Origin of the sequence: Burkholderia cepacia, from assembly GCF_029962485.1 — a bacterium.
Lineage (GTDB): Bacteria > Pseudomonadota > Gammaproteobacteria > Burkholderiales > Burkholderiaceae > Burkholderia.
The window spans coordinates 680,154-795,496 of sequence record NZ_CP073638.1; the positions used below are offsets into that span (position 1 = coordinate 680,154).

General features: G+C 66.7%; 84 protein-coding genes and 1 pseudogene (2 of these 85 cut by a window edge). 24 read left to right on the forward strand and 61 right to left on the reverse strand.

The genetic code is table 11. The features are described 5' to 3' along the window. The 4 genes from KEC55_RS19600 to KEC55_RS19615 form a co-directional block, all read right to left on the reverse strand. Positions 1–440, reverse strand: the 5' portion of a protein-coding gene (locus tag KEC55_RS19600) for a recombination-associated protein RdgC (protein ID WP_282511348.1). It extends 484 nt beyond the left edge of the window; 440 of the gene's 924 nt are visible here — the first part of the coding sequence; the start codon lies at positions 438–440; its stop codon lies off the left edge, out of view. Between the two features lie 149 nt (positions 441–589). Beyond that, entirely contained in the window at positions 590–1,624 is a 1,035-nt protein-coding gene (locus tag KEC55_RS19605; protein WP_282509834.1) for a succinylglutamate desuccinylase/aspartoacylase family protein, read from the reverse strand. Positions 1,625–2,166: 542 nt separating this feature from the next. Continuing rightward, complete coding sequence (locus KEC55_RS19610) at positions 2,167–2,442, reverse strand: hypothetical protein (protein ID WP_282509836.1); 276 nt, start codon at positions 2,440–2,442, stop codon at positions 2,167–2,169. Between the two features lie 263 nt (positions 2,443–2,705). Beyond that, a complete protein-coding gene (locus tag KEC55_RS19615; protein ID WP_282509838.1) occupies positions 2,706–4,253 on the reverse strand; it encodes a sensor domain-containing diguanylate cyclase in 1,548 nt (515 codons plus the stop codon). Positions 4,254–4,754: 501 nt separating this feature from the next. Here KEC55_RS19615 and KEC55_RS19620 point away from each other — a divergent pair. Genes KEC55_RS19620 through KEC55_RS19630 form a run of 3 tightly spaced genes read left to right on the forward strand, consistent with a single transcriptional unit; the run spans position 4,755 to position 9,591 of the window. Then, the gene (locus tag KEC55_RS19620) at positions 4,755–7,634 is read left to right on the forward strand and encodes a xanthine dehydrogenase family protein molybdopterin-binding subunit (protein ID WP_282509840.1); all 2,880 of its coding nucleotides are present in this window, start codon (positions 4,755–4,757) and stop codon (positions 7,632–7,634) included. Beyond that, positions 7,631–8,335 (forward strand): (2Fe-2S)-binding protein, encoded by a 705-nt coding sequence (locus tag KEC55_RS19625; protein ID WP_282509842.1) that lies wholly within the window; start codon positions 7,631–7,633, stop codon positions 8,333–8,335. Before KEC55_RS19620 ends, KEC55_RS19625 begins: the two co-directional genes overlap by 4 nt. Next, positions 8,332–9,591 carry a cytochrome c gene (locus KEC55_RS19630; protein WP_282509844.1) on the forward strand — a complete coding sequence of 420 codons (1,260 nt, stop codon included), beginning with the start codon at positions 8,332–8,334 and terminating at the stop codon, positions 9,589–9,591. The genes KEC55_RS19625 and KEC55_RS19630 overlap by 4 nt, the downstream gene beginning before the upstream one ends. Positions 9,592–9,680: 89 nt before the next feature. On the opposite strand, the gene KEC55_RS19635 is transcribed toward KEC55_RS19630, so the two are convergent. Further along, a complete protein-coding gene (locus tag KEC55_RS19635) occupies positions 9,681–9,848 on the reverse strand; it encodes a hypothetical protein (RefSeq protein ID WP_282509846.1) in 168 nt (55 codons plus the stop codon). Positions 9,849–10,047: 199 nt separating this feature from the next. Between KEC55_RS19635 and KEC55_RS19640 the strand changes: the two genes are divergently transcribed. Continuing rightward, positions 10,048–10,521: a hypothetical protein gene (locus KEC55_RS19640; protein ID WP_282509848.1), complete on the forward strand. Its 474-nt coding sequence runs from the start codon at positions 10,048–10,050 to the stop codon at positions 10,519–10,521. A 105-nt stretch (positions 10,522–10,626) separates the two neighbouring features. Here KEC55_RS19640 and pal read toward each other — a convergent pair whose 3' ends face one another. The 4 genes from pal to KEC55_RS19660 form a co-directional block, all read right to left on the reverse strand. Then, complete coding sequence (pal, locus tag KEC55_RS19645; protein ID WP_282509850.1) at positions 10,627–11,118, reverse strand: peptidoglycan-associated lipoprotein Pal; 492 nt, start codon at positions 11,116–11,118, stop codon at positions 10,627–10,629. A 354-nt stretch (positions 11,119–11,472) separates the two neighbouring features. Further along, entirely contained in the window at positions 11,473–12,684 is a 1,212-nt protein-coding gene (locus KEC55_RS19650; protein ID WP_282509852.1) for a porin, read from the reverse strand. Positions 12,685–12,924: 240 nt separating this feature from the next. Beyond that, complete coding sequence (locus KEC55_RS19655) at positions 12,925–13,503, reverse strand: hypothetical protein (protein ID WP_282509854.1); 579 nt, start codon at positions 13,501–13,503, stop codon at positions 12,925–12,927. A 35-nt stretch (positions 13,504–13,538) separates the two neighbouring features. Next, on the reverse strand, positions 13,539–13,985 hold the full coding sequence (locus tag KEC55_RS19660; RefSeq protein ID WP_282509856.1) for a VOC family protein: 447 nt from the start codon (positions 13,983–13,985) through the stop codon (positions 13,539–13,541). A 329-nt stretch (positions 13,986–14,314) separates the two neighbouring features. On the opposite strand from KEC55_RS19660, the gene KEC55_RS19665 reads away from it, so the two are divergent. Beyond that, positions 14,315–26,584: an LWXIA domain-containing protein gene (locus KEC55_RS19665; protein WP_282509858.1), complete on the forward strand. Its 12,270-nt coding sequence runs from the start codon at positions 14,315–14,317 to the stop codon at positions 26,582–26,584. A gap of 175 nt (positions 26,585–26,759) precedes the next feature. On the opposite strand, the gene KEC55_RS19670 is transcribed toward KEC55_RS19665, so the two are convergent. The 10 genes from KEC55_RS19670 to pcaB form a co-directional block, all read right to left on the reverse strand. Further along, complete coding sequence (locus KEC55_RS19670) at positions 26,760–27,017, reverse strand: PAAR domain-containing protein (protein ID WP_282509860.1); 258 nt, start codon at positions 27,015–27,017, stop codon at positions 26,760–26,762. Between the two features lie 100 nt (positions 27,018–27,117). Next, the gene (locus KEC55_RS19675; protein WP_282509862.1) at positions 27,118–27,324 is read right to left on the reverse strand and encodes a hypothetical protein; all 207 of its coding nucleotides are present in this window, start codon (positions 27,322–27,324) and stop codon (positions 27,118–27,120) included. 124 nt (positions 27,325–27,448) lie between these two features. After that, positions 27,449–28,948, reverse strand: coding sequence for a virulence factor (locus KEC55_RS19680; protein ID WP_282509864.1), 1,500 nt, complete (start codon positions 28,946–28,948; stop codon positions 27,449–27,451). Continuing rightward, a complete protein-coding gene (locus tag KEC55_RS19685; RefSeq protein WP_282509866.1) occupies positions 28,945–31,173 on the reverse strand; it encodes a T6SS effector phospholipase Tle3 domain-containing protein in 2,229 nt (742 codons plus the stop codon). Before KEC55_RS19685 ends, KEC55_RS19680 begins: the two co-directional genes overlap by 4 nt. Before the next feature lie 21 nt (positions 31,174–31,194). Beyond that, complete coding sequence (locus tag KEC55_RS19690; RefSeq protein ID WP_282509869.1) at positions 31,195–33,981, reverse strand: type VI secretion system Vgr family protein; 2,787 nt, start codon at positions 33,979–33,981, stop codon at positions 31,195–31,197. 66 nt (positions 33,982–34,047) lie between these two features. Continuing rightward, entirely contained in the window at positions 34,048–34,308 is a 261-nt protein-coding gene (locus KEC55_RS19695; protein ID WP_282509871.1) for a hypothetical protein, read from the reverse strand. A gap of 979 nt (positions 34,309–35,287) precedes the next feature. Next, a complete protein-coding gene (locus KEC55_RS35045; protein ID WP_348995896.1) occupies positions 35,288–35,575 on the reverse strand; it encodes a hypothetical protein in 288 nt (95 codons plus the stop codon). 32 nt (positions 35,576–35,607) lie between these two features. Then, on the reverse strand, positions 35,608–36,996 hold the full coding sequence (locus KEC55_RS19705) for a class II fumarate hydratase (RefSeq protein WP_282509872.1): 1,389 nt from the start codon (positions 36,994–36,996) through the stop codon (positions 35,608–35,610). Between the two features lie 26 nt (positions 36,997–37,022). Further along, the gene (locus KEC55_RS19710; RefSeq protein WP_282509874.1) at positions 37,023–38,444 is read right to left on the reverse strand and encodes a cation:dicarboxylate symporter family transporter; all 1,422 of its coding nucleotides are present in this window, start codon (positions 38,442–38,444) and stop codon (positions 37,023–37,025) included. A 27-nt stretch (positions 38,445–38,471) separates the two neighbouring features. After that, positions 38,472–39,845: a 3-carboxy-cis,cis-muconate cycloisomerase gene (gene pcaB / locus KEC55_RS19715; RefSeq protein ID WP_282509876.1), complete on the reverse strand. Its 1,374-nt coding sequence runs from the start codon at positions 39,843–39,845 to the stop codon at positions 38,472–38,474. A gap of 127 nt (positions 39,846–39,972) precedes the next feature. On the opposite strand from pcaB, the gene KEC55_RS19720 reads away from it, so the two are divergent. Then, positions 39,973–40,704, forward strand: a complete 732-nt coding sequence (locus tag KEC55_RS19720; RefSeq protein WP_282511352.1) for a GntR family transcriptional regulator — start codon at positions 39,973–39,975, stop codon at positions 40,702–40,704. On the opposite strand, the pseudogene KEC55_RS19725 reads toward KEC55_RS19720, so the two are convergent. The 20 genes and pseudogenes from KEC55_RS19725 to tssJ form a co-directional block, all read right to left on the reverse strand. Beyond that, a pseudogene (locus KEC55_RS19725) lies at positions 40,677–41,219 on the reverse strand (helix-turn-helix domain-containing protein); the annotation flags it as partial. The gene KEC55_RS19720 and the pseudogene KEC55_RS19725 overlap by 28 nt on opposite strands. Before the next feature lie 180 nt (positions 41,220–41,399). Continuing rightward, the gene (locus KEC55_RS19730; RefSeq protein WP_282509878.1) at positions 41,400–42,890 is read right to left on the reverse strand and encodes an ISNCY family transposase; all 1,491 of its coding nucleotides are present in this window, start codon (positions 42,888–42,890) and stop codon (positions 41,400–41,402) included. Positions 42,891–43,123: 233 nt separating this feature from the next. Continuing rightward, complete coding sequence (locus KEC55_RS19735) at positions 43,124–43,549, reverse strand: hypothetical protein (protein WP_282509880.1); 426 nt, start codon at positions 43,547–43,549, stop codon at positions 43,124–43,126. Positions 43,550–43,554: 5 nt separating this feature from the next. Further along, a complete protein-coding gene (locus tag KEC55_RS19740; protein ID WP_282509882.1) occupies positions 43,555–48,123 on the reverse strand; it encodes a DUF6531 domain-containing protein in 4,569 nt (1,522 codons plus the stop codon). 15 nt (positions 48,124–48,138) lie between these two features. Next, on the reverse strand, positions 48,139–49,404 hold the full coding sequence (locus KEC55_RS19745) for a hypothetical protein (RefSeq protein WP_282509884.1): 1,266 nt from the start codon (positions 49,402–49,404) through the stop codon (positions 48,139–48,141). A 15-nt stretch (positions 49,405–49,419) separates the two neighbouring features. Then, a complete protein-coding gene (tssI, locus tag KEC55_RS19750) occupies positions 49,420–51,624 on the reverse strand; it encodes a type VI secretion system tip protein TssI/VgrG (RefSeq protein WP_282509886.1) in 2,205 nt (734 codons plus the stop codon). After that, complete coding sequence (gene tssH / locus KEC55_RS19755; RefSeq protein WP_282509888.1) at positions 51,621–54,281, reverse strand: type VI secretion system ATPase TssH; 2,661 nt, start codon at positions 54,279–54,281, stop codon at positions 51,621–51,623. Before tssH ends, tssI begins: the two co-directional genes overlap by 4 nt. A 12-nt stretch (positions 54,282–54,293) precedes the next feature. Next, on the reverse strand, positions 54,294–55,385 hold the full coding sequence (tssG, locus tag KEC55_RS19760) for a type VI secretion system baseplate subunit TssG (RefSeq protein ID WP_282509890.1): 1,092 nt from the start codon (positions 55,383–55,385) through the stop codon (positions 54,294–54,296). Beyond that, on the reverse strand, positions 55,382–57,253 hold the full coding sequence (tssF, locus tag KEC55_RS19765) for a type VI secretion system baseplate subunit TssF (protein ID WP_282509892.1): 1,872 nt from the start codon (positions 57,251–57,253) through the stop codon (positions 55,382–55,384). The genes tssG and tssF overlap by 4 nt, the downstream gene beginning before the upstream one ends. Positions 57,254–57,257: 4 nt before the next feature. Continuing rightward, positions 57,258–57,806: a type VI secretion system baseplate subunit TssE gene (gene tssE / locus KEC55_RS19770; protein ID WP_282509894.1), complete on the reverse strand. Its 549-nt coding sequence runs from the start codon at positions 57,804–57,806 to the stop codon at positions 57,258–57,260. Between the two features lie 16 nt (positions 57,807–57,822). Further along, entirely contained in the window at positions 57,823–58,314 is a 492-nt protein-coding gene (locus tag KEC55_RS19775; protein WP_027791618.1) for an Hcp family type VI secretion system effector, read from the reverse strand. 71 nt (positions 58,315–58,385) lie between these two features. Continuing rightward, on the reverse strand, positions 58,386–59,894 hold the full coding sequence (tssC, locus tag KEC55_RS19780; protein WP_282509896.1) for a type VI secretion system contractile sheath large subunit: 1,509 nt from the start codon (positions 59,892–59,894) through the stop codon (positions 58,386–58,388). Beyond that, positions 59,887–60,441 carry a type VI secretion system contractile sheath small subunit gene (tssB, locus tag KEC55_RS19785; RefSeq protein ID WP_114179939.1) on the reverse strand — a complete coding sequence of 185 codons (555 nt, stop codon included), beginning with the start codon at positions 60,439–60,441 and terminating at the stop codon, positions 59,887–59,889. The genes tssC and tssB overlap by 8 nt, the downstream gene beginning before the upstream one ends. A gap of 73 nt (positions 60,442–60,514) precedes the next feature. Continuing rightward, positions 60,515–61,627 carry a type VI secretion system protein TssA gene (gene tssA, locus KEC55_RS19790; RefSeq protein WP_282509906.1) on the reverse strand — a complete coding sequence of 371 codons (1,113 nt, stop codon included), beginning with the start codon at positions 61,625–61,627 and terminating at the stop codon, positions 60,515–60,517. Beyond that, positions 61,614–63,941 carry a serine/threonine protein kinase gene (locus tag KEC55_RS19795; RefSeq protein WP_282509908.1) on the reverse strand — a complete coding sequence of 776 codons (2,328 nt, stop codon included), beginning with the start codon at positions 63,939–63,941 and terminating at the stop codon, positions 61,614–61,616. The genes tssA and KEC55_RS19795 overlap by 14 nt, the downstream gene beginning before the upstream one ends. A 72-nt stretch (positions 63,942–64,013) precedes the next feature. Next, positions 64,014–64,697, reverse strand: a complete 684-nt coding sequence (tagF, locus tag KEC55_RS19800; RefSeq protein ID WP_432626315.1) for a type VI secretion system-associated protein TagF — start codon at positions 64,695–64,697, stop codon at positions 64,014–64,016. After that, entirely contained in the window at positions 64,694–68,320 is a 3,627-nt protein-coding gene (tssM, locus tag KEC55_RS19805; protein ID WP_282509912.1) for a type VI secretion system membrane subunit TssM, read from the reverse strand. The genes tagF and tssM overlap by 4 nt, the downstream gene beginning before the upstream one ends. A gap of 1 nt (position 68,321) precedes the next feature. Then, positions 68,322–69,647, reverse strand: coding sequence for a DotU family type VI secretion system protein (locus tag KEC55_RS19810; RefSeq protein ID WP_282509914.1), 1,326 nt, complete (start codon positions 69,645–69,647; stop codon positions 68,322–68,324). 15 nt (positions 69,648–69,662) lie between these two features. Beyond that, positions 69,663–71,051, reverse strand: coding sequence for a type VI secretion system baseplate subunit TssK (gene tssK, locus KEC55_RS19815; RefSeq protein WP_282509916.1), 1,389 nt, complete (start codon positions 71,049–71,051; stop codon positions 69,663–69,665). Then, positions 71,048–71,563, reverse strand: coding sequence for a type VI secretion system lipoprotein TssJ (gene tssJ / locus KEC55_RS19820; RefSeq protein ID WP_282509918.1), 516 nt, complete (start codon positions 71,561–71,563; stop codon positions 71,048–71,050). The genes tssK and tssJ overlap by 4 nt, the downstream gene beginning before the upstream one ends. 629 nt (positions 71,564–72,192) lie before the next feature. Here tssJ and KEC55_RS19825 point away from each other — a divergent pair. From KEC55_RS19825 to KEC55_RS19835, 3 genes are all read left to right on the forward strand, one after another. Continuing rightward, positions 72,193–72,582 carry a TssQ family T6SS-associated lipoprotein gene (locus KEC55_RS19825; protein WP_282509920.1) on the forward strand — a complete coding sequence of 130 codons (390 nt, stop codon included), beginning with the start codon at positions 72,193–72,195 and terminating at the stop codon, positions 72,580–72,582. A 48-nt stretch (positions 72,583–72,630) separates the two neighbouring features. Further along, a complete protein-coding gene (gene tagH, locus KEC55_RS19830; protein ID WP_282509921.1) occupies positions 72,631–74,064 on the forward strand; it encodes a type VI secretion system-associated FHA domain protein TagH in 1,434 nt (477 codons plus the stop codon). Between the two features lie 87 nt (positions 74,065–74,151). Further along, a complete protein-coding gene (locus KEC55_RS19835) occupies positions 74,152–75,381 on the forward strand; it encodes a phosphotransferase (protein WP_282509922.1) in 1,230 nt (409 codons plus the stop codon). Positions 75,382–75,513: 132 nt separating this feature from the next. On the opposite strand, the gene KEC55_RS19840 is transcribed toward KEC55_RS19835, so the two are convergent. From KEC55_RS19840 to KEC55_RS19870, 7 genes are all read right to left on the reverse strand, one after another. Beyond that, positions 75,514–76,959, reverse strand: coding sequence for an NAD-dependent succinate-semialdehyde dehydrogenase (locus tag KEC55_RS19840; RefSeq protein ID WP_282509923.1), 1,446 nt, complete (start codon positions 76,957–76,959; stop codon positions 75,514–75,516). Between the two features lie 153 nt (positions 76,960–77,112). Continuing rightward, on the reverse strand, positions 77,113–78,411 hold the full coding sequence (locus tag KEC55_RS19845; RefSeq protein WP_282509924.1) for a cytochrome c: 1,299 nt from the start codon (positions 78,409–78,411) through the stop codon (positions 77,113–77,115). Between the two features lie 13 nt (positions 78,412–78,424). Then, the gene (locus tag KEC55_RS19850; RefSeq protein ID WP_282509925.1) at positions 78,425–80,644 is read right to left on the reverse strand and encodes a xanthine dehydrogenase family protein molybdopterin-binding subunit; all 2,220 of its coding nucleotides are present in this window, start codon (positions 80,642–80,644) and stop codon (positions 78,425–78,427) included. A 1-nt stretch (position 80,645) separates the two neighbouring features. Continuing rightward, a complete protein-coding gene (locus tag KEC55_RS19855; protein WP_048244466.1) occupies positions 80,646–81,101 on the reverse strand; it encodes a (2Fe-2S)-binding protein in 456 nt (151 codons plus the stop codon). Between the two features lie 132 nt (positions 81,102–81,233). After that, entirely contained in the window at positions 81,234–81,533 is a 300-nt protein-coding gene (locus KEC55_RS19860) for a putative quinol monooxygenase (RefSeq protein ID WP_006482784.1), read from the reverse strand. A 93-nt stretch (positions 81,534–81,626) separates the two neighbouring features. Next, positions 81,627–82,670 (reverse strand): NADP-dependent oxidoreductase, encoded by a 1,044-nt coding sequence (locus KEC55_RS19865; RefSeq protein ID WP_282509927.1) that lies wholly within the window; start codon positions 82,668–82,670, stop codon positions 81,627–81,629. A gap of 234 nt (positions 82,671–82,904) precedes the next feature. Continuing rightward, complete coding sequence (locus KEC55_RS19870) at positions 82,905–83,525, reverse strand: TetR/AcrR family transcriptional regulator (RefSeq protein ID WP_282509929.1); 621 nt, start codon at positions 83,523–83,525, stop codon at positions 82,905–82,907. A gap of 300 nt (positions 83,526–83,825) precedes the next feature. On the opposite strand from KEC55_RS19870, the gene KEC55_RS19875 reads away from it, so the two are divergent. After that, positions 83,826–85,397 (forward strand): hypothetical protein, encoded by a 1,572-nt coding sequence (locus KEC55_RS19875; RefSeq protein WP_282509931.1) that lies wholly within the window; start codon positions 83,826–83,828, stop codon positions 85,395–85,397. Between the two features lie 68 nt (positions 85,398–85,465). Here the strand turns inward: KEC55_RS19875 and KEC55_RS19880 are convergent, their stop codons facing one another. Next, positions 85,466–86,485, reverse strand: coding sequence for a DNA-binding protein (locus KEC55_RS19880; RefSeq protein WP_282511353.1), 1,020 nt, complete (start codon positions 86,483–86,485; stop codon positions 85,466–85,468). A gap of 401 nt (positions 86,486–86,886) precedes the next feature. On the opposite strand from KEC55_RS19880, the gene KEC55_RS19885 reads away from it, so the two are divergent. Then, entirely contained in the window at positions 86,887–88,071 is a 1,185-nt protein-coding gene (locus KEC55_RS19885; RefSeq protein WP_282509932.1) for a thiolase family protein, read from the forward strand. A 220-nt stretch (positions 88,072–88,291) separates the two neighbouring features. Further along, on the forward strand, positions 88,292–88,957 hold the full coding sequence (locus KEC55_RS19890) for a cation diffusion facilitator family transporter (protein ID WP_282509934.1): 666 nt from the start codon (positions 88,292–88,294) through the stop codon (positions 88,955–88,957). 182 nt (positions 88,958–89,139) lie between these two features. On the opposite strand, the gene KEC55_RS19895 is transcribed toward KEC55_RS19890, so the two are convergent. Further along, positions 89,140–90,330, reverse strand: coding sequence for a helix-turn-helix transcriptional regulator (locus KEC55_RS19895; protein WP_282509936.1), 1,191 nt, complete (start codon positions 90,328–90,330; stop codon positions 89,140–89,142). A 281-nt stretch (positions 90,331–90,611) separates the two neighbouring features. Here KEC55_RS19895 and KEC55_RS19900 point away from each other — a divergent pair, with 281 nt between their 5' ends. From KEC55_RS19900 to KEC55_RS19920, 5 genes are all read left to right on the forward strand, one after another. After that, positions 90,612–91,550: an alpha/beta hydrolase gene (locus KEC55_RS19900; protein WP_282509938.1), complete on the forward strand. Its 939-nt coding sequence runs from the start codon at positions 90,612–90,614 to the stop codon at positions 91,548–91,550. Then, the gene (ribBA, locus tag KEC55_RS19905) at positions 91,547–92,671 is read left to right on the forward strand and encodes a bifunctional 3,4-dihydroxy-2-butanone-4-phosphate synthase/GTP cyclohydrolase II (protein ID WP_282509940.1); all 1,125 of its coding nucleotides are present in this window, start codon (positions 91,547–91,549) and stop codon (positions 92,669–92,671) included. The genes KEC55_RS19900 and ribBA overlap by 4 nt, the downstream gene beginning before the upstream one ends. Positions 92,672–92,823: 152 nt before the next feature. Next, the gene (locus KEC55_RS19910) at positions 92,824–93,252 is read left to right on the forward strand and encodes a helix-turn-helix domain-containing protein (protein WP_282509942.1); all 429 of its coding nucleotides are present in this window, start codon (positions 92,824–92,826) and stop codon (positions 93,250–93,252) included. Between the two features lie 2 nt (positions 93,253–93,254). Beyond that, positions 93,255–94,586 carry a type II toxin-antitoxin system HipA family toxin gene (locus KEC55_RS19915; RefSeq protein WP_282509944.1) on the forward strand — a complete coding sequence of 444 codons (1,332 nt, stop codon included), beginning with the start codon at positions 93,255–93,257 and terminating at the stop codon, positions 94,584–94,586. A gap of 351 nt (positions 94,587–94,937) precedes the next feature. Next, complete coding sequence (locus KEC55_RS19920) at positions 94,938–96,173, forward strand: NADH:flavin oxidoreductase (protein ID WP_282509946.1); 1,236 nt, start codon at positions 94,938–94,940, stop codon at positions 96,171–96,173. A 32-nt stretch (positions 96,174–96,205) separates the two neighbouring features. Here KEC55_RS19920 and KEC55_RS19925 read toward each other — a convergent pair whose 3' ends face one another. Next, positions 96,206–97,321: a 4-hydroxyphenylpyruvate dioxygenase family protein gene (locus KEC55_RS19925; RefSeq protein ID WP_282509948.1), complete on the reverse strand. Its 1,116-nt coding sequence runs from the start codon at positions 97,319–97,321 to the stop codon at positions 96,206–96,208. A gap of 357 nt (positions 97,322–97,678) precedes the next feature. On the opposite strand from KEC55_RS19925, the gene shiA reads away from it, so the two are divergent. Together shiA and KEC55_RS19935 are read left to right on the forward strand one after the other, a co-directional pair. Further along, positions 97,679–98,986, forward strand: a complete 1,308-nt coding sequence (gene shiA, locus KEC55_RS19930) for a shikimate transporter (protein WP_282509950.1) — start codon at positions 97,679–97,681, stop codon at positions 98,984–98,986. 203 nt (positions 98,987–99,189) lie between these two features. Continuing rightward, a complete protein-coding gene (locus tag KEC55_RS19935; RefSeq protein ID WP_175842561.1) occupies positions 99,190–100,491 on the forward strand; it encodes a UDP-N-acetylglucosamine 1-carboxyvinyltransferase in 1,302 nt (433 codons plus the stop codon). Positions 100,492–100,587: 96 nt separating this feature from the next. On the opposite strand, the gene KEC55_RS19940 is transcribed toward KEC55_RS19935, so the two are convergent. Further along, complete coding sequence (locus KEC55_RS19940; RefSeq protein ID WP_282509954.1) at positions 100,588–101,079, reverse strand: hypothetical protein; 492 nt, start codon at positions 101,077–101,079, stop codon at positions 100,588–100,590. A 248-nt stretch (positions 101,080–101,327) separates the two neighbouring features. Between KEC55_RS19940 and KEC55_RS19945 the strand changes: the two genes are divergently transcribed. Further along, positions 101,328–102,098 carry an IclR family transcriptional regulator domain-containing protein gene (locus KEC55_RS19945; protein WP_282509956.1) on the forward strand — a complete coding sequence of 257 codons (771 nt, stop codon included), beginning with the start codon at positions 101,328–101,330 and terminating at the stop codon, positions 102,096–102,098. Between the two features lie 24 nt (positions 102,099–102,122). Here KEC55_RS19945 and KEC55_RS19950 read toward each other — a convergent pair whose 3' ends face one another. From KEC55_RS19950 to KEC55_RS19975, 6 genes are all read right to left on the reverse strand, one after another. Next, positions 102,123–104,423, reverse strand: a complete 2,301-nt coding sequence (locus KEC55_RS19950; RefSeq protein ID WP_282509958.1) for an ATP-dependent DNA helicase — start codon at positions 104,421–104,423, stop codon at positions 102,123–102,125. After that, entirely contained in the window at positions 104,420–106,114 is a 1,695-nt protein-coding gene (locus tag KEC55_RS19955; protein ID WP_282509964.1) for a VRR-NUC domain-containing protein, read from the reverse strand. Before KEC55_RS19955 ends, KEC55_RS19950 begins: the two co-directional genes overlap by 4 nt. 96 nt (positions 106,115–106,210) lie before the next feature. Continuing rightward, positions 106,211–107,089, reverse strand: coding sequence for a MipA/OmpV family protein (locus tag KEC55_RS19960; protein ID WP_282509966.1), 879 nt, complete (start codon positions 107,087–107,089; stop codon positions 106,211–106,213). Between the two features lie 205 nt (positions 107,090–107,294). Beyond that, positions 107,295–107,606 carry a hypothetical protein gene (locus KEC55_RS19965; RefSeq protein ID WP_176045369.1) on the reverse strand — a complete coding sequence of 104 codons (312 nt, stop codon included), beginning with the start codon at positions 107,604–107,606 and terminating at the stop codon, positions 107,295–107,297. Positions 107,607–107,620: 14 nt separating this feature from the next. Then, positions 107,621–107,818, reverse strand: coding sequence for a hypothetical protein (locus KEC55_RS19970; protein WP_282509969.1), 198 nt, complete (start codon positions 107,816–107,818; stop codon positions 107,621–107,623). A 90-nt stretch (positions 107,819–107,908) separates the two neighbouring features. Further along, on the reverse strand, positions 107,909–108,208 hold the full coding sequence (locus KEC55_RS19975) for a hypothetical protein (protein WP_282509971.1): 300 nt from the start codon (positions 108,206–108,208) through the stop codon (positions 107,909–107,911). 143 nt (positions 108,209–108,351) lie between these two features. Here KEC55_RS19975 and KEC55_RS19980 point away from each other — a divergent pair, with 143 nt between their 5' ends. The 3 genes from KEC55_RS19980 to KEC55_RS19990 all read left to right on the forward strand — a co-directional run bounded on the left by KEC55_RS19980 (position 108,352) and on the right by KEC55_RS19990 (position 109,904). Beyond that, positions 108,352–108,600 carry a hypothetical protein gene (locus KEC55_RS19980; protein ID WP_282509973.1) on the forward strand — a complete coding sequence of 83 codons (249 nt, stop codon included), beginning with the start codon at positions 108,352–108,354 and terminating at the stop codon, positions 108,598–108,600. Positions 108,601–108,939: 339 nt separating this feature from the next. Beyond that, positions 108,940–109,404, forward strand: a complete 465-nt coding sequence (locus KEC55_RS19985; RefSeq protein WP_282509975.1) for a CBS domain-containing protein — start codon at positions 108,940–108,942, stop codon at positions 109,402–109,404. Next, positions 109,401–109,904, forward strand: coding sequence for a PRC-barrel domain-containing protein (locus KEC55_RS19990; RefSeq protein WP_282509977.1), 504 nt, complete (start codon positions 109,401–109,403; stop codon positions 109,902–109,904). The genes KEC55_RS19985 and KEC55_RS19990 overlap by 4 nt, the downstream gene beginning before the upstream one ends. 6 nt (positions 109,905–109,910) lie before the next feature. On the opposite strand, the gene KEC55_RS19995 is transcribed toward KEC55_RS19990, so the two are convergent. The 4 genes from KEC55_RS19995 to KEC55_RS20010 are packed head-to-tail and all read right to left on the reverse strand — an operon-like array spanning position 109,911 to position 113,246. Next, positions 109,911–110,534 carry a DUF4142 domain-containing protein gene (locus tag KEC55_RS19995; RefSeq protein WP_282509979.1) on the reverse strand — a complete coding sequence of 208 codons (624 nt, stop codon included), beginning with the start codon at positions 110,532–110,534 and terminating at the stop codon, positions 109,911–109,913. A 49-nt stretch (positions 110,535–110,583) separates the two neighbouring features. Further along, entirely contained in the window at positions 110,584–110,778 is a 195-nt protein-coding gene (locus tag KEC55_RS20000; RefSeq protein ID WP_282509981.1) for a hypothetical protein, read from the reverse strand. A 36-nt stretch (positions 110,779–110,814) separates the two neighbouring features. After that, positions 110,815–111,225, reverse strand: coding sequence for a BON domain-containing protein (locus KEC55_RS20005; protein WP_282509983.1), 411 nt, complete (start codon positions 111,223–111,225; stop codon positions 110,815–110,817). Between the two features lie 32 nt (positions 111,226–111,257). Next, positions 111,258–113,246 (reverse strand): hybrid sensor histidine kinase/response regulator, encoded by a 1,989-nt coding sequence (locus KEC55_RS20010; RefSeq protein ID WP_282509985.1) that lies wholly within the window; start codon positions 113,244–113,246, stop codon positions 111,258–111,260. 401 nt (positions 113,247–113,647) lie between these two features. Here KEC55_RS20010 and KEC55_RS20015 point away from each other — a divergent pair, with 401 nt between their 5' ends. Then, positions 113,648–114,685, forward strand: a complete 1,038-nt coding sequence (locus KEC55_RS20015) for a sigma-54 interaction domain-containing protein (RefSeq protein WP_282509987.1) — start codon at positions 113,648–113,650, stop codon at positions 114,683–114,685. A gap of 31 nt (positions 114,686–114,716) precedes the next feature. Here KEC55_RS20015 and KEC55_RS20020 read toward each other — a convergent pair whose 3' ends face one another. After that, positions 114,717–115,343, reverse strand: partial view of a methyl-accepting chemotaxis protein gene (locus tag KEC55_RS20020; protein WP_282509989.1) — the 3' portion only. 1,173 nt of this gene lie beyond the right edge of the window; the window shows 627 of its 1,800 coding nt (coding positions 1,174–1,800); the start codon falls outside the window, past its right edge — the gene reads right to left on this strand; its stop codon occupies positions 114,717–114,719.

A 115,343-nucleotide genomic window follows, 5' to 3' on the forward strand; every position in this document is an offset into this window, starting at 1 on the left:
ATCTCGTCGGCAAGTGCCTGTGAAGCCGCATCGATGACGAGCCAGCCGTTCGCCGTATCGATCCACACGCGGGTATCGCGGCGAATGGTGAACGCGCGCGGCAGCAGTTCGTCGGTCACCTGCTCCTTGAGTTCGCGCATCTGTTTTCGGCCGACCTTGAAGCCTTGCTGTTCCTCGACTTCAAGTGCCCGGGCCTTGGTCACCTGGTTGACGACGGACGCCGGGAGCAGCTTCTTTTCGGCGCGAAACACCAGCAGCATCTGCCGGTTGATCGAATACACGAGCGCGCCGTCGTCACGCGGCGACGCCCAGCCGTGGCGCTGCATCTCGAGGCTGTTGCCCGGCTGAAACGCGTGGGGCGCCAGCCATTTTTCCATCTGATCGGGCGTGACGGCCCACGGAGCCGGAAGACGGTGAAGCTGAAGATTTTTGAACCACATGGGAGTACGGGCAAAGCGCGTCATTCTATACGACGGCGGATTCGCGCTGAAAAGCGCACGGAAGATCGCGTGTGTCGCGAATCGGTTCGGCCCCGCCACCGGCGGGGCATTGCAGATACGCGACGGCCTGAGTGAGGCGGTCGCGCTCGTCAGTCGATGACACGCGGCGGCGTCGACAACTCCGCCAGCTGAAACATGCAATCCCCACGCTGCACCTGCGCGGGCACGCGTTTGCACACCACCTCGCCATCGCCCTTGAAGCGGTGCAGCACCGGTTCGCGCAACGGCGTGTCGGGGAAATGCACCCACGCGGCCGGTTGCCCGGCCTTCACCTGATCGCCGAGTTCGACGAGCGGTTCGTACAGCCCGCGCTCGTACGCATAGACGAAATGGCGATCGCCGTCGACGCGCATGAAACGCGTGACGGTCGGCGGCGCGTCGGGCACGAGCGCGCCATGCAGCAGGCCGATATACCCGAGGTAATGCAGCAACCCGTGACGGCCGAGACGGATCAGCGACGGATCGGCCATGCCGGCGCCGCCGAGTTCGGTCACGATCGAGATCGCGCCTTGCCGGCGCGCGGCCGACGCCGAATGCACCGGGTTCGGCGCATGCAGCAGCGCATTCTGCAACCCGAACGCGACCAGCAGCCCGTTGAGCTTCGCGGCTTCGTCGGCGTCGAGCGGATCGATCGCCAGCATGTTGCCGCCCTGGTACAGCAGCGAGCTGCCGCCCGAGTGCAGGTCGACCAGATACTGCGCGCGCGACAGCAGCGCGTGCTCGATGTAATGGGCGATCATCTGCGTCGGCGTGCCGGCCGGATCGCCGGGGAAGCTGCGATTCAGGTTGCCTGCGTCGAGCGGCGACACGCGCAGGCCTGCGTCCGCCGCCGGGAAGTTCGCCATCGGCAGCAGGATCAACTGCCCGGTGACCATCTCGGGCTCGATCTCGCGCATCAGTTGCGACACGATGATCTGGCCTTCGTATTCATCGCCGTGGTTGCCGGCCATCACGAGCGCGACCGGGCCGTCGCCATTGCGGATCGACGCGATCGGGATCGGCAGCCAGCCGTATGCCGAGCGGTGCACGGAATGCGGCAGGCGCAGGTAGCCCGCGTGCTTGCCTTGCGCGTCGAGATCGATTTCGCAGTGAATGGGATTTCGGTGTGAAGAGGAGGCGGTCATGGCAGCGTCGTTCGATGAACGGAATCTGCCATCTTATCGGGAAACGACCGCCGCGCGGGCGCGTGCAACGCCGAGCATCCGCACGCCCTCAATCGAAATACGGCTCCAACACCGGTTCGATTCATTCCATGAACGCCAGATAACCGGGACTTGCCGCATTGATCATGCGCAGCCGGCCCAACGGTCGGGCAACCCGCGTCTTGTCCACGATCGGACCCATGCGGGTCGATCGTCGGGACGCGGGCAGGGTGCCGCAGCCTGTTACGGGCGTCGCGTCGAAACAAGAAGGCGATGTCACGTTCGAGCCGGGTGGGTGCAAAAACGCCCGGTGTCGAACTGCATGTGCCCGGCCGACCGCGGCTGGCGAAGCGACCTCGTTGCTTCGCCAACGATGACCGGTTCACCCTGACCCGCGAGGACGACACGCGGGACCGCGCGGATGTTGCAGCGATGAACGCATGCCGGCGCGCGGACCGGCTGCATTCGTATGCCGGATTTCGCGCCGGGCCCTTGCCGCGACAGGGCCCGCGCGCGCAACCGGCTTACCGGCCCGATGTTTCAGCTTCGAGACGTCCTTCTTCCCACAGTGCCCAGAAACGGCTGCCCGCGCGATACGGATTCGCGCGTCGCGTGCCGTGATCGGCGACGCCCTGGCGAAACGCGCCGTACAGCGTCAGCGGCGGATTGTCGACGCAGGCGGTTTCGCGTGCGGCCGGCACGCGGCGTTCGGACATGAGCCGGCGGATCAGCGATGCGCCGTCGATCACATCCAGTTCGTCGATGGTTTCGCTGCGGCTGAGGACTTCGACGGTATTCATGTTGGGTCTCCCTGACAACCTGTTTCCCTGACAGAGAGCAATAAGGGTGCCAACCACGAAAAGCCTTGCGCTGCGTCGATCGTGCCGGCTTCTGCGGTCAACGTGATGCGCGGTAAACCGCGATGTTACGGAACACGTCACGTGACACGCGCATGCGCGACGCCACGTGCGAACCCGCAAAGCGTTTCGGAATTGAATCGTCGGGAGGATGCGGCAGGCAGGGAAAAGACGGAGAGGCAGCGGGCCGTGCGTGTGTCGCCGGGTCAGTTGGCGGTGACCGGCGCCACGCGGCGGCTGCCGCTCGAATAGAAGCAGTAGATGCCCTTGCCGGCGGACTTCGCGTCGTACAGCGCGCTGTCGGCCTGCCGGATCAGTTCGTCGGGCGAGCCGTGCCCGTCGTCGAGCGCGATGCCGATGCTGATGCCGATGCAGACGGTCTCGCCGATCGACAGCGCGTACGGCGCCGAGATCTGCCGGATGATCCGTGCGGCGAGGATCGAGCACGCCTGCATCGTCGTGTCGTCGATCGCGACGATGAACTCGTCGCCGCCGATGCGCGCCGCGAGTTCCCCGGGCGGCAGCGTCTTGCCGAGCCGCTCGGCGACCTGCGTGAGCACTTCGTCGCCGGCCTGGTGACCGAAGCGGTCGTTGATCGCCTTGAAGCCGTCGAGGTCGAGATACATGACGGCGAATGCCGGATTCGGCAGGCGCGGCCGGCGTGCGAGCATCCGCTTGAGCTCGGCGTGCAGTTCGTGACGGTTCGGCAAACCTGTCAGCGCGTCGTGCCGCGCGAGGTGCCGGATGTGCTGCTCGGTCTGGCGGCGCGTGGTGACGTCCTCGACGATGATCACCGCATTGCCGTCCGGCACGCGATGGCGCGTCAGTTCGAGCTGGCGGCCGTCGGCGAGTGCAATGTCGAACGGCCCCGGTTCGACGCGACGCAGCCACGCGTCGCACTGCGCGGCAAGACCGTCGCCGGGACCGGTCACCGCGTTCGCGCCGAGCGCGGCGACGACGTCGGGCAGCGGTGTATCGAGCATGATCTCGCGCGGCGAGCCGAACAGTTGCGCGGTGCGCCGGTTCGCCACGATCACGCGGCTGTCGCCGTCGATCATGCACAGGCCGTGCGGCATATAGGTGAGCGCGGCGTCGAAGCGCGCGACAAGTTCGGCGTTGCGCTGGCGCGCGGCGATCAGCGCGACGAGCACGCGATAGTGGCGCTGGACGACCGTGCGCATCGCCGCCAGGTAGATCGCGAGCGGCGGCAGCAGCAGCCACGCGCCCGACCGGTGAGCGAGCAGCGCGCCGGCACCGATCGGCAGCACGCCGAGCGTGACCTGCGTCATCGCGAGCCGCGGCAGCGCCGAATTGCGCGACGCGATCCCGCCGAATACGCCACCGGCGACCATCACCGACAGCGTGCCGAGCTCGACATCGACGGCTTGCACGCAGCCCATCACGCCGAGACCGAGCACGAAGCACGCGAGGAGCGAGACGGGCGCATAACGCATCGCCCAGTATTCGGCGCGGTCGTCGCCGGCGTTGCGCCGCACGGCGTACGCGCGCGCGATCGCGAGCCTCGCGATGAGCAGGCCGAAGTCGACGATGAGCCAGGCGAGACACCAGAGTTGCTGCAGCCGGATCAGTGCAACGGCCGCGACGAAGCTGCTCGCGAGCCCGGACAGCGCCATCGGGCGCACGTCCTCGAATAGCGTCACGAGCATCGACGGGCGCAGCGCGGCCGTCACGCGGTGGTTGCCGGAGGAGGGAGTGGCGAGAACGGAGTTCAGGAGAGATGTCCTGACTGCCATGGTCTTTTTACCTCGACACGATGTCGCGATGGCTGGCGGCGCCCGCACGGCACGTGGCGGAAGCACCGGCCCGGCCGGATGCGCACGACATTACCATGAAAAACAGACGGCGCGGCAGGGCGGGAGGACCCCATGCCGAGCCGGCCGCTAGTCGTAAACCACGTCTGCGAAAGTCTTGCGCATTCGTCGGCGCGGGGGCAGCATCGTTGCGAACGGGACGACGCACGGCGGCCGATCGGAGACCGACCACGATGCGTGGCGCGTGTGCCTGCCGCATGCCGTCGAGATGGCCAGGGACGGAGCGCACCGGGGTAAACGCAGACGAATTTGCTCTCCGCGACCGCCCGCCGCAGCCCAGCTGAATCCCGTTATAAGGAATTCAATAAGTATTTCATGCGAGAAATACTATAGGCGATATATCTAAAACAATGCCAGAATGCGCGCCGCTCCGAACGTCGCGACACCCGATCGCCGTCCGAGCCGCATCAGGAGGTTCCCCCAATGAAAAACCACGGCCTGTCACGGCGGGGTTTTCTGAAAGCCAGCGTGCTGGCGGGCGTCGCAGTGTATGTCGCGCCCCTGGGCAGCCGCGCATTCGCGGCGCTCTTCGAAGAAAAACTCCTCACCCCCGTCAAATGGGATAGCGTCACCGGCATCCCCCAATTCCGCATCGACGGCATCGCGAAGGTCACGGGCTCGAAAGTGTTCGCCCGCGACGTGCGCGCCGCCGACATGCCGCACTGGCCGCAGCAGCAGTCGCATGCGCTGATCCTGCGCGTCACGCAGGCCGATCGCACGTACGAAGGCTTCGACCTGTCGCTGCTCGGCGACGACCTGAAGCCGGACCGTGTGGTCACGGCCGACGATCTCGCGCGCGACGGCGTCGCGTTTCCGACGTTCTACGGCGACGACATGCTGTTGCCGGCCGGCAAGACGCCCGCGTATCTCGGCCATGCGGTCGCGATCCTGATCTATCACGACTTCGCGCGCTTCCGCTTCGCGAAGAACGCGCTCAAGTTCCGCGACGACGTGATCCGCTACGGCGCGGTCACGGGCCCGCTCGAGCGCGACCCGTGGGGTACCTTCCGCTACGTGCGCGTGGGCGGCAAGACGGCCTATGACGACGATGTCTATTCGAGCCTGAAGGACGCGCCGATCTTCCCGAGCATGATGCGCAAGCACCTGCCGGTCTGGCCGGACGGCAAGGAGCATGGCAAGCTCGACGAGCAGGGCATGTTCCTGGCCGGGCAGATCGCCGGCGAGCTCGACCATCCGTCGGCTGACTGGCTCGTGTTCGATCGCGAATACAACACGCAGTCGGTGGATACGGCTGCGCTCGAACCCGACAACGCGAACTGCTGGTACGACGCCGCGACGCAATCGCTGCACCTCGTCGTGCCGACGCAGTCGCCGCTCGAAGTGTGCGAGAACGCGGCCGCGATGGTCGCGAAATGCCGCTTCCCGGTGAAGAAGCTGTTCGTGCATCCGTGCTACACGGTCGGCTACGGTTCGAAGGATCACTTCAACGTGCCGTTCTACGGCCTCGTCTGCGCACTGTACGCGGACGGCCGTCCGGTGCGTTTCGCGAACGACCGCTACGAGCAGTTCCAGACGTCGCTGAAGCGTCACGCGTTCAAGATGCACTACCGGATCGCGGTCGACCGCAACACCGGCCTGCTGCAGTCGTTCAAGGGCGATTTCGAGGCGAACGGCGGCGGACGCTCGAACTTCTCACCGTCGGTCGCGATGGTCGGCGCCACGGCCGCGCAATCGATCTACTACTTCCCGAAAAGCGATCTCGCCGCGGTCGCGATCGCGTCGCGCGCAATCGATGCGGGCTCGGCGCGCGGCTACGGCACGCTGCAGAGCATGGCCGCGACCGAGATGGCGGTTGACGAGATCGCCGCTCAGCTGAACATCGACCCGATCGATTTCCGTCTGCGCAACGCGCTGCGTTCGGGGATGAAGAACACGCAGGGTGCGATTCCCGCCGGCGCGCTGCGCGTCGACGAGGTACTGGAGCGCGCGAAGCAGCATCCGCTGTGGACGCGCCGTGCCGCGCGCAAGGCCGAATTCGAGACCGCGAACCCGGGCAAGCGCTACGGCGTCGGCTTCGCGTGTGTGCAGAAGGATTTCGGCACGGGCGCGGAAGCGTCGTTCGCGAAGGTCGAGTTCGACGAGAACGGCAAGGTGTCGCTGCGGCACACGGCTGCCGAGATCGGCACCGGAATGTCGACGTCGCAGGCAGTTGCCGTCGCGAAGTGGCTCGGCCGTCCGGCGACGGAAGTGCAGGTCGCCGTGACCGAGTGGCCGGACCTGCCGGTCGAGACCAGCGGCGATCCGTACATCATGTCGCAGGCCGACCAGGATCGACTGAGCGCGAATCCGCGCTGGTCGCCCGGTTATGCGTCGCCGTCGAGCGCGACGAACTCCGCGTACTACTTCACGCACAGCACGCGCGAAGCCGCGCGTGCGGTGTTCCGTTACGGCCTGTGGCCGGCCGCGATGTCGATCTGGACGCGCGGTCTCGGCGGCGGCCAGGCGGCGCCGTACACGATCCGAATCGAGGATGCGCGCTGGGTCGACGGCAAGCTGACTGCCGACGGGCTCGAGCCGCTGACGTTCGAACAGCTCGCGAAGCAGGCGCATGCACTCGGCCTGCCGACCGGCGCCGTCGTGCACGTGTTCAACCGCTGGCAGTGGACCGACGCCGAGTTCGAAGTGGGCGGCGCGGTTGATCGCTTGCCGGTCGACGGGCTGTCGCTGCGCGTCGGCGCGCCGAAGACGGGCGCCGACAACGGCGCGGTGCCGGGCACCGCTGCACCGGCCGGCTCGACCACGATGCGCGGCACGCTGGCGCCGACCGCGAACGGCTACCGCGTACTGGACCGCAAGCGCGTGTTCATTCCGCCGACGAGCCGCAACAACGCGGCCGTCACGTATTACACGGCGGTCGGCACGCTCGTCGAGCTGGCCGTGCATGAAGCGACCGGCAAGGTCGAACTGCTCACGCACCACTCGATCATGGAATGCGGCAACCAGATTTCGCCGCAGCTCGTGTCGGGCCAGTTGCAGGGCGGCCTCGCGATGGGCATCGGGCACGCGCTGCACGAGTACCTGCCGCTCTATGAAGACGGCCCCGGCAACGGCACGTGGAACTTCAACCGTTACCAGTTGCCGCGCGCGTCGGATGTCGCCGTGTGGACGCAGACGGGCGACGTGCTCCCGCCGCTGTCCGAGACCGATCCGCCGAAGGGCGTCGCCGAAGTGGTGATGATTCCCGTCGTCGGCGCGATCGTGAACGGCATCGCGCACGCGATCGGCCATCGTTTCACCGACCTGCCGGTGACCCCGCAAAAGATTCAGGAGGTGCTCGCATGACGACCGCCCAAACCGCGGCTTCGGCCGCGAGCGCCAGCGCGGCTGCGACCGGCGCTTCCGCACCGGCGGCAGCTTCGGCCGCACCGGCATCCGTTCCCGCCGCGCCGGCTGCGCCGGCATCGGCTCCCGCTGCTGTCGAGCGTCCGCTCGTCCGGTTCCAGCAGAAGCCGCTGTCGGTGAAGATCAACGGCAAGTCCGTCGGCCCGATGCAGGTGCCCGAAGGGCTGATGATGATCGAGTTCCTGCACGAATATGCCGGCCTCACCGGTTCGCGGCTCGGCTGCGGGCAGGGCATCTGCCACGCATGCGTCGTGATCGTCGACAAGCCGGACGGCAGCAGCGAGGAAATGCGCACCTGCATCACCGGCGCGCACTTCTTCCACGGCCGTTCGATCCGCACGATCGAAGGCCACGCGAAGCGCAACGAAGCCGGCGAAGTGGTGGAGCTGTCGCCGATCCAGCAGAAATTCCTGGAGCACTTCAGCTTCCAGTGCGGCTACTGCACGCCGGGCTTCGTCAATGCGGCGACCGTGCTGATCGAACGCCTGAAGCGCGAGCCGATCGCGAAGGCCGACGTCGAACGCACGATTACCGAGGCGCTCGACGCGCACCTCTGCCGCTGCACGGGCTATGTCCGCTACTACGAAGCCGTCAAGGACGTGGTGCTGACGACGCCGGGACTCGTGAAGGACGCCGCATGAAACGCACATTCGCTCATCGTGTCGCGCGGGCTGCGGGCCTGCCCGCGCTCGCAGCGGCCTGCGCGCTGCTGCTCGCCGCGTGCGGCGGCCACGACGCGCCGGCCTCGAACGCGGCTTCCGGCGCGCCCGGCGCCGACCAGGTCGCGCGCGGCCGCTATCTCGTCAAGGCCGCCGACTGCGCGGCGTGTCACACCGCGAAGGACGGCGCGCCGTTCGCCGGCGGCGCCGCGCTCGAATCGCCGTTCGGCACGTTCTACGGTTCGAACATCACGCCCGACAAGGATCGCGGGATCGGCGGCTGGAGCGCGGACGACTTCTACGCCGCGCTGCACGACGGCAAGGCGCCCGGCAAGCGCCTGTATCCGTCGATGCCGTACACGTCGTACCGGCAGCTCACGCGCGCCGATTCCGACGCGATGTACGCGTACCTGAAGACGGTCAAGCCGGTCGCGCAGGAAAACCGCGAGCACGAACTGAAGTTCCCGTACAACCTGCGTTTCGGGATGGTCTTCTGGGACATGGTGTTCCTGAAGGACAGCCTGCCCGATGCGTCGGCCGGCCAGTCCGCCGACTGGCAGCGCGGCCGCTATCTGGCGGGTGCGCTCGGCCACTGCGCGGAATGCCATACGCCGCGCGCGTTCACGGGCCAGCTTGACAGCGCGAAGCCGTTCGCCGGTGCCGCACTCGGCCGTGTGGCCGCGCCCGACATCACGCCGGCCGGCCTCGCCGCGCGCGGCTGGACGGGCGCCGATCTGCAGACGTTCTTCGGCGTCGGCATCGCGCCGCAAGGCTCGGCGTTCGGCGAGATGTATCCGGTCGTGCACCTGAGCACGCAATACATGACCCAGGACGACCTGCGCGCGCTGTCGGTGTACCTGCTCGGCGACACGCCGCCCGCGCCGCAACCGGTGAAGCCGGTGTCGGCCGATGCCGCGCAGCTCGCGGCCGGCCGCTCGGTGTATCTCGCGGTCTGCGCGGGCTGTCACGGCTTCAACGGTGAAGGCAAGCCGCACGTGGCGGTGCCGATGAACGGCAACTCGACGGTGCGCCAGGGCGATCCGCGCAACCTGCTGGTCGCGATGCTCGACGGCATCGGCGAGCAGAAGTTCACCGGTTTCGAGAACCTGCAGGCGATGCCGGGCTTCGCGCACACGCTGAGCGACGACGAGCTTGCACAGCTCTCGAACTACCTGCGCGCGACGTGGGGCGGCCAGCCCGCGAGCGTCACGCCGGCCGACGTGAAGGCGATGCGTTAAGTCGTGCCGCGGGGCAGGGCGTCGCGCGCGAGGCAGCCGGTTTCCGGTGCCTGCGCGCGATGCGCTGCCCCGTTTTCTCCAACGGCGCGTCAGTAGCCGCCGCCCCCTCCGCCACCACCTCCGCTGCCTCCCGAGCCACCGCCGTACCGGCTCATGCCCGGTCCTTGCGACACGCCGTTGCCGGACGACATGCATCCCGCCGACAGCACGAGCACCAGTGCCGCGATCAGCGCCGCGGCCAACGTTGCCGATTTCATTGCAATCTCCTTGCAGCGCGCAGGTCGCAGGAAAGGCCGGTTCGCGTGAACCGCGCGTCTGCGCGATGACGAAACGCGTCGGGCGGGGCGTTTATTCCATGCTTTTTGCGTATTGCCGTGCGCGAAGGGGCCGGATCCGAAGTATGGCGCGGCGACTTGGTACACTCCGGCACGCCGCCATTCCGATTCCGAACAAAAAATGAGAGCACCCGTCGAGCGCCTGCCGCGTCGATCGTCGCGCCTGTCCCATCCCGTCGTGCTCGGCTGCGTGTCGTTCACCATCGGCGGCCCGCTGATCGCGGCGCTCGTGTGGCCGGCCGTGATGCTGATCGCGTGGAGCCTGATCGACGGCCCGTCATGGAAGATGCTGGGTGCCTGCGCGGGCATGGTGCCGCTGGTTTTTGTCGCGTCGTTCGTATTCGGTTACTTCGTGCCCGCGACGATCGCGGGCGGCATCCTCGGCGCGATCGGCACGCGCCTGGCGCGGCGCTGGTTCGTGTTGTTGGGGATCGTCGTGGGCACCGGCATGATGGTCGGGTATGTACTGCTGCTGACCCGGCTGATGAAGTCCGATGACATCGGCGGCATCAACGTGATCGCGATACTCGATACGATCGTGACCTCCGCCGTGATGTCGCGCTGGCTGCATCGGCGGCTCGAACGCGCCGGTTGAGCGCGACGCGAACCGTGATCGCGCACGAACCCGGACACGACGAATCGCACCCGCGGCCGCGTGCGTGGCTTTCCTTTGCACGGACGCCGCCGTTGCGGCGTCGGATCAACGATAGACGAGATCGGCGCGACGGTTCTGCGCCCACGAATCCTCGTCGTGGCCGAGTGCGACCGGTTTTTCCTTGCCGAGGCTGACGGCTTCGAGTTGCGTCGCCGGCACGCCGAGCGTCTGGAGCGCGCTGTTCACCGCCTGCGAACGGCGCTGGCCGAGCGCGAGGTTGTATTCGGACGTCCCGCGTTCGTCGGTGTTGCCCTGGATCAGCACGCGCCGCGAGGGATGGCTGCGCAGGTAGTCGGCATGTGCCTGCAGCAGCGACTGGAATTCGGGCTTCACGGTGTACTGGTCGAAATCGAAGTAGATGCTGCGCTTCGCGAGCGGGCTGTTCGGATTGTCGAGATCGTCGGCCGTCACCGTTGCGACGGCTTCGCTCGAGGGCGCAGGCGGCGTGCCGGCATTCTCGGGCGTTTTCGCCGCGTTATGGCAACCGGCCAGTAGTACGAAGGTTGCCAGGACCGCAAATCGGTTCATTTTGCTCATCGTTCGTCTCCAGCGGTGGACTGCGTTGAAAGCGTGGCGCATGCCATCCGCATGCACGTATCCGGCCGCAATGGCGCGAAAAAAACGGCTCCGTCGACGTGATGCATATTCGTAAGCCGGCGGTGCGCCATATGAAAGAGTATTGCGTCCGGCGCGCCGAAATACGGCGTCGCTGCAAACAGATTAGGAAAAATGTCACAGCGTGACCAGTTTCTCCGCATTTTTTGCGCAGACGCGACAGTCGGGTAGACATTCTTGCTCCCGCCCGCTGCGCGGTACGGGCTGTCACAGCAAAAAGGCCGCGCACGTGCGCGGCCTTATGGGGGCGACTGGCGACGATCGAGCTACGCGTCGTCAGAACTTGTGCCGCAGCCCCAGCGCGACGACCACCTGGTTGCTGTTCGCCGAAGGCGTCAGCGTCCAGACGGTGGCGTTGAACGCCGGATTGCCGTTGCCGCCGCTCACGCTCTGGTAGACGCCCTCGAGATAGGCGTCCGTGCGCTTCGACAGCGCATAGTCGGCCTGCGCGACGACCTGGTTCCATTTCGGGCGTGTCTGGCCCGTGCGTGAGTCGAAGCGGCCCATCGTGTACGTGTACGCGGCGGCCACGCTCAGCGCACGCGTGACGAAGTAGCGTCCATCGACCGTGAAGTTGTCGAACACCAGCGATTCGCCCTTCAGCGGCGCGATGTTGCCGCCCTGGAGCACGCCCGTCACGCCGTCGGTGGTCGAATGCGACCACGCGGCGCCGACCGAATGCGGCCCGAACGCATAACGGCCGGCCATGGCCCAGATCTGCTGGTTGCCGCCCGTGATCGTCGCCGAGCCGTCGACCGTGCTCAGTGCACCGTCCGGGTTCGGTGAGTTGCGATCGCGGCTGATCTTCAGGTAGCCGGCGCCGAGCTTCAGCGGGCCGTTCGCGTACGACACCCCCGCGCTCCACGCCGCGTTGTTCGCGAGTTGGCCGGCCGCGTTCGAGAAGCCATACATCGCGCCGAACGTCAGCCCGTGATACGTCGGGCTCGTGTACTTCACCGCATTGTTGATGCGGATGTTGCGGTTCGAATCGTCGTTGTCGTACGGATGGACCGCGAGGTTGCCGCCCCAGCCGGGTCCGGACGCGCCGAGCGGCGTCACGAAGTCGAGGATCAGGTCGTACTGGCGGCCGAAGGTGAGCGTGCCGGCCGCCTTCGAGCTCACGCCGACCCATGCCTGACGGCCGAACATGTCGACGCCTTTCTGCGACAGCTTGCCGTTCGTGCCCGAGAAGCCGTTCTCGAGTGCGAACACCGCGGCCATCCCGCCGCCGAGATCCTCGCGGCCGCGCAGCCCCCAGCGCGACGCATTCAGTGCACCGCTCGTCAGCGCGACGGTGCCGCCGCCGGGCGAGCCCGCGCCCTGCGTGCGCTGGTTGGTCGCGTAGGTGATCGACGTATCGATCAGGCCGTACAGTGTCACGCTGCTCTGTGCGTGCGCGATGCCCGGTGCGATGCCGGTCAGGCATGCGGCAATGACGGTCCCCGCGACACGTGCGCCGGCATGCTTGTTCATCTGGTAGGAATGCATAGGATTTTTTATCGTTGGCCCGGCACGATGGCCGGCGGGTCGCGTCGGCATACTGGCCGACGGATCGAGCGGCCATTATTGGAGATCGTGCGGCCGTCGATTAAGGCGTTGCACAGGAAAGGTCCTGTGCGGAATCGAATGGAATCGAGGCGGGCGATTGCGGGGATTCAGGCGGGAACGGGACGTGTGTCGCGGCGTCAGGCCGGTCGAACCGAGATCGCTTGATGGTCGGTCGAACGCTCAACGGCGGGCAACCGGCAGCGCGGTGTCGAGGCCGCCGCTTCGATACGCGGCACGAACGGCGCTCGCGCGGGCTTCGAGCGCGTCGGGCGTGAGCCAGCGTCGCAACCGGACGCAGACGCGCGGCAACGCAGCGAGCTGGTTGCGCAACTGCACGATCGACCGGCAGCAACGGAAGGTCGACGATTGCGCATCGGCGCCCGTTGCGGCCTCGGCGAGCGCGGCCGTCCATTCGACACCGCGATGGCGCCTGGCTTCGTCGAGATGCGGCAAATAGCGCGCGTCGCCCGATAGCGCGATCAGCAACGCGGCCCAGTGCGCGCCGCGCCATCCGAACTGCAGGTCGACTGTCAGGTCGGCCAGCAGCGTGTCGTCGAGCACGGACAGGCTTTGCTGGCACAGGTAGTGGAAGTCGAGCGGCTGGTAGCGGACTTGCGGGTAGTCGCGCAGCACATGCTCGAGTTCGATACCGGCATCGACCGCGGCAGCCAGGAACGATTCGGCCGGCGCCGGGCGGTTCAAGTGCAGCGTTGGCACGAACAGGAACAGCCGGCTGATGTCGTCGGGGTGGTAGTGCATCGCGAATGTCGTGGTGGTGGCCCGGAGCAAACTGGCTACTGGTCGCCGGACAGTAGTGCCGTGTAACGTCGTTGCATTTCATCGGGCTCGAGCGTTTCGATCGCATGCCCGATCGCCCAGTCGTACCCGAACGGATCGCGAATCTTGCCGGAACGCTCGCCGTAGAACTGGTCCTGGATCGCGCGCGTCAGGCTGGCGCCGGCCGCGATGACCGCGGCGATCGTCGCGTCGGCATCGTCGACGTGCAGGTGCAGCAGCATCGGCGCCGTGCCGTCCGCGTCGAGCGCGCGTAGATCGTATTCGGGGAACTCGTCCGAGAGCATCAGCGTGCACGGCCCGAGCTGCAATTCCGCGTGACCGATGCGTCCCGACGGTTCGACGAGACGGTATTTCTCGCGTGCGCCGAATGCCTTCGTGTAGAACGCGATGGCGTCGTCCGCGCGTTTGGCGCGCAGATAGGGAAAGACGTCGAGAATCGCCATGAGGTCCTCCGGTGACGGTGCGGGGATGCGCGTCGTACGGGCGTACACGGCAGGCGCCGCGGATTTTGCCAGACCAGGGAGTATGGAATGACGGCGTGGCTGCAGGCAACGGGAAAAATTTACCGTTCGCGCGGTATCGGGCCGGCATCGGAAAGCAACGGCCGTTACCCGCGTCATATTCGTAGCACGCATTTGCCCCTGCCGGCGTAACCGGGCCGGCGACTACGTAATTCGCGACTTTTTGCGCGTGATCGGTTCGGCACAATGGACCATTGCGCGTGGCGGCCTGCCGCTTGCCTGGACCGTCGCGCCTGCCCGGGAGAACGGACATGGTGTTGATGGCAGTGGGAGGCGGTGGCGGACCGGTGGACGTGCCGCAGCCGCAAAACGACAACAACCCGACGAACAACAACGGGGCGAACAACAACGGCGCCCCTCCGGCCCAGACACCCGAGCAGAAGGCCCTCGCCGCGGCACAGGCCGAGACGCAGCGGCTGCTCCAGCTTGCGCAGGCTGAGATGGCGACGCTCAAGCGGCTGAACGACCAGGGCGCGTCGCAAGCGGACCTCGACAACCAGGTCAAGAAGGCCGAAACCGCGTGGGGCGCGGTGCAGGTGGCCGTCGAGAATCAGATGCGCGTGGCGGCGGACGGCGGCGGCGACACGAACAAGGCGATCGCCGGCGTCGCAACGGACCTGCGCAACGCGACGCCGAACGATCCCGTGCTCGGCGAAGTCCTCGACGACGCGCAGAAGGCTGTCTCGGCTGAATCGGCGCCGCAGCGGGCGACCAACGAAAAGGCCTTCCAGCTTGCGCAGGCCGCGCAGCAGGACCAGAACGCGAATACCGACTTGCAGCAGTACAACGCGTTGCCGGGCGGTATCCGGCGCGACGACCCCGATACCGGCGCGCAGTTGCGCCAGGCGGCCAGCACGGCCGATGCCAACTCCGACACCGCCTACACGGCGCTGACGAACGCATTGCGCCATGAATACAGCGTGTCGGCCGCGACGCTGCGCCTGAACGACGCGAAGGCCGACTATGCGGCGTGGCAGAAGGAACCCGGCGGATTGCGCCGCGCCGACGAGGCCGACATCACGCAGGAAATGTCGCAGGCGCAGAGCCAGTACGACAAGGTGGTGACGGGCGGCGACGACACCGCGCTGACCTACGTGACGCCCGATGAGCAGAACCAGGCCGTCGCGTCGGTGAAACAGAACCACGACGGCATGTGGTACACCGGCCTCGTCGACGTATTCGGCGAGCAAAGCCAGCTTACGCGCACGATCGCGACGATCAATCCCGACGATCCGTCGCTGACGCCGCAGATGAAACAGCTTGCGCAGTCGGATCCGGTCAGCTTCGCGCTGATGCAGGACACGGGCCAGACCGTCGATCCGAACGACCCGAAGCTGTCGAAGCAGGAGCAGGCGCTGGCCGCGCAGAATCCGCTCGCGGAGGCGTTCGTCAAGCTGACGGGGGTGCCGGTGAACCCGGCGGGCCTGAGCGACGCGGACGCCAAGGCATTGAACGCGCAGATCGACCAGGCGGGCGGCGTGTTTGCGTATGCGATGGCGCACGTCGACAAGAACTCGCCCGCGTACCAGAAGATCCAGACGCTGCTCGCGGCGGCACCCGACGTGCGGCTGCAGTACACGAAGCAGCAGGTCGCCCAGCTGATGCAGAACCCGGGCAGCAATCCCGGCGCCGCGCTGCAGGTGCTGAAGACCAACATGGACGCATCGTTCTCGCTGGACGAGCGTCAGACGCTGTGGACGCAGGCCGGCCAGCCGCATTTCGACGCGAAGTTCATCCATTCGCAGATCGATCCGCTGATGCAGAAGCCCGATGCGGATGCGACGGATCAGGCGAGCATGCGTGCGCGTTACGACGACACGATGAACGCCGACAAGGCGGGCAAGTGGATGCAGGACATCCTGAACAACGCGCCGCCCGAGTTCGCGGGCGTCGTGCTCGACACCGTCGAGAAGGATTTCAACAACAAATGGATGCAGACGAACACGGGCACGCCGCAGCCATACGGGCAGGGCACCGAGTTCTTCAAGGGGCTCAGCAAGGCGGTCGGGCTGGCCGACCAGCAACCGACCTCGAACGGCGTGCCCGTGCAGCGCGAGGACGACGTCGCGAACTGGCTGCTCGACGACAAGAGCAACGCGAAGGCGGTGATCTACACGCTACGCGGCAGCGACCCGGGCTACGGTTTCGACAGCGTGCGCGTGGCACTGTCGTCCGGTGTCGATCCGTCGCTCGCGAAGGCGCTGCTGTCGAAGATGCAGGGCAATGACCAGTTCCGCGGAAACTTCGCGGTCGACTTCCAGCTCCGTTACCAGCAAGGCGCCCAGAACGCGCAGAACAAACAGAACAGTCAGGCCGCAACGGCCAGCTACAACCTGTTCAAGTCCAATCCGGACCAGCAACTGAAAGCGTATTTCAACGACTTCCAGAAGAACTTCGACGGCCAGTCCCGCACGTTCACGGTCGGTTCCGACCAGCTCACGAACTTCGTCGGCGTGGGGCTCGGGATTCAGCCGGACGACCCGGGTGCAGTGCCGACCGACCGGAACGACGTGCCGTCGATGGCAACGCTCGAGCAGTTGATCGTCAGCAACGGGCAGTTGCAGAGCGGTACGGCGGTGAACAGCCAGTCGCTTTACGCGAAGAATTCGGCCGCGACGCAGATGATCCAGACCGTCGTCGACCAGATCCGCAAGGTCGGCGGCGATCACGCGGTCGTGTCGCTGGTGCCGATCTACTACGTGTCGAAGGGAACCGGCACAGCGCCGAGCGCGCTGTTCAAGGTGCAGGTCGCGGGGCATCCGGGCCAGTACCAGCTGATCGACGACCGTGGCTGGAAATACGACAGCGTCGACAACTACCAGCACAACAATGCGCTGTCCGACGATGGCCAGCTGTATGTGCCGAAAAGCATGACGACCGATGCCGCGACCGGCGGTTTCTCGCAATACCAGTCGATCGACGCGCACAAGACCGAGTGGTACCAGCACGTCGAACACTACCTCGAGATCGGCACGGGCATTCTCGCGGCGGCCGGCGGCGTCGTGCTGGTCGCGAGCGGGATCGGCGCGCCGGTCGGCGGCGCGCTGCTCGGCGCCGCGTGGACGACGGTCGGCGTGGGGATGGCGGTCGGCGTGCCGGCCGCGATCGGCGACCTGAAGAACCTGAGCGATCACGGCCAGTCGATCGGCTTCGGCAACGCGCAGGCGCGCGGCGACTGGATCAGCCTGATCGGCAGCGGCACGGGCATGGCGGGTGGCGGGCTCGGCGTGGCGGCGAAGTCGCTCGCCGAAGCGTCGTCGCTGCTGCGCACGACCGGGCAGGTATCCGACATGATCACGCTCGCATCGCGAGGCGAGGGTGTCACGGCCGAGGCGGCCGGTGTCGGCCGTTTGACGCAGGGGGCCGACGCGTTCCAGACGCTCGCGCAGATGACCGGCCGCACGGCCGGCGTGTTCAACGTCACCGGCGGCGCGATCGGCGGTTACCAGATGCTCGACCAGGGCGTGTCGCTGGTGAAGAACTGGGACGCGATGTCCGACTCCGATCGCGCACAGCAGTTGCTGAACCTCGGGATCGGCGTCGCGCAGATGGGCCTCGGCTCGCACACGCTGATGGAGCGGCCGATCCGCGCGATCACGAAGACGCCCGCGCCGCCGTCGACACCGAGGCCGGTCTCGGTCGACGTCGTGAACGCGACGCTCGCCAACGGGCTCGCGAACCAGCGTCTCGCGGTCGGCGAGATCGGCAACCCGTGGCAGCACGCGGAGCAACAGGCGAACAGTTTCGGCGAATCGGCCGGCGATGGCGAACCGGTGTCATCGGCCGACGCGGGGCTGCGGTCACGCTTCTCCGCGTGGCTGCGCGCGCGCCGCGCGCAGGGCACGCCGGAAGAAGGCGACGCGATCTCGTTGCGGCTGGCGCCCGACCCGGAGGCAATCGACGGCGAAACGACGCCGGCGATCGCGCATGCGCTGGCCGCCGACGAAGCGCCGCCGGCCGGGGCCGGCACGCCGGCAACGACGGGCCACCCTGCATCGTGGGAAATTCCCGCGCGTGCGGCGGCCGATCCGGACGTGCTGCGCAGCGTGGTCGGATCGGTTCTCGTCGGCGGCAACCGTCTCGAAGACATCGAATACTACGTGTACGCGCTGGAGGATACCGAAGGCAACGTGCGCAACCCGGAGGAGGACGGACTGCCCGCGACGGGCCACGGCAACCTGTCGGACGACATCCGCGCGGCGAACGCGGACGGACGGCGTGCGGCTGCTGGAAACGATGCGGCGGCACGCGCGGCAGCGGCTCCCGAAGCGGACGGCACGATCGGCGTGACGCGATATGCGTCGTACCACGACGCGATGATGGTCGCGCTCGGCGGGACGGTGGCGGGCCGCTACCAGGTCGCACTGGTCGACACCACGAGGCTCGCCGCGGACGGCACGGTGCCGCCCGAAGCGATGGTCGGCCATGTCGGGCTCGACGATGCCGGCAAGGCGCTGACCCTGTCGATGAACGATACGTACGATCGCACGCTGCGCGTGGTGTATCCGCGCGGATTCGATCCGGCCAAGCCGCTGATCCGCTACGAGGACGGCAAACGCATCGACGTCGTCAACGCGCTGACCGGCATGCACGAAACGCAGTGGGGCGCGTATCCGCGCCGCGAAGCCGACCTCGCGATCTATTCGAATCACCCGTTGCAGCCCGAGAACCGGCTGCCGGCCGGCGAGCGGCCGTTGATGCCGGTGCCGCCCGGCTACTTCGCCGTGTACGCGCACGCGTGGTCCGATGCGATCGCGAGCGCGACCGGCAAGCCGATGAGCGCCGACGATGTGGCCGCGATGGTGCGCCAGAGCGGCTGGGACGGCAAATCGCCGGTGATCCTTTACGCGTGCGGTGCGGGCACGCGCGTGACGTCGTTCGCGCAACTGCTGGCGAACGTGCTCGGGGTGGACGTATACGGCTCGAGCGGCTTCGTGGTGTGGCGTTCGCCGCGCTATCGCAGCGACGGCCCCGACTCCGGTTATACGGCCGGCATCGAGCTGGAACCCGGCGCCCCCAGTTACGCGGGGAAGCCCGACCATTCGGTGCAGCATGCGCCGCGCACCTACCGATTCTCGCCGGCTTTGGCGGTCATCGATCAAGGCGCGCATGCGGTCGACTGGAGCACCGTGGCGCCGCGCCCGGTGTCGAACCGCTGGGGCGGCCGCGATGAGACGGGCGATTCGCGCGTGCCGCTCGGCGTGTACGTGTGGCGCGTGCTGACGAATCGCGGGGCGATCGTCAATCCGCGCAGCGGCCGCTCGGCGAGTGCGCTCGAGATGACGTACGCGCTGGAGGATCTGGCGTGGAAGGGCTACACGCCGGGCGTGCCGGTCGCGCTGGAGGGGCCGCACAGCGGCGCCGATCCCGAGTTGCTGCAGGAATTCGCGGACTTGATCCAGGCGCCGGTATTCGGCCGGCTCGGCGACGACGACGCGGCCGGGTGGCGGCGCGCGATCCCCGATCCGGGCCGCCGGCTCGCACGTTTCCAGATCGAACCGGACGTGAACGGCAAGTTCTCGCCGGGCCGGGCGCAGCCGGTTCGCGTCAATCCGCTGGAGTTGCGGCCCGTGCCGGGCTCGAGCGTCGTGAACCTGCTTGGCCATGCGACCGCGCGGCAATTCCTGAAGGTGTCGGGTTTCGATATCGCCGAATCGCACGGCACGCAGCCGCGCGACGTGAGCTGGGACAGCTCGAGCGCCGTCACGCAAGACGGCACCACGATGTCGCCGCGGGAATTCGCACGCAAGCTGCTCGAGGATCCCGCCTACACCGAAGGCAACGGCGTGCTGCTGACGGGGTGTTATCTCGGCTCCGGCGGCTACCCGTTCGCGCAGGAGCTGGCATACGAGCTGCAGGTGCCCGTGATCGCGTCGATCGCGTCCAACTCGGTGCGCGGCACCGGGGCGCTGTACCTGTATCCGATCGGCGACGACATCATCGTGCCGGCACACGATCCCGACGTGTCGACGCGGCTCTACCTGCATATCCCGGAGGCCCCCGACGCGAGCGACCCGCCGATGGTGTTCGCGCGACGCGGCGAGCCCGTGCCGAACGTGGCCGCGCACGACAACGCACCGGTCGAACCGGTGCGCCCGATCGAAGCGCAGATCGATCCGGAAGCGGACAGCGGGCGGCGCGGCAACGCCGGTGCGCAAGGCGATGCCGGGCAGCCGGTGCCGACGCCGCGCGGGCCCGCGCATCCGCGTCTCGGGTCCGAACCGGACGCGGGCGAGCCGCCCGTTTATGTGCCGACGCCGATCGTCGAGGTCGGGCCCGGGCAGATCTTCACGGCGGACGAATGGGCGGTGCGCACCGAGCAGGCCATCGCGGACGAGGCCGACGACGGCCTGTCCGGCATCCCGCAGAAGACCTATCCGAAGAACAGCCGCGTCTATACGGATCGCAGGATCGTCGACGGCGGCGTCGTCACGACGACGATCCACGGCCAGTCGATCCTGCAGACGGGATTCGACGACGTGACCGGCGTCGACGCGACGCAGCATCCGGAATTCCTGCGCCCGGCCGACACGCTGCTGATGCCGCCCGGCGACCCGCTGCATGCGATCGGCGCGCGCGCGCTGATGTCGCCGCCCGGTCATCACGTGGTGTTCGGACACGGGATGTCGGCCGACGCGATGCTGGGCCCGGAAGGCCGGCCGCTCACACCGGACGAGGTGGCCGCGCGCGTCGCGCCGCATCTCGAACCGGGGCAGGACGTGACGCTGTACTCATGCTTCGGCGGGTCGACCAAGCACGATCCGTTGCGGGTCGCACCTGGCCAGGTGAGGGCCGCGAGCACGACGTTCGCCGCCACGCTCGCACAGCGTCTGTCCGAGCTCACGGGCCGGCCGACGACGGTGTGGGCGCCGCCGGACATCCTGCTCGTCCAGCCCGACGGCTCGGCGGCCGTGCGCGGGACGCGGCCGACCGGCCAGGTCGACAAGGATCGCCTGGCGATGCAGAGCTTCCGCGGCGACCCGGCCCGCGCCGGACGCCCGGTGCTTCCCGCTGGCGTGGAGCCGTCGCCTGCCACCGCTCCGACGGCGGCCCGGCCGATGCGCGAGGCGCCGGTGCGCCCGACGGTGCCGCGCGTGTCCGATCCGACCTTTGCCGATCCCGGCTACGACTTCACCGCGATTCCGGACGGTACGTTCGAATCGGTCACGCTCGACCATCCGTTCCGCAGTGCGCTGGCCGATCGGCCGGGCGTGATAGGCGACGCTGCGCGCGTGACGCAGGCCGGCGGCACCGTGAGCCAACGCTGGCCGAGCTATTTCCTCGACGAGCCGCAGCCGACCCACGTGATCGACGGCGTGATGCAGGCGTTCGACGAAGCCGGCCTGACCAACCTGCGCGTCGAATTCGTCACGCGCGACGGCAGTATCGTGCTCGGCAGCGGCACCGATTTCGGCCGGCTCGATCCCGAGGACGGGTGGTTCCGCTTCAGCGGCACGGTGCCCGACGCGACGGTGGCGGCAACGCACGCGCCGGGCCACGCGACGCCCGATGCACAACGCGCGTTGCCGGAAGGCACGCGGGTGGTCGCGCATGACGATCTCGGTCCGGCGCTCGATGCGGCGCATACGGGGCCGCGCCATCACGCGTACGTGCCGGCCGATGCGCTGCCGGACGCAACCGCCTTCGCGCAGGGCGACCTGACGGCGCAGGAACGCGTCGCGGCCTACGCGACGGCGCACCTGGCCGCCGTCGAGGCCGCCACGCCGGCCGACGTCGTGCTGTTGTCGGCGCTCGGCCACGATCCGGCACGCGCGCTGCGCATCACGACGCCCGGCGGCGAGCTGTTCAAGCCGGCCGGCGTCGACATGTATGTCGTGCGAACCCGTGACGCGGCCACCGGCGACGTGTCGTACCGGCTCGCCGGTATCGATCGTTCCGGATTGCCGGAAGGGTATGCGGCCGTGCATGCCAGTGGATTGCGCGCGGTCGGCGCGGTCGGCAGCCGCCCGGTCTGGCCGATGCTCGGCGGAGCGGACCCGGCCGCCGGCCGCCTCGCGGGCACCGCCGGCGACCCGTCCGGCGCGGCGACGCCTGCCCCCGTCGCCGGTCATGCGGGCGCGCCCGCCGCGCAGCAGGGCACCGCGGTGGCCACGGCGGCCGAACAGCAGGCGCGTGCCGCCGCATGGCTCGACAGCGTCGGCCGGCGCACGCTCACGCGCGTCGACGGCCGGCACGCGCCGACCCTCGACGGGCTGGCACACCAGCTCGGACCCAACGCGCACGTGCTGATCACGGCGCATACCGTACCGCCCGCCGACGGCGCCGAACACGCGGCGCCGAAGGTCGTCGCGGTACTCGAAACCGATGCGCACGGCACGCTCGGACCGGTGCGGATGCTGAACGGCAAACGCGTGCAGCAGACGCTTCAAAAGGCGCTCGAGCAAACCACCGGCCACGGGCGTCGCGTGCGGCGCCAGTACGATTTCTACGTATCGCCGGTCGCGCACGACGAACTGGTGCAGCTCGGCGGCCCGTCGAAGATCGAGACGCCGGACGGCAAGACGTCGTGGCCCGTGACCGCATCGGCCGGCACGATCGATCCCGCGCTCGCTGCCGACGTGTCGAAGCTGCAGGACGCGCCGGCCTTCAAGCGGCCGCGCCAGGCCGTGCGCGCGGTCGAAGGGGCGCACCGCTGGATTCACGTGATCGAGGACGAGACGGGCAAGGTGCTCGGCTACGCACAGCGCAACACGAACCACGAATGGAAGTACGTCGAAAAGGCGCCGCTCGGCGATACCGAGATTCCCGAGCAGAACCTGCGGACGGTGTTTCGGCGGCGGCGCCGCGGCGGCATTCCGGTCGGCCGTTCGCCGCGCCGCGGTATCCGGTTCGTGGTCAGCGACGTCAGGCCCGAGGTCGTCGATCGTATCGGCGGGTTCCGGCCGGCGAAGGACGCCGCTGCCCCCGACAAGAAGCCGTTGCGCTCGGCAGGCGACATGTTCCAGTCGATCGTGCCGGTCCGCAAGCCGCTGGCATCCGCGGAACAGGGCGGCGGCGCGAACGTGGCGCCGCGGCCGCCGGTCGATCCGCACCTGATGCCGTCGGACAAGTCCACGCTCAACGCGGTCGACTTCAGCGGCAACGGCGTGTCGCACCTGTTGACCGCGATCCGCAACGGCTCGCTGGATGGCAGCCATCACGTGATCTACGTGTTCAAGACGGACCAGCCGGTGGCCGAGGCGCTCGACAACCCGCTCGGCGCGATCGCGGCGCGCAACGGCGAGATGCGCTGGTTCGACGAGATCAAGCACGCGGGCAACCTGAACAAGCCGGGGATTGCGCTCGACGAAATGCCGATTGGCACCGATCGCTTCGGCGCGGACGTGCATTTCCTGCTCACGCGGTTGCAGCCGCGCGATTTCCTGAACAGTGCGCGGCCGACGCGTGTCGCGGCGCTCGAGGCGCGTGAGAAAGCGCTCAAGGAGCAAGTGTCCGACGCGCAGGCGCGCGGCCAGCAGTCGGCCGCTTTCCGCGCGCTGGCGGCCCGCCTCCAGCACGGCTATAACGACGTGCGCGGCGAACTGCGGCGCCTGCGGAGCAGCGGTCAGGTGCCCGAGCCGCTGTCGATCGAACCGTACCAGCCGGGGTTGCCGTCGGCCACGGTCGTCGAGTTCAGCCTGCGCAACGGTGCGGCGAAGTCCGACGATTATTTCCCGACCTACGACCAGGTTGAGGCGTACAACAAGCAGGCGCAGCGGCCCGGCAACGTGAATCTCGTGCTGAAGGGCGACCCGCAGGCCGTGATGGTCGACGTCGGCATGTGGCGCACGCTGCTCAACAAGCTGTATGTCGCGCGCGACGTGTCGACGTCGGCATCGCGATTCCTGCCGGTCAACAGCAAGCTGCGGCCGCACACGCGCCGCGTCGGCGCGGCGACCGTCGCCGACAAGCGGATCCGGCAATTCTTTACGCGCTCGGCCCCGCAGTTGCAGGACCGGATGGTGCCGATGGCGCGTTCGTATTCGCTGAGCGACGATCCGGCGCTGATGGGCGCGCAGGTCGAACGGTACGGCGGTGTGACGCCGGTCGTTACGCTCGTGATCGACCCGCACTCGCTCGCGGCGGCGCTCGGCAAGGCACACGATCCGGACTTCCTGCGCGCGGTGAAGGCGCTCGGCGACCAAAAGAGCGCGAAGTTCGACGGCGAGAACGGGATGATTCATCCCGCGCCGGGCTCGAAAGGAAAAGCGCTCGCGCTCGACGATCTCGACCATCTGCACCGCTGGCTCGACGAGGCGGCGCGCACGGGTTTCGCGATCCGGCTCGAGACGGCGCCGTCGCGCGCGCTCGTGTCCGGCGTCGACTACCGGTTCCAGTCGGGCACCAACGACACGTATCACGACTATGTGCGGGTCGTCACGGCGCTCGAACGCTGGTCGAACGCGCATCCCGATACGGTCGCGCCGAACGTGATGGTCACGTTCCACGGCTGGGACACGGTACCGGAATCGGTGCCGGGCGCGGGGCACGAGAAGCTGTTGCGCGCCGTGCTCGAGCGCAAGGGGCTCGAATGGGTCCACATGGGGCTGTCGTACGGCACGCACGGCGCCGACTTCATCGGCAACCAGGAGCTCACCAGCGCGCTCGCGAAGCTGATCGTCGACAACCGCAAGCGGCCCGACGTGATCAACCGCCTGCACGGCGCGGACGCGTTGACACGCGTATTCGAACGTGTCGACCGGACGACGCTGGCGAATCAACATCAGCTGCTGTTTGCGGAGGTCGAGCGGCTCGGCGCCGCGCAAGGGATGACGCCCGCCGAAATCGCCGGGTTGCGCCAGAAAATCTACGAAGGCAACACGACGGTGTGGCTGAATCAGGCGCGCAAGGCGACGATCGAGCATGCGACGAAGCAGTGGGAGGCCGACGGCAACAAGCCGCGTTTCCCCACGGACAAGGGCGCGCGTGCGTTCGGCGGGCGCTGGCTGGAGCAATACGGCAGCAGCGTGCCCAAACGGGTGAAGACGCGCGCGCAGCCTGCCGCGGCGGACCCGCTTGATTACTGGCGTGCGGTCGTGCGCGATCCCGCGCTGCTCAACGACGGCACGAAGCCGATCGGCACGAGCCGCCGGGAGGCCGCGCAACTCGCGAAGGTCGATATTCCCGACGCGCAGCGCGCACAGGCGGAGCTGCATGCGCTGCGCGTGCACAACGAGCCGATCGGCGTCAACCGGCCGCCAACGTCGTGGTGGAAGCGGGCTGGCGGCGACCTCGGAGCGGCGGCCGTGACCGGCGCCGCCGGGGCCGGCGTGCTCGTTACGGTGGGCAGGGAATCGGTGCGTACCGCGACGAACTCCTTTTACGCGGGGCTGCGGGTCGGCCGCGTGTTCCAGGCGCTGCATCACGGTGCGGTCGCCAGCCTGAAGAACGGCGATCCGCGCGTGTTCGACCGGGTCGTCGACCGGCTCGTGCGCGGGTTGCAGACGCAACTGAAGGCGAACGGCTTCGACGTGGCGGGGCGCGGCGCGCAACTGGAGCAGATCGCGTACGAAGGCAAGGCCAAGGCTGCGCAGCTGCGCGGGCTCAACGAGGACGGTCAGCTGTCGTTCGACGACACGGTGACGCATACGAAGGCGATCGCCGCCGACATGCTCTCGCAGATGCAGGGCGTGGTGGGCGGGACGTCGTTGAAGCTGCTGCACCACGGCAGCCCGCGGCACTCGGTCGGCCGGATCGGCCGCGTGCTTTCGCTGGGCGGCTACGGCGTCGCGATCAAGTTGAACATCGACAAGGTGAGGGCGACCGGCGACTTGCTGGCCGGCGGACAGGCCCTGGGCGGAATGTTCGGCGCAGCGTATACCGGCATCGTCTACCGGGGCAGCCTGCGCGGCATGAACGCCGACAATCGCAGCCAGCTCGCGCGTACCCTGAGTGCGACCGGCGATTACGTGACCTCGGCGATGAGCATCGCGGGCGGCATTCATACCACGATGACGGGCGATCCGTACACCGGGACGCTGACGACGATGTCGGGCTTGCTGCTCGGTGCCGGGCGCCTGCATTCGCATTTCCCGAACGCGACGCCGTGGCTGGCGCGCTTGCCGACCGGCATCGCGCTCGCGCCGGTGGCGATCTTCGGCATCACGCAAGGGATCAGCCTGATTACGTCGGTGATGGCGCCGGACGACAAGCACAAGGCGCCGGGTTCTTCGACGAATCATCTTGCCCCGAGCAACGGGATGCCGACGCCTGGCGCGACGACGGCGCCGGTTCAGCCGAACGCATCCGCGACGCCGTCGCAACCGGCGCAAACGCCGTCGAGTACGCCGAGCGCCACGCCGGTGACGGTGGCCGTGGCCGCGGGCGATTCGTTGTGGACGATCGCCGAACGTCACGAAGGATCGCTGCTTGCCGCGGCCCACGTGCCGGCGGACGAACAGCAGCGGATGTCGGACGGACAGCGGATCAACGTCGCGCTCAACGAGATCCTGCAGCTCAACCGGAATCTGGCGACCCATCCGGGCGAGATCGATGCCGGGCAGCAGGTCATTGTGGGGTGAAGGAGGGTGGTTGGCGAAGCGGGTAGTCGTCCGAAATGGAAATCCACCAGGATGAGACGCAAATCCACCGGGAGCGACGCGGGGGCGGGGCATAACGTGGCTCCTTGGCCATCAGTTTATGCCTCACGCACAAACATTCGGATAGGCTCTAGTTGGTCGACGTTTGTACCCGGAACTACGTTCGCCCGGACGTCGGAAGCGACGTGATCAGCACCGCACCACAGGAGGTCTTGTGCCCGTCGAATGATGCGAGGCTACCCTCAATGTCGAAATCGGCATCACCCTCCACGATTACACACTCGCCGTGGATAGGGCATGTGCAGCGGTCGCCGACTCGAGCGACCGGCCGCCCCATGACCTCGCTGTTCGCGGCACCTGACTCGACGCGTCCGCCGTGACTGTGTACGTCCCCAACCCGAATTACGCCGCGCATGAAAGCTCCTGGCCCTGGCTCCCGTCTGACGTCGGCCCCGCCGCACAATCACGTCGCACTTCCATCGTTATAACAATCCCCGCGCGGTGGCTATATCGGTTCATTTGCGCGCTCTGAATGCTTTGACTACACCCACAACGACCAGGATGACTCCGACGACCGCTATTAAAACGGGCACTGAAAAGACAAACGTCAACTGCGTATCGTTTTGAATATGCCACTGGTCGAATGCACCAATGGCCATAAAGACAATGAAGACAGAGAAAAGCCCGATCCCCGCGATAACCAGCCCAACGCCCCAGCCCATGAACTGCTGATGGCGAGAGGGCCTATACGCTCCCGGTTCCATAAAAGGTCCTCACCAAGAAAGCGAACGATGCGCGAATCGGCGCACTGCGCACGCTAACCGATCTAACGCATCATTCCCGTACTCAGAAGCTATAGCCTTGCCCGGATCGACTGTAATCGACATCGTGGCGCTTTCCCCACCAAGGCAGATAAGCACTGCCTTCGCCGGCCGCACGAAACCATGGTTTCTTAGGGTCGACCGGGTTCAGCTTTGCCGGCGGTACAACAACGACCGCCGTAGGATGTTCCGCATCAGTCGTGCCGGCCACAAGCGTATTGCCACCGAAATGGTTTGCGCGACCGATCGCCAGTGCTACGTCCGTCAATGCGGTACCGGCGCCCATCTCGCCGAGGAGCGCGGGCGTGTTGAACGTCTGCTTCTTGTAGTCGTATTCTGGCAGCACTTCGGTCAACGTCTGCGACAGCGCACCAAGGCGAGCGGACGCAGCGTCGCTGCCCTTGCCGGCGTCGTGGACCACGTAATGCAGATCAGCCGTTGCCACGCCTGCATTGTGAGCGGCCTGCTCGATCGTCGATTTCCAGGCTTGTACCGCACGGGTCGTCCCGGACTTCTTTTCGAAGTCGTTCACGTTGCCGAACGAGGCTCGCCCGATCCATGCGAGCGGTTCTCGCCCCGTCGCAAAGTCCGGCCCCGTCAGAACGAGCAGCACCATGTTCTCGTTCATCTGGTTGTCCTTCGGCGGGAAGCTCGGCGCGTCCCAGTTCATTACCCAAACGCTCTGGTCGGGATGCGTTTGCAGGTAGTCGAGCGCGCGATTCAGCGAAGTGAAGCCTGCGTTCGGGCCGCCAGACGTGATATGGACTTCGGGTGGGATGTCTTTACTCCAAAGTGTAGGTGCATCCGCGTTTCCAATCTCGAACGCGGACGTGAAGTCTTTCACCAGGAATTTTCGAGATTCTTCCGGGTCGAGGCGCTTCTCCGGGATTGCGAACTCAATATGCATGCCAGCGAGTTCACGCCAATTCTTCCGGTCCTTCGAATGCACGTTGTAGAAGTACGACGGATTCGTGACGTAAGTCTCGCCGAACAAAACGAGAAGCTGATCAACATATTTCTCGTAGAAGCCCTCGAATGTCTCACGGCCGTCGTTACCGTACGCTACACCTGCAACTGGTTGAACACTGGTGAAGCTCTTCGGATCCTCTTTCACCATGTCGTCGTGCTCATTGGGTTTGGCGAGGCCCATCGTCCAGAGCAACTGCCATTCGGTCGGATAGTCACGACGTTGGAGCGGGTTTAGCCACGCAAGGCCGACCACCTGGGCCCGAAACGGTTGATTGGGCAGGGGTGCTGCCACAGCCACGCTAGCAGTTGCCCCAGCCGTGGCCAAAGCGGCTTTTTCTCCGCCAGATTTCCGAAGTCCCGCCCAGAGCGCCAACACGGCGACCACAACCAGGAGCGGCAAGACAATCAATCGTTTCATCCATTCCTCAACCGAAAGCGGCTGCGGCGCAGCCTGCTGAGCATAATACGTCCACGTCGCTGCTACCGCGCCAGACAAGAGCAGAATGGCGAGCGCGACGCCAAGACGTCGCGGTCGAGTTGAGAGAAGAGCAGTCATAGCGGATGCGCCACCTCAAGGAACATTCCACCGTTCCGCTCGTCTTGGATCTTATTCGGCATGTGCGCTTCGGAGTCCGACTTGACCCAGCGTGATAGGAATTGTCCGTTCATTCGTCCCCAGACGAAATATTCGGCATACTTCTGGTGCGGATTGCTCTTGTCGAGTCCCTTAACAAAACGCCAGTCTGCCTCGATACGCAAATCCTTCCAATCTTCGGGCGTCAGTTTACACACACCAATTGCGACATCGTAGGCGAGAGCGTGCTCCGCGTGCATCGCGTTCGTCATGATCGTCGAATGGTTCGTCGGATTATTCTTCTCCGTCGCACCGAGATAGGTTGTCACGGTGGACGTCGAATACTCCCTCGCCTTGCCGTCAGCATTGAAGCCGGGTTGCTCTGAGGTCACATTGCCATCCGCGTCAATGAGTGAGCCATTTCCTTGCTCACGTTGGCGGACGGTTTGACGCACGACGGCATGCATTTCGTACCGCATATCCGCTTCGCTATCCTCGTTCCCGAGCGGTGCGGCGCCTTTGTAGTTGTCGATCGCGTCTCCTGCCTTTTTGTCAGCAGGGGCCTTGCTTTTATCGCGTGCGGCCGCGACCGGGTCATTGCCCTCATTAAAGAGGCTCGTTGCTGCTGGGCCGTCTTGGACGGGTGCGATCGGACTTCCAAATTTCATTGCCACTGGGGTGAACGGGTGATCCAGCTTTGGGGCGTCGATCGGAATCGCCCACCAGTCTGGTGGAGTCGCATTGACCGCCGGCCGTACCAGGTTGACGAGCGAGCCGATGCCTCGCATCTGCCAGATCCCGTACATGTCGTGAAGCGTCGTTCGATTCAGCAACGACTTGACGATCGAAAATTTTGCCTCGGGCGATGGGGGATACCAGAAGCCTTTCGTCTTTCCTTTCTGGTAGCGCCAGTCATTCTTCGTGTAATCGTAAAACCCTCCGGGCTTCTGGCCTACAAGGTAGCCCGAAGCGAACACCCGCTGAGTGAAGCAATCAGCGCCGGCTGTGACTTCTATCTCGTATTCGGTCATGCCGCGCCAGCCGATCCCCTGCACCGTTGTCGCCGAGATCACTTGATCATGCGGGCAACAGTAGAGCGTGACGCGGCCATATGTGCGATACGTGTTTCCGTAACCTGTCGGCCCCATGGAGGTCTTACCCCATACCTGAAGACCGTGCGCCTGTCGATCGTCTGCTGCCTTGTACGGTTTGCCTTTCGACGACGTGCACATATTGGACATTTCCGGATCAATATCCTCTGGCGTCGGTTCTTGGCTGAACCGTGCCCGGATGATGTCGAAGAAATTTGACAGGGTGCGCACTCGAGCCCCCCATGTCTCGCGGCCACGTCGACCTTCTGAATCTTTTGCGCCGCGTTGAGTCCAGTTATCGGGCACGTTGCTGTCAACCAGACTGTATGGCGCGTTTGCCAAAACATAGGCATCGGCGACGCACCGACCGGATTTCCCCTCGCCATCCTTTACATCCGGCAATTGGTCGCCGAGAAACGCGGCTGTGATTCCGACGATGTTGCCTTGACTATGACAAACCACCGTGATCGGACAATCCGCTTGCTTCTTCCTGATCGACTCGATCAGTTTCGCGAGGCGCAGCGCAGCCATGACCCCGTACTGACGGTTTGGCGTTGAGTACACCATGCGGGCATCAACGGGGTTCAAATCCTGGACCTGTAGCCACAGGAACAGTCGATCGTTGACCCCGACGTTCCACAAATCCGGAAGAGTGGTGCACCCATTTGCAAACGGTCCGCCACCCCAGTAGTTTTGTTCGTTCAGAAAAATGTTGCCGCCAAATTCCTGCAGTTCTTCTTTATTCGCCTTGTGCCCCCAGCGGAAATGGATGACCGGTGACCACGACGGGTCGGGTTGCACGTAGGTTTGCGGCGTCATCTTCGGATTGACGAAGCCGTCATTTGTCAGGAACTTGACGTACTTGGCCGGGGTGAGTTGGCCACCTTCCGGTCCTTTGAACATCATCTGATCGTCGAGCCGCCCAAGGCGGCGGTTCAATCCCTTGCACAGACCCTCTTCGGCCGGGCCGAACCACTCGCCCTCGGAGTTGACGCCGTGCACGAAAATCACGACACCAGGCAGCGGCATCGGTTTGACCGCGACGAGTTCCTTCTTCTTGTTCGGCAGCACCGTACCCTTTGCTGTGGCTGCTGGCGCGCGTTTTGTTGTTGCCATGACCCGTACCCTGTCTCTCGGTTAAGCGTCTTTCTTGAAGAACTTCACGACGACCTGTTCGAACTGGTTGTGGTCGATCGGCGCCATCGTGCCCGCGCTGTCCGTCTGGCCGTTCACTATCTCGCCCGAGGCTTTGTGGACCTCACCGACATATCCTTCGATCGGATTCCCATCGGAGGCTCGCACCAGTTTCGGCACGCGCCCGAGCGGCGCATGATCGAACTTCGGCATGTCCGTGCTCATGCTGGCCGGCCCCTGCCATGAGTGCCCGGCGGACTTCACCGTGAACTTGCCCGGGCACCCGAGCTCGATGTCGCTTCCGTGCAGTTTCAGGTAGGCACCGCCAGACGTCGTGAACACCACCTGGTCGTTCGCCATGCCAGTGATCTTGCCGTCGGCCGCCGTGAATTGGATGTTCTTCGCCGAATCGATCTGCGTGTCGTCGGCCTGGCTTTGCAGCGTTACCTTGCCCTGGTTCGCGATCGCCGATACGCCATCGCTGTGAGCGAACATCGCGACGCCGCGACCGCCGTGCAGGTTGATGCGCTGGCCGCTGGTCAACTGAACGTGCTGCTGCGCGACCTGATCGATGTTCTCGCCCGCGTACGTCACGTGGGTTTTCGGGGTGATCGCAACGGAACCGGCCTGTGCACCGAAAGCCATCAGCGCCTGCGAACCGCTCGTGGAACCAGCTCCAGCTCCGCTACTCGATGTTCCGCCGGCGGGCGTCCAACCCTTGAACGCCGCAGCGACTGCCTGCTGGCCGGTCGTGTCGGTTGCTTGCCCACCGTGTTCGCCTGCGTAGTCGCCCAGCGACTTGAACAACTCCGTGCACTCGCCGAGCAACTGCAGCAGCTCGTCACGATCAAGCTGGCCGCCACTTGCCTGTGAGCGGGCATACGTCGTGAGCAAGATGCCTTGCGCTGCACGCAGCGCGGCGGCCGCGTCGGTACGCAGCTCTGCACCTTCGCCGCGGTCAGTACCTTGGCCGTCTTGTCGTGGTTGCGTCAGGTAACCCAGATTCAGTTGCGAATGCGCATGCTCGCTGGCCAACTGGCTGGAAATCTGGCCCGGCGTGTCGTCGAGCCGCAGCTGGTTATAGCGCTGCCCCTTGATTTCCTTCGTCTTGATGCCCGATACATATCGGTTGCCGGGCAACGAACCGGTGTGTGTGAACGCCGCCGGTGGATTCGATCCGTTACCCAGGACCGCGATGATCACCAACCGGTCGGGATCACCTCCGATTGCGCCGAGCAACACTTCCATGCCGATGCGCGGAAGAAACGAGGCCCCGAACTGCGTGCCCGCGAGACTTGACGCCACGCGGATCGGGGCGCTGTCTCCGGCGTTGTCGTTCGTGCCGGCACCTTGTGCGTGCGAGTGGTCGGCGGGGTCCAGGCCATGGATCCGCACGTAGACCCGCCCGAGCTCATCGGTCACAACCTCCTCGCCGTCCCGTGTGACGATGACGCCCGTTAGCAGATGGACCGGTGGGAGATCGATCTTCGGATCGTACGCGGGGGTGATCGGGACGCCGCGGCGCACGCACGTGAAGGTGTTCTCGTAACGCGTATCCGATTCGGTAGAGGAGGGCGCGAACTGGGCCGGCGAAGGCGATACGAGGTTCTTGCTCGCCGCGAAGAGCTGTTGCACGCGCTCGGTAAGACCCTTCGGCAGGTTGTTCGAGACGTCGTGACGAATCGACGTGATGACGAACTGCCGCTTGTCGGTCGATAGCATGTCCAGTTCGGGATCACCCGTCAGCGTGACCCAGGTGCCGACCGCGAGATCTCGAATGCCGCTCGCACCGTCGTACTGTTCGGCTTCGAATTGGTGTGCCAGCATGCGCGAGCGAGTAAGGCGATCGTGATCGTCCCACGAGTCGCCTGCATGCGGCACATCGATCGCCACGTCGGTCAAGAGTTTCGCCAGATCGTTGCCGGCGTCGCCCTGGTCGACGTCGCTGACCACGGTCGACTCATCGATACGGGCCTTTTTGTAGTCCCATGACGGGCGGCTGGCCGCGCCCGGCACCAGGCGCGCGTGCAGCGCGAACAGGGTGACCGTATCGCGCTCTTCGGTACCGGCATCGCGTGGATGAAGGCGCACCGTTCCCGCTGGCGCCTCCTGCAACGAATCGGGATTGTCGCAGCAGACCAGGGTATGGACAGGGGTATCGTCTTCGGCGCTCGTGCTGCCGTTTGCTCGCCCGGCCTTGACGAAGATCGAAATCCCTTCGCGACGTAACAAGCGTCGCACAAACGCCGCATCCGACTCGTTGACCTGGCGGGTCAATTCTCGGGCCGGATAGCGTTCGCGATTCAGAAATGACAGATTGAACTCGAAGGCACGCGCGAGAGCGGGGCTACGCTGGCGCCATTCGGTGAACATTACCGTGAGGACGTCAACGACACTCTGCTTGCGGAAGACGCGCGAGTTTGTCCGTTTGTCCATCAGAGATAAGGCATCGCAGACGGTCAGCTGGTAAACGCACAATTCACCGTCGCTTTGTCCGATCTGCACGTTCTGCACAATCGCGTTGATTGTCTGCAGCTGGCCGCGGTCGGTCACAAGTCCTAATGAGATAGGCACACCGATGAACAGCTTGGGCGGTAGGTCGTGTCTTGTCGATACGCACGTGAGATGCCCATTGATGCCGGTCATCAGCCCCTCGTTAACGTTTGCGTGCTGGAGAGCAAGCAAACGCCCCAAGGTCCCTTGCAATCGCCCGAAATTCAACGCGACCGGGCGCCGATTCCAGTCGACCGCGCCCGACGCGAAGCTACTGAGTGTGTCGCCGATGCTCACTTCAGCCCTCTCTGTTCTTTGTTCATATCTGGCGAACCACGACGCCAGCCGCTGTTTCGCCTAGTGTCACGCGATGTCACCGCGCCGCACGAAGTGCCAGCACCCGGCTTCCGGGTCGTACAACGCCAACTGCTCAGCTTCTTCCGCTGGTAAAACGATCGGCTCGACAGCGTCGAGTGCCGCGACAGCTCGCCGGAGCGACGCTTCAGCAACGGCCGGTGCCGCCACCCACTGTCGAGCATTTTCGAGCACGTCTTCCCAGGCGAACAGGCCTGCAGACTCGTACAACCGTTCCAGCACCGACCAGGTTTCCGCTTCAATTGCCATTGCTGGACGGTATCGTGGGTTCAGGCGCCACCGTGCAGCCTGGTCGCGGGCGGCCCGTATAAGTAGCCCGTCCTGGTTTGCGACGAGCCGATTCTCGTGACCAAGCCACGCCACGGGAATGGTGAGCGGCCGCTGTCGAAACCTTCCAGAGTAGACGACGCTAGCCGGTAGCCGGCTCGACATCAGTACTGCTTCGACGGTCCCCGATGCCCGACGCCGCAGGTAGGTGCTCGGTATCTGCCGTCCTCATATCGTTGAACGGTTGTGCCGCAATGCTCATGAAAACGTGCAGAATTCAGCTATTAGATCATATGACGATTTGGTCAAATCATTCTAGGCGTCCCGCTCAAGTCAGAACGTCAAGCATTGTTACGCCGCACGATTCCCACCCGGAGGTCCTGGAACAGGGCCAAGCTGCAGCGTAGAAAGGTACCAGCCAGCTTCGACGTCAACGGGTTCAGGTGGGCGTTCGCGCAAGATCCGATTGAGTACCGGGAGCGTCTCGGGCTGACAACATAACCCAGTCCAAGAATTCCGCCGCACCCCCAAAGCGGACATTTCAATCTAGCCACTACAATCTGTTTGAAAGAATCCTGGTACTTGGGGCGCCGCGTTGCGTAGGTCGCTTTCTCCGCTTTCCTTGTATTTGTACGGGTAGAACAGGCAGGCTATTCGCGGAATATCGGTTTCCCGGAAAATCGCCTGTTGCACTTCCGTCCACCGGAATCTGTTGCGGTCATCGTTCGCGAGATGTGCAAAAGATCGGTTTGTCGCGAGACGTTCCATGCGGACTCCGTGTTGCGTGGAATCACCAACCGACGAACGGCGCCTCCGAAGGCGATAAATGTCCTTCCCGAGAGCGTTCGCGGGAGCCCGCCTGTTGGCTCGGGGCGAGCGGGCGTGTCATGGCAAGAAGCGAGTCGACGAATGCCGCGCGCTGCGCCGGGTCCTGCGGACGCAGTCCGCACACCTCGTCGAACTACAGACCTTCCACGGCAAAGCGGATGATATGGGCGGTGCGCTCGGGCAACTGGTTGCGGCTCAGCAATTCCGCCCAGCGGGCCGCGTGCGTTGCATAGACAGGCAGCAGGCCCGGCTCCGGGAGCAGGCTTCCGATCGCGGCCGAAGGGCTTCTCCCTTGCAGCGCCTGTTCGGGGCTCGCGATGATGTACGCGCGCGTCCAGGCGCCCGGCTGGCGTAATCGCTGGCGTCGACCGGCACCCGTTCGCTCAGGTATGGCTGTGGCCGACCAGCTGGCCGACGCTATCCCCCGATGATTTGCCCGCTATCGACTCGGCGTCACTTCCCCGCCATGCGCCGGAGATCCACCAGCCTGTCGAATGCCTCTCCGTCCAGCAGGCCAAGCTCGATCGCTGCCTCGCGCGGCGCGATTCTGCGTCCGGTGGCATGGCGGGTGATGGAGGCTGCTTTGTCGTATCCCAGCACCGGATTCAGAGCGGTTACGGCGAGCAAGGGGCTCTGCAGATCGCGCGCGAGTCGTTCCGTGGCTGGCCGGAGACCGGGAATGAGGCGAGTGGCCGCGACGTTGGCACAGTCCGCCAGCAGCCGGATCGACTGCAGGACGTTATAGATCAGCACCGGCTTTGCCACATTCAACTCAAAGCTGCCGGACGCCGCGGCCATCGTCGCCGTCACATGGTTGCCTGTCACCTGCATGGCTGCCTGCACCATGACTTCGGCGATGGTCGGATTGCGTTTGCCGGGCATGATGGAGGAGGTGAGCCCGTCGTCCGGCAGCAGCAATTCGCCAAGGCCGGCGTTCGGACCGGAACCCATCCAGCGCAGGTCATTGGCGATCTTGGTGAGCGACGCGGCGATCACGTTAAGCACACCGGAGAGTTCGAGCAATGCGTCGTGTGCAGCCATGCCCTCGACTTTGCAAGGATTCGGACGGAATGCCAGGCCGCTCAGGCGGCTCGCTTCCTCACAGAACGCCTGATCGAAGCCGGGCGGGGCATTGAGGCCGGTTCCTGCCGCCGTACCACCCTGCGGCAGGACGAGCAGGCGGGGCATCGTGCCGCTCAGACGCGCCAGCGCGTTGTCGATCTGCGCTGTGAAGCCGTTGAAGGCGCGGCCGAGCGTGGTGGGGACCGCGTCCATCAGGTGGGTGCGGGCGATCTTCAGCACGTCGGCAAAGGCGCCGGCGCGTTCGTGCAGGCTGTCGCGCAGCCGGCTGAGCGCCGGGACCAGTCGGTCTTCCAGTTCGATGACAGCGGTGATGTGCATGACCGACGGAAAACTGTCGTTTGACGATTGCGACGCGTTCACGTGGTCGTTCGGGTGGACGGGCGACTTGGTGCCCAGAGGCTGCCCGAGCCGTTCGTTGGCGCGGTTCGCGATCACCTCGTTGGCGTTCATGTTGGTCTGTGTGCCCGAACCGGTCTGCCAGATGGAAAGGGGGAAGTGTTCATCGAATCGGCCGCCGCGCAGTTCTGCCGCCGCCGCGATGATGGCTTCGCCGAGCGACGCGGCAAGCACACCGCAACGCATGTTGGCGTGGGCGGCGGCCATCTTGTGCAGACCGAACGCATGGACGAGGCAGTCCGGGAAGCGTTCCTCCCCGACTGCGAACACGGCCAGCGCGCGCTGCGTCTGGGCGCCCCAATAGCGGTCGGCGGGTATCTCGGCAGGGCCGAACGCGTCGTTCTCGGTGCGGTACGTTGTCATGTTGAATCCAGCGAAGGTTGTTCAGTTCAGGCAGCCGTCGTGCGCTGCAGCGGGGTGCGGGACGCAGACGGATCGGCCGCATGGGTAGCGCCGCCCGGCAGAACGCCGTCGTCGAGCGCGGTGTCGGCCGCGGCCGGGTCGGGATAGCGCTCGGGATAAAGGTGGCGCTTTGCGGTCTCGGCATCGAACGTGCCCGACCACTTCGCCACGACCACGGTCGCCACGCTGTTGCCGATGGTGTTGCAGGTCGAGATGGCCATGGACAGGAAGCGGTAGACGCCGAAGATCACGGCCAGCCCTTCCACCGGCAGCACCCCGGTCGACGTCACCGTTGCGGCAAACACCACGAACGAGCCGCCGGATACCGTGGCCGCGCCTTTCGACGTCAGCAGCATCAGCACCAGGATGGCAAGCTGGTGGTCCGGCGTCAGCGGCACGCCGTACGCATGGGAAATGAACATCACGCCCATCGCCATGAAGATCGACGTGCCGTCGAGGTTGAAAGCGTAGCCGGTGGGCAGCACCAGCCCGACGGTCTGCTTGGCGCAGCCCAGCCGCTGGAGCTTGATCAGCAGGCGCGGCAGTGCGCTTTCCGACGAGGCCGTGCCGAGCACGATCAGGATCTCGTCCTTGATGTAACGCAGGAAGCGCCACAGGCTGAAGCCCGCCACCTTCGCCACGATGCCGAGCACGACGGCGATGAACAGCGCCACCACCGCATAGAAGCTCAACACGAATTGCGCCAGTGCGACCAGTACGGCCGCGCCGTTGATACCCACCGAAAATGCCACTGCGCCGAAGGTCCCGATCGGCGCCAGCTTCATCACGAGATTGATGAAGGAGAACAGCACGTCGGAGAGGGTGTCGAGGCCGTTGTTGATCGTCGCGCGGCGCGCCTCCGGAATGGCCAGGATCCCGATGCCGACCAGGACCGCCAGCACCACGACCTGCAGGAGTTCGCCCTTGGCGAATGCGCCGACGAAGTTGTCGGGCACGATGTGCATCATGAATTCGAGGAAGCCCTGCGGCGCCACGGCCTTCGTCGCCGGTGTGACGGTGCCGGTCGTGACGTGGGCCATCCCCTTGCCGATCTCGAGCAGGTTGCCGGCGAGCATGCCGACCATCAGCGCGACGGTCGAAATGACCTCGAAGTAGAGGATCGACCGCCAGCCCACGCGCCCGGCGCTCTTCACGTCGCCCGCCGACGCGATGCCGTGCACGATCGTCAGGAAGACGAGCGGCGCCACGCCGACCTTGATGAGCGACAGGAACATGTCTCCCAGCAGCTTCAGCTTCGTGGCGAAGGCCGGGAACACGAAGCCGACGCCGATGCCGAGAAGCAGCGCAACGAGCACCTGCATGCCGAGCTTGCGATACCAGGGCAGCCGTGGGGCGGCCGGCGGCGCGGTGGGTGGAACTGCGGTGCTCTGGATGGTCGGGTCTTGCATGATGTCTTCCTCCACCGGGGCCTGTGTTCAGGCCACCTTGTTCGAGATTGCGATGGCGCGATCCACCATCTGCGGGGCGAGGCCGAGATAGTTGGCCGGGTCGCACAGGCGCTCGATGGCTGCCCGGTCGAGATGCTGCGTGACGACCGGCAGCGCGCCGAGCGCGTCGGCCAGCGTGCCGCCGGATTCGTTCACGGTGCGGCAGGCGTCGTACACGACGTCGTGTGCCTGCTGCCGACCGATATGCGGTGCCATGCCCATCATCACGGCCTCGGCCACGATCAGGCCGTTGGAGATATCGAGGTTGTGCCGCATGCGGGCGGTGTCGACGATCAGCCCGCCCAGCGCGAATTTCGCCTGGTGCAGCGCGCCCGAGGTCAGGATGAAACTCTCGGGAATGGCGATCCACTCGGCGTGCCACGGGCCGGTGGCGCGCTCGAAGTCCTGCACCATGGCATCGACCATCAGCCCCGCGTGCTGGCGCACGGCCTTGGCGGCTGCCAGCATCAGCTCGCTGGAAATGGGGTTGCGCTTCTGCGGCATCGTGCTGCTGGCGCCGCGCCCCTTCACGAACGGCTCGTAGACTTCCGCGAACTCGGTCGACGCCATGATCATGATGTCGAGTGCGATCTTGCCAAGCGAGCCGGTGACGAGCGCGAGCAGGTTGACCGCCTCGGCGAAGCCGTCGCGCGCCACGTGCCACGTGGTGGCCGGCACGCCCAGGCCCAGCTCCTCGGCCAGCGCCTGCTGGATCGCAAAGCCTTTCTCGCCCACCGACGCCAGCGTGCCGGCCGCGCCGGCGAATTCCACCACTGCCACGCGGGGGCGCAGTTCGGCGATACGCTGCTGGTGCCGGTCGAACATCGCCAGCCAGATCGCGGTCTTGTAGCCGAAGGTTACCGGTAGCGCCTGTTGCAGGTGAGTGCGGCCGGCCATCGGGGTATTGCGGTGCTTCGTCGACAAATCTGCGAGAATGCCGCGCAGTTCGCGAATGTCGGCGTCGATGCTGTCTAGCGCGTCGCGCACCTGGAGGGCGACGGCGGTGTCCATGATGTCCTGCGTGGTCGCCCCCCAGTGCACGTAGCGGCCTGCTTCGCCGCACATCGTCACAAGCTGGTGCACCAGCGGCAGGATCGGATAGCCGACGATGTCGGTTTCCTCGCGCATATGGTCGAAGTCGATCCGCTCGATGCGCGATTCGCTCGCGATGACCTCGGCGGCTTCGTTCGGGATCGTGCCGACGCGTGCCTCAGCCTTCGCCAGCGCGATTTCGACGTCGATGTAGCGCTGCACGAGTGCACCGTCGGAGAAGATCTGGCGCATCTTCTTCGTGCCAAAGGCATCTCGGAAGAGCGCAGAATCGACGACGGTGCTGGCGGCGGGGATGGCGTTGAGGGGCATGGTGCTACCTTGTGATGGGAAGTCGGGTTGGCTAATATGTTCGAACAAGTTGCATTAGATATGTTCGAACATGTTTGGCAAATCCGGGTTTACCCAATTCGAATGGAACGTGATGTTGTCGAACCAGATGAGCAAAACCAACGCGGCGGAGATCGCCAGGCAACTTCTTGACGGGATCGCCAGCGGGCGCTTCCCGGTCGGCACACTGCTCCCCACGGAATTCGAGTTGTGCGAGCAGTTCAATGCGAGCCGGTACACGATCCGCGCCGTGCTGCAGGAATTGCAGGACCAGGGACTCGTGTCGCGCCGCAAGAACGTGGGTACGCGCGTGGAGGCATCGAGTCCTCAGGCCAGGTTTCGGCCGACGCTTGCCTCGGTGGACGATCTCGTCCAGTTCGGCGTCGAGCATTCGCGCCACGTGCAATCGGTGGGAACGGTCAAGGTGAAAGGGGATCTGGCGCGAGAGATCGGCTGTCCAGACGGGACGCCTTTACTGCGAATCTCCAGTATCCGTCTGGAGGAGGGCCGGGCCGACGCCCCGATGGCCTGGACGGATATTTATATCGATCCGGCATACACGGACGTCGGCGAGATGGTGCGCAAATCGACGGAACTGGTCAGCGCCCTGATCGAATCGCACTATGGCCGCCAGATCGCCGAGATCGAGCAGGACGTACGCGCGTCGACCCTGACGGATGAACGCGTAGGAAAGGGGCTGAGGCTTGAGCGTGGTGCAGCCGTGTTGAGGATTTCGCGCCGCTATCTGGATGCCAGCGGTGAAGCATTTGAGTTTTCCGTGACGGTGCACCGTGCGGACAGCTTTTCGTTGTCGATGCGGCTGAAGCGATCGACGAGATAGGTGTTGGGGCCTGTCGAAATCGTTAAGGCCGGCGTCCGTTCCTCGAATCATCGATGGTCGCTGCCGTCGATCTGGATCAGCTCGCCTAGACAGGCCCGGCGTGCTCGCGGCTGGTAGACCTTCGGCGGCCGCTGCCGGCGCGGAATCCACAAGCCAGCCTCCGTCATCAGCTTCCGGACCATCTCCTTGGCCAGCCGAATGCCGTGACATTCCCACAGCTTCTCGCAGGCCAGTGTCGGTCCGAAATCGGCGTAGAGATCACGGATGATCGATAGCGCCCGGTCGACGGCTCCTGGGTCCAGCCGACGGTTGCCGGGCTTCGATCGGTGTCCCGATACCAAACCCGCCGCGCCATGTTCCCGAAGTCGGGCGACCAGCCGGCGAATCTGCCGGGTCGTCAATTCCAGCCGTTCCGCTGCACGCCACGGCTTGAGCTTGCCGTCCGCCACGTCCTGAATGACCTTGAATCGGTCCAGCTCGCGCATCGTCATCGTGATCCGCTCCGTTGCAGCCATCGCAGCCTCCGACGCTGGATTGCCAGCGGTCGGTCAGCTTACGATGGGTCGAAAAGCGGACATTTGAACTTAGCTACTACAATCTGTGTCATACCCGGATTCAGATGTCCACCTTCCAGCCATTTAGAGATGTCCGGTTTTAAGGTCGGTTTTGCTGCGTCTCTTTCCTCGCTTTAACCGTTACGCAGTGTCGAAGGTCGGCGCCTGAACGGGCAGGGCGCTTGCGTTCGTTTCCTCCGTTTTTGCAGACCGACGGCCAGGTTTGTTTGGCAGCTTTGCGGCTTGCTTCCGTCGAGCCAGGTCCACGATCACATGTTCGACGTCGGCCTGCGTGATCTCCCGTTGCTTCTTCCTGCCCGGTTCGGCCTCGTTTCGATTGGTCCGGGTCGAGTCGCCGCGATGTGTGCGTGACGGCGCTTTACCGATTCGGCTGTTATCGCGTTGTGCCTGAAGGGCCTGCGCGACCTGCAGCACATGGCTCAAGCGCTTGTGCTCGACGATGGCGCCCTGATCGATTTCAGCCAGGCGGTCATATTCCTTGTAGGGCAACGCTCGACCATCAGCACGAATCTCGATCCGCCCATCCGGGTACTCCCACACCTCAATCTGACGGTCGGTCAGCTTCCGGTTCTCCGGCGTGTCCTCCAACAAGTACATCACTCGATCGTACTGCACCGTCAGCGACTTCGTCACTTGCCGCGGTTCACGCCACGTCAGCGCCAAGTCCAGACTCTCATCGTCCCGCAGCGGCCGGTGCGCATTGAACTCGCTCTTCGGCGGCTTCGCGAAGCGCGCGTTGTAGGAGGCCATGAAGGTGGGCGCGTAAGCGTTGGCGTCGACCACCGTGTTGATCCCGCGCAATCTCAACTCCTTGACCAGTCGATCCTGCAACGTCAGGTGCGCTCGCTCGACGCGCCCCTTGGCCGAGCTGCTGTTCGCGCAGAACGTGTCGATGTTCAGCTCGTACATCGCGCGGCCGAACGGTGTCACACGGTTACCGGTCTTGCCTGGCTTCACGTTGCGGAACACGCTGGCCTTGTCGCTGTAGAACGCCCCAGGTTTGCCGTGCCGTTCGATGTACGCGCGCGTCGCTTCGAAGTAGCTGAAGGTCGATTCGGTCTGCGTGAAGTGCAGCATCATCAACCGGCTCGTCGCGTCGTCCACGTACACCAGTAGCGTGCAGGCCGGCGCCCGTTCCTCGAACCACCGATGATCGCTGCCGTCGATCTGGATCAGTTCGCCCAGGCACGCCCGGCGCGCTCGCGGCTGATAAACCTTCGGCGGCCGCTGCCGGCGCGGAATCCACAAGCCAGCCTCCGTCATCAGCTTCCGGACCATCTCCTTGGCCAGCCGAATGCCGTGACATTCCCACAGCTTCTCGCAGGCCAGTGTCGGTCCGAAATCGGCGTAGAGATCACGGATGATCGATAGCGCCCGGTCGACGGCTCCTGGGTCCAGCCGACGGTTGCCGGGCTTCGATCGGTGTCCCGATACCAAACCCGCCGCGCCATGTTCCCGAAGTCGGGCGACCAGCCGGCGAATCTGCCGGGTCGTCAATTCCAGCCGTTCCGCTGCACGCCACGGCTTGAGCTTGCCGTCCGCCACGTCCTGAATGACCTTGAATCGGTCCAGCTCGCGCATCGTCATCGTGATCCGCTCCGTTGCAGCCATCGCAGCCTCCGGCGCCGGACACCCGGCGGCCGGACAGCTTACGCGGCGCGAAAGCGGACATTTCTATGTAGCCAAAAGCGGACATTTCAATCTAGCCACTACAATCTGTTTGGGTGATAATTCACGTTATGTAAAATCATATCGAGGCTACAAACAGATTTGATAAGGCACTCCGCTCACGAGCTCTGGAGCGTCTCGTGCCGATCGCAACGGACGCAGAAGATTTCCCTAGCCTACTTATTCAGATAAGCATCGAGCATCTCCAGAAATTTCTCCGGTATGCCACCGAAGAATTCGGTGATTTCCGAAAGCTCGAAGGATTTGTCGCCGAAGAAGTTGCCGCCATCAAAAATTTTCGTGGGCGTTTCGATGCTCATCAGCACCTTGAAGGTGTTCGTGGGCGAAGTGAAATCGACGATCACGTTGAGTGCAATATTGTCCGTTTCCCCGTCTACGAAATTGAAGAACCCATAGCTCGCAACGTACACGGCGCTGTTCTCCAACACGGTTCCATAGTTGAGGTTCCTGGAGACCAAGCGGTCGGCGTATCGGCGCTCAATCGCGTCCGAAGCGATAGCGTCGGCTTCGATAATCAGTTTTCGGAAGAATTCGTGCACTTCACGACGAGCCGCATCGTCAAGCATGGTTTTCCTGTCCATAGGCCTCAGGCCTCCTCGCTTCTCTTCACAACGCACGTCGAGGCAGCGGAAATTTCCTTGGTCAGTTCGTGCCCCTCCTTGTTGCGCGCCCACTCCTGCAAGACATCCAGCATCGATAGCTTTCGGCGCTCGAGATACTCGCTCGACGGCATGATGCTCGCATGAACGCCCTTTTTGGAGCCATCATCCCAGACTTCCAGATTCCGAAGTTTGGACACGTCGACCTCATAGACGTCGGCCTCCTTCTTCTCAAAGAATTTCTGAGCTTGGGTATTGTATTTGGGTTTCGTCGAGATACCGGCCATGTTTTCGTGTTGCGCGTAGTGGGCAACATCGCCCGCGGTCGGCGAAAAAAGTGGCTGCCCGGAGCCCGCCCCTCGAAACACGGATCCCGACGTGATCTGTGTTTGCTCGTAAACGAGCCCCCACGGGTCTCCCCATCTGAAGATGTTGGGGGCGAATTTATACGGATGGGTGCCTCCGTAGAGGCCGACGGGATCCTGACTGACGAATTGCCCGATGTCCGGATCGAAATAGCGGTGCCAGTTGTAGTGCAGGCCGGACTCATCGTCGAAGTACTGCCCTTGCAGCCTGATCGGTTGCGCGATCCGCCCATGGAAAAAGCCGGCATGTCCGGTTGGACCATAGCTTGCTTCCCATGCGACATTTCCTTTGGAATCGTGCATCCGGACGGCTGCTCCGTTCGGATCGGTTTGATAGAAATACGTGGTTTCGTATTGAAAAGTTGGTTGTTCCGTCGAGAAGTTCTGATGTAGCGCTGCGAGTGGCCGGAACGTAGTTGGGTAGTAAATCCATTCGTAGGCGAAACAGCGATGGGATTCGCTTGACTCACCGGGGGTGGCAATGCGTTTGCTGTTGCCCTGCTCCCCTCTCTCTGTCGCGTATTCGGCCACGAGTGTCGCTGCGTCCCAAAAGAAGTGACTGCTGCGTGTCGTGCTGGAGCCTGAGGCATCACGCTCGGTAACGAGCTTCCGCACGCGGCGTCGAAGCGCATCGTAGTCGTATCGAGCCAGAACATGCGATGACAGGTGCTTCGAAGCGGCATTGACTGATCGAGTTTCCTCGGCTTCGGTCAATTGCCCCGTCGAGTCCCAATGCAACGCTAGCTCGTGTTCGGTGCTCTGTTTGCGAATCAGATTTCCGGCCCGGTCGAAGGCGAAGTAGCAGTTTTCGAATTCACCATCTCGGATCCAGGCGCTTGGTCGTGTCACGGGTTCCGCGGATCGGCGCTCACTTACACGGGTACGTAGCAAGTCGCCGACCGGATCGTATATGAAACGTCGTAGTCGGCCGGCCGGATTGGTATGGGTGACGATTTGTCCTACCGGATCGTACTGAAAATGTTCGGTGCCGCGTTCGTCGTGACGATCCGTCAGTTCACCATTCAGATCGTACGTATATTGGCTTGCAAACAGGGCACTGGTGTCGAGCAAGGTGCGCTGTGACGAAATTCGGCTGCCGGGCTCGTATGCGAACTCACGCCGCAGGTTCGCTCCAAGCTGTTCGACGCTGATACGCCCAAACTCGTCCCGCTCGATCGCGACCAGAGGATTACCATCGACCTCGATCGAAGTTAGCGCATCCGAGAGGTCATATTCATAGCGCACCGTATGCTCGACAATCTGGTTGTCGGCGACTAGCCGAGTTTTTCGCTCGGTTCGATTTCCCGCAATATCGTAGTCGCTCGTAATCGTAAATGCACCACCCTGCCGCTCTTCGACGACACGTCCATCATCGTCGTAGCGAAAGGATACAGAGCAGGATGGATTGCTCGCGGTGATGAGATCTCCGTTCCGGTCGTATTCGAAGCGATCGACTTGTGTGTTCCTGCCTGGTTCCGAGGCCGTGGTGTGCTTCTCGGTCAAGCGACCCAGGCGGTCGTAAAGGTATCCGACAGTCCTGCCCATTGGGTCGACGCTTTCAATCAGTTCTCCAGACGGGCCATACCGATAATGTCTGGTTTGCCCCCAATAGTCCGTTTCTTTTGTTACTTGCCCCAATTCATTGCGTTCGAGGGCGTACAGTTCGCCTCGCTGGTTCACGATGCCGATTAGTTGTTCTTCGGTATCGAATCGGTATTCGACCACCGTTCCGTCTGCAGCGATGCGTTTCCTGACCTGCCCAAGAGCGGTGTACTCCATTGTTGTCACCTGGGCCGACGGATCGCGGTAGCGAATCAGATTTCCATCCGGATCGTACAGGCAATGGATTTCTCGCCCGCCTGGTTCGGTGACTCGAATCAGGTTGCCGTTGCGGTCGTATGAAAAGAGATGATGTTGGTTAAGCGTATCGACTACCTCAACAAGATTGCCACGGGGATCATGTCGGTACCGCGTACATCGGCCGAGGGCATCGGTCTGTGTTGAGAGGTTACCGTCGCTGTCGTAGTCAAAACGCGTAATTGCTCCGCGTGGCCCAATGCGTTCGACGAGTTGTCCGCGCCTGTCGTATGAGTGACGGAAGATCGCTCCGGATGGATGAATGCGGGTGAGTAGGTTCCCGCGCGAATCCCATTGATAGAGCCATTGACGGCCGCCACCGAAGGTCATGCAAACCGGACGGTGATCTTCGTTGTATCGAGTATGAGTCGTGCTTCCGTCCGGCAGTATTTGGGAAACAAGGTTACCGTGCCGGTCATATTGCCATGCAGTAGTGCGACCGACCGGATCGATCCGGGCACTTGTGCGCCCCTGTGCATCGTATCGATAGCTTGTTAGCGCTCCACGTGGATCGATTTCGGCGACAGGTATTCGTCGCTCGTCCAGTTGAAGGGTCGACCGGTTTCCGCGCGAATCTGTGATTGTCGTTTCCTTCGCCGCGTAATTGTAGGAAAAGCGGTAATCGAATAGACCGTCGTCGCCCCAGGCTCGCTTGACACACGGTAGGCCATCCTCGCCTTCTTGATACGCGTAGTAAAACGAGACACCCCTTGCGCTGGTATGTTTAACGATGCGGTGGTCGTTTGCGTATACGAACCGATGCGGCTGAGCCATCGCATCGACGGCTGCACAAAGGTTTCCGGCGCTGTCGTGCTCGTATGTGACGAGAGGGTGAGACTGGTTTCCGGCATCGCTCAATGTTAGCGATGCAATACGCGTGATGCTGTTTGCGACTTGCGGCACGCCGTGTCGAGTGGCCGCGAGGCTGCATTCGATCGTGCGCTTCGTCGGGCCATCGTGCGCCAATTCGGTGATACGGACAAGGCAGTCTCGCGCATCCCGCTCGAAGACCCACGCGTTACCACTCGGGTCGGCCATGCGATCGACCAGCAGTTTTAGCGTTGCGTCTCCTCTGAGCGCAGGGAGCCTTTGGCGCCAATCCGGCGGTAACGAGAACGTGTATTCGATCCCAGTGTCGAGTCGCAGGACCAGCGCGCCACCCTGCCAATACAGGGCATAGCCGTATTGCCAATCGAACACTCGAGACGGCCAGCCGTTACGGTTATCTGGAGGCAGGGTATCGAACGCGGTTGCGTGATCCAGTAGGCGTGCTACGGCGCCTGCCATGCCATCGTGTATGACGAGCTCCAGCCGGATATCAGCTGGCGTTTGCCATCCGGTGCCAACTACACCGTCATATCGCGAGTTACTGGCGTAGTGTCGCTCCCAGACAAACGGCAATCGTCCCGGTACGGTGAAATCTCTTTGCTGAACGACAACCTCCCCCGTCGTAGCATCGACGGGCTCCGCTTTCAGCACATTGCATCGCAAGAACCCCGACTTCAGATTCAGCTTGTCCGCCAGCGCCTTCGCCCACTTGCTTCCGCGAAAGGCCTTGAACAACCCCTTCGCCGCCGCAGCCATGTTCATGATCGGCGGCCCGCCCACCAACACCGGCCGCCCTGCCGGGATCGGCAACATCACCGAACTCGGCATCGACGGATAAGTCCGATCGGTATGCGCGCTGTTATGTGGAGGCGGCTCCATCCCGATCGACCAGCAACTCAACGCCTCCAGCGCCATGTACGACATCGGATCGTTGTTGGCGAGTACCGTCTTGCTGCCCATGAACGATTCCCCGTCGTTCGACGGTTCAACATCTTCAGGCGGCGGTGCAAACGATTCGCCAAGCGGAAAATGCAACCCCGGAACGTGATACGCATGCGTCCCTGCCGTGGCACGCATCATCCCGTTCACGAAAATCGGCCTGCCGCTGCTGCCCCCTGCCCCGACGTTCGAGCCAAGATCGTCGTTGATGCGGCTCTTGATCTTGTTGGCCTCGTTCGCGAGCTTCATCGCCTCCACGACGGTGTCAGGCAACTTGCCGCCGCCCATCAATTCATTGACCTGCCGGTTCGCTTCTTCGGCGAGGTGTTCCAGCTTCTTCACGTCTTCGGGATGATCTTCGATGTATTGAGTCAGCTTCTCCTGTGCGATCATCGTTGCAATGCAGCCGACCACGGCCTTTGCGGCCTGGATGTACTCGCGCTTGTCGAGCATGAACCCGACATGAGGATGCGGCAGGAACACCGGCGGCGTACCGGGCGTGACCAGTACAGAATGAACGTCTACGCCAACCACGGGATCGAGATGCTTAACAGCTAGAAGTGCCACGTTGTCGGCCCCCGCTCAACGCCCGCCACGCAACGCCGCGACTTTTTCGCTGAGCGCGTTACGTCGCCGGTCATGAGCCCCCAACTGCAACACCATCCACTCGACCACCATCGGCAGATTGCTGTTCACCCGCATCGGCTCGTCAATCATCAACCCTGCATCGAGCGCATTGAACCCGGCCTCCAGCGCATGCTCGCGCTCGCCTGCCCGCTCCCAGCACACGGCGCTCATCCGCCACGCCTCAACCGTCATCAACCCGTCCTTCGCCGCCGTGGTCGACGCAGCCGCACGCTCGTAGCAATAAGCCGAGTGCGCATAATCCTTGTGCGTCAAATGCACGCTCGCCTCGCCGAACAACCCGTTCGCCACGAGCTTGTGCCCTGCCGGATGCCCGGCTTCAACCGCCCGCGTACCGCTGCTGGCCGCGCGCCGATACGCATCGATCGCCTTCTCCCGATCACGCCATTTCAGATACGCGGCCCCCGCGATCAGATGCACGACCACGCACTGATCGAACCACTGCTCGTGCTCCGCGACCTTCAGCGCCGCCGCACGCAGTTCCTCCAGCCGAGCGGGATTGTTGCCTTCGATCATCTCGGTCAGCATCACGAAATGCCGTCGAAACTCCCCGCTCGGCCCGCGCTCGCCCGATTCCGCCAGCAGTTCACGCGGCACGCTCGCCATCGAATACTTGCCGTGCACGACGCACACCGCGGCGCGATGCCGTTGCATCAACGCAGCAAACGGCGCGATATCGATACGCGGCACGACGAAGCGCACGCGCTCGGCGAGCTGCGGCGCGACCGCGATGATCGACAGCAAATCGTCCATCCACCGCACCCATGCCACGTTATCCCGCACTTTCGCCGGCTCCATCACGAACACCATCGCCGGAAAAACATCCGGATGGTGCTGCATCAGGCTGTCGGTAACCGCGAACAGAAACAGCACGGGATTCTTGCCGTCGTCATACGGCGGCTGCCAGTCCGCCCGTACGCCCTGCGCAGCGGACCCCTCTCGCCGGCTGTCGTAGAACGCGATGAGTTCATCCGTCAATGCCTTGGCATAACCCGCTTCATTGACGAACGACGCGCGCATCGTCCTGACCGCACACGATGTCTCGTCCTGAATCTGGAAATACAGCCGCACGAGTTCCGCATCCGTCTCGTCGGTCTGCCAGATCATCAATCGCGCATCCTGCTCTTTCGCGAAACTCATCCAGTCCGAATGCGCATTCATGAACCTGCGCTCTATCGGATTGGTTGGCTGCCAGTTCTGCATTCGTGCGAGCCTCCGTCACGGATTCAGTTTCAGGACGGCGCCTTCGACCGTGTGCTCGGCGGTCGCCGACGACGTCACCGTCTTGCCGTTCACGCTGTGGCTGTTCGTGCCGGTCGATGTGACATTGACACCCTGGATCGTGATCGTGCCGTCGCTCTTCATCACGATGCTCGAATTCCCGCAGACGAGCGAAAGCCGATCGCCGGCGTTGACGGTCACCTGATGCTGTACGTTCGTCGTATGGTTCGCCCCGACGTTGACGGTGTGTTCTCCGCCGACCGTGTGCGTATGGGCTTTGGCGATCGTCGACGTTCGTGTACCGATTTCTTCGGTATGCGCCGATGCAACCAGCGTCTTCATGTCCTGCGACGTCGTCTGGTACATCTGCCCGACGTTCAGTGTCTTGGCTTCGCCGATCGTTTCGGTTTTGCCATGCGTGACCGTTTCCGTGTGGCTGCCGCCGATCGTCGCGGCACGATCCGACGCGATCGTCACGGTCTCGTTCTTCCCGACCGTTCGCGTCCGGTTTCCGCCCACCCCATGCGTTTCATCCACGCCAATCTGCGCAACCCGGTTCTGCCCGATATTGACCGTCTCGTTCTGCCCCACACTCCGCTGCCGGTTGTTCTTCACCTGCATCGTCTCGTCGTTCCCGACCGTATGCGTATGGTTGTTCCCGACCGACAACGTGTGATCGGCCTCCGTCTCCGCATCGAAATTCCTTTCCGCGTGCATCCACAGCTGCTCGGCGCCCTTCTTGTCCTCAAACCGGAACGCATTGGCGTGGTCGGTCGTCCCGCCTGGCGACGACCGTGACAGCAATCCGCTCTGCGTCGCACTCCCCGGCAGCCCCCACGGCGGCATCTTCTCGCCGTTGAAAACCCGTCCGGTGACGATCGGCTCATCCGGATCGCCGTTCAGGAAGTCGACGACGACTTCATCACCCACCCGCGGAATCTGCACGCCCCCGAATCCACCACCGGCCCAAGGACTCGACACCCGCACCCAGCACGACGAATCCTGATTGCTCTGCCCATACCGATCCCAGCGAAACTGCAACTTCACGCGCCCATACTGATCGGTCCAGATTTCCTCCCCCGGCGGCCCGACGACGGTCGCCGTCTGCGGCCCATTGGTACGCGGCCTCGGCGTATCGCGCGGTGACCGGTAAGGCAGGCTTGACGGCTGAACGAGCATCATCGTCTGGTGCACCACAGCCTCCGCGCCCTGGTCGCTCGCATAGGCGTTCTCCTGAAACCGGTACTGGCACCGCACGATCAAATACTCACGGTTCTGGTCCGCACGCGGACAATGCGCGAGCGTGAACAGGTAACCCGGCGCAGCACCGCGCACGTCGGTATCCGCACTCGCCCGCTCATGCTCAGCCTGCTGCTCCTCGAGCCTCACGCGGCTGTAATGCGCGCCGGGCGCATCGTCGCGATAACCGCCCGGCCACTCAAACGACGCGAAGCTGTCGTGATCATGACCACGCGGATCGACTTTCTGCGACGAAAGGTCGGCCCGCGGCTTCGTGTAATCGTAGTCGGTGGTCTGATGCTTGCCGACGCTCACCTCCTGCGCGGGCAGCCAGCCGTCGATATGCTCCTCGTCGGCGATCGCGGTGCGGTCGCGCGCGATGTACGGAATCGTCTCGTAGCCGGGCAGCGCGGTATGCGACGACATCGCGTCGCCGAGCATCAGCGTATGCGAGTCCTCCGCATGGCGGAACCAGTAATAGATGCCCTCGAACTCCATCAGCCGCGACACGAACGCGGCATCGGTCTCGTTGTATTGCACGCAGTACTCGCGCGGAACGTACGTTTCCGCGAGGTGGTTCTCGATCGGAAAGCCGTATATCGACAGCACTTCCTGCACGATCTCGGGCACGGTCTTGTTCTGGAAGATCCGGCAGTCGGAACGGCGCGTCGCGAGCCACAACCATGGGCGCACGATCAGGTCATAGCCGTAGTACCGCGCGGCACGCCGACCGGCGAGTGTTGCGCGCGCAACGATTCCGTTCAGATAACGCGTCGACTGGTCCTGCTGTTCGATCCGCACCGTCACGGGCTTGCCTAGCATGTCCTTCAGCGACAGGCTGTGGCTGTCGGCGAGCGCCTCGATCCGGAATTCGAACAGCCGGCCGAGTTCGTCGCTACCGTCGAGCGTATGGAACTTGAGGTCGTCGCCATGCGGGCTGTCGAGTGTGAATACGCGATTCAAGTCGTTTCCTCCTCGTCGAACCGGTAAGCGAATTCGCCGTCGGCCGCGCTCACCTCGATCGACGCCAGCGCGCGCCCTTCGAGCGTGGCCTGCAGGATCGCGCGGCTGATGCGTGGCATCACGGTATGCGTGAGGATCGCGTCGACCATACGGCCGCCGGATTCGATGGTCCGGCAGCGTTCGACGATCAGCGCGGTCGCCGCGTCGGTACAGTGCAGCCGGATGCCGTGATGCGCGTCGATTCGCTTCTCGACACGCCGCAACTGCAGCGCGACGATCCGGGCGAGCGTCGCGTCGGTCAGCGGGTAATACGGCACGACGGTGAGCCGGCCGAGCAGCGCGGCCGGAAACACGTCGAGCAGCGGCGCGCGCAGTGCATCGGCGAGCGTGTGCGTGTCGGGCAGGCACTCGGGGTCGCGGCATAGCTCCATCACGCGATCGGCGCCGACATTCGACGTCAGCAAGATCACGGTATGGCGGAAATCGATGTCGCGCCCTTCACCGTCCTCCATCCAGCCCTTGTCGAACACCTGGAAGAAAATCTCGTGCACGTCGCGGTGCGCCTTCTCGATCTCGTCGAGCAGCACGACGCTGTACGGCCGGCGGCGCACGGCCTCGGTCAGCACCCCGCCCTGCCCGTAGCCGACATAGCCGGGCGGCGCGCCTTTCAGCGTCGACACGGTGTGCGCCTCCTGGAACTCGCTCATGTTGATCGTGATTGCGTTGTGCTCACCGCCGTACAGCGTGTCGGCGAGCGCAAGCGCGGTTTCGGTCTTGCCGACGCCGGACGGGCCGCACAGCAGGAACACGCCATGCGGCTTGGTCGGATCGTCGAGCTTCGCGCGTGCGGTCTGGATCCGCTCGGCGATCAGTTCGACCACATGCCGCTGCCCCACGACGCGTTCGCCGAGCGTATCGGCGAGCTTCAGCACGGCCTGCGTCTCGTCGCGCACCATCCGGCCAAGCGGAATGCCGGTCCAGTCGGCGACGACGGCCGCCACCGCGTGCGTGTCGACCGCGGGCAGCACGAGCGGCGCATCGCCCTGCAGGTCGGCCAGCGCCTGCTGGGCGGCGGCGAGGCGCGCCTGCGCGGCGGCACGGTCGTCTGCATCGAGCGTGTGCGACGGATCATCGTCGAGCAACAAGGCGCGCGATTCGACGATTGCCGCCAACGCGTCGCGTTCGGTTTGCCAGCGAGTGTCGAGGCGGTCGAGTTCCGCCCGTGCCGCCGAAATCTCGGTGCCGATCGCGTCGCGCCGCGCGATATCGCCAGTGCCGAGCGCGCACTCGCGCCCGATCCGCTCCTGCTCGACGCGCAGGCCGTCGATGCGGTGGCGCGCGTCCTCGATCGGCGCGGGCACCGCGTGCTGGCTGACAGCGACGCGCGCGCATGCCGTATCGAGCAGACTGATCGCCTTGTCCGGCAACTGGCGGGCGGGAACGTACCGGTGCGACAGCGTGACGGCGGCCTGAAGCGCGTCGTCGAGCACGAGTACGCGGTGATGGGCCTCGAGCTTCGCGGCCAGGCCGCGCAGCATGGTCAGCGCGGCCGCTTCTTCCGGTTCGTGCACGTGGACGAGCTGGAAGCGCCGCGTCAGCGCGGGATCCTTCTCGACGTACTGCTTGTACTCGGACCACGTGGTCGCGCCGATCGTGCGCAGCAAGCCGCGCGCGAGCGCCGGTTTCAGCAGGTTCGCGGCGTCGCCGGTGCCGGCCGCCCCGCCCGCGCCGACGAGCGTATGCACTTCGTCGATGAACAGGATCGCCGGCCGCTCGGACGACATCGCTTCGTCGATCACGCCGCGCAAGCGGCTCTCGAACTCGCCCTTCACGCTCGCGCCGGCCTGCAGCAGGCCGATGTCGAGCAGATACAGCGCGACGTCGCGCAGTGACGGCGGTACGTCGCCGGCGGCGATCCGCAGCGCGAAACCTTCCGCGACGGCAGTCTTGCCGACGCCGGCCTCGCCGACCAGCAACGGGTTGTTCTGCCGGCGCCGCAGAAGGATGTCGACGATCTGGCGGATCTCGGCGTCGCGGCCGACGACGGGGTCGATCTCGCCGGCCCGCGCACGGGCGGTCAGGTCGACGGCGAAGCGTGCGAGTGCCGAGCCTTCGGTAGAGGTGGTCGCGCCGCGCATCGCCGTGTCGCCGCCCGGCACAGCCTGCCCGGCCGGTGGCGCTTCCGGCGAGCCTTCGACGATCGATTCGAGCGCGTCAGCGAGCACGTCGGGCACGATGCGCTCGAATTCGCGCGTGATCGCCACCAGCACGTTGCGCAACTGCGGCGTCTTCAGGATCGCGAGCAGCAGCACCGCGCCGCGAATGCGCGTCGCGTCGTACTTCAGCGTCGCATAGACCCACGCGCGCTCGACCGCGTCGTCGATATGCACCGACAGGTCCGACACCGATCCCGCGCCGCGCGGCAACTTGTCGAGCGCGGCGACGAGGCCGCGATCGATTGCGGCCTCGTCGATCTCGAAGCGGCGCAACACGCGCTGCAGGTCGCCGTCGGGCCGCTGCAGCATCTGCTTGAACCAGTGCGCGAGTTCGACGTACGGATTGCCGCGCAGCCGGCAGAACCCGGTCGCCTGCTCGAGCGTCTCGTAGAGGAACGGATTCAGTTTTCCGAACAGGTTGACGCGGCCGATATCGGACATGACGGTTCCCGGTTAGGCGGTTTCGCGATGAAGGGGCGTGCCGCCGCGCCGCACGTCGTAGCGGACGACGAGGTCGCGCGCCGGGCCCGGTTCGAGCCGCTGCCCGAGCCACGCGGTGCGGCCGATGCCCTGCGGCGCGCCGAGCGCGATCGCCGGCACTGCGTCGGCCGCCAGTTCCAGCTGCACGTCCCAGTCGAATTCGATGCCGACGTACTCGCGCACCCATTGCGCGAGCTGCCGCGCGTGTGGGCCGCCCGGCAGGAAGCGGCGATACGCATCGAGCGTCAGCGGGCCGAGCACGATCCGGAAACGCGACTGCGCGTCGCGCACCGCGATGCCAAGCGCGACGGCGCCGACGCGCAACGTCGGCCGCGTCGCATGGATCGTGCAGCGCTGCGAGTGCTCGATCGCGACCCACTGCGGCACGTGCTCGACGATGCGCGCGTCGACGCCGAAATGCCGGCGCAGGATCTGCACGAGCCCTTCCGGGTTGCGCGTGTGCCGCACGAGATGGCCCGCGTGGAAATAGCGCGCATGCGGCGCGAGCGTGTCGGCGTCGGCAGGCGCGGCCGGCGTGTCGCCATGCGCGACGCGCCCGATCAGGCTCGCGATATAGCCGTCGAACCGTGCGCGCCCGGGCCGATCGAGGCTCACCGTCGGCTGTGCGTCGGCCCACGCGCGGTAGAACAGCAGGATCAGCCGGTGATGGAACAGATCGGCGAATGCGGCAAACGTCGGGTCGTCGTGCTGCGCCGCGCGTTCGTGTGCGTATTCGGTCAGGTGCGTCGGCAGCGGCCCGTTCGGGCCGAACAGTCCGAAACCGTGGATCGCGATGCGCGGCGGCATGGCGCCGTCGTCGTCGTGGATGCCGGCCAGCATCGACGCGGCGAACGCGAGCGACGGCTGCTGCCCGAGCCGCACCGGTTCGTCGCGCGGCCGGGTGGCGCGCCCGAGCGGCGGGCGTCCGGGCGCCAGCGCATCGAGCCAGCGCAGCGCCTGGAACAGGTCGTAGCCGTGCGGCGCGGCACGCAGCCGTGCCCACCACGCGTCGCGGCGCGCGTCGGCGGCGGCCGGCTGAATGCCGGATGACGGTTCGCGTTTCATATCGCCGGCCGCCTGCCGATACGCGCCGGCCAGCGCGCGAGCGTGCCGCGTTGCGCGCTGGTCAGCACGCATTCGGCGAACGCGTTGATCGACACGTGGCGCGCGAAGAACTGTTCGAGCACCGAGCCGAGCAGGAACGGACTGTCGCCGGAAAACGCATGGTCGTCGACGGTCACGTCGACCTGCACGCCGCGCCCGAACATCAACGGCCCGGATGCCGGCAGCCGGCGGAACACGGGCGAGAACGCGACGCGCTGCACGCCGTCGATCTGCCGGCGCATCGCGGTGTCGGCCGGGTCGGCATGCAGGCCGAGCAGTTCGCGCAGCGCATGCGCGCCCTCTTCGTCGTCGAGATCGGTCAGCGTGTGGCGCGCCAGCCCGAGATGTCGGATCAGCCGCCACGCGGTTTGTGCATCGGCGATCGGCGGACGCGGCCGCGACGGGCCACGGATGGCGACGATGCGCTCGACCGGGGCCGACACGCGCAGCGTGAACGTGTTCGCGTCGCCCGGTGCCTGCAGCAGCACGAGATCGCGGTTCGTGCACAGCGTGTCGGCTGCGAGGTAGCGCATCGTCTCGTCGTACGGGGCGCACTGGCTGTCGACGAGCGACACGTAGGTCTCGCTGCCCACGTAACCGGTGCGCGTGCCGTTCGAGCGTGCCTGCGCGGACACCAGCCGCGGCTCGCGCCGCACCGTGTAGTACGCGCCGTAGTTGCCGTCGTCGCCGGAGAACGACGCGTGAAACGGCCGGAATTCGCGCGACTGACCGTCGTCGCGCTGTTCGCTCGCGAGCCGCTGCACCGCATAGACCTCGTAGTCGAGCGGCCGGCTGCGATCGACGACGACATGGTGCTCGCGCGCGCCCGGTTGCAGCGGAATGCGGTCGGCGCGGCGTGCGAACAGATTCACGGCCGGCGTGCAGTTCAGCGCGAGGTGGCGCGCGTCGACGGCCGCTTCGAGCGTCGCGTCGTGCCGGTCGAACAGCACGGTCAGCTCGCACTCGTCGCCGGTCGCACGCGCGAGCGCGGCGCGCAGCCCGCCGATGCTGAAGAACAGAAAGCGCGCGGGAAACGCGAAATACTCGCGCAGCAGCCGGTAACCGTGGAAGCTGCGGCCGTCGTCGGGCAGGATCGCCTGCGCGGGATCGAAGCCTTCATGGACGATCGCGTCGGCGTCGAGCGGATGCAGCCAGCGCGGCGGCTGCCCCGGGTCGTGGCAAACGACGCGGAGCGCATGTGCGGCGATCAGTTCGAGCAGATGCAGCGCGTCGCGCTCAGGGCCTGCGAGATGGAAGGTGAGCCGATCGAGCGGCAACTGCGAGAGCTTGGCGCCGCCGCGCGCCTTCAGCCTGATGCGTAGCGCGCCACGCACGTCCTGGCGGGCGGCGACGGCGCCGCGCGGCAGCCAGGACGGCGCGCCGGTGACGGTTGCGTCGATCAGTTCGAGCGGCCACAGCGTCAGGTCGTGGGCGGTGCGGAATTCGCACGCGGTCTGCTCTGACGCGGTCGGCCGCGCGCGCAGCGCGGTGCCGGCCGGCAGGTGCCAACCCTGTGCGAGGCTGCCTTCGTTCAGCAGCGGCGCGAACCGCACGATCGCCATCGACGGTAGCGGCGCGATATAGCCGGGATACACGGCATCGAGCAGCGCGTGCGTGAAGCGCGGGAACTCGGCGTCCATCTTCAGCTGGACGCGCGCGGTGAGGAAACTGAAGCCTTCGAGCAGCCGCTCGACGTACGGGTCGGGCGGCCCCGACTCATTGAGCCGCAGCCGCGCGGCAACTTTCGGGAACTGCTGCGCGAATTCGCCGCCGAGTTCGCGCAGGTACGCGAGTTCGCGGTTGTAGTAGTCGAGCAGGCGCGTATCCATCGCGTCAGGCTCCCGTCACGGATTGCAGCGACATCGCGCCCGTCTCGAGATCGAGGCCGGAACGCAGCACGAATTCGAGCGGATGCGGGATCGACCACAGCGTGCCGCGGATCTCGAACAGCAGCACGTTGTGACGCCGCTCGCCGGCGCGGCCGCCGGGCGCGTCGATCACGCTGCGGACATCGATGCTGTCGGGCGCGATGCGCGGCTCGAATCGGACGATCGCGTCGCGGATCGACGCCTCGACCGACATCCGCTCGACGCCCGACATCGGCTTGCCGACGAGCGGCCGCATGCCGTAGTTGAGCACCGACGCCTGCGCGTGCGCGAACGCCGACCAGTCGACGAAGCCGTCCTCGGCGTTGCGCGTGTTGAGCAGCCACGCGAGATCGCGCAGCACGGCCGCACGCAGGCGTTCGGTGCCGATCCATAACGCGCCGGGCGCTTCGGCGGCGCGTTGCGGTGCGTCGTCGGTGAGCCGGTCGAGCAACGCCGGCTGCAGCCGGTCGCGCAGGTTGCCATCCCGGCCGTTGCGGGTTCGCGGGTCGTCCATGGTCGTCTCCGCGCCGTTACATCTCGGTGTTTTCCTTGATGTTCCAGCCGACTGTCACCTCGGCGCCCTTGCCGCCGTTGTCGTTCTGCTGCCAGTACTGCTTCTTCACCTTCGCGGCCTGGAAGCCGTAATGCATCATCAGCCGGTCGGCGACGTCGCCCGGATCGATGCCAGCGACCTGCGCAGAGGTGACGAGCACCTCCTGCAGCGTCACGCGCATGAACTCGACCTGGGTGCCGCCCGTCTTGCACGCGGAAATCTCGACCGATGAAAGATGCTTGCCGTTCGCGCAGTTCTTGATGATCGCGGGCGCGCCCTTGTCCATGTACGCGGCGACGACGAGATCGTTGAAGCTCGCCTTTCCCGCGTTGCCGCCGCTGCCGCTCGCCATCGCGCCCGGCTGGCTCGCGCCCCATGTGAACGACTGGATGTCGGTCCAGCCCTTGTGCTGCGCGTCCGCCGATTCGCCGGTCACGCCGTCCACCTTCATAAACATTGCCACGCCCATAACCGTCTCCGTTTCAGTGCGATGTCAGGATGAATGCCGTGTTGAATGCCGATCGTTGCCTGCCGCGCCGCTCACTCGTTCGCCGCCTTCGCGGTCGGCAGCCGCGAGATGAGCCGCAACGACACGGTGAGCCCTTCGAGCTGGTAGTGCGGCCGCAGGAAGAATTTCGACGTGTAGTAGCCGGGGTTGTCCTCGACCTCGTCGACGACCACCTGCGCGGCCGCGAGCGGCTTGCGCGCCTTGGTTTCCTGCGACGAGTTCACGGGGTCGCCGTCGACGTAGTTCATGATCCAGTCGTTCAGCCAGCGCTCCATGTCGTCGCGTTCGCGGAACGAGCCGATCTTGTCGCGCACGATGCACTTCAGGTAATGGGCGAAGCGGCAGCACGCGAACAGGTACGGCAGGCGGCCGGACAGCCGCGCATTCGCGGTTGCGTCGGGGTCGTGGTACTCGGCCGGCTGATACAGCGACTGCGCGCCGATGAATGCCGCGAAATCGGAGTTCTTCCGGTGCACGAACGGCATGAAACCGTTCTTCGCGAGTTCGGCTTCGCGGCGGTCGCTGATCGCGATCTCGGTCGGGCATTTCTGGTCGATGCCGCCGTCGTCGGTCGGGAACGTGTGGCTCGGCAGCCCTTCGACGGCCCCGCCCGATTCGACGCCGCGGATCGACGAGCACCAGCCGTACTGCTTGAACGAGCGGTTGATGTTCGCCGCCATCGCGTACGCCGAGTTCGCCCACGTGTAGCGGTCGTGGTTCGCGGCGTTGGTGTCTTCCTCGAAGTCGAACTCGTCGACCGGATTGGTGCGCGCGCCGTAGGGCAGCCGCGCGAGAAAGCGCGGCATCGCGAGGCCGACGTAGCGCGAGTCCTCCGACTGCCGCAGGCTGCGCCACGCCGCGTATTCGGTGTTCTGGAAGATCTTCGTCAGGTCGCGCGGGTTCGACAGCTCCTGCCACGAATCCATCTGCATCAGCTCGGGCGACGCGCCGGCGATGAACGGTGCATGCGCGGCGGCCGCGATCTTCGACAGTTCGCCGAGCATTTCGACGTCCGGCGGGCTGTGATTGAAATGAAAGTCGCCGACCAGGCAGCCGAACGGCTCGCCGCCGAACTGACCGTATTCCTCCTCGTAGATCTTGCGGAACAGCGGGCTCTGGTCCCACGCGACGCCCTTGTAGCGCTTCAGCATCCGCGCGACCTCGGTGCGCGACGCCGGCAGCGCCTTGATCTTCAGCAACTCGTCGGTCTCGGTGTGCGTGACGAGGTAATGCAGCCCGCGCCATGCGCCTTCGAGCGTCTGGAACTCGGTGTGATGCAGGATCTGGTTGATCTGCTCGGACAGCTTGCGGTCGATCTCCGCGATGATCTGCTTCACGCTGCCGTACGCGTCGGTCGTCATGCCGACCGTATGTTCGAGCGCCTGCTGCGCGAGCGTGCGCACCGCGCGCTCGACCGACTCGCGCGCCTCGGCCGTCTTCGGCTTGAATTCCTTCTGCAGCAGCGCCGCGAACTCGTCGTGCACGACGGCGGGCTGAGCGGCCTGGCGCGTGTCGGCGCGGGACTGGACGGGATCATTCATCGCGGGCCTCCGGTTGGGTCGCGTCACCGCCCTGCGCGGGTTCGCGCGGTTCGCGCACGAGCGTCTTCAGCAGGTCGGGATCGTTGATCGCGCGCTCGATCAGCTGTTCGGCGCCGTGCTTGCCGTCCATGTACGACAGCAGGTTCGACAGCTCGGTGCGTGCCTCCAGCAACCGGCGCAGCGCGTCGACGTTGCGCGCGATCGCGGCCGGCGAGAAATCGTCGATCTGCTCGAACGTCATGTCGACGTTGAGCATCCCTTCGCCCGTCAGCGTATTCGGCACCTGGAACGCGACGCGCGGCGCGACCGACTTCATCCGCTCGTCGAAGTTGTCGACGTCGATCTCGAGAAACTTGCGCTCCGGCAAATCCGGCAGCGGCTCGGCACGCTTGCCGGCGAGGTCCGAAATCACGCCCATCACGAACGGCAGCTGCACCTTTCGTTCGGCGCCATAGGTCTCGACGTCGTACTCGATCTGCACGCGCGGCGCACGATTGCGCGCGATGAACTTCTGTCCGCTGCCCGCTGCCTTGGTTCTGTCCGTCATCGTCCACTCCTTCACTTCGATCAGGTTTCGCGAGTCGTTGCCGCCGCCCGCGTGGCGGCTTCCTTCGTTCGGTTCATTCGCTCCGTTCGCCGCTCAGCAGGTCCAGCTTCGGCAGGCTCTCCGGCGCGAGATCGCGGATGATTTCGTAGAAGTCGAGCGCGAGCAGCCGCTGGGCGCGCCGCAGCAGCAGCGGCGCGGGATGGCTCGGCTCGTGCAGCTCGAAATAGCGGCACATCTTGTCGAGGCCGATGCGGACGTCGTCGCGGCTCGTGACTTCGGCATCGCGCCACGCGTGGGCATTCGACATCGCCGCCTGCGCGGCCGGTGCGGTGCCGCCGGGTGCGGCCTGCGGTGCAGGCATCGCGCCGTCCGGTGGGCGTTGCGACGGCTCGGGCAGCGGCACGTCCTGCGCGATCCGGCGCAACGCCTTTTCCGCATCGCCCTCATCGGGCGCCCATTCGCGGCCGAGTTTGTCCGCCACGCACGTGCGGATCGCATCGAGCGATTGCAATGCGGCACGCGCTGCGTCGAGCGGTGTCGTGCCGTCGTCGCGTGCGGCCGACAGCGCGGCGATCAGGCTTTCGCGGCTGCCGATCGCGGCGGCGCCCGTTTCGTCGCGGCCGTCGAGCAGCCGTTCGGCGTCGCGCACGCTCGGCCCGCCGTCGAAGAGCGGCTGGCGGCGCGCCGCGCGTGCGCAATCGTGCGCACCGGCCACGTCGGCAAGTGCGTTCGTCCGTGGCGTCGGGTCCGGCTCACCGTCGGCGTCGAGCCGCGGATGCAGGTCGTCCCAGCGCTGTTCGAGCAGTGTCGCGACGACCGCGAGTGCGTCCGCGTAGCCGGGAATGCCGTGCTGCTCGGTCCAGCTGCGCGCGAGACAGGCGACGACGCGCAGGTCTTTCGTGCGGGTGGACAACGCGAGCGCGAGCCGTTCGACCGTGCGCCAGTCGGGCGCCTCGGCCGGGATCACGGTGTCGCCGTATTGCTGCTCGGCGCGCGGCGTCGCGCGTTCCTGCAGTTGCAGGAACTCGGCGTCGTATTCGAGGTTCGCGCCGCACGGCGCATCCGGCGCGACGTCCGCGAGCAGCCGGCCGATCAGGTCGGCGCGCGGCGATGCCGGCACGCCGGGCGATGCCGCGGAATATTCGGCGGCGGCCAGCGCCGCCTGGCTGACGTCATTCGAATGCATAGTCGATGTTGACCGGTTTGCTGCCGAAGTCGATCGCGACGGTGCGGTGCAACGGCGGCAGCGCGCCGTTGCGGATCTCGATTACGTAGACGCCCGGCGTCAGCGACACCGAACGCAGCGGCGGGCTCGCGCCGCGCCGTGCGCCGTTCACGTAGACGTCGCCCCAGGGGCGCACGTTGAAACGCACCTGGACGGTTTCCTGCGTCTTCGGCGGACGCGGTAGCGATTCCGCCGTTGGCGCGTTCACGGCGGCGACGGCCGTCTCGGTTTCCGACGGTGGCTTCGGCGCGGGCGTTGGCGTTGTCGCCGGTGCGGCGGCCGCTTCCGACGGCGGGACGTTGACGACGCGTTCCGATGCGTCGAGGCTGCCGGCCGGGGCGATGGTCGAACTCGCACCGGCCCGCGCCGAAGGCGGATTCGTGACGGTCGTCGCGACCTGCGGCACGGGCACGGCGGCCTCGACGGCAGGCGCACTGGCCGGCGCGGCGGCGATCGGCGGCGGCGGAACATCCGCGGACGATCCGGCCGGCAGGCTCGACGGCGGCACGACGGTCGGTGTCGGCCCCTGCTGGGCCAGCGTCGCGGCTGGCGTACTGGCGGGCGGTGACGTGCCGGCCAGCGGCTGGCTTGCGGCGGGAGCTGTGTCGTCCGCGACACGGGCCGGCCGCGACAGATAGGTTGCGGCGAGGCCGATGGCGATCAGCGCAACGACTGCGCCACCGACATAGACGGGCACGCGGCGGCTGCGTGATCCGGCCGGCGCCACCGCACGCGGGGTGCCGGTCGGCGGTGATGTGCCGCCGGGCGACGCGGCCGATGCGGCAGGCCGCGACGTATTCGCACCTGCGGCACCGGCAAGCTGGTCAGCATGGCTGTTGGTATTTCCAACTTCTGGTGCCGTGTCACGGTTGCCGATCCTGGCGTCGGCACCTGGCGCTCGCGTGCCGGGATCGTCGTGCGTTGCGCTGCTGGCTGCCGGCGGTTCCTTCGCACGTTCGGCATTTCCGTCCGGCGCATCGGATTGAGCAGGCTTTGCCGCATGCGCTGCCGCCGAAGCCGCGAGTGTTCCGGTAGCGCCCATCGCAGCGCCTTGTGCGGCCGCCTTCGATGTAGCAGACCCTTCCGGCTCCGGTTTCGCGCCGGACCCGGCTGACGACGCGGAGGCGGTTTCCGACGGCGTCGACATTTCGTCCGGATGCGCTGACTTCGACGAAGGCACATGCGTTGCGGCCTTGTCCGAAGCCGTCCCGCCCTCGCCGATCGCCGACGCAGCGGAAGCCGTCGAAGCATCTGCCTTCCCCTCCCGGCCCTTGCCGGCATCTCCCGCCAGCGGCGCGGCTGCCGCGCCATACCCAACTCCCGTCCGGTCGAAGTCCCGCAACCCGAGTTCCGCCGCGAACGCCGCGACCGATTCCGGCCGGTCCTGAATCCGCAACTGCAGCGCATGATCGACCGCCGCGAGAAACGCCGGGCTGTACACCTCGCCGGCCGGCAGTTCGCGCGACGCGAGCGGCCGGTACGTATCCTTGATGCTGCGCACGACGGCCGCGGGCGGCAATTCGCCAGTGATCATCGCGTGCATCACCGCGCCGAGCGCATAGAGGTCGGTCCACGGCCCCTGGCTGAACGCGGGATCGTCGGTGTACTGCTCGATCGGCGCGTAGCCCGGCTTGATCATCATCGCGCCGTCGTCGACCATGTCGCCGATCCGTTTGCGCGCCGCGCCGAAGTCGAGCAGGATCGCGCTGCCGTTCGGGCGGATCAGCACGTTGTCGAGCGCGACGTCGCGATGGAAGCATTGCGCGCGATGCAGCGTGTCGAGTGCGCCGAGCAGCGCACCGACGATATTGCGCAATTGCGTCTCGCTGACCCGCATCCCGCTGTCGAGCAGCTGCTTGAGCGTGCGCCCTTCGTAGAACGGCATCACCATGTACGCGGTGCCGTGGCTTTCCCAGAAGTGCAGGACCTTGACAAGCCCCGGATGATCGAACTGCGCGAGCAGGCGCGCCTCGTTGAGGAACGCGCCGCGTCCCGCATCGAACGCCTGCGCGAACCGCTCCGAACGCAGCGACACCGTGTAGTCGCCGCCGCGCGTCGCGAGCATCGACGGCATGTACTCCTTGATCGCGACTGCGCGCCGCAACGTGCGGTCGAACGCGCGATAGACGATGCCGAAACCGCCGATGCCCAGCACCTCGTCGAGCTGCAACTCGCCGAGGCGATGGCCGAGCGGCAGCGGCCGCACCGTGAATTCGGATGCGTCGCCGCGTGTCGCCGTGTCATGCTCGTTGTCTCTCGATCCAGCGTCCTTCATCTCCACCACCTCTCGAAACCGCATCCTTTCCGCCTGCCGCGCGCGGCGGCCCACCCGCCGTCACCCAGGCCGCTAGCCGCCGCCGAACAGCGCCAGGAACAACGCGTTGTCGGGCGTGCCGGTGTGCGCATGCGTGCGCAGCGGCGATCCGTCGGCGCGGTTGGTCCACCAGAAGCTGGTGCCGCCGTGCGGATCGAAATAGCCTGACAGCCCCGGCCATGCCGGTGCCGCCGGTCGCTCCGGCAGCGCCGCCGGCATGCCTTCGACGAGGTCCGCCGCGTCGCGACCGACGCCCGGCGCGAGCCGCACGCGTTCGAGCGTCCGCTCGAGGTCGCCCGGTGCGCGTGCGTGGCGGATCGCGTCGAGCAGCGCGTGGCCGACCTGCCAGTAGTACGTGTCGGCGGCGTCCGGCAGTCCGTTCCAGTAGTCGGCCGCGCGCATCGGTAGCGTGACGATCACCGGGTAATAGCGCCCGATGCGATCGCAACTCGGCGCGAGGCAGCCCGACTGCACGCACGATGCGCCGGCACCCGCCGGGATCAGGAAATTCCAGACCGGCGCGACCGTGTAGTGGCGCTCGATCTCGTCCGTGCCGCGCTGGCGCATCGCGGCCATCCCCTGCTGAAGCCAGCGTTCCCACCACTGCGCGAGCGCATGCGGCAGCCGGCTGTTCACGAAGTCGCCGGCACCGGGAATCTTCCCGTACCAGGCCGGCGCGTCGCCGTCGGCGCGCGCGAGCGGCGGTGTCGGGCTCATGGCTTCGGAGGGCATGTAAAGGACTCCATCTGGGGCAGTCGGAACGGGTTGCGGACGCTGCCCGCATTCACCTGCAGCACGATCGGTTTGCCGTCGACCGTGAAGCGCGCAATCATCTGGTCCGAACCGCGCCCGGCCGATACGGCGGCGCGGTCGAACAGCCGGTGCAGCGCCCACGGCCCGTCGGTCGAGAAGCCGTCGGCCGCACCGGCCTGGCCCGACACCTGCAGTCGTACCTGGTTGCTGCCGCGCGGGCCCGGCCAGTCGAGCGCGCTCTGCACGAGCGGCCCGTGCGCGTAGCGGACGATCTGTCCGTCGACGTCGAGCACCATCTCGGTGATCGACGGATCCATTTCGAGCGGCTGGACCTGCACCTTCAACTGCGCGGTGCGTGCGCCGCCGCCGAAATAGACGTCGCGGATCACCGCGGCTTTCTCAAACGACGCAAGCATTGCCGCGGCCGACGGATCGGCGTCGGCATTGCGGTTCGCGAAGCGCCACGGGTGCGACGTCGTATCGACGATCGATTGCAGATTTTTCTGGAAGAAGTCGTCCATCAGGCCGCCCGGCGCGAACATCTGCGCGAAATCGGCCGGCGCGACGTCGCGCGACGCACCGCGTGCGAACGGATAGCGGCCCGCGATTGCCTGCCGGCAGAAGTCGCCGACGTTCGCGCCGGCACGCTGCGCGACGCTGCGCTGCTCGACGGTCGCGACGCTGCCGTTCGCGACGTTCGACAGATCGTCGAGCACTTCGCGGAACGGCGTCGGCAGGCGGCCGGCCTGCGCGCGCAGCCGTGCGGGGGCGTCCGACGGCGGCGGTTGCGCGCCGCTCCTCAGCGCATCGTCGGTGGCTGTCAGGTACGTGTACAGCGCGTCGATCGACTTCAGCACCTCGTTGAACGCCTGGGCCTGGTCGCCGCTGCCCGGCGCGAATGCACGCAGCCCGGCGAAATGGCTGTCGACCACCTGTTCGGGGCTCGCGGGCGCCGCCGCTGACGGATTCGCATCGCTGGCCTGCCCCGCGAAGATCTGCGACAGCGAGCTGCGCGCCTCGTCGACCTTGTCCTGCGCACGCGACGCCAGATTGCGTGCACCGCCCGGCGCGTCGCCAAGCGCCGTGTCGCGTGCAAGCGCCACCATCAGCCGCGTGAGCGGCGAGTCGGCCGACGACAGCGCGCGCGCGACCTGGATGCTCTGCGCGAGCGTTGCCGTGCGCTGCAGCTTGATGTCGGCGAGATAGTCGTCCCAGATCTTCAGGTAGTCGTTCAGGTAAAGCTGGCGGATGTCCCGTGCCCATGCGGCCGCGTCGTTCGGCCCGGGGATCTCGGACAGGCCGAGGTTCAACACCCACACCTCCTCGCGCCCGTACGCTTCGACCTCGCCGGCCAGGCGCGGCGCGAACACGTTGCGATAGCCGTTGCGCGTATAGAAACCTGGCACGCCTTCCGACAACGGCTTGCCGCCTTGGCGGCGGAACACCAGCGACGCATCGGGGCCGACCGCGCGCGCGACGCTGAAGTCGAACGCCGACGTCGCCGGACGCAGCGTGCGCGTGAGCTGGCGGTACAGCCGCTGCGAGAACGGCACCTGTCGCAGCCGGTCGCGCACGTCGGCCACGAGCCGCTCGTTCATCGGATACGGCGACACCGCGACACGGCCGCCGAACAGCGCGGCGAGATGCGCGCGCAGCGCCGCGCGTTCGACCGGCGAGAAATCGGGCGGCAGCGAGCGCTCCATTTCGAGGTCGACGACAGCCTGCACGAACGCGGGATCGTAGTGTGCGCTGTCGTACAGCATCAGGTACGCCTTCAGCGCCGCATACGCATATTCGGTTTCGTCGGGCCGCGCGTCGCGCAGCGCGGCTTCCATCCGGCTCGCGGCGATCGGCAGCAGCACGTCCTCGAGTGCGCGCCGGTACACGGCATCGACGGCCTCGTCGATCTTCTCGCCCTGGAACAGCCCCCACCGGTACGCGAGCGGCGGATGCTGCAGGTCGACACCACCCGCATTCGCGAGCCCGCCGAGCGCGTCGAGCACGGGCAGCAACCGCGCGATGTCGGACGCATCGGAGAATTTCGCGCCGGCGATCTGCGAATCGACGGCCGGCACGCGCGCGGCGATCTGGTCGAGATACGCGCGGTTGTTCGCATAGCTGCGCAGCCACGCGGCCAGCACGGCCACGCACACCAGCGCGAGCAGCACGTAGCCGGCGAACTGCAGCACGCGCCGCTTCTGGTGCCAGCGCAGGTCGCTGCCGGCAAGCGCGGCTTCGCGGAAGATGTGCTCTTGCAACAGCGATTTCAGGAAGAAGCTGCGGCCGGTCGAGCCGACTTGAGCGACCGGCGGCACGCCCTCGATCTTCAGGAAGCGCTTGATGCCGCTCATCACGCGATCGAACGCGGTGCCCTCCTGCGTGCCGCTCGTCAGGTAGACGCCGCGCAGCATCGGCATCGGCTCGTAGCTCGACACCGAAAACACTTCGGCGACGAACTGGCCGAGCATGTCCTGCAGGTCGGCGATCTGCTGCGGCAGCAGGTACGTCATCTCGCGCTGGCGCGCGTCCGTCTGCGCGGCGAGCAACTCGGGTAGCCCGTCGTTCAGCCGCTGGTGCAACAGCCGGTATTCGCGGTCGAACGCCGCGCGCAGGTCGAAGCCGGGCGCTTCGCTCTGCGCGAGCGGGAACGTGAACCCCCACACCTGCGCGCATTCCGCGCGGCCGTACGCACCGAAGTATTCGGCGAAGCCGGCCAGCAGGTCGGCCTTCGTCACGAGCAGGTACACGGGAAAGCGGATGCCAAGCTGCGCGCGCAGTTCGAGCAGCCGCTTGCGCAGCACCATCGCGTGCTGCGTGCGTTCGGCTTCCGACGCGCCGAGCAGGTCCGCGACGCTGATCGTCAGCATCGCGCCGTTCAGCGGCTGGCGCGTGCGGTATTTCTTCAGCAGGTCGACGAAGCCTTTCCACTCGGCCTCGTCGAGTGCGCGATTGCCTTCGTGTGTCGTATAGCGGCCGGCCGTGTCGATCAGCACCGCGTCGTTCGTGAACCACCAGTCGCAATGCCGCGTGCCGCCCACGCCGCGAATTGCCGCGCGGCCGAACTGTTCGGCGAGCGGGAAACTGAGCCCGGAATTGACGAGTGCGGTGGTCTTGCCCGAACCCGGCGCACCGATGAACACGTACCACGGCAACTGGTACAGATACTGGCGCGACATCCGGTCGAACCAGCGCGGCAGGCCCTTGCGCACGGTATCGGCCTGCCCGAAGCGGACCTTCTTCAGCAGCGTCGCGGCTTCGTCGAAGCGACTGCGCAACTCGTCGAGCTGCGCCTTCGCCGGATCGTCGGCGATGGCCGGCCCCGGCGCCGCCTCGCGCAGCTGGTTCAGCAACTGCGCATTGAGGCGGCCGGCGCGCCAGCTGCGCCACGCGACGCGCACGCCCCACGCGATGAACAGCACCGCGATCGTCAGAGCCCGCGCCCAGCCGCTTTCGAGCGGCCGGATCTCCGCAAACGCGAACAGCGGGCCCGCGAGCCACACGAAGCACGCGAGCACGACGAGACCGGCAAAGGTCCAGATTTCCCGCGACGGCAACGGCCGGACGAAACGCGCGACAGCCTGGTTCATGTCAGTTGGCTCCCTGCGTCGCGCTTGCGCCGATGGCGGCACTGCCGGGCGCCGGCAGCAGCGTGATCTCGACGCGCCGGTTCAGCGCGCGGTTCGCGGGCGAATCGTTCGGCGCGACCGGGTCGAGCGTGCCGCGCCCTTCCGCCGCGAGCCGCTCCGGATGATCGAGTCGCGCGGCGATCATGCTGCGCACGGCTTCCGCGCGTTCGCGCGACAGGTCCCAGTTCGACGCGAAGCGCGCCGTATGCACCGGCGTGTCGTCGGTGTAGCCGGTCACGCGCACGTTGCCAGGCACCTTGTCCAGCGCATCGGCGACGCGCGCGAGCACCGGCACGTAACGGTCGATCACCGACGTCGAGCCGGACTTGAACAGCCCGTCGCCACGCAGCACGATCACGCTGCGATCGGCATCGTCGCGCACCGACACGAGGCCGGCCGCGATCTCGGGCGCCAGGAATTTCGCGATGCGCGGCGCTGGCGCCGGGCGCGGCGGCGCCTGCGCGGGCTGCAGCTTCGGCACGTGCAGCGCATCGATCGACGCGAACAGCCGGTCCGAATGCCCGGCGAGCGCGATGCGCAGCCCGACGAACAGGCCGAAACCGATCAGCAGCGCGAGCGCCACGCACACCCACAGCGGCACGCCGAACCGGCGGGCGACATCGCGCGTGACGACGTCGCGCCAGTGCGGCGACAGCGCGGGCTCGAATTCGCCACGCACCGAGCGGATCGTCAGCGCGAGCTGGTGGCGTAGCGCGTCAAGTTGCGCGGGACCGTTGTCGAGCACGCGATAGCGGCCCTCGAAGCCGAGCGCGAGACAGAAATACAGCAGCTCGAGCAGGTCGAGATGCTGGCGCGGCTGCTGCGACAGGCGTTCGAGCAGGTGGAAGAACTTCTCGCCGCCCCAGGTCTCGTTGTGGAACGACACGAGCAGGCTGTGCGACGACCACACGCTGCCGCCCCACGGCGTCAGCGCGGCCGCCTCGTCGAGCGCCGTGCACAGGCAGTAGCGCGCGCCGATGATCGCTTCCGACGGCACGCCGGCTTCCTGCGCGCGCGCCTCGAACTGGCGGATCTCGACGACGAGATGCTCGCGCAGCCACGCCGGATTCGGATGGTGGACGGTCGAGCGGATCTGCGGCACTAGGTTGAGCAGCGGGTTCGCGGCGGCGACGAGCGGATTCGTGCCGCTCGCGGCCCAGCGGCCCGGCCGCGGCTGCGTGGCCGTCGGGCCGGTCGTGCCCGCCGCGGCAGCCGGATGCATGCCGCCCGGATTCGGCGGCACGAATCCGCCGGCGCCGGCGGAGATCGGATCGGAAGAAGAATTCATCGCGTCGCCCCGCCGTCACCCGCGTATCGCCCAGAACTCCATCGAGAGTCCGGGGAATTCGCCGGCGAAATGAAAGGCGAGACCGCCGGAGCGCGCCAGCTGTTTCCACAGGTCGCTGCCCTTGTCGATCTCGAAGTACGTATGGCCCGCGTGATACGGGATCTGGCGCGGCGCGACCGGCAACTGGCGCATCGTGATGCCCGGCAGCTGCAACTGCACGAGATCGCGGATCCGCTCGACGGGCCCCAGCTTCGCCTGCGCGGGAAAGCGCGTGCGCAGGCTGTCGGCCGGCACGTCCGCGCGCACCGCGAGCACGAAGCCGGCCGTGTCGCGCAGCGCCGGATCGGCCAGCGTCGCGACGCGGATGCCGTTGCCCGCATCGCGCAGCTCGATCTGGATCGCGTTTTGCTCGAGCACCGTCGACAGCGATCGCCGCAGTTCCGCGATCAGTTCCGCGAAGCTCGTCCGCAGGTCGTCGTGCACGTAGACCGCGAGCGACTGCGGGCGCCGGCCGGCCGCCGTGAACGTGCTCAGGTCGCACGCGAGCTTCAGCCAGTCGCAGAACAGCGTTTCCGGATGCGTCGACACGTGCTGCTGCGCATGCCAGGTCAGCGCGAGATAGCGGTTCACGAGTTGCAGCAGCAGGAAATCCGCGACTTCCGACACGCCGCCCCGCCCCGGTTCCGACAGCCGCTCCCCTAGCGCCTCGCTGCGCTGTGTGAGCAGCCCGTGCAGTTCGCGTGCATACGCGAGCAACACCGCATCGCGCTGCGCGACGAGCCGCGGCGGAATGTAGCCGTCGTCGACCAGCAGCCGCGCATCGGTACGCCGCTCGACGATCCGCGTGACGCCGAGCGCGTGCCAGTCGCCGGTCAGCTCGGCTTCGAGCATCAGCCGGACGTTCAGGCGGCCCGTCTGCAGCAACGCAGGGCCGAGCGCGACCGCGTTCGCGTCGGCCACTTCGTATTCGCGCACGACGTAGCGCGCGACGTCCGCGTTGCCGTTGCCGCTGCTGGCCGCGCCCGCGCCGAACGACACCTCCTCGCCGCCGCCGCGCCACAGCGGCAGCGCGAGCACGACGAGCTGGTCCTTCGCGTCGGCCGGTACGTCGAGCGGCTCGGGGAGGTCGTCCGGATGCGACAGGTCGAACGGCGTACCGTCGCGCATCACGCCCGACGCGGCGCGCAGCGCGACCTTGCCGAGCGCCAGTTGTTCGCGATCGATCTCGAGCGTGTCGAAGCCCCAGTAGAAGCCTTGCAGCGGCAGGCAGCGCAACGCGACATAGCGTTCCCAGTGCCGTTCGAGCTGCTGGAAATGCTGCGGGCGCAGGAACATGCCCTCGGTCCACACCACGCGCTGGCGGAGCGCCGCGACCGGCGTCGCGGACATCGTCGGTTCGGTCATGGGCGCCCCTGCGGATTGTTCAGCGCGACGCCGCCGTTCCGGACCGCGATCGACAGCTTCAACTCGCCCGGCGACGTCTGCCAGAACTTGTACAGGTTGAGTTGCTTCGCGCGCGGCAACGGCACCGTCAGCCGCCAGCGGTTCTTTTCGAGCATCCGGTATTCGGCGACGACGCCGATCGCGCCGGCCTCCACGTTGCCGCGATAGTGCAGCGTGCGCGACTCGCCGGGCCGCAGGATCACCCGGTCGGTGCCGAGCAGGTCCGCACCGAGCACGTTCTCGGGCTTGTCCTGCAGCGAGAAGAAATCCGCGCTGTCGAAGGCCGACGCCGCACGCAGCTGGAACACCTTCAGCACGATCGGCGACGGCTTGCGGTTCATGTCAGGGTTGACGTCGGGCGCAACGTCGACCGTTATCGCATACGGCACCGCGGCCGCGTGCTCCGTCGCGCCGCACCCCGGCAGCAGCAACACGCATCCCCATACGATGAAACTGCTCGACCGCCATTGCATATTCCACCCTCGCCATCCAATAGCCATTCGCCGGTTTTCAACGACTAAACCGGGTGATCGGATCAAAAAAAGGGACAATTAATTGATCGGTAATTGTGTAATTCGCATATCCTTCCATTGCAATTTATTCCGGCAGATTGTTTTGGTAAAAAGCCGGGTCAAATCATCCAGAATTCGAAAAAGTCAATTTTTCCAGATGACAGGCAATTGAGTCGAGATTGGCATTTGACGGAAAAAGTTAATCCGACCGGTTCGCCTGGGCGGCCCGGTTCTATTGCGTGGACACCTGTCGGATGGGCGCGGGGCATAAGCCGGCCGGCCGCCGAGCAAGGGGCGCTCGCGACGCTGACGGTGTGCCAGGCTATTCGTTCCGCCCGAATGGACGGCCCATTTTTTCGTGCATTGACGAGCCCTGACAAAACAACTGACGAATCCAAAAAACACAGCGAACTATAGATCGTTTTTCCGGTTTAACAAGCACTGAAATTCGTAGTCTATTTTCAATCTGAAATGGAATCGGATCGGGCAGTTGAAACAAAACGTAACAGCGATATCGGCGCCGATGATTGGCACTAGAATCCAATAGCGTTTGTGTGCCACCCTCCAAAACCACAATTTTTATTTCAATAATGAAAGGTCGTTCATCGATCGTTCTTTTCCTCGGTGCGTTGTTGCTGGGGGCCGGCGGGTGCAGCACGTCGTCCCCGACGCAGTCGGCCGCGCGAGCGACAGTCGACAGCGCGCGCACCGCGTACGCCGCCGGCGACTACGGGCGCACGATCGCGCTGCTGAACCATGCGAAGGAGATCGACGGCGCCGACGTCGACACGCAGGTCGCCGCGCACAAGCTCCTCGCGTTCAGCTACTGCGTGACGAACCGCGTCGCGCAATGTCGCGCGGAGTTCTCGAAGATTCTCGACCTCAACCCGCGCTTCGACCTGTCCCCCGCCGAGAAGGGGCATCCGATCTGGGGGCCCGCGTTCGAATTCGCGCGCCGCAGGCATGCGTCGGCCTCCTGAACGAACCGGTTTCCACGCGAGCGCTTCATCCACCGAGCGACGTATGACATGCAACTGATCGTGATCGAACATGCCGGCGAGCCGGTCGAAAACGACTCCTACGACGCCGTCGTGTTTCATCCGCCGGGCGGCACCATCGGCCGCGCGACCGACAACCATCTGGTGCTGCGCGACGACACCCGGCAGATTTCGCGGCTGCAGGCGCTGCTGCAGGTCGGCGACGACGCGTGCCTGCTGAAGAACCTGAGCAGCGTGTCGACGATCGAGGTGAACCGTGAACCGGTCGGTTATGCGCAGGAGCGGCCGCTCAATACCGGCGACATCATCCGCATCGGGCCGTACGTGTTGCGGGCCGAGCGCGACGACGGCAACGATGACGACGTCGCGCCGGTCATCGACATGGCCCCCGATACCGGTGCGCCGGCCGGTAAGCGCGATGCACCCGCGGCGGGAGCGGCGGGCGCGGCGCCATCCTCGCCTTTGCCGAAGGGAGCCGGCAACCGGCTGTGGGGGCTGCTCCAGGATCGCCTCGCGCCACGCGGCAAGGCGGCGGATGCCGGCACACGGCCGGGCGATCCCGCACGCCCGGATGCGCCGCAGCCCGCGCACCGCGCCGCGCCGTCGCAGCGCGACCTGAACCAGTTGTCGATCGATCCACTCGACCTGTTCGCGCAGTCATCGGGCGATCCTGGCGCGTCGGGCACGGCGTCGCCGGCCGATCGCGGCAACGCGGATCGCGGCACGGCGCACGCGACGCAGGCCGACCACGCGCCCGAGTGGACGCAGCACGTGCGCGTTCAGCCGGCGGCCATGCATGCCGACACGCGGCCAGCCGACCAGCCGGCGCCACACGCCACGCGCACGACGCCGGCGCCGCCGACGCCCGACGAGTTGTTGAACGCGTTCTTCGAAGGCGCGGGGCTCGACGTGGCCGCCGAATCGCACCAGTGGTCGGCCGAACAGCTGTACATCGCGGGCCAGCTGCTGGCGCTGTTCGCGAACGGCACCGTCGAGCTGCTGTCGTCGCGCAGCATCCTGAAGCGCGAGGTGAAGGCGCACATGACGATGCTGCTCGATCGCGAGAACAACCCGCTGAAACTGCTGCCGGACGGTGGCGCCGTGCTGCGGCAGATGTTCGGGTTGCCGCTGCCGGGCTTTATGTCGCCGCAGAGCGCGGTCAACGATGCGTTCCAGGATCTGCACGCGCACCAGATCGGCATGGTCGCGGGCATGCGCGCCGCGCTGATGGACCTGCTGACGCGCTTTTCGCCGCAACGGCTGCGCGAACGCGACGACGCGATGCGCTGGTACGAGAAGCGCGTGCCGACGCTGTACAAGGCGCGGATGTGGGATCGCTATGCGGCGACCCATCGCGATACGGTGTTCGCGATCGAGGACGATTTCGCGTCGGTGTTCGGCAAGGCGTTCCTGGCCGCGTACGACGCCGAAGTCGAAAGCTATCGCGGCAGCAGCCGGCATTGAGTCGCGCGACTGGCAACCGCACGGTCAGGCATGCGCGAATCGGGATAAGCTCGTCCTGCACAGTCAACGGATGCTGTCGGGAGCGACATGAGCACGATAACGGGGACCCTCGATCCGGCCGTACCGCCGCCGCGCGTTGCGCGGCTCGTGCTGGTGACGCCCGATGGCACGGTGGTCGGTTGCCTGCCGCCGATACCGGTCGCGATCCCGTGGTGGCAGGAAGTGGAATCGGTCGTGCGAGCCGCGCGCGAACGCCATCGCGTCGACGTGACGATCCTGCGTTTGCTGGAAACCGTTCGCGAGCGCGCGCCCGGCGGCGAAGTCACCTACCTGGCCGAGATTGCGTCGCCCGTTCCGGCCGATTGCTGGACCGGGAACATCGAGCCCCATTCATTGCGCCAGCGCTACGCGCTGCCGGGCGGCCCCGCGGCCGATCTCGGCTGGGCGGCGCGCGTGCTGGCCGATCGCGGCTTGTCGGCGAGCGCCCGGCCCGTGCAGGTGCGGACCTGGAACCTGTCCAGCGTGTGGCGCATCCCGATCGGCGGCCAGTCGGCCTGGCTGAAAGTGGTGCCGCCGTTTCTGGGGCACGAGGGCCGCGTCATCACGGCATTGGCCGACCGGCGCGTGCCGACGCTGCTCGGTCATGATGAGTGCGGGCGCATCCTGCTCGCGGAGATTCCGGGTGACGACCAGTACGATGCCGCACTGCCGCAACTGTTCGACATGGTGACGTTGCTGGTCGACCTGCAGGCTGCATGGATCGACCGCGTCGACGAACTGCGCACGATGCGCTTGCCTGACTGGAGTCGCGCGGATCTGTCCGAGGAGATCGCCGATGTCGTCGCACGCAACGGCGACGCACTGTCGGGCGACGAACGTGCGTCGCTGCTTCGTTTCGTGAACGGGCTGGCGGCGCGGCTCGCCGCGCTCGACGCGTGCGGACTGCCGAATACGCTGGTGCACGGCGACTGCCATCCCGGCAATTTTCGCGGCACGCGATCGGCGCTCACGCTGCTCGACTGGGGCGACAGCGGAATCGGCCACCCGTTGCTCGACCAGTCGGCGTTTCTCGACGCGGTGCCGCGGGAATACGCGGCGGCGATCAAGACGCACTGGAATCGCGAATGGCTGGCGCGGGTGCCCGGCTGCGACCCGGTGCGCGCCGCCGCCCTCCTCGCGCCGATCGCCACGGCTCGGCGCGCGGTGATCTACCAGCGCTTCATCGACAACATCGAGCCGTCCGAGCAGATCTACCATCGCGGCGATCCGGCCGACTGGCTGGGCCAGACCGCGGCGCTGGTGACGACGCCGGACTGAAGGCGGGATCGCCCCCCCCCCCCGTATCGTGAAAACCAACGAAAAACGGCGCAGATCGGGCATGAGGCCCGGCCTGCGCCGTTCGTTCGTGCGCGCCGCACCGACGGCAGCGCGCGCACGGTCAACCGACCGTCAGACAGCCATTACCGTGACCGACTTCGTGACAAGGTACGGCTCGAGCGCTTCCGGCCCGCCTTCCGAGCCGTAGCCCGAATCCTTCACGCCGCCAAACGGCATTTCCGGCCACGGCGTCGCCGGCTGGTTGATCCACAGCATCCCGACTTCCATGCGCTGCGTGAGCAGGTGCACGTTCGCGAACGAACGCGTGAACGCATAGCCGGCCAGGCCGAACGGGAGACGGTTCGCTTCCGCGATGGCATCCTCGAGCTTGTCGAAGCCGCGGATCGCCGCGACCGGGCCGAACGGCTCGTTGTTGAACACGTCCGCTTCGAGCGGCACGTCCGCGATCACGGTCGGCGCGAAGAAGTTGCCTTCCGAGCCGATCCGTTCGCCACCGGTTTCGATGCGCGCACCGACCTTGCGTGCGTTGTCGACGACCGACGCCATCGCGGTGAGGCGGCGCGGGTTCGCAAGCGCGCCGAGCGCCGTTCCTTCCTCGAGGCCGTTGCCGACCTTCAGCCCTTCCGCATGCTTGACCAGCGCGCGCGTGAATTCGTCGCGAATGCTGTTGTGCACGAGGAAGCGCGTCGGCGAAATGCAGACCTGGCCCGCGTTGCGGAACTTCGCGCCACCGGCGGCCTTCACCGCGAGCGCGACGTCGGCATCCTCGGCGACGATCACCGGTGCGTGGCCGCCCAGTTCCATCGTCGCGCGCTTCATGTGCAGGCCGGCCATCGCGGCGAGCTGCTTGCCGACCGGCGTCGAACCCGTGAACGTGACCTTGCGGATCACCGGGTGCGGGATCAGGTACGACGAGATTTCAGCCGGATCGCCGTACACGAGGCCGATCACGCCGGCCGGCACGCCGGCGTCGACGAACGCGCGCAGCAGCGCGGCCGGCGAAGCGGGGGTTTCTTCCGGCGCTTTCACGAGGAACGAGCAGCCGGTTGCCAGCGCGGCGCTCAGCTTGCGCACGACCTGGTTGACCGGGAAATTCCACGGCGTGAACGCCGCGACCGGGCCGACCGGCTCCTTCACGACCGTCTGCTGCGCGCCGAGGTTGCGCGGCGGCACGATCCGGCCGTACACGCGACGGCCTTCGTCCGCGAACCATTCGATGATGTCGGCCGCCGACAGCACTTCGACGCGTGCTTCGGTGAGCGGCTTGCCCTGTTCCTGCGTCATCAGCTGCGCGATCGCGTCGGCACGTTCGCGCACCAGCGCGGCCGCCTTGCGCATCGTTGCCGCGCGCTCTTGCGCGGGCACCTTGCGCCATGCTTCGAAGCCGCGTTGCGCGGCGGCGAGCGCACGGTCGAGATCGGCGATGCCCGCGTGGGCCACCTTGCCGATCGGCTTGCCGGTCGCCGGGTTCACGACGTCGATCGTCTTGCCGCTCGCGGCGTCGACCCACTCGCCGTCGATCAGCAGTTGCGTATCCGTATAAGTCACGTTAGCCATCCAGACACCCCTACATTGCGTCGATAAAACGCGCGCTGCCGCGAACGGCCGCACGCCGGTTGACAGAAAGAGCGAGGCCGCCGGGGCTGGCACGCACCCGGGGGCCTCGACGGCAGGCACGCCGGCCTGCCGTCGTTCCGCATCGCGCCGCGCTCAGTGCGCGGCCGCGGTCGCCTTGCGGAGTTTCGCGACGTCCGCCGCCTGCACGGCCGGTGCGCCGTTGTTCCAGCCGGCGCGCATGAACGTCAGCACGTCGGCGATCTGCTGGTCGTTCAGCTGGTTCGAGAACGCCGGCATCGGATACGCGGACGGCACACCGCCGATCACGAGCGTATCGCTGCCGTTCAGCGTCACGTTGATCAGCGACGATGCATCGGCCTCGAGCACGTTCGGATTGCCGGCGAGCGGCGCGAGCAGCGGCGCGTAACCGCGCCCGTCCACGCCGTGGCAATGCAGGCAGTAAGCGTTATACACCTTCGCGCCCGGGTCGGTTGCCGGCCGGCCCAGTGCCACCTGCGTCGCCTTCGGATCATAACTGTACGGCGGCGCGCCCGTGCCGCCTGCGGCCGGCAACGATTTCAAGTATCGGGACATCGCGGCCAGATCGTCGTCGGTCATTGCCTGCGTGCTGTGGTTGATCACGCTCACCATCGAGCCGAACGCGGTTGCGTGCCGGTTCGCGCCGGTCTTCAGGAACTGCGCGATATCGGCCTCGCTCCAGCGGCCGAGCCCCGTGTTGTGCTCGCCGGTCAGGTTCGACGCGAACCAGTTGTCGATCGGCGCGCCCGACAGGTACGCCGCGCCGCCTTCGTCGAGCGCCTTCTCCTGGAAGCCGACGCCGCGCGGCGTGTGGCACGACCCGCAGTGCCCGAGCCCCTGCACGAGATACGCGCCACGGTTCCACATCGCGTCCTTGTCCGATTTGTCGGCATAAGGCGTCGTGTCGAGGAACACCATGTTCCACAACGCGAGCGGCCAGCGCATGTTGAGCGGCCACGGGATGTCCGACGGCCGGTTCGCCTGCTTCACCGGTTCGACGCCGTGCATGAAGTACGCGTACAGCGCCTTCACGTCGTCGTCCTTCAGCTTCGCGTATGACGGATACGGCATCGCCGGATACAGGTTGTGACCGTCCTTCGCGACGCCCTTGCGCAGCGCGCCGGCGAACTCGGCTTCCGTATAGCGGCCGATGCCCGTCTCCGGATCGGGCGTGATGTTGGTCGTGTAGATCGCGCCCATCGGCGTGACCATCGGCAGGCCACCCGCGAACGGCGTGCCGCGCGGCGCGGTGTGGCACGCGACGCAGTCTCCGGCTTTCGCGAGGTAGGCGCCGCGCGCGACGAGCGCGCTGTCGGCCGGCGCCGTTTCCGCCGCGTGTGCAGCCGTGCCGGCCAGCAGCGCGGACAATGCAAGCAGCGAGGCGCGGAGCGTGTTCAGCGTGAGGTTTCGCATGATCGTGTCTCCCTCAAGCCGTCTTCAGCTGGTTGCCGACCGGCAGCTTGCGCAACCGCGTGCCGGTCGCCGCGAAGATCGCGTTCGACAGCGCCGCGGCCGTCGCGGCCGTGCCAGGCTCGCCGATCCCGCCCGGCGCTTCGCCGCTCTTCACCAGATGAACCTCGATCGGCGGCGTCTCGTTGATTCGCATCATCCGGTAGTCGGTGAAGTTGCCCTGCACGACGCGGCCGTCCTCGATCGTGATCTCGCCGTACAGCGCGCCAGTGATCCCGAAGATGATGCCGCCCTGCACCTGCGCCTCGATCGTGTTCGGATTGACGAACATCCCGCAATCGACCGCGCACACGACGCGCTTGACCTGCACCTCGCCGCCGTCCACCGCGACGTCGATGACGATCGAGAAGAAGCTGCCGAACGCGTGCATCACCGAGACACCGCGCCCTTGCCCCTTCGGCAGCGACGCACCCCAGCCGGCCGCCTTCGTCGCGACGTCGAGCACGTTGCGGGCGCGCGGCGTCTTGTCGAGCAGCGCGCGGCGGTATTGCACCGGGTCGGTCTTGGTCTGCGCGGCCAGTTCGTCGATGAAGCTCTCGACGACGAACGTGCCGCGCGTCGGGCCGACGCCGCGCCAGAACGCGGTCGGCACGTGGCGCGGCTCCTGGCGCACGTAGTCGACGAGCTGGTTCGGCAGGTCGTACGGCAGCTCGGCCGCGACCTCGACCGCATCGGGATCGACGCCGTTCTGGAACGCCGGCGGCGCGAAGCGCGCCATGATCGACGAGCCGACGATCCGGTGCTGCCACGCGACCGGCTTGCCGTTCGCGTCGAGGCCCGCCGAGATTTTGTCGTAGTAGCACGGCCGGTACATGTCGTGCTGAACGTCTTCCTCGCGCGTCCAGATCACCTTCACCGGCGCATTGACCTGCTTGCCGACCTTCACGGCCTGGCCGATCATGTCCGTTTCGAGCCGCCGGCCGAAGCCGCCGCCGAGCAGGTGGTTGTGCACGACGATCTTGTCCGGCGGAAAGCTCGTGAGCTGCTGCACGGTATCGCGCGCCCGCGTCGGCACCTGCGTGCCGACCCAGATCTCGCAGCCGTCGGCGCGCACGTGCACCGTGCAGTTCACGGGCTCCATCGTCGCGTGCGCGAGCAGCGGTTGTTCGTAGACGGCGTCGACGCGCGTCTTCGCGTTCGCGAAGGCCTTGCCGACGTCGCCCTCCTTGCGGGCGACCGCGCCCTTGCCGTTCGCCGCCGCCTGCGCGAGATCCGCGAACAGATCCTTCGTCGAGACCTTCGCGCCCGCGCCTTCATTCCACTTCACGACAAGCGCCGATGCGCCGCGCTTCGCGGCCCACGTGTGATCGCCGACCACCGCGACCGCGTTGTCGACGCGCACGACCTGGCGCACGCCGGGAATCTTCTTCGCGGCCGTGTCATCGACGCTCGCGACGGTGCCGCCGAACACCGGGCTGTTCACGATCACCGCGTACAGCATGCCGGGCAGGCGTACGTCGAGCCCGAACTGTGCGGTGCCGTCGACCTTCTCCGGTGAATCGAGGCGCTTCGCGGGCGTGCCGATCAGCTTGAAATCCTCAGGCTTCTTCAGCGCGACATCCTTCGGCACCGGCAGCTTCGCCGCAGCATCGGCCAACTGGCCGTACGACGCACGGCGGCCGCTCGGCGGATGCTGCACTTCGCCGTTCGCCGCGCGGCAGCTGGCGGGATCGACGTTCCATTGCTTCGCGGCCGCCGAGACCAGCAGCGTGCGCGCCGTCGCGCCCGCACGGCGCATCGGTTCCCACGCATAGCGCACCGACGTCGAGCCGCCGGTGAGCTGGCCGCCGAGCAGCGGATCCATGAACAGCTTCTCGTTCGGCGGCGCGTGATCGAGCGTCACGCTCGACAGCGGCACTTCGAGTTCCTCGGCGATCAGCATCGGCAGCGACGTATAGACACCCTGCCCCATCTCGACCTTCGGCATCACCAGCGTGACCTTGCCGGCGCGGTCGATCTGCACGAACGCGTTCGGCGCGAATACGCCCGGCTGCGCGGGTTCGGCCGCATCGCCGCCGATTACCGAGCGCCGCGCGTCGTCGCCCGCTGCCGGCAGGCTGAAGCCGAGCAGCAAGCCACCGCCGGCCGCCGCGCCGAGCGACATGCCGAGTTTCAGAAACGACCGGCGCGACACGCCCGCGCCGGCCCGACCTGCTTCGATCAGTCCGCGTGACATGTCAGGCTCCCTTCGCGGCTTGCTTCACGGCCGCGCGAATCCGGTTGTAGGTGCCGCAGCGGCAGATGTTGCCGGCCATCGCCGCGTCGATGTCGGCGTCGCTCGGGTTCGGGTTCGACGCAATCAGCGCGGTGGCGGCCATCACCTGCCCCGACTGGCAGTAGCCGCACTGGACGACATCGAGCTCGCGCCAGGCCTGCTGGACCTTGTGTCCGGCCGGCGTCGCACCGACGGCTTCGATCGTCGTGATCTTGCGGCCCGCGACGGCCGCGACCGGCAGCACGCACGAACGCGCGGCGACACCGTCGAGATGCACGGTGCACGCGCCGCATTGCGCGATCCCGCAGCCGAACTTGGTGCCGGTGAGGCCGACGACGTCGCGCAGCACCCAGAGCAAGGGCATGTCGTCGGGAGCGTCGACCGTGCGGGTTTCGCCGTTGATGTTGAGGGTGACCATTCAGCCTCCGGGGCCGTTGTATTGGGGGAGCGGCGCGAACGCGGCGCCGTGCGGTGTCGTCATCGCCGTCGCGCTGCGCACGACGGGTGCCGCGCGGCCCGGGTGGGGCGAGCCGCGGCGGTGAAGCGGGTGTTACTCGGCCACGTCGATGCCCGACAGCACCTTGATGACGGGCGGCGCCGTGAACCAGTCGGCCGACTTCGTGCGGAATTCGCCGAAATACGGGCTCGCGAGGTGTGCGTCGAACGCGGCCTGGTCGTCGTAGATCTCGTACAGGTGCAGGTTCGGCGAACCGTCCTGCTCGCGGAACAGGTCGTAGCGGCGGTTGCCCGGCTCGGTGCGCGTCTTCGCGACCATGCTGCGCAGTTCGGCCTCGGCGGCCTGCGCGTGTTCGGGTTTCAGGAACAGGGAAGCAATCACGTGAAGCGCCATCTTGTCACTCCTTTTGAATCGAAATCGAGCATGCCACAAGCTGGCGTCGCGCGACGCCAGCGTGCAACGGTTGCAGGGTGTCGTGCCGCGGCATCAGGCCAGTTCGTCCGGGCCCACGCGCACGACGACCTTGCCGAAATTCTTGCCGGCGAGCAAGCCGACCAGTGCTTCCGGTGCGTCGGCGAGATCGGGGACGACGTCCTCGAGCGTCTTCACCTTGCCCTGCGCGACCCATTCGCTCATCTCTTTGAGGAACGGCGCATAGCCCGTTGCATAGTGATCGAGGATGATGAAACCCTGCACGCGGATGCGCTTGCGGAGGATCGTCGACATCAGCAGCGGCACGCGGTCGGGGCCGGCCGGCAGCTCGGTATCGTTGTAATGCGCGATGACGCCGCACACGGGCACGCGCGCATGATCGTTCAACAGCGGCCACACCGCGTCGAACACGGCGCCGCCGACGTTCTCGAAATAGACGTCGATGCCGTTCGGGCACGCTTCCTTCAGCTTTGCCGCGAATGCCGGATCGCGATGGTCGACGCAAGCGTCGAAGCCGAGCGAATCGGTCACGTAGGCGCACTTGTCGGCGCCGCCTGCGACGCCGACCACGCGGCAGCCCTTCAGCTTCGCGATCTGGCCGACCACCGCGCCAACCGCGCCGCTTGCAGCCGCGACGACCACGGTTTCGCCGGCCTTCGGTTCGCCGATCTTCAGCAGCCCCGTGTACGCGGTGAAGCCCGGCATGCCGAGCACGCCGAGCGCGTACGACGGATGCGCAAAGTCGCGGCCGAGCGGAATCAGGTCGCGGCCGTCGGACAGCGCATAGTCTTGCCAGCCAGCCCCGGCGACGACGAGATCGCCTTCGCGGAAGGCCGGCAGGTTCGACGCGACGACGCGGCTGACCGTGCCGCCGACCATCGGCTGGCCGAGTTCGGCCGGCGGCGCATAGGACGGCGCGTCGCTCATCCGGCCACGCATGTACGGATCGAGCGACAACCAGACCGTGCGCAGCAGCACCTGGCCGGCGCCGGGCGTCGGCACGTCACCGGTTTCCGAGCGGAAGTTGTCGGGCGTCGGTGCGCCGACCGGGCGCGAAGCCAGGACGATCTGGCGGTTTGCGGTCTTGCTTTGCGGCATGTGAGCCTCCGTCAACAGGAATGAACGTGCTTCGTGGGCACGTTCGGATCAGGGATGGACCAGCAGAAGATGCACGCCCGCGGCCGCGTCGGCATCGGGGCCGTCGCGGTCGCACGCGTGCGGTTGGAGCAATTGGGACAGCGTAACGCGGAGTGAAGCGTTCGTCATGCGTGTTTGAGTAGACCAGTCGTCTAGAATCAGGGCGAAAACAAGGCGCGCCGAAGCGCGCCCGGATTACGACTGCGCACCGCCCTGCGCGGCCGCCGGCAGGTTCAGCATGCGCAGCGTTTCGGCCATCGCCCGTTCGAGCGGCTGGCGGTTGCGATGAATCTTTTCCAGCAGCGTCGCGCCCAGCCACAGCTCGTAGAGGATCGCGGCCGTGTGCGGCGGATCGTCGACCGCACGCAGCGAGCCGTCGGCCAGCCCGGCCTCGATGCCGCCCGCGAGCCGCTCGATGATCTGGCTCGTGCCGCGTCGAAGCACCGCGCGCATCGCTTCCGACAGGTCCGACACTTCCGCGCCGAGCTTCACCGCGAGGCACTTGCCTTCCGGATCGTCCGCGCATTGCGTGTGCAGCCAGTTGCCCCAGTACGTCATCAGGCGTTCGGCGCCGGTGCCGGCTTGATGCTTGAGCAGGTTGTCGAGATGCGCGAGATAGCCTTCGAAATACGATTCAAGCAGCGCTTCGCCGAATGCCTCTTTCGAGCCGAAGTAATGGTAGAACGAGCCCTTCGGGATGCCCGCCGCAGCGAGAATCTCGTTCAGACCGACCGCCGAAAACCCCTTGTGGAGCATGATCGGCTTCGCGATATTCAGGATGTGCTGGCGAACTTCCGCGCCTGAAGATGCATTCATGATGGCGTATGGTAGCAACGATTAGACCGGTCGTCTAGTAACGTCGAACCGGCATGTTGAGCGGCACTTTACCTGATCCCCGCCGGGCGCCCAATGCCTGGCGGGCGCCCCCCCCCTGCACCACCGCGCGCGCGGCGTCACACGAGCGACTCGGATTCGTCGCGGGCGTTTCATCGATCTCCCGCTTAAATATGCGCGGCGCATGTGCCGGCGGTCGTGAACGAGCAGCCGGCATTGCACACGTGTGCAATGCGCCGGACCGTCGTTGCCTCCTCTCGAACCCGTGACCAGGAACGCCCCATGACCGCCTCGAAACCCGTCCGTCCGCCCGCGCCGAACCGTCGACGCTTCATCCAGCGCGGCGCCGCGCTGACCCTGTCGCCGCTCGTCGGCACGCTGGCCGCTTGTGGCGGCGACGGCAATCCGACCTCCGCGTCGTCGCTTGCCGCGGCCGGTGCCGCGAATGCGTCCGCGCGCAGCTACGGCATCGCCGATCGCTCCATCACGATCAACGTCACCAATGCGATCCCGTCGACGACGCTCGCGTTCGGCAATGCGGCGAGCCAGAGCGGCTCGACGCCGCAAGCATCGCAAGCGTTGATTGCGACCGGGCAATCGACGGCCGTCAGCGCATCGAACAGTTGGGGCGATTGCACCGGGTCGTTCAGCCTCGCCGGCGGCGACGCATCGTTCGCGATCGCGTATACGCATCCGTTCGGCTCGCAGCCGACCACCGTCAGCGTCACGCCGTCGGCCGGCTACGTGTCGGGCGCCGACGCCGCGACGTTTCCCGGTCACGACTCGGTCGCGAATCTCAACCTGTATCGCGGCGTCGCGACCGCGAACGGCGCATGGGTCGTCCCGCTCGCGCAGCTTTCGACGCCGCCGGCCAACAACTGCCAGGATTTCGCGAACAGCATGTTCGGCAGCAACGTGCGCACGGCCGCGGCCATCCAGTCCGCGTACCAGAGCACCGGTTCGCTCGGCTACGTGCCGCCCGCCGACTTCACCGGCGGCCAGCTTGCGGGCTTCGTCGCGCAATGGGTGCAGCGCTGGCAGAACGGCGCGTCCTACACCGTGCTGCCCGCCGCCGATGCGCAGCTGATCGATGCGCTGAAGCAGTACGTGTCGAGCGCATCGAACGCCGGCCCGCTGACGATGTGGGTGCCGCAGATCGCGTGGCAGGCCGGTACGGACCCGGCAGTCTTCGCGCTGACGGGCTATCGCGCGTTTCCATTCGTCGACGCGCAAGGCAACTGGATCGCGGCGACGTTGTCCGCGTTCCTGACGCTGCTGGCGGCCGGTTCGCACCTCGTCGCGATCAGCGCAACGAGCGACCTGCCGGCGGGCGTCACGATGCAGGCGTTCGACAATTTCATGGGTGCGAGCGGGCTGACGACGTCGACGGATATCGGCAACTCGCACTACGCGTCGCTCCTGAACACGACGGGCCGCTACTACCTGAGCGTCGGCAGCGATTTCGCGCCGGCGAACTGCGGGCTGATCCTGTCGTTCCTGTACGGGCGCACGGTGAACAACCTGCTCGCGGGCGCCGGCACGTACAACACGTTCATCCAGCTCGAAGGGTGGCAGGCCGGCGGTTCGCGTCACAACGCGGACTACGCGACGTATCAACAGACGCTGTGGAACATCTCGACGTATGGTGCGTCCGCGTACAGTGAGAAGCGTGCGACCTCGATCTTCCTCGCGCCGGCCGGCTGGACGCCGCAGGTCTACCAGACGACGCGGATGATGCCGTACGTCGGCGCCTATGCGCAGTCGAACGGCACGCCGCAGGGCTGGCTGAATACGTCGCTCGTGACGATTCCGGCGGACGCGCCGCCGCTGCCGTCGCGATATGTGACGAGTTGAGTTGAATCGGGCGGGCTCGCCTCGCGGTGTGCGCCGCTATCGATCGGCGCGCGCTGGCGGTTTCATCGTCAGCGCGGCACTTCGTCGACGCGCTTTCTCGTACGGGCCTTGCGCGCTTCCCGCTGCGTGGCCGGCGCCGTCTTGACGCCGCGCAGCGGCGGCCGGCGGGCGAGTACCGTCATCTCGCGCCTCAATGCGTCGAGTTCCTTGCCACGTGCCGCATCGGTCGCCTGCGCGCCGTCCAGCTGCCCCTGAAGCACGCCGCATCGATGCAGCGCATCGCCGAGTTGCGCCTGCAGATCGGCGATGTCCTTCCGGTGTTGCGCATCGCGTTGTTCAGCGCGCGTTGCCGTCGCGTCGAGTTCCTTTTGCAAACGCGCGGCCGCGAGCCGCTCACGATCGATCTCGTGAAGCGCCCGTTTTTCCGACGCGCGCAGGCGTTCCTCGGCGCGGCCCGCGTCGTCGCGTAACCGATCGAGCTGGGTCGTGAAATCCGCGCGTGCCTGCGCGAGTGCGCGGTCGCCTTCCGCGTTGTCGGCCTTCAGTCGCTCGATATCCGCTTGCAGCGCGTGTCGCGATGCTTCGTCGGCCGCCCTCACCTGCTCGAGTTCCTGAATGCGCACCTGCGCGGCCAGCAACGCCGCCGTGCGTTGCTCCAGCGCGGTTTCGGTGCGGGCCAGCTCGGCCTGCAGCGTCGCGACTTCCGTTTTCGCCGCAACCCGTTCCGCTTCGACTTCCGCGCGCAGCGCGTCGAGCGCGGCAGCAGCGTCGGTGCTTGACCGATTCCACAGCGCGGCGACCAGTTCGCCGGCTGCCGCCTGGAGATCGGCCGGCAGGTCGGGATGCTCGATGCGGACGCGGCTCTTTTCCCGCAGCTCGGCCCAGAACTCGCCGAGGACGGCCGTCGGCGTGCTCATGCTGCCCTTGCGGACGAGCTGATACAGGCGGTTTGCCGTGGGCGTGATGCCGAAGCGGAAGAACAACAGCGCGCAGGCTTCACGATACAGCTCGCGGGTTTTCGGGAAGTCGGCCTTGAGGCGCTCGATTTCGGCGGTCAGGCGGGGTTCGTCGGCAGCGAGATCGGACATGGCGGGTTTCGTCGGGAATTTAATAAATAATATAACGTAAACCGTTAAATATCCAATCATTCACATATCGAAGTTTGACATTATTTCTATAATGTCGAGATCGTGAGCGGTGAGCGCAAGACACCGAATCGTGCCCCCGTATGCGGCGCCAGGCTGACGCGCTCGCAATACCCCTGTTGACAATATGCATATGCATAGATACCGTTCAACGTATGCATATGCATAAATGCCGTTCGCTCACGTGATTCTGGCGACCCGCGCATCGGCTGCAGTCGTGTTGCGCAGCGTCCGCGCCCCTGCCGGCGTTGCGGCGCAATCGAAACGGCGACGCGAAACGCGCGGCGTGCACCGTTTGCGACAGCTTTGTCCGCGCACCTTGCAACGTGATTCAGGAACGCATCATGAGTACACGCGAAATCGTCATCTGCCATCCCGTCCGGACGCCGATCGGCACGTTCAACGGCACCCTGAAGGACACCCCGGCCACGGAACTCGGGGCGATCGCCGTGCGCGAAACCTTGCTGCGCAGCGGGCTCGACGGCGCGGCGATCGACACGGTCGTGCTGGGCAACGTGATCCAGGCCGGCAACAAGATGAACCCGGCCCGGCAAGCCGCCATCGGCGCGGGCTTGCCGGTCAAGGTGCCGGCGCTGACGGTCAACCGCGTCTGCGGCTCCGGCGCGCAGGCGGTCGTCAATGCCGCGCAGGAGATCCTGCTGGGTTACGCGAACGCCGCGGTCGCCGGCGGCATGGAAAGCATGGAGCGCGCGCCGTACCTGCTCGACGGCGCACGCTCGGGCTACCGGATGGGCGACGCGCCGATCCGCGACAGCATGCTGCGTGACGGCCTCGTCGACGCGTTTTCCGACCAGCATTCGGGGTGGCATACCGAGGATCTCGCGAGCCAGCTCGACATCTCGCGCGACCGCCAGGATCGCTGGGCGCTGCGCTCGCAGCAGCGGTTTTCCGCCGCGCTGGCGGACGGCAAGTTCGACGCCGAACTCGTGCCGGTCGAGGTCCTGCAGCGCAAGGCGCGCGTCGCGTTTGCGCGCGACGAGACGCCACGCCCCGACACGACGCTCGAAGCACTCGCGAAACTGAAACCCGCGTTCCGCCCGGACGGCACGATTACCGCAGGCAACGCACCGGGCCTGAACAGCGGCGCATCGGCGATGCTGGTTGCGGAGCGCGCGTTTGCCAATGCGCACGGCATCGCGCCGAGCGCCCGGCTGGTTGCATTCGGCGTCGCCGCCGTCGAGCCGGGCATGTTCGGGCTCGGCCCCGTTCCGGCCGTGAAGATCGCGCTCGAACGGGCGGGCTGGAAACTGGCGGACGTCGAACGTTTCGAGATCAACGAAGCGTTCGCGGTCGTGCCGATCGCGGTGGCGGGCCAGCTCGGGATCGCCGAGGAACTCGTCAACGTCGAAGGCGGCGCGATTGCGCACGGTCATGCGATCGGTGCGACGGGCGCGGTGCTGACGACACGCCTGATCCATTCGATGCAGCGTGACGGCATCAGGCGTGGCGTCGTGACGTTATGCATCGGCGGCGGCCAGGGTATCGCGTTGGCCATCGAGACCCTTTGAGCGGAAACGGGAATGCCCCGGGCGCAAGCGTCCTCGGTGCCGGTTGCGCTGAACGCGCCGCGGCCGGCACCCTTCGCCGTTCATGGCATTCGACACGGACGGCTGGCGCGTTTGCTTGCGCATCCCGCGCGGATGCGGCGGTTCCGTCCGTGTCACTGATCTGCCACCGTCGACCGGTAGCGTTCGGGGCTGACCCACGCTATCGACAGACGAATCCGCCATGCAGCGCACGTCGCGCGCCACCTCCCACGTTTATGCGGCCACGTCCCGCGCCCTCGCCGTCAGCCTCGCGATCAACCTGCTGCTGCTCGCCGCCGAGACGGCTGCGGCGTGGTCCGCACATTCGTCGGGGCTGCTCGCGGACGTCGCGCATGCGGCGATCGACCTCGCGGCCGATGCGCTGATCCTCGTCGCGTGCCGGCTCGACGCGCGCTTGCCGCCGGAGCGGCGCCCGACCTACGAACCGCTCGCGCTCGCGGGCCTCGGCGCACTGCTCGTCGCGACCGGCGCGCAGATGATCTGGCACGCGATGCACCGGTTCGATTCACCGCCCGTCGTGCAGCCGGGTGCGGCGACGCTCGCGCTCGTCGCCGTCACGCTCGTCGGCAAGGCCGTGCTTTCGTCCTGGATGCTGCGCAAGGCACGCGAGACGGGTTCCGCGTTGCTCGAGGCGAGCGGCTGGCATGTACGTACCGATGCGCTGTCGTCGTTGCTGGCGGCGCTTGCAATGAGCGCGGCGCTGGTCGGCTTCGGCCGCCTCGACGACGTGGCCGCGCTCGCGATCGGCGCGCTCGTGATCCGCACGGGCGTCGGGTTCATCCGGCGCGGTGGTGCGCAATGGCCGGCGCTGGCCGAGTGGGCGAATCGCTCGACGCGCGGGTCGTAAACGCGGCGGGTATCGCCGAATGTCCGATACGTGCTATCGGCTCGAATGAAGAAGAGGCTCGCACGGCGCGAGCCTCTTTTGCATGATGCCGTCGTCACCGCGCAACACACGATGTGTCGATCGATGCCGATGTATCGCCGGACGATTGCGCCCGCTTCCGATGGGGCGGTATCGGCATCCGCCTAGCCGAGCGGCACGACGCTCCCGAGCAGGATCCGCACGAGCGTCGCCTGCCGCGTGACACCCGTCTTCGAGAAGATCGCGCGCAGGTGCGTGCGTGCCGTGTTCTTGCTGATCCCCGATTCCTCCGCCGCTTCCTCGAGCGTCAGCCCGTTCGTCAGCAGCAGCGCGAGCGACGTCTCGGCCGGCGTCAGGTCGAACAGCTTGCGGATGATTTCCTGCGCACCCTGCGGCTTGCGGTCGGGGTCGCGCAGGAACAGCGTGACGGCCGGCCGCCGCTTGTTGTCTTCCGACCAGTCGGACAGCAGCACCGTGCGCACCAACAGCCCGAGGCGCGGCTTGTCGAAGCTGCGCGTGATCGGCATCGCCTCGACGGTCGCCGCGGCCGTGCCGTGGTGGCCCATGACCGCGTGGCGGATCAGCCGCTTCAGCGTGCGGTTCTCCTGCGCGTCGGTCGCCTCGATCGTGCCGCGCGCAATCGTCAGACCGTTGTTCTGCTTGAGGATCTCGTCGGCGACGCTGTTCATGTCGATGATCGTGCCGTTCTCGTCGAGCGCGATCGTGCCGACCTGCATCCGGTCGATCGCGTTTGCGTAGATCGATCGTTCGACCTCGGCCGAATCGAGCCGCGAATGCAGTTCGATCGCACGTTTCAGGTGCGGCAGCAGCAGCGCGCAGATCGCCTTGTCGCGCGCGGAGAACTGCTTCGACGCATGGTTGCGGCACACACGGAACCGGCACTCGACGCCCGACGGCGTGCGCAGGTCGGCGCCGAGGATATAGCGCACGTCCTGTGGCTTCAGGAACTGCTTGTACAGCTCGCTCGACAGCCAGCCGGTGTCGCCGAACACGTCGTCGACCGTGACCACGCGATCGGCCGGCAAGCCGACGAACGGGTCGAGGGAATAGTAGTAATCGTTGTAGGCTGCCTGACCGTCGCCCGGGACGACCGGGCCGAACTCCGACGCGTGCACGGACAGCGGCGCGCGGCGATCGCTCGCGGCCGCACGCAGGATCAGCGTCACGTAGTTCGCCTGCAGCCAGCGACGGACGAGTTCGAGCGCACCGGCCCACGGCGGCGTCTCCAGCGGCCCCTGGTAGATGCGCGCCATCAGCTCGCTGAAATCCGCGACGCCGATATCGGCCTCGTCACTTGTTGCCTGGCTCTCTTGCGGAGCCCATCTCGTCTCCATCAGCACGCTCCATCCTCCATACGACATATTTCCGGTGCGACCCACCCGCGCCGCCATGATTAAGACGCGTCTAAATTCCGGCGTCATCGGGAGATTCACTGAATGGTGAGAATTCGCCATCTGCGCTTGCGAACCATCGTCCAATCGGATGATGTGGCGCCCTGCCCGCTGCGCTGGAATGCCCGTCAGGCCGTACCGGCAAGCATCCGGTGCGGACTCAGGGAAAACCGCGACACGGGTTTACCTGATTCAGACCGGATTCGATTCAGACAGGAGTTCCCATGCCGCTCGACCCTCAGGCGCAGGCGTTGCTTGCCGCATTCGCCCAAGCCCCCGCGATCGATTTCGCACAGCTCACCGTTCCCGCCTACCGTGCGAGCCTCGCCGCGGGCGGCGCCTTCGCGCCCGGCGATGCCGTCGCCGCCGAGGAGGACTGGCAGATTCCCGCATCGGGCCGCCAGTTGTCCGCACGGCTGTATCGGCCCGACGCCGACGGGCCGCTGCCGCTGACCGTGTTCTTCCATGGCGGCGGCTTCGTGTCGTGCGGCATCGACTCGCACGCGAACCTGTGCCGCAGCCTCGCGCAGCGGGCACGCACGCTCGTGTTGTCGGTCGACTACCGGCTCGCGCCCGAGGCGCGCTTCCCGGCTGCCGCGCACGACGCATGCGACGCCGTGCGCTGGGCGGCGGCCAGCGCACGCGATCTCGGCGCGCGCGATGGCGCGGTGGCCGTGGCCGGCGACAGCGCGGGCGGCAATCTTGCGGCGGTCGCCGCGTTGCAGTTGCGCGGCTCGGGGATCGCGATCGCGCATCAGTTGCTGTTGTATCCGGTCGTCGATTGCGCGACCGAGCATCCGTCGTATGAATCGCTCGGCGACGGCTATTTCCTGACGGCCGAGATGATGCGCTGGTTCAAGCATCACTATTTCGACGACGGCGCCGATCGCGCGTCGCCGCTTGCCAGCCCGCTCGCCGCACCCGACGTCGCGGGCGTCGCGCCGGCGACGATCGTCAGCGCCGAATTCGATCCGCTGCGCGACGAGGCCGAAGCCTATGCGCTGCGTCTCGCGCAAGCCGGCACACCGGTCACGCTCGTGCGCTGGCCGGGCCAGTTGCACGGTTTCGCGAGCATGCTCGGCGCCGTCGACGCGGCCGACCGCGTGCTGACGTTCGGCGCCGCCGCGCTGCGCCGCGCGTTCGACGCCACGGAGGCGCAATGACGCTCGCCAGCACGCTGGAGATCGTCGACGAGCTTCGTGCGGGCCGGATGGTCCTGCTCGTCGACGAAGAGGATCGCGAGAACGAAGGCGATCTCGTGATCGCCGCCGATCACGTGACGCCCGACGCGATCAATTTCATGGCGCGCTTCGGGCGCGGTCTGATCTGCCTGACGCTGACCGCCGAGCGCTGCGAGCAACTGCGGTTGCCGCCGATGGCCGACCATAACGGCACGCCGTTCGGCACCGCGTTTACCGTCAGCATCGAAGCGGCCGAAGGGGTGACCACCGGCATTTCGGCGGCCGATCGTGCGCATACGATCCGTGCGGCGGTGCGGGCAGGCGCGCGCCCTGACGATCTCGTGCAACCCGGCCACGTCTTCCCGATCGCCGCGCGTCCGGGCGGCGTGCTCGTGCGTGCGGGGCATACCGAGGCCGGCTGCGATCTCGCGGCGCTTGCCGGGCTCACGCCGGCATCGGTGATCTGCGAGGTGATGAACGACGACGGCACGATGGCGCGCCTGCCCGAGCTGAAGACGTTTGCCGCACATCACGGGCTGAAGATCGGCACGATCGCCGACCTGATCCACTACCGTCGCGAGCACGAGTCGCTGGTCGAACGCGTTGGCGAGCGGCCGCTGCATACGCCGTGGGGGCGGTTCCGCGCGATCGAGTATCGCGACGCGGTGCATGGCGCGCCGCATCTCGCGCTCGTGCGCGGCGAGCCCGATCCCGCGACCCCCGTACTGACGCGCGTGCACGAATGCCATTCGCTGCTCGACCTGCTCGACGCGGAGCCGTCCGCGCATTCGTGGCCGTTGCACGCCGCGCTGCAGCGGATCGACGCGGCCGGCTGCGGTGTGGCGGTGCTGCTCGATTGCGACATGCGCGGCGATGCGATGCGGATGCCGGCCGGCAACGCACGCCGCGACGGGCGCGTGACCGGGATCGGGTCGCAGATCCTGCGCGACGTCGGGGTACGGCGGCTGAACGTGCTGTCGAGCCCGTTCCGGCTGCCCGCGCTGTCGGGGCACGATCTGGAGATCATGGCGTTCATCCCGCTCGGGGACGACGATCCGGAAAGCGCTCGGGGCGCGCACGCGAATCCGCTTCGGGCGGCGTGATGTTTTGATGCGCGGGAAGGCCGTCGGCAATCGCGAAACAGGCTATCGTTTGTTTTTGTTTAATACAGTCTTGGATTTGTATTTTGACAATACATGCCATAGACTGTATTTTCCGATTACAAACGATCGCCTGTCATTCAGCGGAGCGCCCGATGGCCTTTCCTGTCCAGACCCTGACCCAGCTGCGCCCGATACTCGTCGGCTTCCGGAAATCCGCGGGGCTCACCCAGGCGCAACTGGCCGCCCGCCTGGGTGTCACGCAACAATCCTACGCGCAGCTCGAAGCCAATCCGTCGGCGGTCAGCATCGAACGGCTCTTCAAGGTGCTGAACACGCTCGGCGTCCGGATGACGCTCGACCTTGGCGCGCCGGACGAATCGGCGGAGCCCGCCGATACCGATACCGGTGCCGATGCCCGGCCGGCGCCTCGCAAGCCGGCCGCGAACACACGTACGCCGGATGCCACGCGCGGCGCCACAACGGCAAAATCCCGAACCGGAACCACGACCGGCGCCGCGCGCAAGCGGACCGCGACGGCAGCGCCACGCAAGACGCGCGTCTCGAAGCGGGAGGACTGGTGACGATGGCCGCGCGTGCCCGCCACGACCGGCTCGACCTGTGGATGAACGGCATCCCGGTCGGCTACTGGGAAGTCCGGCGCGGCGTCGAGCGCCTCGTCTACCTTCCGGGCTGGCTCGACGATCCCCAAGGGCGGCCACTGTCGCTGTCGCTGCCCTTCACGCCCGGCAACCAGCCGCACCAGGGTGCGATCGTTGCCGACTACTTCGACAACCTGCTGCCCGACAGCGAGCCGATCCGTCGCCGCATCGCGCAGCGCTACCGGCTCGGGTCGACGGCGCCGTTCGAACTGCTCGCGTCGATCGGCCGCGATTGCGTCGGCGCGATCCAGATGCTGCCGCCCGACGAGACGCCGGTTGACCTCGAGGCGATCGAGGGCGTAACGCTCGACGACGCAGCCGTCGCCGACGTACTGCGTCACGCGACTGCCGCGCCACTGCCCGGCCGCGCGGAGCCTGACGTCGACCTGCGCCTGTCGATCGCCGGCGCGCAGGAAAAGACCGCGCTGCTGCGTCAGCGGAACCGCTGGTTGCGGCCGTCGGGCAGCACGCCGACGACGCACATCTTCAAGCTGCCGCTCGGGCGCGTCGGGAACATGCAGGCCGACATGCGGACGTCCGTCGAGAACGAATGGCTGTGCTCGAAACTGGTCGCCGCATATGGCCTGCCGGTCGCGCCGTGCGAGATCGGCAGGTTCGACGACCAGAAGGCACTGATCGTCGAGCGCTTCGATCGGCGTCCTTCGCGTGACGGCTCGTGGATCCTGCGGCTGCCGCAGGAGGACCTGTGCCAGGCGACCGGCACGCCGTCGGGCGCGAAATACGAATCCGACGGCGGCCCTGGCATCGACACGATCATGGGCATCCTCGCGAATTCGGCCGACGCCGCGCAAGACAGGAGGAATTTCTTCGTCGCGCAGCTCGTGTTCTGGGTGCTGGCGGCGATCGATGGCCACGCGAAGAACTTCAGCATCGCGCACCTGCCCGGCAACACGTACCGCAGCACGCCGCTGTACGACGTGCTGTCCGCGCATCCGATCATCGGCACGCGCCGCAACCAGCTCCCGCCGCGTCGCGCGCGGCTCGCGATGGCCGTGTGCGGGAAGAACCGGCACTACGTGATCGGCGAGATCCAGCCGCGTCACTGGATCGCGCAGGGCCGTCGCGTCGGCCTGACCGAAGACGACGTGCACGCCGCGATGGCGGCCGTCGCCGCGCGCACGGAGCCCGCGATTGCCGAAGTCACCGCGCAGATCCCGGCGGATTTTCCGGCGGATGTGGCGGACACGATCTTCGACGGCATGCGTCGCCAGAGTCGCAAGCTGGCAGGTGGGTGATCACGCGCGACGTTTCTCCACGGTGTGTCGGGCTTGGGGTGCGACGCGGCACGTCAAGGCGCCGAATCGACCGTTCTTCCTGATTCGCCCGAAATCGCTCGATTGCGCGACGCGGTTGCTCGCTGATTTCGACGACGGCGAACTGCCGCGCAACGACGGTACGGGCGGCAAACGAATCGACACGTCGCACGCGCACCGCCTCGGACGGTGTCGACGGCTCATCCCGGCGAGCGGTGAAGCTCGCGGGCATTTCAAGGCGGTCCGGGCGAACGGCTCGTCCACCCGGACGATGCGCGCCTGCGCCACCGCCGCACAATGGTCGCCGTGTCCATTCCCGACGCCCGCCCCCTCATGGAATCCGCCGACCTCACGACCGCGTTCAGCCCGCTGCAGATCGGCCCGCTGACGCTGCGCAACCGCCTGATCAAGTCCGCCACCAACGAAGGCATGACGCCGAACGGCGTGCCGTCGCGCGCGCTCGTCGGCTTTCACGAGCGCATCGCGGAAGGCGGCGCCGCGCTGACGACCGTCGCGTACTGCGCGATCAGCGACGACGGCCGCACGTTCGTCGACCAGGCACGACTCGACGTGCCGACGGTACGCCAGTTCCGCGCGCTGACCGACGCCGTCCATCGCCACGGCGCGGCCGCATCCGCACAGATCACGCATGGCGGCTGCTTCACGTTCCTGCCTTCTCTGTCGACGAAACGGCCGTTGAGCGCGTCGGGCGGTTTCAACAAGGTCGGCGTGATGAGCGGCCGCTTCCTGAAGCAGGCGATGACGCGCGACCAGATGTCGTCGATCGCCGACGAATTCGCGCAGGCGGCGCGGTACGCGCGCGACGCCGGCTTCGACGCGGTCGAGATCCACATGGGGCACGGCTACCTGCTGAGCCAGTTCCTGTCGCCGCTGTACAACCGCCGCCGCGATGCCTATGGCGGCGACGCGGCGCGCCGGGCCGCGTTCCCGGTCGAGGTGCTGCGTCGCGTGCTCGACGCGGTGGGCCGCGATCTCGCCGTCGTCTGCAAGATCGGCGTGACCGAGGGCGTACGCGGCGGCGGCACCGCCGACGACGCATGCGAGATCGCGCGGCAACTGGAAGCCGAAGGCGCGCACCTGCTGGTGCTGAGCGGTGGAATGAACGTCGAATCGGTGTGGCAACTGTTCGGCAGCCCGCTGCCCGGCGAAGCGCGCGCGAACGCCGACAATGCGATCGTGCGTACCGCGATGGCGCTGCAGAAGCTCACCGAACCGAAGATGGGTGCGTTTCGCGAGATGTATTTCCTCGAGCACTCGAAGCAGGTGCGCGCGGCCGTCAGGATGCCGCTTGCCTATCTCGGCGGCGTGCGCTCGCGCGAGAACGTCGAGCTGGCCATGCGCGAAGGTTTCGACGCGGTCGCGCTCGCCCGGGCACTCGTGTTCGAGCCGGGTTTCGTGAACGGGCTGCGCGACGGCCGGCTGACGCAATCGGGCTGCACGTCATGCAACCGCTGCGTGGTGTCGATGTACACACCGGGCGGCACGGCGTGCGCGCTGGGCGAGCCGAACGACCCCGCACCGAACCGCGTGCCGGCCGCCGCCGCGTGAAACTTGAGGCGTGACGCGGGTGCGCTGGTCGCTCAGCCCGCGTCGCGCGCGCGGGCAAGTGCTGCAAGGTTGCCTTCGCCGAACCCGTGGTGCCCCTTGCGCTGCACGATCTCGAAGAAGATCTCGCCGGGCCGGCGCTTGACGAAGGTCTGGAAGAACAGCTTCGGCACACCGTCGCTGCCGATCTCGCCGTCGACCAGCACCGCGCGGCGACGCAGCGCGTCGAGATCGATGCCGTGCCCGGGCAGCCGCGCATCGACGTCGTCGTAATAGCGTGCGGGCGGCTCGATGAATTCGACGCCGTTCGCCCGCAACGCATCGACGCACGACAGGATGTCGTCGGTGGCCAGCGCGACGTGCTGCACGCCCTCGCCCGGATGGTCGGGCAGATACGCATGCATCAGCTCGGTGCGCCGCGTGCCTTCCTCGTAGACCGGAATCCGCACCGCGCCGCACGGCGACACCATCACGCGCGATTCCTCCGACACATGCCAGTGCGCGTCGATTTCGTGGATCTCGCGGAAATGCAGCAGGTCGTGGTAGAAATCCAGCCACTCCCGCATGCGCCCCGCGCCGACGGTTTGCGTGAAATGGTCGACCTGCTGCAGGCCGACACCCACGCAATCGAGATCGGTGTGCGCGGTGGCGATGTCGATCGGCCGGAAATCGATGTCGAAGATCGAGATGTCGCCGACGCCGCCGCGCTGGCCGTCCCGTCCACGCCAGCGGTCGATGAAATACAGGTGCGAATCGCCGATGCCCTGGATCGCCGGGATCTTCAGTTCGCCGACACCCACCTTTTCGCCCTCGAACGCCCATGCGCCGAGCTCGATCGCCCGCTCGAACGCGCGCCGGGCGCTCGCCACGCGCAGCCCGATCGCGCAGACGCCCATCCCGTATTCCTCCGCATAGCGCGCAGCAAACGAATCGGGCTCGGCATTGATCAGGAAATGCATCTGCCCCTGCCGGTACAACGTGACGTTCTTGCTGACATGGCGTGCGATCGCCTTGAACCCAAGCTGCGCGAGCGCCTCCGGCACGGGCGCCGCGAATTCGACGAATTCGAGGCCGGCCATCCCGAGCGGATTGGCGGCCGGATCGGCAACGGGCGGCGTATCGCTGGACAGGGGGTGGGAAGTGCCGGGCATTCCAGTCTCCGGGGGCATGCGGTCGATGGGGATGGCGCCCGTCGCGTGCGGCATGCGCGGCCGATGGGGCGACCGCGCATCCACCCCGAACGGGCGAATTGTCGATGCTGCAGATTTTAACCAGATCGTTCACGGCGGCACACCCTGACCGAACGGGATATCGTCACGCCGCTTAGTGCAAACCCGAAAAGCGTTCGATAATCGCACGGACTTGAACGATAATCGCGCACTTTATCCGACTGGCCAATTGCCGCCATGCGGCGCGCGCCCTATTCTCCGTTCACCCATCGACTTCAATGCAGCATCGGACGCGGCGCCGCCACGATTCCACGATGCGCCGTGCCAGGAGACACCGCCATGACCCCAACCTTCGACACCCTCGACGCCGCCGCCAGCGCCCGAGCGCGCAGCCAGGCCCGCAAGGCCGCGATCGGCAGCTTCGTCGGCGCCGTCGTCGACTGGTACGACTTCCTGCTGTACGGGATCGTCGCCGCGCTCGTATTCAATTCCGAGTTCTTCCCGAAAGTCAGCCCGACCATGGGCACGCTCGCGGCGTTCGCGACCTTCGGCGTCGGCTTCCTGTTCCGGCCGCTCGGCGGCGTCGTGTTCGGCCACTACGGCGACCGGCTCGGGCGCAAGCGGATGCTCGTGCTGACCGTGATGCTGATGGGGCTGTCGACGGTCGCGATCGGCCTGCTGCCGGCGTTCTCGACGATCGGCTGGTGGGCGCCCGTGCTGCTGGTGCTGATGCGTGCGATCCAGGGTTTCGCGGTCGGCGGCGAATGGGGCGGCGCGGCGCTGATGGCCGTCGAGAGCGCACCGAAGCAGAAGAAGGCGTTCTACAGCAGCGGCGTGCAGGTCGGCTACGGCGTCGGCCTCGTGCTGGCCACGGGCATCGTGTCGATCCTGAGCCACACGCTCGGCGAGGCCGCGTTCAAGTCATGGGGCTGGCGCCTGCCGTTCGTGTTCAGCATCGTGCTGGTGCTGATCGGGTTGTGGGTGCGCAAGAACATGGACGAGTCGCAGGAGTTCGTCGAGAAGGTCGAGCATGGCAACCGCAAGCTGCGCCTGCCGGTGCTGGAGGCGCTCACGCGCCACCCGAAGGCGTTCCTGCTGATCATTGCGCTGCGGCTCGCGGAACTGTTCACGATGTATATCGTCACCGCGTTCGCGCTCAGCTATTCGACGACGAACCTTGGCATGTCGCGCGACCTGTTCCTGAACATCGGCCTGCTGGTCGGTGCGGTGAGCTGCGTGACGATTCCGTGTTTCGCGTGGCTGGCCGACCGCTACGGCCTGCGTCGCATCTACCTGATCGGCGCGGTGATCGGCCTGGCGTCCGCGGTACCGTTCTTCGTCGCGCTGGAAGCGCGGTCGATCGCGTGGATCGTGATCTTCTCGATCCTGCTGGCCAACGCCGCGCACGACATGGTCGTGAGCGTCCAGCAGCCGCTGTTCACCGAGCTGTTCGGCGCCGAATACCGCTACAGCGGCGCTGGGGTCGGCTACCAGTTCGCGAGTGTGGTTGGCGGCGGGTTCACGCCGTTCATCGCGGTCGGCCTCGTCAGCCTGGCCGGCGGCTCGTGGCACCTCGTCGCCGGTTATCTCGCGGTGGGCTGCCTGATCTCGCTGGTGGTCGCCGCACGGATGCGGGCCGCGCAGTGACGGAGTGAGTGCGTGGCCGGCGCGCGTCGCGGCCGGCCATTTCTCCACGCCGGCAGGCAATCGACCTGCCGCAGCGCAGGCCCAACGTCAAACACCGTCAATCGCGCGCCCCGATCCCCCTTTTCCCCTCTGAACATTCCACGCCGCCGGCCGACCAATGGCATCATATGGGCCTACGTCAGTCACCGATACGCCCCCATATCATGTCGAATCTCATCGTCCACGGCGGCACTCCGCTGCGCGGGGACATCAAGCCGTCCGCGAACAAGAACGCCGTCCTGCCGATTCTGTGCGCCACCCTGTTGACCGATCAGCCGCTGCGCCTCGTCGGCGTGCCGGACATCACCGACGTGCGCAAGATCCTCGACATCTTCCGCACGCTCGGCAGCGACGTGTCGGTCGACTTCACGACGGGCCTGCTCGAACTCCACCATCGCAACACGAAGTTCGATCCGGCCGTCCACCGGCTGCCCGAGGCGATGCGCTCGTCGATCATGCTGATTCCGCCGCTGCTCGCGCGCTTCGGCGTCGCGCGCCTCGAGAACGACGTGAAGGGCTGTACGCTCGGCGTGCGCGAGATCGACCCGCACGTCGAGGTGTTCGAGCGCTTCGGCGCGCACATCGAACGCACGCCCGATTCGCTGATCGTCCGCACCGACGGCCCGCTGACGGCCAACGATCACTGGTTCGACTACGCGTCGGTGACGACCACCGAGAACTTCGCGCTGTGCGCGACGACCGCGAGCGGCACGTCGACGCTGATGAACGCGGCGTCCGAGCCGCACGTGCAGGAGTTCTGCCAGTTCCTCGCGATGATCGGCGTCACGATCGAAGGTATCGGCACGTCGCGGCTGTGCGTGACGGGCGGCGGCAAGCTCGGCGGCGGCGAGTTCCGCTTCGCCGAGGATTTCCACGAGATCGCGACGTTCCTCGCGCTCGGCGCGATCACCGGCGGCGACATCACGGTGCGCAACTCGTCGCCCGAACATTTCCCGCTGATCGACCGCACGTTCGCGAAGTTCGGCGTCAACGTCACGCATCGCGACGGCTGGTCGCGCGCGGAACGCGACGGCCCGCTGCGCGTACGTCGGCCGTTCACGCAGAACATCCTGACCAAGGTCGAAGCCGCACCCTGGCCGTACCTGCCGGTCGACCTGCTGCCGATCTTCATCGCGCTCGGCGTGCGCGCGGAAGGCAGCGCGATGTTCTGGAACAAGGTCTACGACGGCGCGCTCGGCTGGTCCGGCGAGCTGTCGAAGTTCGGCGCGCACGTGCTGCTGTCCGATCCGCATCGGCTGATCACGTTCGGCGGGCTGCAACTGACGCCGGCACGCGTCGAGAGCCCGTACATCATTCGCGTCGCGATTGCACTGCTGATGGTCGCCGCGAGCATCGAAGGCCGCTCGGAAATCATGAACGCGCTGCCGATCCGCCGCGCGCATCCGCATTTCGTCGAGAATCTGCGCTCGGTCGGCGCGAACGTCGAGTGGACGAGCAGCGAGTAAGACACTGAAGGACGCGGCGCGCGTGGCACGGGCGCCGCGTTCACCCGGCGGTTGGTTTTGACAGACCGTCGGCCTCTTCCTGTTACCCCTCCCGCGTTATTCGCCACCTCCGCCGCAATCGACATCGCCGGCGCCCATGTGGTCGAATCCGTAGAGCATCACGGCCGTCGTGCCACGCGCAGGGTTGCTCGGGCGCGTCGCGAGGCGTTCATCGAGCGCGTCCGACGGATACTGGACGCTCGTATCCATCACGTTGCCCGGCTGCGACCGCAGTTCGGCTTCGGTCAGCTTGCTCCCCTCCGCGCGCGGCAGCCCGAATGCCTTGCGCACCTCCGCCGCGTTCCACGTCCCCTTCAGCGTGACCGTGACCATCTGCAGCTCGCCATGCTCCCAGTCCAGGTCGACCTTCGTCGCGAGCGGATGCACGCTGGCCGCGAGCCGCTCGGGGAACGCGGGGCCTTCGTAGTACGCCTTCGTGTTCTTGCACGCGTCGCCAGTGTTCCGGTACTTCTTCAGCGAGCAATTGAAGCGCTTGTCGCGGTAGCCGAACGTCGTTTCGACGTAGCAGCCGAATTTCGGCGACGTCATGCGCGGCCATGCACGGATATCGACAGACGGTTTAGGTAGGGTTGCGGCGGTGGTCGCAGGATTCGCCGCGGCAAGCAGCGGCATGGCCGCGACGAGCACGGCCAAGGCGGATTCTCGGAGTGTCATTGTTCTGTTCCAGTCGGAGCGGCGATTCTAGCGCGAGCGCGGCTTCGCCAGCGCGGTCGGTCTGCGCGATAATCGCTCAATTCCGAGCGTTCACCGCACACCTGCCTTCCGCTATTCCGACGATGAAAAAGCCCGAACTCGACCGACGCGACTGGATTGCCGGCCTCGAAAAAGGCCTGATGATCCTCGAAGCCTTCGACAGCCAGCACGCGCGCATGACGCCCACGCAGGCCGCCGCGCGTACGGGCCTCACGCGCACGGCAGCACGGCGCTACCTGCTGACGCTCGAATCGCTCGGCTACGTGTACACCGACGGCAAGCTGTACGGCCTCACGCCGCGCGTGCTGCGGGTCGGCTGGTCGTACTTCGATTCGGCGCGTCTGCCGCGCACGGTCCAGCCCTATCTGCAGCAACTGAGTGCGTCACTGAACGAATCGGCGTACGTCAGCGTGCTCGACGGTTGGGAACTGGTCTTCATCGCACGCAACGGCGTGTCGCGCGTGATGACGACGGGCTTCGTGCTCGGTGCACGCGTGCCGGCGCCGCTGACGTCGCCGGGTGTCGTGCTGCTCGCCCATCACCCCGATCGCGAAGCCGTGCGCGCGTGGCTCGACGAAACCGCACTGCCCCCATTCACGCCGCACACGATCACCAACAAGGCGCGGCTGCTCGAACAGGTCGACCATGCGCGCGACGCCGGTTTCGCCGCGATCGAACAGCAATTGCAGGTCGGCGTACGCGGCATCGCGGTGCCGCTGAAGAACCGTCAGGGCGAGGTGGTCGCCGCGCTGAGCACGAACATGCCGATCGGCGCGGAGACGGCGGACGCGGCCGTGCGGCGCGTGCTGCCGCACTTGCAGGAAGCCGCGCTCGCGATGCTCAACGTGCTGTAGCGCGAGGCAGTTTCACCCTCACCTTCACCCGATCCGCCACCACCGCGGCAGCAAGTCGCGCACTTCGCGCCTGCGATAACGGTCGTCGATCAGGTGCACGACGCCTTCGTCGTGCTCGGTGCGGATCACCCGCCCGGCCGCCTGCACGACCTTCTGCAAGCCCGGATACAGGTACATATAGTCGTAGCCGTTGCCGAAACGCGCCTCCATCGCGCGCCGCATCTGCTCGTTGACGTCGTTGACCTGCGGCAGCCCGAGCGTCGCGATGAAGGCGCCGATCAGTCGCTCGCCGACCAGGTCCACGCCTTCCGAAAACGCCCCGCCCAGCACCGCGAAACCGACCCCGCGCCCGCCCGCGTCGAAGCGCGCGAGAAACGCGTCGCGCTCGCTTTCGGCCATCCCGGGCGCCTGCGCCCAGACGGGCACGTCCGGATGGCGTGTCTGCATCAGCGCAACCACGCGCCCCAGGTAATCGAAGCTGCTCAGGAAGCCGAGGTAGTTGCCGGGCCGCGTCGCGTATTGCGCGGCGATCAGGTCGACGATCGGTTCGAGCGACCGGTCGCGGTCGCGCCAGCGTGTCGACACGTGACTCGCGACGCGCACGGTCAGTTGCTCGGCGCGGAACGGCCCGTCGACGTCGAGCCAGCCCGTATCGCCGGGCAGCCCGAGCGTGTCGCGATAGAAATGGAACGGGCTCAGCGTGCCCGAGAACAGCACGGTCGCGCGTGAGGCTTCGTAACGCGGCGCCAGGAAGCCGGCCGGTATCACGTTGCGCACGCACAGCGTCGACTGAATGCGGCGCCGGCGGCTCGCCGACGCGACACCGTCGAGCGCCGGCTGGCGCGGCATCGGTTCGCCATGGAGTGTCGCGTCGAAGATCGATGCGCTGTCGAAGGCTTCGGCGAGCACGCCGAACTGGATCGCCTCGAAATGAAACCGCAGCAGCGCGTCGCCGTTCGTGCGGGGCGCGTCGGTCAGGTGCTCGCCGATTGCCGCGACGAGGTTCTGCACGGCCGACACGATCGGGCCCGGCACGTCCGGGTACGCCGCATAGCGCTCGGCCTGCGAGCGATTGACCGTGCCCCACGCGCGGGCGAGCCGGTCGAATGCCTTGCGCAGCGCCGCCGGCGCGGCTTCGCGCGCAGCCGCGAACGCGAACGGATCGAGCGATGCGCTGTACATCTTGCGTGCGCGGTCGAGCAGGTTGTGCGCTTCGTCGACGAGGACACCGACGCGCCACTGGTTCTGCTGCGCGAGCGTGTGCAGCATCGCGCTACCGTCGTAGTAGTAGTTGTAGTCGCCGATCATCATGTCCGACCAGCGCGCGAGTTCCTGCGACAGGTAGTACGGACAGACGTCGTGCGCGAGCGCGGCCGTGCGCACGGTATCGCGATCGAGCAGACCGGCCTCGATCGCCGCGTCGCGCGCGGCCGGCAGTCGGTCGTAGAAGCCTTTCGCGAGCGGGCACGATTCGCCATGGCATGCGCTGTCCGGATGCTCGCACGCCTTGTCGCGCGCGACGAGTTCCAGCACGCGCAGCGGCAGCGCGGGTGTGCCGGCGCCGAGCGTCGTCGCCGCTTCGAGCGCGAGCGCACGGCCGGGCGTTTTCGCGGTCAGGAAGAAGACGTGGTCGAGTTCGCCCTCGCCGCACGCCTTCAGCAGCGGAAACACGGTGCCGAGCGTCTTGCCGATGCCGGTCGGCGCCTGCGCCATCAGGCAGCGCTCGTCGCGTGCCGCGCGATAGACCGAGACCGCCAGCTCGCGCTGGCCGCTGCGGAACTGCCCGTGCGGAAATGCGAGCGCGCGCAGCGCTGCGTCACGTGCCGCGCGATGGGCCGTTTCGCGCTCGGCCCAGCCGACGAAGCACGCGCACTGCTCGGCGAAGAACGTCGCGAGCGTGTCCGCATCCAGCGTTTCCGTCAGCACGGTCTCGCGTTCGGACACGATGTCGAAATACACGAGCGCGACGTCGATTTCCTTGAGACCGCGCGCGTCGCACATCAGGTGCGCATAGACCTTCGCCTGCGCCCAGTGCAGCGCGCGATGATTGTCCGGCATCGCGTCGAGGCTGCCACGATAGGTCTTGATTTCCTCGACGCGGTTCGCGACGGGGTCATAGCCGTCCGCGCGGCCGCGCACGGTGAGCGTGCCCCAGGTGCCCGTCAGCGCAATCTCGGTTTCGTAGCGTGCGCCGCGTTTCGACGTGACCGCACCGTGGCCGGCGATGCCTTCGAGCGCGGTCGGCGCGGGCGTGAAGCGCAGGTCGAGATCGCCGCGCCGCGCGGTGAATTCGCACATTGCCCGCACCGCGACGACATAGCTCATGCGGACAACCCCGCCGCTTCGGCGTGTGCCAGGCCGTCGACGGCCCATTCGACGTCGACGACGCGCACCGGTATGCCGTGGGCGACGCAGTATGCGAGCCAGCGCGTCTGGTTGTCCTGCAGCCGGTCGCCGGGGCCCTTGACCTCGATCAGCTCGTAACGGCGCTCATCAGGCCAAAAACGGATGAGATCGGGCAGCCCCGAACGGTTGCTGCGGATATCCGCGAGCAGGCGCGTGAACCACAGCCGCAAGTGCTCGGGCGGCAGGCACGCGAGCGCTTCGTCGAGCAGCGCGTCGGTCAGCACACCCCAGAACACGAACGGCGACTGCAGCCCGGCCTTCGTCGCGAAATGCCGGCGGATCGTGTCGCGGTACGCGCCCGAATCGAGCTGTGCGAAACACGCGTCGAATGCGTCCGCGCGGCGCGCGGCGAAATCGGGTGCGTGCAGGTCGGCCGGACCGCGCTGGAACGGGTGGAAGAACGCGCCGGGCACGGTTGCGAACACCGGTTCCCAGCACAACAGGCCGAATAGTGAATTGATCAGCGTGTTTTCGACGTAATGGACCGGTGACGCCGGTTGCGCGAGATGGTCGCGCACCGCGAATTCGACGCTGACGAATGCGTCGGGACGCGTGAGCACGAGTGTTTCGCGCGGTGCGCCGGCCGCTGCGGCCGCACGTTCGACGCGCTGGCCGGCGCGGCGCTGCAGGCGCGGCAGCATGCGCTCGACGCGCTGGCGTTCCTCGTCGCTCTCGAAGCCGCCGCGCGCGTCGAGCGCCAGCACGAGCGCGTCGTCGTCGCGCCCGCAGCGCTCGAGCACGCGGATGCGCCGGTGGCGGCTGCCGGGCCACGCACTGCGTGTATATGCGTCGAGCGCGGTATCCCAGTCGGCGCGGCGCTCGCAGGTCTGGCCGAGCGCGAACAGCAGCTTCGCGCGACGCGTCGCGAGCCATGGCTGCCCGCAGCCCACGGCGTCGATTGCGCGCATCAGGTCGTCGAACGGCAGGTCGTCGGGCCACGCATCGAGCGCGTCGCGGCACATCTGCAGCGCGAGATACGCATCGACGTCGCCGCGCTGCTGGAACGCGCGCGACGACGGTGCGATCGGCACGCTTTCGTACTGGAACACGCCGAGATCGGCGAGCACGAACTCGCTCCAGTCCTGATGGAGATTGCCGAAGAACATCAGCCGCAGCCGGTCGCACAGCGCGCCGACCGTCACGCGCAACACGCGGTCGCCGGCCTGCGCGCACCACGCGTCGAGCGGCTGCGCGGTGTCGTGCCCGGGGCGCAGCCGTTCGAGCCATTCGGGCTTGCGCTCGCCGGCATGGGCGGCAAGCGACGGGAAAATGTGCAGCAGATCGGCCTTGGTCGACAACGCGAACAGCTCGTCGAGCGTAAGCGCGGGCGCCGGATCGACCCAGCCGAGTTCGACGAGCGGCGTGACCGCGTCGAGCGTGCTGCCGATTTCCTCGTACACGAGCTTGCTTGCGCGGAAATCGGACCCGCTGCGCATCAGCATCCGCACGAGCAGCGCGCGCGACGGCTGCGGCAGCGTCGCGAACTGCCGGACGAACGCGTGCTCGTGCGCGTCGAACAGGTCGTCGTAACGCTCGCCGAGCCAGGCCAGCGCGCGTTCGAAATTGGTCAAGTAGTAAAACGCCGGGGGCGTCGGCGAAGCAGGTGTCACGGAGATCGATCACTGTACGTTTGTACAGGTCGGAATCATATCAAATGTGACGGGACATGCCGCGTGCGACATCTGCCCTCTGCCACCCGGCCGCGGTCAAAACTGGTAATTCACCGACATGTCGAACACGCCGTTGGTCGACTGCTGCGTGATCGGGCTGCGCGCGGCGCGGCCGACGAGCTGCTCGATGGCGCCGTCGATCGTGACGAACCAGTGCTTGTTCACGAACCAAGCCATCGTCACCCCCGCGCCGAACGACTTGATCCCGGCCCCCGACGAATAGGCGGGCAGCCCCGAGCGCGCGGCGGCGCCCTGGCTCACGCCGAACCAGCTGTTCATGTAGCGCGAATCGGCGAACGACACGGTCGGCCCCGCGAACCAGAAGAAATGCTCGTTGCTGCCCGGCAGCGGCATGTACGCGGAGAAATCGCCGACCCAGCCGTTCGAGCCGCCGATGCTGCGCCGGATATCCGCGCGCAGCACGAGCGGAAATTCCTTCGAGATCACGTAATCGGCCGCCAGTTTCATCACCGGCGCCGCATTGATGTTGTCGAGGCCGTTCAGGTGCTCGGTATCGTCGGCCGAACGACGCCCGAGGTCATAGCCGACGGACAGGCTCACGCGCCAGTTCGGCCCGCGCAGCACGTTCGCGCCGAGCCCCTCGCCTGTCGACAGGAAGAACAGGTCGCGATAGCGGATATCCAGATTCGGGCCGCCCAGCACGCGATAACGGTCGGAGCCCGCATAGCGCGGCTGCAGCGTCATCGCGGCGCCCACGCTGATATCCCAGGTGGAAATGTTCGGGTCGTACAGTTTTTCGAGCGGCACGCCCGCGGAGTATTGCCACTCGCCGAGCGGCGAAGGCGTCTGGGCCGACGCGTCGCGGGCGCCGGCCGCCGTAAGCGCCGCGCAGGCCGACAGGCCGGATACGAACCGGCGTGCGCCGGGTGACAGCAACGGGCGAGCAACAGTCATCAAGGCGTCTCCGTCGGTTGCGCGAAACGAACCTGAAGGAAAGCGCGTCGCGCCGCTTCGGCTGCAGCGGCTGGCAGCCGGTGGCGCGAACGTAGCGTGCGCTGAATTAACGGACATCCTACGCGACGCGCGCGCGGACGCAAAGCGCCCGCCGCGCGCGGGCACTTTGCCGCCCTTCGGAATGAATGGGAGAAGCGTTGCCGAATCAGAAACGCTCGACGTGATAGTCGCCGGCGAGCGCGGCCGGACTGCGCGACGACATCATCCGCGAGAAGCCGTCGGCGAGCCGGCCGAGCGCCAGCTGCTTCTGGCTGGCGTCCCAGTGCGTATACGTGTCGTACGCGGCATCGTCGAACGAGACGGTGACGGCAACCGGGTGGCCGCTCGCGCGAAAGCCGATCTGCAGCACGCCGCCCGGCAATTCCTCGATGTGATAGCGCAGCGAGCGCGATTCGAAATAGCGGCCCAGCACCTGAGCGATCGCGCGCTTGTCGGGTGATTGAACGTGGATGTCCATGAGGGTCCTCCTTTTCAGTATTCGCGCGGCCGGTGGTAGCGCACCGCTTGGCCCAGCATCCGTATCGGCGGCGGATGCGACGGCGGGTCGCCCTGCGGCAGCCCGTCGGGCACGGGCGGATCGACCGGATCGTCATGTCCGGGCGGGTCCGGGTCCGGGTCGACGTCGGGTGTCGTCGGTTCGGGGCGGTGCAGCATGGATGGCGTCTTCATGTCACTCCTGCGCGACGGCGCGCGCCTCTCGATGGCGCTGCGACCGCGCGCAAGCGGCGTGCCTGCTCGTGTTCCACGCGCGCAGCACGGTCAGTCGTCGTAGGCCGCCATCACCAGCCACATCCTGCGTCCTTCCGTGGTCAGCCGCACCGCGAGTGCGAACGGATCGGACGGCGCGCATTGCGCGACGAGCGCCTGCTGCGCGCGCTCGGGCCCGTCGTAGACGAGGTCGTTCAGCTCGCGTACCTCGTCCTTGCCGTCGAACATGCGCCGCTCGGGCCGATAGACCAGCGATTCGCGTTTCCACGCGTCGAATCGCGCGTGCACGCTGGCGAATTCGCCGCCGCATACGTTCGCGTCGTAACGTATCCTTTCCCTGGATGCATTCATCACGATGTCCTCTTGTCCACGCGGACGGCGCGCGACTCATGTCCCGCGTGCCCGTCCGGCTTCTCCGGCGCGCAAGCGTCGTGCCGCCGGCACGTCACGGGCACGGCGCTTGCGCGTACATCGACGACCAAGGAGGTTCGACCATGACCGCTTACGCCACCGGCCGCCACGACGCCGTGTCACCGGCTGCCGGACTGTTCCGTCTCGCCACGTCACGCCCGCCGTCCGAAGATAAGACGGAAGAGCGTATCGACGAAGGGCTCGAAGAGACGTTTCCGGCCAGCGATCCGCCCGCCGTCGGCGGCGCGACCCGCATCGACCCCGCCAAACCGTCCGGCGAGCATGAACGTCGCAAGCCGCAGGACCCTTCCCCGCCCCGCGATCACGGCTGACGGCGGCACCCGGCTCGACCTGCGCGGCGGCGCATCGGCGGGCCGGACCCATTCGGAGTGATCTGATGAAACGCCTTGAACGCAGATGGCATGAAATCAGCGGCGCCGCCGGCGTCGCCGCACTGGCCGCCATCGAGAGCGCAGTGGTGCTGGCAATCGTCGTCATGACGGGCATCGGCCACTGACATCCCGCACCGCCCGTGCGCGGCAGCCGCCGTGGAAGATGTACAAGCGGGCTGGCAATTTTCTCCGTCGCCCGGCCGTCGAGGCCCGGTGCATGCGGAGCGTGCGCGGCACGACATCTGCTCCCGATTCGTCTCGCTCACGAAGGAGGCGTTCATGTATCGCGTCAACGAGATCATGTCGCGCGATGTGGTGTGCGTCGCGCCGACCGACACGATTCGCCATGCGGCCGAACTGATGCAGCGCTTCGACATCGGCGTGCTGCCCGTTTGCGACGGCACGGAACTCGTCGCGATCGTCACCGACCGCGACCTCGCGGTGCGCGGGGTGTCGCACGGCCATCCGTTCGATACACCGGTGCGGGCCGTGGCATCCGCACCCGTGCAGTGGTGTGTCGAGGACGACGGCGTCGGCGACGTCCAGCAGCGGATGGCCGACGTGCAACTGCATCGCTTGCCGGTGCTCGATCGCGACCGGCGGCTGGTCGGGATCGTGTCCCTCGGTGACATCGCGACGCGCGCGGGCGGCCCCGAACGCGACGAGCTGGCCAATACACTCGAGGACGTGTCGCTGCCGCGCCGGCGCTGGCCACCAGCAGCTTCGACAGGAGATGATCGATGACAACGGACAGACTGTCGCGCGGCTACACGCGCATTGTCGGCGGCCCTCGCCGCTCGACCGTCAGCGGGCCGGGGCCCGACGTGATGGCCGCCCGGACGCTCGCGGGCGATCGTGTGCTGACGATGGACGGCGACGACATCGGCAAGGTGGCCGACATCATGCTCGACGTGCGCGCCGGCCGGATCGCGTATGCGGTCGTTGCGTCGGGCGGTGTGCGCGGGCTCGGCGACAAACTGCTCGCGGTGCCGTGGAACGTGCTCGTGCTCGACGTCGAGCGCAAATGCTTCGTGCTGCCGGTCGCGACCGAGCACGTGCGCGACGCGCCCGGCTTCGACCGGGACTGCTGGCCGGCGATGGCCGATCCTGGCTGGGGCGAAGCGCTGCACGCGTACTACGGCAGCTTGCCGTACTGGCTGATCGAGGAAGGCGAAACGGCACTGGACTCGCCGCCGCACGAGGCGTCGCCGGACGCTCCCGAGGACGGCAAGCGGCGGCGTTGACGCCGGTCAGCGCGCGGCCGCGACGGCCTGCGCGAGTTGCCGTGCGGCGGCCAGATGCGCGTTCAGCGCCGGCAGCGTGCTAGCCGCGAATGCGCGAAGCTTCGGATCGCGGCCGTGCTTCGCCTCATCTTCGTAGAGCCGGATCGCCGCTTCATGCACGCGCGGGCCGGCCAGTGCGACGTACGCCGTATCGAACGCATGACCTGCCTTCATCCGCAACGCCGTCACCGCCGGATCGACCAGCATCCGCGCCTGCACCGGCACACCCTTTTGCGCACCGAGTTGCCGCAATGCGCCGGCGAGGCGGGCGTGATCGTCGACCATCCGGCGCGCGAACGCTTTCACGTCGGGGTTCGACGAGCGGTCGAGCGCAAGCTGGCTGGCCTGCCGTTCGACCTTGTCGAGCATGCCGGCCTTGTCGACAAACTCCGCATCGATGCCGGTCGGACGCTGCGTCATGTCGGCCTCGTCGGCGGTCGTGCCGGGGCGGACGACGCCCGGGGCGACCTGCACCGACGAAGCGGGCAGCGTCTGCGCGTGCGAACACGCGAACGCCAGTGCGCCAACGGCAGCAGCCAGTGTGATTGCCGCCCGTAGGCGACGGCGCCGCTTGCTCCGGTTCGTGGTCATCCAGGCCTCCGTGTGTCGTGACGGCGCGAGCCGGCCGCGCCGGTTGCCGTCACGCCGGACGATGGGGCGACGAGAAGAAATCGGTCCATGCGCCGTTGCACCACGCGCCCTCGGTGCGCTCCACCGACAGCACGCCGGCCGCGAGCATCGTCCGCTTCGCGAACGCGATCGTGCGCCGTGTCACGTGCGCGCAGCGTTCCGCTGGTTCGACCGGCAAGAAGCGGCCCGCGACGAGGATATCCACGTTGAACCTCCTGCCCGGCGCTGACCCGCGCACCTCTTACTTCCGGCGGATCTGCAGCCTGTCGTGTACGCCGCTCACGCCGTCGACGCCATGCACCACGCGGATCGCGGTCGCGCGTTGCCGTTCGTCGGGCACGTTGCCCGTCAGTTCGACGACGCGATGGCGAACCTGAACGTCGATGTCGCCGGACGCCAATCCGCGTTCGGCGACAAGCGCCGCCCTGACGCGGGAAGCGAGCGTCGCATCGCGGATCTGGCCGCCGACGGCCGACGCCTGACTCTCGAGCTTCGCACCGACACCCTCCTCGGCCGATGCATGGCGGGGTGTCGCGATCCATATGAACGACACAATCAGCATGCACGCGACCGGCACGACCGGCGGCATGCGCTTGGGTCGAATCGGCTCGCGGCCCGTGCCGTCGCACCGCATGGTTTTCGTTGCATCCATCGGGCCTCCCGTATTCCAGTCTGACCGGGCGCTCAGCCGCGCCCTTTCCCGCCGTGCCTATCGTCCGGCGCGACGTCGACGATCACGCTCGCGAGCGTCGGCATGTCGACCGGCTTGCACAGATACGCATCGAAGCCGGCGGCCAGCACACGGTGGCGGTCGGCCTTGCCGGCGTGCGCGGTGACCGCCACGACAGGCAAATGCCCGCTGCCGCCCGGCAAATGGCGGATCCGGTCGAGCAGCCAGAAGCCGTCGCCGTCCGGCATTGCGAGATCCGACAGCACGACGCTCGGCGGATGCCGCTCCACCGCGTCGAGCGCGTCGTGCCCCGACTGCGCGGTCGACACTTGCGCGCCCATCGTTTCGAGCGCCGCGGCAAGGCTCGCGCGCGAGGTTGCATCGTCATCGACGACGAGCACGCGCTGGCCGTCGAGCGCCACCGAGTCCGACGCGCCTGCGGGGCGCGTCAGGCGCTCGGCCGGATCGTCGGCGTCCCAGCCGGCTGGCAGCGTGACCGTCACGGTCGTCCCGCGTCCCGGTCCGTCGCTCGTCGCGACGACGTCGCCGCCGTGCAGCTGCGCGATGTTGCGCACGATCGACAGGCCGAGCCCGAGGCCGCGCTTCGGCGACGCGAACGCGCCTTCGGGTCGGCTGAAGGTTTCGAACAGATGCGGCAGGTATTCCGGTTCAATCCCTTGTCCCGTATCGGCGACCGACAGCCGGACGCGTTCGCCCGCACGCGTCAGCGACACGTCGATGCGCCCGCCCGGCGGCGTGAACTTGATCGCGTTCGACAACAGGTTCGACAGCACCTGGCGCACGCGCTCGCCGTCCGCCGGAATTACGCAGGACTGCATCGCGTACGCCGTCGACAGTTCGAGCCCGTTCGCCTGCGCGGTCGCATCGAGCTCGCGCGTGGCGTCGCGCACGACGCGCACGAGATCGACCGGCACGCGTTCGAGACGCAGCCGGCCCGTTGCGAGCGACGACGCGTCGAGCAGGTCGCCGACCATGTGCGACAACGACCGCGCGCTGCGATCGATCGCGTCGACCGCCTGTTCCGCGAGCCCGTGCCCGTCGACGTTGCGCAGCACCTCGACCCACCCGTAGATCACGTTCAGCGGCGTGCGCAGCTCGTGCGACACCGTGGCCAGCAACTCGTCCTTCAGACGGTTCGACGTGTCGGCCAGCGCGCGTGCGTCGCGGGCGCCGCGCAACGAGCGCAGGTCGCGCTGCTCGCCGCGGCGGCGTTCGCGCGCTTCGCGCAGCGTCATCGACAGGCCCGTGCAGTTGCCCTGTGCATCGACGATCGGCGACGCGGCGAAGGTCGCGCGAAAGCGGCCGCCGTCGCGACGCACACATAGCACGTCGAGCGGCCCGACCGGCGCGTGCAGGTTCGCGAACGTGGCGGGCAGCGGATGCCGCCGCCGCCAGCGCGGCGCGATCATCGCTGAGACGTCGCGCCCGCTTGCCTGTGCGGCGTCGACCCCGAAGATCCGGCGCGCGGCCAGATTCCAGCTCGTGATCCGGCGCGCGGTGTCGACACCGACAATCGCGTCGGGCGATGCGTCGACCACCCGGCGCAACAGGTCGTCGTCGGGCACGCGTGCGGCGGGCGCCGGCTCGCGATGCGGCGCGCGCATGGCGGCGTCCGCGTCGCCATCGTCGTCGACGGCGTGCAGGCGATCGTTCGCGATCAGCGGCTTCACCGCCATCACGAGCACGCACTCGACGAAGCTGACCGCGACGAACGCACCGGCCTGCGCGAGCAGCGTGGCCAGCGGCGCATCGCGCCACCACAGCGTGCCGATCACGGCCACGCTCGCGACAGTCGCGGCGAGGCCGCCGCCGAACGACGTCAGCCAGGCGGCGGCGGCAACGCCCGCATAGAAAGGCAGCGGCGCAAACGGTGCGTGCTCGCCGACGACGTGAATCGCCCACGCCTGCAGCGCGGACGCCAGCCCGACGGCCAGCACGACCCATGCACCCTGCCGCAACAGCTCATGGGTCAGGGTCTTCATTGCATCCTTGCCTCGCGCCGGCGCCCGTCGTGCGGCGACGTGCCTCCGTTCGGCGATCCGAGATGCCGTCGAGCGTGCCGGGCAGGCGTGGAAGTGTCAGCAAGCGATATGCCCGGGACGGGCGTGACACGCTGTTCGGGCGGTGGATGGCAGGATGGCGCATCGTGCCCGCCGCGTGTCGTGCCGGAGGCGGTCCGGCATCGATCGAGGCCGCCCGCTGCTTCGGCGAAAAGCGATAGCGGCCGGCTTTTTCATCGGCTTTCTGTAAAAAAGCCGCGGTCCGACCCTGGATCGAGCAGCCGTTTCCGCCAGTCAAAAAACCGATGGTCGAATCCTTCTGCCCCCGTCACGAACATTGGAAATTACTATTCAGCGGCACCTTCGTGGCCGTTTCGCTGTCGATGATAAATATTGCAATGAACGGAACGCGTGATGCCGATTTTCAAAACGGCCCGCTAACGACGATGGGTGAAACCGCAAATCGGTCGAAGCAGCGCGCAGACGGCCGCCGGCTGTCCGGCCGGTCCTCCGCGATGCGCACGCTGCTCGGCCGCATCGAGAAAATCGCGCCGACCCGCGCCAGCGTGATGATTGCCGGCGAAAGCGGGGTCGGCAAGGATATCGTCGCGCGCCGGCTGCACGATCTCAGTGCGCGGTGCGACGGCCCGTTCGTGCCCGTGAATTGCGGCGCGATCCCGCCCGATATTGCGGAGTCGCAACTGTTCGGGCACGAGAAAGGCAGTTTCACCGGTGCGATCGCGCAGCGCGAAGGCTTCTTCGAGGCCGCGCGCGGCGGCACGCTGCTGCTCGACGAGATCGCCGAAATGCCCGCGGCGCTGCAGGTGAAGCTGCTGCGGGCGATCGAGTCGAATGCGATCGTGCGAGTGGGCGGCACCGAGCCGATTCCGCTCGACGTGCGTATCGTGTCGGCCACGCGGCACAACCCGGCCGATGCCGTGCGCGACGGCCGGCTGCGCGAGGACCTGTTCTACCGGCTCGCCGCGTTCGCGCTGTACGTGCCGCCGCTGCGCCAGCGCGACGGCGACGTCGAGACGATCGCGCGGGAATTCGTCGACACGCTGAACGCGCGGCACCGCTCGCACAAGCGGCTGACCGACGCGGCGATCGCGGCACTCCGCGCGTACTCGTGGCCCGGCAACGTGCGCGAGCTGCACAACACGATCGAGCGCGCGTACATTCTGGCGGACGAAGGCATCGACGTCGCGCTGCCGAAGCAGCCGATACCGCCCGACCGTACGTCGGAGAGCGCGATGGCGCTGCCGCTCGGCGCGACGCTCCACCATGCGCAGCAACGCTTCATCGCGGCGACGCTGCGTTATTTCGACGGCAACAAGCCGCGCGCAGCCAAGGCGCTCGGCATCAGCCTGAAAACGCTCTACAACCGGCTCGCGCTGATGCGCGACAGCGGCCGCTCCTGAGCGATGTGGCCGCGCCGCCTCCAGGCCGCGATTACGCGACCTTGAACCGCCCGACCGTCGTCGCCAGCGCATTCGCCTGCGACTGCAGCGCGGTCGCGGCGGCGGTCGACTGTTCGACGAGCGCCGCGTTCTGCTGGACCATTTCATCGAGCTGCGTGACCGCGCGGTTCACCTCCTGAATACCGCGCGTCTGCTCGTTTGCCGCGTGCGTGATCTCGGAGATGATGGTCGTCACGTTCGACACGTTGGACACGATCTCGCGCATCGTGTCGCCCGCCTGGCGCACCTGCCCGGAACCGGCCGACACGCTCGCGACCGTCGATTCGACCAGCACCTTCACTTCGCGCGCGGCCTGCGCGCTGCGTTGCGCGAGACTGCGCACTTCCTGCGCGACGACCGCGAAGCCGCGGCCCTGCTCGCCCGCCCGCGCCGCTTCGACGGCCGCGTTCAGCGCGAGGATGTTGGTCTGGAACGCGATCCCGTCGATCACGCCGATGATGTCGCCGATCCGGCCCGATGCTTCTTCGATCTTCTCCATCGTCGCGACGACGTCCGACACGACCGCCCCGCCGTGCGACGCGATCCGCGACGCGGCCGCCGCGCGTTCGTCGGCCTGGCCGGCGGCTGCCGCCGACTGGCCGACGGTCGCGGTGATTTC

What these genes read in the sequence shown, in the direction of transcription:
- KEC55_RS19910 (WP_282509942.1), top strand. Translation starts at nt 92,824, where the DNA reads ATGGCCTTTCCTGTCCAGACCCTGACCCAGCTGCGCCCGATACTCGTC.
- KEC55_RS19835 (WP_282509922.1), top strand. Translation starts at nt 74,152, where the DNA reads ATGAGCACGATAACGGGGACCCTCGATCCGGCCGTACCGCCGCCGCGC.
- tssG (WP_282509890.1), bottom strand. Translation starts at nt 55,385, where the DNA reads ATGAAACGCGAACCGTCATCCGGCATTCAGCCGGCCGCCGCCGACGCG.
- KEC55_RS19630 (WP_282509844.1), top strand. Translation starts at nt 8,332, where the DNA reads ATGAAACGCACATTCGCTCATCGTGTCGCGCGGGCTGCGGGCCTGCCC.
- tagH (WP_282509921.1), top strand. Translation starts at nt 72,631, where the DNA reads ATGCAACTGATCGTGATCGAACATGCCGGCGAGCCGGTCGAAAACGAC.
- KEC55_RS19685 (WP_282509866.1), bottom strand. Translation starts at nt 31,173, where the DNA reads ATGGCAACAACAAAACGCGCGCCAGCAGCCACAGCAAAGGGTACGGTG.
- KEC55_RS19680 (WP_282509864.1), bottom strand. Translation starts at nt 28,948, where the DNA reads ATGACTGCTCTTCTCTCAACTCGACCGCGACGTCTTGGCGTCGCGCTC.
- KEC55_RS19610 (WP_282509836.1), bottom strand. Translation starts at nt 2,442, where the DNA reads ATGAATACCGTCGAAGTCCTCAGCCGCAGCGAAACCATCGACGAACTG.
- KEC55_RS20010 (WP_282509985.1), bottom strand. Translation starts at nt 113,246, where the DNA reads ATGAAGACCCTGACCCATGAGCTGTTGCGGCAGGGTGCATGGGTCGTG.
- KEC55_RS19935 (WP_175842561.1), top strand. Translation starts at nt 99,190, where the DNA reads ATGTCGAATCTCATCGTCCACGGCGGCACTCCGCTGCGCGGGGACATC.
- KEC55_RS19980 (WP_282509973.1), top strand. Translation starts at nt 108,352, where the DNA reads ATGACCGCTTACGCCACCGGCCGCCACGACGCCGTGTCACCGGCTGCC.
- KEC55_RS19915 (WP_282509944.1), top strand. Translation starts at nt 93,255, where the DNA reads ATGGCCGCGCGTGCCCGCCACGACCGGCTCGACCTGTGGATGAACGGC.
- KEC55_RS19865 (WP_282509927.1), bottom strand. Translation starts at nt 82,670, where the DNA reads ATGCCGCAAAGCAAGACCGCAAACCGCCAGATCGTCCTGGCTTCGCGC.
- KEC55_RS19900 (WP_282509938.1), top strand. Translation starts at nt 90,612, where the DNA reads ATGCCGCTCGACCCTCAGGCGCAGGCGTTGCTTGCCGCATTCGCCCAA.
- KEC55_RS19825 (WP_282509920.1), top strand. Translation starts at nt 72,193, where the DNA reads ATGAAAGGTCGTTCATCGATCGTTCTTTTCCTCGGTGCGTTGTTGCTG.
- KEC55_RS19660 (WP_282509856.1), bottom strand. Translation starts at nt 13,985, where the DNA reads ATGGCGATTCTCGACGTCTTTCCCTATCTGCGCGCCAAACGCGCGGAC.
- KEC55_RS19620 (WP_282509840.1), top strand. Translation starts at nt 4,755, where the DNA reads ATGAAAAACCACGGCCTGTCACGGCGGGGTTTTCTGAAAGCCAGCGTG.
- KEC55_RS19945 (WP_282509956.1), top strand. Translation starts at nt 101,328, where the DNA reads ATGAAAAAGCCCGAACTCGACCGACGCGACTGGATTGCCGGCCTCGAA.
- tssB (WP_114179939.1), bottom strand. Translation starts at nt 60,441, where the DNA reads ATGACGGACAGAACCAAGGCAGCGGGCAGCGGACAGAAGTTCATCGCG.
- KEC55_RS19720 (WP_282511352.1), top strand. Translation starts at nt 39,973, where the DNA reads ATGAGCAAAACCAACGCGGCGGAGATCGCCAGGCAACTTCTTGACGGG.
- KEC55_RS19995 (WP_282509979.1), bottom strand. Translation starts at nt 110,534, where the DNA reads ATGACCACGAACCGGAGCAAGCGGCGCCGTCGCCTACGGGCGGCAATC.
- KEC55_RS19615 (WP_282509838.1), bottom strand. Translation starts at nt 4,253, where the DNA reads ATGGCAGTCAGGACATCTCTCCTGAACTCCGTTCTCGCCACTCCCTCC.
- KEC55_RS19850 (WP_282509925.1), bottom strand. Translation starts at nt 80,644, where the DNA reads ATGTCACGCGGACTGATCGAAGCAGGTCGGGCCGGCGCGGGCGTGTCG.
- KEC55_RS19970 (WP_282509969.1), bottom strand. Translation starts at nt 107,818, where the DNA reads ATGAAGACGCCATCCATGCTGCACCGCCCCGAACCGACGACACCCGAC.
- KEC55_RS19845 (WP_282509924.1), bottom strand. Translation starts at nt 78,411, where the DNA reads ATGCGAAACCTCACGCTGAACACGCTCCGCGCCTCGCTGCTTGCATTG.
- KEC55_RS19795 (WP_282509908.1), bottom strand. Translation starts at nt 63,941, where the DNA reads ATGAAGGACGCTGGATCGAGAGACAACGAGCATGACACGGCGACACGC.
- KEC55_RS19975 (WP_282509971.1), bottom strand. Translation starts at nt 108,208, where the DNA reads ATGAATGCATCCAGGGAAAGGATACGTTACGACGCGAACGTATGCGGC.
- KEC55_RS19675 (WP_282509862.1), bottom strand. Translation starts at nt 27,324, where the DNA reads ATGGGCTGGGGCGTTGGGCTGGTTATCGCGGGGATCGGGCTTTTCTCT.
- KEC55_RS19965 (WP_176045369.1), bottom strand. Translation starts at nt 107,606, where the DNA reads ATGGACATCCACGTTCAATCACCCGACAAGCGCGCGATCGCTCAGGTG.
- KEC55_RS19985 (WP_282509975.1), top strand. Translation starts at nt 108,940, where the DNA reads ATGTATCGCGTCAACGAGATCATGTCGCGCGATGTGGTGTGCGTCGCG.
- KEC55_RS19730 (WP_282509878.1), bottom strand. Translation starts at nt 42,890, where the DNA reads ATGGCTGCAACGGAGCGGATCACGATGACGATGCGCGAGCTGGACCGA.
- KEC55_RS19855 (WP_048244466.1), bottom strand. Translation starts at nt 81,101, where the DNA reads ATGGTCACCCTCAACATCAACGGCGAAACCCGCACGGTCGACGCTCCC.
- KEC55_RS19605 (WP_282509834.1), bottom strand. Translation starts at nt 1,624, where the DNA reads ATGACCGCCTCCTCTTCACACCGAAATCCCATTCACTGCGAAATCGAT.
- tssE (WP_282509894.1), bottom strand. Translation starts at nt 57,806, where the DNA reads ATGGACGACCCGCGAACCCGCAACGGCCGGGATGGCAACCTGCGCGAC.
- KEC55_RS19810 (WP_282509914.1), bottom strand. Translation starts at nt 69,647, where the DNA reads ATGAATTCTTCTTCCGATCCGATCTCCGCCGGCGCCGGCGGATTCGTG.
- tssJ (WP_282509918.1), bottom strand. Translation starts at nt 71,563, where the DNA reads ATGCAATGGCGGTCGAGCAGTTTCATCGTATGGGGATGCGTGTTGCTG.
- KEC55_RS19870 (WP_282509929.1), bottom strand. Translation starts at nt 83,525, where the DNA reads ATGAATGCATCTTCAGGCGCGGAAGTTCGCCAGCACATCCTGAATATC.
- pal (WP_282509850.1), bottom strand. Translation starts at nt 11,118, where the DNA reads ATGAGCAAAATGAACCGATTTGCGGTCCTGGCAACCTTCGTACTACTG.
- KEC55_RS20015 (WP_282509987.1), top strand. Translation starts at nt 113,648, where the DNA reads ATGATAAATATTGCAATGAACGGAACGCGTGATGCCGATTTTCAAAAC.
- tssA (WP_282509906.1), bottom strand. Translation starts at nt 61,627, where the DNA reads ATGCATTCGAATGACGTCAGCCAGGCGGCGCTGGCCGCCGCCGAATAT.
- KEC55_RS19960 (WP_282509966.1), bottom strand. Translation starts at nt 107,089, where the DNA reads ATGACTGTTGCTCGCCCGTTGCTGTCACCCGGCGCACGCCGGTTCGTA.
- KEC55_RS19635 (WP_282509846.1), bottom strand. Translation starts at nt 9,848, where the DNA reads ATGAAATCGGCAACGTTGGCCGCGGCGCTGATCGCGGCACTGGTGCTC.
- KEC55_RS19745 (WP_282509884.1), bottom strand. Translation starts at nt 49,404, where the DNA reads ATGCAGAACTGGCAGCCAACCAATCCGATAGAGCGCAGGTTCATGAAT.
- KEC55_RS19920 (WP_282509946.1), top strand. Translation starts at nt 94,938, where the DNA reads ATGGAATCCGCCGACCTCACGACCGCGTTCAGCCCGCTGCAGATCGGC.
- KEC55_RS19665 (WP_282509858.1), top strand. Translation starts at nt 14,315, where the DNA reads ATGGTGTTGATGGCAGTGGGAGGCGGTGGCGGACCGGTGGACGTGCCG.
- KEC55_RS19990 (WP_282509977.1), top strand. Translation starts at nt 109,401, where the DNA reads ATGACAACGGACAGACTGTCGCGCGGCTACACGCGCATTGTCGGCGGC.
- KEC55_RS19650 (WP_282509852.1), bottom strand. Translation starts at nt 12,684, where the DNA reads ATGCATTCCTACCAGATGAACAAGCATGCCGGCGCACGTGTCGCGGGG.
- KEC55_RS20005 (WP_282509983.1), bottom strand. Translation starts at nt 111,225, where the DNA reads ATGGATGCAACGAAAACCATGCGGTGCGACGGCACGGGCCGCGAGCCG.
- KEC55_RS19875 (WP_282509931.1), top strand. Translation starts at nt 83,826, where the DNA reads ATGACCGCCTCGAAACCCGTCCGTCCGCCCGCGCCGAACCGTCGACGC.
- KEC55_RS19670 (WP_282509860.1), bottom strand. Translation starts at nt 27,017, where the DNA reads ATGCGCGGCGTAATTCGGGTTGGGGACGTACACAGTCACGGCGGACGC.
- ribBA (WP_282509940.1), top strand. Translation starts at nt 91,547, where the DNA reads ATGACGCTCGCCAGCACGCTGGAGATCGTCGACGAGCTTCGTGCGGGC.
- KEC55_RS19860 (WP_006482784.1), bottom strand. Translation starts at nt 81,533, where the DNA reads ATGGCGCTTCACGTGATTGCTTCCCTGTTCCTGAAACCCGAACACGCG.
- KEC55_RS19890 (WP_282509934.1), top strand. Translation starts at nt 88,292, where the DNA reads ATGCAGCGCACGTCGCGCGCCACCTCCCACGTTTATGCGGCCACGTCC.
- KEC55_RS19925 (WP_282509948.1), bottom strand. Translation starts at nt 97,321, where the DNA reads ATGCCCGGCACTTCCCACCCCCTGTCCAGCGATACGCCGCCCGTTGCC.
- KEC55_RS19705 (WP_282509872.1), bottom strand. Translation starts at nt 36,996, where the DNA reads ATGACAACGTACCGCACCGAGAACGACGCGTTCGGCCCTGCCGAGATA.
- tssM (WP_282509912.1), bottom strand. Translation starts at nt 68,320, where the DNA reads ATGAACCAGGCTGTCGCGCGTTTCGTCCGGCCGTTGCCGTCGCGGGAA.
- tssC (WP_282509896.1), bottom strand. Translation starts at nt 59,894, where the DNA reads ATGAATGATCCCGTCCAGTCCCGCGCCGACACGCGCCAGGCCGCTCAG.
- shiA (WP_282509950.1), top strand. Translation starts at nt 97,679, where the DNA reads ATGACCCCAACCTTCGACACCCTCGACGCCGCCGCCAGCGCCCGAGCG.
- KEC55_RS19710 (WP_282509874.1), bottom strand. Translation starts at nt 38,444, where the DNA reads ATGCAAGACCCGACCATCCAGAGCACCGCAGTTCCACCCACCGCGCCG.
- KEC55_RS19695 (WP_282509871.1), bottom strand. Translation starts at nt 34,308, where the DNA reads ATGGCAATTGAAGCGGAAACCTGGTCGGTGCTGGAACGGTTGTACGAG.
- KEC55_RS19640 (WP_282509848.1), top strand. Translation starts at nt 10,048, where the DNA reads ATGAGAGCACCCGTCGAGCGCCTGCCGCGTCGATCGTCGCGCCTGTCC.
- KEC55_RS19940 (WP_282509954.1), bottom strand. Translation starts at nt 101,079, where the DNA reads ATGACGTCGCCGAAATTCGGCTGCTACGTCGAAACGACGTTCGGCTAC.
- KEC55_RS19885 (WP_282509932.1), top strand. Translation starts at nt 86,887, where the DNA reads ATGAGTACACGCGAAATCGTCATCTGCCATCCCGTCCGGACGCCGATC.
- tagF (WP_432626315.1), bottom strand. Translation starts at nt 64,697, where the DNA reads ATGAGCCCGACACCGCCGCTCGCGCGCGCCGACGGCGACGCGCCGGCC.
- tssK (WP_282509916.1), bottom strand. Translation starts at nt 71,051, where the DNA reads ATGACCGAACCGACGATGTCCGCGACGCCGGTCGCGGCGCTCCGCCAG.
- KEC55_RS19880 (WP_282511353.1), bottom strand. Translation starts at nt 86,485, where the DNA reads ATGTCCGATCTCGCTGCCGACGAACCCCGCCTGACCGCCGAAATCGAG.
- KEC55_RS19655 (WP_282509854.1), bottom strand. Translation starts at nt 13,503, where the DNA reads ATGCACTACCACCCCGACGACATCAGCCGGCTGTTCCTGTTCGTGCCA.
- pcaB (WP_282509876.1), bottom strand. Translation starts at nt 39,845, where the DNA reads ATGCCCCTCAACGCCATCCCCGCCGCCAGCACCGTCGTCGATTCTGCG.
- KEC55_RS19895 (WP_282509936.1), bottom strand. Translation starts at nt 90,330, where the DNA reads ATGGAGACGAGATGGGCTCCGCAAGAGAGCCAGGCAACAAGTGACGAG.
- KEC55_RS19735 (WP_282509880.1), bottom strand. Translation starts at nt 43,549, where the DNA reads ATGGACAGGAAAACCATGCTTGACGATGCGGCTCGTCGTGAAGTGCAC.
- KEC55_RS19625 (WP_282509842.1), top strand. Translation starts at nt 7,631, where the DNA reads ATGACGACCGCCCAAACCGCGGCTTCGGCCGCGAGCGCCAGCGCGGCT.
- KEC55_RS19840 (WP_282509923.1), bottom strand. Translation starts at nt 76,959, where the DNA reads ATGGCTAACGTGACTTATACGGATACGCAACTGCTGATCGACGGCGAG.
- KEC55_RS19775 (WP_027791618.1), bottom strand. Translation starts at nt 58,314, where the DNA reads ATGGGCGTGGCAATGTTTATGAAGGTGGACGGCGTGACCGGCGAATCG.
- tssF (WP_282509892.1), bottom strand. Translation starts at nt 57,253, where the DNA reads ATGGATACGCGCCTGCTCGACTACTACAACCGCGAACTCGCGTACCTG.
- KEC55_RS19950 (WP_282509958.1), bottom strand. Translation starts at nt 104,423, where the DNA reads ATGAGCTATGTCGTCGCGGTGCGGGCAATGTGCGAATTCACCGCGCGG.
- tssH (WP_282509888.1), bottom strand. Translation starts at nt 54,281, where the DNA reads ATGTCCGATATCGGCCGCGTCAACCTGTTCGGAAAACTGAATCCGTTC.